89 protein-coding genes and 1 riboswitch (2 of these 90 cut by a window edge) are annotated in these 115,343 nt (G+C 59.7%); of the genes, 39 read left to right on the forward strand and 50 right to left on the reverse strand.

Going from position 1 to position 115,343, the window contains the following annotated elements:
• On the forward strand, window positions 1–256 hold the 3' portion of the coding sequence (locus DRW39_RS12060; RefSeq protein ID WP_232830138.1) for a gluconate 2-dehydrogenase subunit 3 family protein. 335 nt of this gene lie to the left of the window's left edge; only the last 256 of its 591 coding nucleotides appear in the window; the start codon falls outside the window, past its left edge; it ends in the stop codon at window positions 254–256.
• Between the two features lie 171 nt (window positions 257–427).
• Here DRW39_RS12060 and DRW39_RS12065 read toward each other — a convergent pair whose 3' ends face one another.
• The gene (locus tag DRW39_RS12065) at window positions 428–1,567 is read right to left on the reverse strand and encodes a TlpA family protein disulfide reductase (RefSeq protein WP_116107292.1); all 1,140 of its coding nucleotides are present in this window, start codon (window positions 1,565–1,567) and stop codon (window positions 428–430) included.
• A gap of 209 nt (window positions 1,568–1,776) precedes the next feature.
• On the reverse strand, window positions 1,777–2,379 hold the full coding sequence (locus DRW39_RS12070; RefSeq protein ID WP_116107293.1) for a hypothetical protein: 603 nt from the start codon (window positions 2,377–2,379) through the stop codon (window positions 1,777–1,779).
• 995 nt (window positions 2,380–3,374) lie between these two features.
• Between DRW39_RS12070 and DRW39_RS12075 the strand changes: the two genes are divergently transcribed.
• The 5 genes from DRW39_RS12075 to DRW39_RS12095 all read left to right on the forward strand — a co-directional run bounded on the left by DRW39_RS12075 (window position 3,375) and on the right by DRW39_RS12095 (window position 10,824).
• Window positions 3,375–5,900 carry a M14 family metallopeptidase gene (locus DRW39_RS12075; RefSeq protein ID WP_116107294.1) on the forward strand — a complete coding sequence of 842 codons (2,526 nt, stop codon included), beginning with the start codon at window positions 3,375–3,377 and terminating at the stop codon, window positions 5,898–5,900.
• A gap of 261 nt (window positions 5,901–6,161) precedes the next feature.
• Window positions 6,162–8,669: a transglycosylase domain-containing protein gene (locus DRW39_RS12080; protein ID WP_116107295.1), complete on the forward strand. Its 2,508-nt coding sequence runs from the start codon at window positions 6,162–6,164 to the stop codon at window positions 8,667–8,669.
• Window positions 8,670–8,719: 50 nt separating this feature from the next.
• Entirely contained in the window at window positions 8,720–9,475 is a 756-nt protein-coding gene (locus DRW39_RS12085) for a DUF1440 domain-containing protein (protein ID WP_116107296.1), read from the forward strand.
• A 37-nt stretch (window positions 9,476–9,512) separates the two neighbouring features.
• Window positions 9,513–10,178 carry a 16S rRNA (cytidine(1402)-2'-O)-methyltransferase gene (gene rsmI / locus DRW39_RS12090; protein WP_116107297.1) on the forward strand — a complete coding sequence of 222 codons (666 nt, stop codon included), beginning with the start codon at window positions 9,513–9,515 and terminating at the stop codon, window positions 10,176–10,178.
• A gap of 28 nt (window positions 10,179–10,206) precedes the next feature.
• Window positions 10,207–10,824, forward strand: a complete 618-nt coding sequence (locus DRW39_RS12095) for a hypothetical protein (protein ID WP_116107298.1) — start codon at window positions 10,207–10,209, stop codon at window positions 10,822–10,824.
• Window positions 10,825–11,092: 268 nt separating this feature from the next.
• Here the strand turns inward: DRW39_RS12095 and hemB are convergent, their stop codons facing one another.
• Window positions 11,093–12,076, reverse strand: coding sequence for a porphobilinogen synthase (gene hemB / locus DRW39_RS12100; protein ID WP_116107299.1), 984 nt, complete (start codon window positions 12,074–12,076; stop codon window positions 11,093–11,095).
• Between the two features lie 111 nt (window positions 12,077–12,187).
• Window positions 12,188–14,437: a hypothetical protein gene (locus DRW39_RS12105; RefSeq protein ID WP_157976074.1), complete on the reverse strand. Its 2,250-nt coding sequence runs from the start codon at window positions 14,435–14,437 to the stop codon at window positions 12,188–12,190.
• A 119-nt stretch (window positions 14,438–14,556) separates the two neighbouring features.
• Here DRW39_RS12105 and DRW39_RS12110 point away from each other — a divergent pair, with 119 nt between their 5' ends.
• The gene (locus DRW39_RS12110) at window positions 14,557–16,767 is read left to right on the forward strand and encodes a patatin-like phospholipase family protein (protein ID WP_198664865.1); all 2,211 of its coding nucleotides are present in this window, start codon (window positions 14,557–14,559) and stop codon (window positions 16,765–16,767) included.
• 34 nt (window positions 16,768–16,801) lie between these two features.
• Entirely contained in the window at window positions 16,802–17,641 is an 840-nt protein-coding gene (locus tag DRW39_RS12115) for an SDR family NAD(P)-dependent oxidoreductase (RefSeq protein WP_116107302.1), read from the forward strand.
• Here the strand turns inward: DRW39_RS12115 and DRW39_RS12120 are convergent.
• From DRW39_RS12120 to DRW39_RS12210, 19 genes are all read right to left on the reverse strand, one after another.
• Window positions 17,626–18,696 carry a DNA polymerase beta superfamily protein gene (locus DRW39_RS12120; protein ID WP_116107303.1) on the reverse strand — a complete coding sequence of 357 codons (1,071 nt, stop codon included), beginning with the start codon at window positions 18,694–18,696 and terminating at the stop codon, window positions 17,626–17,628. The genes DRW39_RS12115 and DRW39_RS12120 overlap by 16 nt on opposite strands.
• The gene (locus DRW39_RS12125; RefSeq protein ID WP_157976075.1) at window positions 18,693–19,460 is read right to left on the reverse strand and encodes a DNA polymerase beta superfamily protein; all 768 of its coding nucleotides are present in this window, start codon (window positions 19,458–19,460) and stop codon (window positions 18,693–18,695) included. The genes DRW39_RS12120 and DRW39_RS12125 overlap by 4 nt, the downstream gene beginning before the upstream one ends.
• A gap of 61 nt (window positions 19,461–19,521) precedes the next feature.
• Window positions 19,522–20,205 carry an endonuclease III domain-containing protein gene (locus tag DRW39_RS12130; protein WP_116107305.1) on the reverse strand — a complete coding sequence of 228 codons (684 nt, stop codon included), beginning with the start codon at window positions 20,203–20,205 and terminating at the stop codon, window positions 19,522–19,524.
• A 217-nt stretch (window positions 20,206–20,422) separates the two neighbouring features.
• Window positions 20,423–21,397, reverse strand: coding sequence for a S41 family peptidase (locus tag DRW39_RS12135; RefSeq protein ID WP_116107306.1), 975 nt, complete (start codon window positions 21,395–21,397; stop codon window positions 20,423–20,425).
• A gap of 317 nt (window positions 21,398–21,714) precedes the next feature.
• Window positions 21,715–24,537 (reverse strand): M56 family metallopeptidase, encoded by a 2,823-nt coding sequence (locus DRW39_RS12140; RefSeq protein ID WP_116107307.1) that lies wholly within the window; start codon window positions 24,535–24,537, stop codon window positions 21,715–21,717.
• Window positions 24,534–24,902, reverse strand: a complete 369-nt coding sequence (locus DRW39_RS12145; protein WP_116107308.1) for a BlaI/MecI/CopY family transcriptional regulator — start codon at window positions 24,900–24,902, stop codon at window positions 24,534–24,536. The genes DRW39_RS12140 and DRW39_RS12145 overlap by 4 nt, the downstream gene beginning before the upstream one ends.
• A 50-nt stretch (window positions 24,903–24,952) precedes the next feature.
• On the reverse strand, window positions 24,953–26,116 hold the full coding sequence (locus tag DRW39_RS12150; RefSeq protein WP_157976076.1) for a hypothetical protein: 1,164 nt from the start codon (window positions 26,114–26,116) through the stop codon (window positions 24,953–24,955).
• Window positions 26,117–26,411: 295 nt separating this feature from the next.
• Window positions 26,412–27,680 carry a sensor histidine kinase gene (locus DRW39_RS12155; protein WP_116107310.1) on the reverse strand — a complete coding sequence of 423 codons (1,269 nt, stop codon included), beginning with the start codon at window positions 27,678–27,680 and terminating at the stop codon, window positions 26,412–26,414.
• 4 nt (window positions 27,681–27,684) lie between these two features.
• A complete protein-coding gene (locus tag DRW39_RS12160) occupies window positions 27,685–28,041 on the reverse strand; it encodes a DUF5615 family PIN-like protein (RefSeq protein WP_116107311.1) in 357 nt (118 codons plus the stop codon).
• A complete protein-coding gene (locus tag DRW39_RS12165) occupies window positions 28,041–28,289 on the reverse strand; it encodes a DUF433 domain-containing protein (protein ID WP_116107312.1) in 249 nt (82 codons plus the stop codon). The genes DRW39_RS12160 and DRW39_RS12165 overlap by 1 nt, the downstream gene beginning before the upstream one ends.
• Before the next feature lie 44 nt (window positions 28,290–28,333).
• Window positions 28,334–29,641 carry a sigma-54-dependent transcriptional regulator gene (locus tag DRW39_RS12170; RefSeq protein ID WP_232830139.1) on the reverse strand — a complete coding sequence of 436 codons (1,308 nt, stop codon included), beginning with the start codon at window positions 29,639–29,641 and terminating at the stop codon, window positions 28,334–28,336.
• An 81-nt stretch (window positions 29,642–29,722) separates the two neighbouring features.
• Window positions 29,723–30,100, reverse strand: coding sequence for a hypothetical protein (locus DRW39_RS12175; protein ID WP_116107314.1), 378 nt, complete (start codon window positions 30,098–30,100; stop codon window positions 29,723–29,725).
• A 64-nt stretch (window positions 30,101–30,164) separates the two neighbouring features.
• Window positions 30,165–30,536 (reverse strand): hypothetical protein, encoded by a 372-nt coding sequence (locus tag DRW39_RS12180; protein WP_157976077.1) that lies wholly within the window; start codon window positions 30,534–30,536, stop codon window positions 30,165–30,167.
• Window positions 30,537–30,748: 212 nt separating this feature from the next.
• Window positions 30,749–31,930, reverse strand: coding sequence for an ABC transporter permease (locus DRW39_RS12185; protein WP_116107316.1), 1,182 nt, complete (start codon window positions 31,928–31,930; stop codon window positions 30,749–30,751).
• Between the two features lie 12 nt (window positions 31,931–31,942).
• Entirely contained in the window at window positions 31,943–33,274 is a 1,332-nt protein-coding gene (locus tag DRW39_RS12190; RefSeq protein ID WP_116107317.1) for an ABC transporter permease, read from the reverse strand.
• A 160-nt stretch (window positions 33,275–33,434) separates the two neighbouring features.
• Entirely contained in the window at window positions 33,435–34,100 is a 666-nt protein-coding gene (locus tag DRW39_RS12195) for an ABC transporter ATP-binding protein (RefSeq protein WP_116107318.1), read from the reverse strand.
• A gap of 71 nt (window positions 34,101–34,171) precedes the next feature.
• A complete protein-coding gene (locus tag DRW39_RS12200; protein ID WP_116107319.1) occupies window positions 34,172–35,659 on the reverse strand; it encodes a TolC family protein in 1,488 nt (495 codons plus the stop codon).
• Window positions 35,659–36,906, reverse strand: coding sequence for an efflux RND transporter periplasmic adaptor subunit (locus tag DRW39_RS12205; RefSeq protein ID WP_116107320.1), 1,248 nt, complete (start codon window positions 36,904–36,906; stop codon window positions 35,659–35,661). The genes DRW39_RS12200 and DRW39_RS12205 overlap by 1 nt, the downstream gene beginning before the upstream one ends.
• A gap of 261 nt (window positions 36,907–37,167) precedes the next feature.
• A complete protein-coding gene (locus DRW39_RS12210) occupies window positions 37,168–37,521 on the reverse strand; it encodes a DUF2237 family protein (protein WP_116107321.1) in 354 nt (117 codons plus the stop codon).
• A gap of 213 nt (window positions 37,522–37,734) precedes the next feature.
• On the opposite strand from DRW39_RS12210, the gene DRW39_RS12215 reads away from it, so the two are divergent.
• Complete coding sequence (locus DRW39_RS12215; protein ID WP_116107395.1) at window positions 37,735–39,501, forward strand: ABC transporter ATP-binding protein; 1,767 nt, start codon at window positions 37,735–37,737, stop codon at window positions 39,499–39,501.
• 133 nt (window positions 39,502–39,634) lie between these two features.
• Complete coding sequence (locus tag DRW39_RS12220) at window positions 39,635–41,248, forward strand: SulP family inorganic anion transporter (RefSeq protein WP_116107322.1); 1,614 nt, start codon at window positions 39,635–39,637, stop codon at window positions 41,246–41,248.
• Between the two features lie 27 nt (window positions 41,249–41,275).
• On the opposite strand, the gene DRW39_RS12225 is transcribed toward DRW39_RS12220, so the two are convergent.
• The 12 genes from DRW39_RS12225 to DRW39_RS12280 form a co-directional block, all read right to left on the reverse strand.
• Window positions 41,276–42,919: a S41 family peptidase gene (locus DRW39_RS12225; protein ID WP_116107323.1), complete on the reverse strand. Its 1,644-nt coding sequence runs from the start codon at window positions 42,917–42,919 to the stop codon at window positions 41,276–41,278.
• A 426-nt stretch (window positions 42,920–43,345) separates the two neighbouring features.
• Window positions 43,346–43,966, reverse strand: coding sequence for a flavin reductase family protein (locus DRW39_RS12230; RefSeq protein ID WP_116107324.1), 621 nt, complete (start codon window positions 43,964–43,966; stop codon window positions 43,346–43,348).
• A 107-nt stretch (window positions 43,967–44,073) separates the two neighbouring features.
• Window positions 44,074–44,898, reverse strand: coding sequence for an SDR family NAD(P)-dependent oxidoreductase (locus DRW39_RS12235; protein WP_157976078.1), 825 nt, complete (start codon window positions 44,896–44,898; stop codon window positions 44,074–44,076).
• 94 nt (window positions 44,899–44,992) lie between these two features.
• Complete coding sequence (locus tag DRW39_RS12240) at window positions 44,993–45,829, reverse strand: SDR family oxidoreductase (RefSeq protein ID WP_116107326.1); 837 nt, start codon at window positions 45,827–45,829, stop codon at window positions 44,993–44,995.
• A gap of 145 nt (window positions 45,830–45,974) precedes the next feature.
• On the reverse strand, window positions 45,975–47,360 hold the full coding sequence (locus DRW39_RS12245) for a DUF819 domain-containing protein (protein WP_116107327.1): 1,386 nt from the start codon (window positions 47,358–47,360) through the stop codon (window positions 45,975–45,977).
• A gap of 149 nt (window positions 47,361–47,509) precedes the next feature.
• The gene (locus DRW39_RS12250; RefSeq protein ID WP_116107328.1) at window positions 47,510–49,150 is read right to left on the reverse strand and encodes an NAD+ synthase; all 1,641 of its coding nucleotides are present in this window, start codon (window positions 49,148–49,150) and stop codon (window positions 47,510–47,512) included.
• A gap of 531 nt (window positions 49,151–49,681) precedes the next feature.
• Window positions 49,682–51,682 carry an alpha-L-arabinofuranosidase C-terminal domain-containing protein gene (locus DRW39_RS12255; protein WP_116107396.1) on the reverse strand — a complete coding sequence of 667 codons (2,001 nt, stop codon included), beginning with the start codon at window positions 51,680–51,682 and terminating at the stop codon, window positions 49,682–49,684.
• 70 nt (window positions 51,683–51,752) lie between these two features.
• Window positions 51,753–52,757 (reverse strand): arabinan endo-1,5-alpha-L-arabinosidase, encoded by a 1,005-nt coding sequence (locus DRW39_RS12260; protein WP_116107397.1) that lies wholly within the window; start codon window positions 52,755–52,757, stop codon window positions 51,753–51,755.
• A gap of 17 nt (window positions 52,758–52,774) precedes the next feature.
• Window positions 52,775–54,316 carry an alpha-N-arabinofuranosidase gene (locus tag DRW39_RS12265; RefSeq protein WP_116107329.1) on the reverse strand — a complete coding sequence of 514 codons (1,542 nt, stop codon included), beginning with the start codon at window positions 54,314–54,316 and terminating at the stop codon, window positions 52,775–52,777.
• Window positions 54,317–54,464: 148 nt separating this feature from the next.
• Window positions 54,465–55,982, reverse strand: coding sequence for an arabinan endo-1,5-alpha-L-arabinosidase (locus tag DRW39_RS12270; RefSeq protein ID WP_116107398.1), 1,518 nt, complete (start codon window positions 55,980–55,982; stop codon window positions 54,465–54,467).
• 118 nt (window positions 55,983–56,100) lie between these two features.
• Window positions 56,101–57,651 carry a RagB/SusD family nutrient uptake outer membrane protein gene (locus DRW39_RS12275; RefSeq protein WP_116107330.1) on the reverse strand — a complete coding sequence of 517 codons (1,551 nt, stop codon included), beginning with the start codon at window positions 57,649–57,651 and terminating at the stop codon, window positions 56,101–56,103.
• Between the two features lie 5 nt (window positions 57,652–57,656).
• Complete coding sequence (locus DRW39_RS12280; RefSeq protein WP_116107331.1) at window positions 57,657–60,737, reverse strand: SusC/RagA family TonB-linked outer membrane protein; 3,081 nt, start codon at window positions 60,735–60,737, stop codon at window positions 57,657–57,659.
• 481 nt (window positions 60,738–61,218) lie between these two features.
• Here DRW39_RS12280 and DRW39_RS12285 point away from each other — a divergent pair, with 481 nt between their 5' ends.
• A complete protein-coding gene (locus DRW39_RS12285; RefSeq protein ID WP_116107332.1) occupies window positions 61,219–62,073 on the forward strand; it encodes a hypothetical protein in 855 nt (284 codons plus the stop codon).
• On the opposite strand, the gene DRW39_RS12290 is transcribed toward DRW39_RS12285, so the two are convergent.
• Window positions 62,047–62,910: a DUF58 domain-containing protein gene (locus DRW39_RS12290; RefSeq protein ID WP_116107333.1), complete on the reverse strand. Its 864-nt coding sequence runs from the start codon at window positions 62,908–62,910 to the stop codon at window positions 62,047–62,049. The genes DRW39_RS12285 and DRW39_RS12290 overlap by 27 nt on opposite strands.
• A 285-nt stretch (window positions 62,911–63,195) precedes the next feature.
• Between DRW39_RS12290 and DRW39_RS12295 the strand changes: the two genes are divergently transcribed.
• Together DRW39_RS12295 and DRW39_RS12300 are read left to right on the forward strand one after the other, a co-directional pair.
• Window positions 63,196–63,945: a class I SAM-dependent methyltransferase gene (locus tag DRW39_RS12295; RefSeq protein WP_157976079.1), complete on the forward strand. Its 750-nt coding sequence runs from the start codon at window positions 63,196–63,198 to the stop codon at window positions 63,943–63,945.
• A gap of 174 nt (window positions 63,946–64,119) precedes the next feature.
• Window positions 64,120–64,317 carry a cold-shock protein gene (locus tag DRW39_RS12300; RefSeq protein ID WP_116107335.1) on the forward strand — a complete coding sequence of 66 codons (198 nt, stop codon included), beginning with the start codon at window positions 64,120–64,122 and terminating at the stop codon, window positions 64,315–64,317.
• A gap of 76 nt (window positions 64,318–64,393) precedes the next feature.
• Here DRW39_RS12300 and DRW39_RS12305 read toward each other — a convergent pair whose 3' ends face one another.
• Together DRW39_RS12305 and DRW39_RS12310 are read right to left on the reverse strand one after the other, a co-directional pair.
• Window positions 64,394–64,828: a cold-shock protein gene (locus tag DRW39_RS12305; RefSeq protein WP_116107336.1), complete on the reverse strand. Its 435-nt coding sequence runs from the start codon at window positions 64,826–64,828 to the stop codon at window positions 64,394–64,396.
• A gap of 229 nt (window positions 64,829–65,057) precedes the next feature.
• Entirely contained in the window at window positions 65,058–66,188 is a 1,131-nt protein-coding gene (locus DRW39_RS12310) for an amidohydrolase (RefSeq protein ID WP_116107337.1), read from the reverse strand.
• 145 nt (window positions 66,189–66,333) lie between these two features.
• On the opposite strand from DRW39_RS12310, the gene DRW39_RS12315 reads away from it, so the two are divergent.
• Window positions 66,334–66,915 carry a class I SAM-dependent methyltransferase gene (locus DRW39_RS12315; protein ID WP_116107338.1) on the forward strand — a complete coding sequence of 194 codons (582 nt, stop codon included), beginning with the start codon at window positions 66,334–66,336 and terminating at the stop codon, window positions 66,913–66,915.
• Between the two features lie 6 nt (window positions 66,916–66,921).
• Here DRW39_RS12315 and DRW39_RS12320 read toward each other — a convergent pair whose 3' ends face one another.
• Together DRW39_RS12320 and DRW39_RS12325 are read right to left on the reverse strand one after the other, a co-directional pair.
• Window positions 66,922–67,422, reverse strand: coding sequence for a hypothetical protein (locus DRW39_RS12320; protein ID WP_116107339.1), 501 nt, complete (start codon window positions 67,420–67,422; stop codon window positions 66,922–66,924).
• Window positions 67,423–67,552: 130 nt separating this feature from the next.
• Window positions 67,553–68,443, reverse strand: a complete 891-nt coding sequence (locus tag DRW39_RS12325; protein ID WP_116107340.1) for an alpha/beta hydrolase — start codon at window positions 68,441–68,443, stop codon at window positions 67,553–67,555.
• A 264-nt stretch (window positions 68,444–68,707) separates the two neighbouring features.
• On the opposite strand from DRW39_RS12325, the gene DRW39_RS12330 reads away from it, so the two are divergent.
• Both DRW39_RS12330 and DRW39_RS12335 read left to right on the forward strand, forming a co-directional pair.
• Complete coding sequence (locus DRW39_RS12330) at window positions 68,708–69,766, forward strand: hypothetical protein (RefSeq protein WP_116107341.1); 1,059 nt, start codon at window positions 68,708–68,710, stop codon at window positions 69,764–69,766.
• A gap of 93 nt (window positions 69,767–69,859) precedes the next feature.
• A complete protein-coding gene (locus DRW39_RS12335; protein WP_116107342.1) occupies window positions 69,860–70,234 on the forward strand; it encodes an iron chaperone in 375 nt (124 codons plus the stop codon).
• A 7-nt stretch (window positions 70,235–70,241) separates the two neighbouring features.
• Here the strand turns inward: DRW39_RS12335 and DRW39_RS12340 are convergent, their stop codons facing one another.
• The 3 genes from DRW39_RS12340 to DRW39_RS12350 are packed head-to-tail and all read right to left on the reverse strand — an operon-like array spanning window position 70,242 to window position 76,395.
• Window positions 70,242–71,822 (reverse strand): calcineurin-like phosphoesterase C-terminal domain-containing protein, encoded by a 1,581-nt coding sequence (locus DRW39_RS12340; RefSeq protein ID WP_116107343.1) that lies wholly within the window; start codon window positions 71,820–71,822, stop codon window positions 70,242–70,244.
• A 20-nt stretch (window positions 71,823–71,842) separates the two neighbouring features.
• Window positions 71,843–73,270, reverse strand: coding sequence for a SusD/RagB family nutrient-binding outer membrane lipoprotein (locus DRW39_RS12345; RefSeq protein ID WP_116107344.1), 1,428 nt, complete (start codon window positions 73,268–73,270; stop codon window positions 71,843–71,845).
• Between the two features lie 26 nt (window positions 73,271–73,296).
• A complete protein-coding gene (locus tag DRW39_RS12350) occupies window positions 73,297–76,395 on the reverse strand; it encodes a SusC/RagA family TonB-linked outer membrane protein (protein WP_198664866.1) in 3,099 nt (1,032 codons plus the stop codon).
• Between the two features lie 312 nt (window positions 76,396–76,707).
• On the opposite strand from DRW39_RS12350, the gene DRW39_RS12355 reads away from it, so the two are divergent.
• From DRW39_RS12355 to DRW39_RS12410, 12 genes are all read left to right on the forward strand, one after another.
• Window positions 76,708–77,268 (forward strand): helix-turn-helix domain-containing protein, encoded by a 561-nt coding sequence (locus DRW39_RS12355; protein ID WP_116107346.1) that lies wholly within the window; start codon window positions 76,708–76,710, stop codon window positions 77,266–77,268.
• Window positions 77,269–77,351: 83 nt separating this feature from the next.
• The gene (locus DRW39_RS12360) at window positions 77,352–79,862 is read left to right on the forward strand and encodes a heavy metal translocating P-type ATPase (protein ID WP_116107347.1); all 2,511 of its coding nucleotides are present in this window, start codon (window positions 77,352–77,354) and stop codon (window positions 79,860–79,862) included.
• A gap of 537 nt (window positions 79,863–80,399) precedes the next feature.
• A complete protein-coding gene (locus tag DRW39_RS12365) occupies window positions 80,400–80,729 on the forward strand; it encodes an ArsR/SmtB family transcription factor (RefSeq protein WP_116107348.1) in 330 nt (109 codons plus the stop codon).
• Complete coding sequence (locus DRW39_RS12370) at window positions 80,726–81,187, forward strand: SRPBCC domain-containing protein (RefSeq protein ID WP_116107349.1); 462 nt, start codon at window positions 80,726–80,728, stop codon at window positions 81,185–81,187. The genes DRW39_RS12365 and DRW39_RS12370 overlap by 4 nt, the downstream gene beginning before the upstream one ends.
• 6 nt (window positions 81,188–81,193) lie before the next feature.
• Window positions 81,194–81,583 carry a DoxX family protein gene (locus DRW39_RS12375; protein ID WP_116107350.1) on the forward strand — a complete coding sequence of 130 codons (390 nt, stop codon included), beginning with the start codon at window positions 81,194–81,196 and terminating at the stop codon, window positions 81,581–81,583.
• Entirely contained in the window at window positions 81,580–82,167 is a 588-nt protein-coding gene (locus tag DRW39_RS12380; protein WP_116107351.1) for a YdeI/OmpD-associated family protein, read from the forward strand. The genes DRW39_RS12375 and DRW39_RS12380 overlap by 4 nt, the downstream gene beginning before the upstream one ends.
• A gap of 232 nt (window positions 82,168–82,399) precedes the next feature.
• A complete protein-coding gene (gene nhaD / locus DRW39_RS12385) occupies window positions 82,400–83,698 on the forward strand; it encodes a sodium:proton antiporter NhaD (protein ID WP_116107352.1) in 1,299 nt (432 codons plus the stop codon).
• A 377-nt stretch (window positions 83,699–84,075) separates the two neighbouring features.
• Complete coding sequence (locus tag DRW39_RS12390) at window positions 84,076–86,406, forward strand: TonB-dependent receptor (protein ID WP_116107353.1); 2,331 nt, start codon at window positions 84,076–84,078, stop codon at window positions 86,404–86,406.
• Window positions 86,407–86,427: 21 nt separating this feature from the next.
• On the forward strand, window positions 86,428–87,609 hold the full coding sequence (locus tag DRW39_RS12395; protein ID WP_116107354.1) for a PepSY-associated TM helix domain-containing protein: 1,182 nt from the start codon (window positions 86,428–86,430) through the stop codon (window positions 87,607–87,609).
• A 77-nt stretch (window positions 87,610–87,686) separates the two neighbouring features.
• The gene (locus DRW39_RS12400) at window positions 87,687–88,328 is read left to right on the forward strand and encodes a class I SAM-dependent methyltransferase (protein WP_116107355.1); all 642 of its coding nucleotides are present in this window, start codon (window positions 87,687–87,689) and stop codon (window positions 88,326–88,328) included.
• A gap of 106 nt (window positions 88,329–88,434) precedes the next feature.
• Window positions 88,435–88,995, forward strand: coding sequence for a dihydrofolate reductase family protein (locus tag DRW39_RS12405; protein ID WP_116107356.1), 561 nt, complete (start codon window positions 88,435–88,437; stop codon window positions 88,993–88,995).
• 40 nt (window positions 88,996–89,035) lie between these two features.
• Window positions 89,036–89,677 (forward strand): DUF1801 domain-containing protein, encoded by a 642-nt coding sequence (locus DRW39_RS12410; RefSeq protein WP_116107357.1) that lies wholly within the window; start codon window positions 89,036–89,038, stop codon window positions 89,675–89,677.
• A gap of 28 nt (window positions 89,678–89,705) precedes the next feature.
• Here the strand turns inward: DRW39_RS12410 and DRW39_RS12415 are convergent, their stop codons facing one another.
• Window positions 89,706–91,007: a DUF418 domain-containing protein gene (locus tag DRW39_RS12415; protein WP_116107358.1), complete on the reverse strand. Its 1,302-nt coding sequence runs from the start codon at window positions 91,005–91,007 to the stop codon at window positions 89,706–89,708.
• Between the two features lie 257 nt (window positions 91,008–91,264).
• On the opposite strand from DRW39_RS12415, the gene DRW39_RS12420 reads away from it, so the two are divergent.
• From DRW39_RS12420 to DRW39_RS22650, 5 genes are all read left to right on the forward strand, one after another.
• Complete coding sequence (locus tag DRW39_RS12420; protein WP_116107359.1) at window positions 91,265–92,194, forward strand: hypothetical protein; 930 nt, start codon at window positions 91,265–91,267, stop codon at window positions 92,192–92,194.
• 88 nt (window positions 92,195–92,282) lie between these two features.
• Window positions 92,283–92,513 carry a hypothetical protein gene (locus tag DRW39_RS12425; protein WP_116107360.1) on the forward strand — a complete coding sequence of 77 codons (231 nt, stop codon included), beginning with the start codon at window positions 92,283–92,285 and terminating at the stop codon, window positions 92,511–92,513.
• A gap of 68 nt (window positions 92,514–92,581) precedes the next feature.
• Window positions 92,582–93,283: a helix-turn-helix transcriptional regulator gene (locus tag DRW39_RS12430; protein WP_116107361.1), complete on the forward strand. Its 702-nt coding sequence runs from the start codon at window positions 92,582–92,584 to the stop codon at window positions 93,281–93,283.
• Between the two features lie 75 nt (window positions 93,284–93,358).
• Window positions 93,359–93,775 carry a DUF1761 domain-containing protein gene (locus tag DRW39_RS12435; RefSeq protein WP_116107362.1) on the forward strand — a complete coding sequence of 139 codons (417 nt, stop codon included), beginning with the start codon at window positions 93,359–93,361 and terminating at the stop codon, window positions 93,773–93,775.
• A gap of 122 nt (window positions 93,776–93,897) precedes the next feature.
• Window positions 93,898–94,404, forward strand: a complete 507-nt coding sequence (locus DRW39_RS22650; RefSeq protein WP_116107363.1) for a methylated-DNA--[protein]-cysteine S-methyltransferase — start codon at window positions 93,898–93,900, stop codon at window positions 94,402–94,404.
• 265 nt (window positions 94,405–94,669) lie between these two features.
• Here the strand turns inward: DRW39_RS22650 and DRW39_RS12445 are convergent, their stop codons facing one another.
• Complete coding sequence (locus DRW39_RS12445; RefSeq protein ID WP_116107364.1) at window positions 94,670–96,019, reverse strand: RagB/SusD family nutrient uptake outer membrane protein; 1,350 nt, start codon at window positions 96,017–96,019, stop codon at window positions 94,670–94,672.
• Between the two features lie 11 nt (window positions 96,020–96,030).
• Window positions 96,031–99,009 (reverse strand): SusC/RagA family TonB-linked outer membrane protein, encoded by a 2,979-nt coding sequence (locus DRW39_RS12450; RefSeq protein WP_116107365.1) that lies wholly within the window; start codon window positions 99,007–99,009, stop codon window positions 96,031–96,033.
• Between the two features lie 731 nt (window positions 99,010–99,740).
• On the opposite strand from DRW39_RS12450, the gene DRW39_RS12455 reads away from it, so the two are divergent.
• From DRW39_RS12455 to DRW39_RS12475, 5 genes are all read left to right on the forward strand, one after another.
• Window positions 99,741–100,880, forward strand: a complete 1,140-nt coding sequence (locus DRW39_RS12455; protein WP_232830140.1) for a transporter — start codon at window positions 99,741–99,743, stop codon at window positions 100,878–100,880.
• Window positions 100,881–101,317: 437 nt separating this feature from the next.
• Window positions 101,318–101,701 carry a hypothetical protein gene (locus tag DRW39_RS12460; protein ID WP_116107366.1) on the forward strand — a complete coding sequence of 128 codons (384 nt, stop codon included), beginning with the start codon at window positions 101,318–101,320 and terminating at the stop codon, window positions 101,699–101,701.
• A 166-nt stretch (window positions 101,702–101,867) separates the two neighbouring features.
• The gene (locus tag DRW39_RS12465) at window positions 101,868–102,947 is read left to right on the forward strand and encodes an efflux RND transporter periplasmic adaptor subunit (protein ID WP_116107367.1); all 1,080 of its coding nucleotides are present in this window, start codon (window positions 101,868–101,870) and stop codon (window positions 102,945–102,947) included.
• 24 nt (window positions 102,948–102,971) lie between these two features.
• Window positions 102,972–106,145, forward strand: a complete 3,174-nt coding sequence (locus tag DRW39_RS12470; RefSeq protein ID WP_116107368.1) for an efflux RND transporter permease subunit — start codon at window positions 102,972–102,974, stop codon at window positions 106,143–106,145.
• Window positions 106,126–107,562, forward strand: a complete 1,437-nt coding sequence (locus tag DRW39_RS12475; RefSeq protein WP_116107369.1) for a TolC family protein — start codon at window positions 106,126–106,128, stop codon at window positions 107,560–107,562. Before DRW39_RS12470 ends, DRW39_RS12475 begins: the two co-directional genes overlap by 20 nt.
• 62 nt (window positions 107,563–107,624) lie before the next feature.
• Here DRW39_RS12475 and purK read toward each other — a convergent pair whose 3' ends face one another.
• From purK to DRW39_RS12495, 4 genes are all read right to left on the reverse strand, one after another.
• Window positions 107,625–108,773 carry a 5-(carboxyamino)imidazole ribonucleotide synthase gene (gene purK / locus DRW39_RS12480; protein WP_116107370.1) on the reverse strand — a complete coding sequence of 383 codons (1,149 nt, stop codon included), beginning with the start codon at window positions 108,771–108,773 and terminating at the stop codon, window positions 107,625–107,627.
• A gap of 823 nt (window positions 108,774–109,596) precedes the next feature.
• Window positions 109,597–110,160 (reverse strand): energy transducer TonB, encoded by a 564-nt coding sequence (locus DRW39_RS12485; RefSeq protein ID WP_116107371.1) that lies wholly within the window; start codon window positions 110,158–110,160, stop codon window positions 109,597–109,599.
• Between the two features lie 908 nt (window positions 110,161–111,068).
• Window positions 111,069–113,282 (reverse strand): sodium-translocating pyrophosphatase, encoded by a 2,214-nt coding sequence (locus DRW39_RS12490; RefSeq protein ID WP_116107372.1) that lies wholly within the window; start codon window positions 113,280–113,282, stop codon window positions 111,069–111,071.
• Between the two features lie 147 nt (window positions 113,283–113,429).
• Entirely contained in the window at window positions 113,430–114,536 is a 1,107-nt protein-coding gene (locus DRW39_RS12495; RefSeq protein ID WP_157976081.1) for a T9SS type A sorting domain-containing protein, read from the reverse strand.
• Between the two features lie 178 nt (window positions 114,537–114,714).
• Window positions 114,715–114,828: riboswitch (SAM riboswitch) on the forward strand.
• A 9-nt stretch (window positions 114,829–114,837) separates the two neighbouring features.
• On the opposite strand from DRW39_RS12495, the gene DRW39_RS12500 reads away from it, so the two are divergent.
• On the forward strand, window positions 114,838–115,343 hold the 5' portion of the coding sequence (locus DRW39_RS12500; protein WP_116107374.1) for a pyridoxal phosphate-dependent decarboxylase family protein. The gene runs 793 nt beyond the window's last position; the window shows 506 of its 1,299 coding nt (coding positions 1–506); its start codon is at window positions 114,838–114,840; its stop codon lies off the right edge, out of view.

The raw sequence follows: 115,343 nt of genomic DNA on the forward strand, positions 1-115,343 counted from the left end.
ACTGGAAGCCGACCAACGCGGCCAGCTCTTCAGCGACGCCGAAAAATCACCCCGCTACCAGCCCGCCGTGTGGGGTACCGCCGTGGGCGAGCAGCCGCCGATCGGCTTTTACCGCTCGTTCAAGTCGATGGTGCTGTGGGGCTACCTGAGCTCGGAGAAAATCGGTACCGAGGTACTGGTGTACGATCCCGTGCCGGGGGAGTACGATGGGGATATGCCGCTTAGTGAGACGGGGGGGCGGAGCTGGAGTTTGTAGCCCTCGTCCGCCGAACGTAGCGGAGCGGAGTTCGTCTGCCGAGGGCGGGGGTTATTTAACGAAGGTTTTGGCGGATTTGCTGCACTAGTTCGCCGATTCTCGCGGATTGGCTCGGATAGTGAAATTACGCGGATTATCGTGCGACTGGCTAGGGCCCCCATTATCTAAACCCTATTTCAGATACGCCTCAATAGTAGGCGTAATCCGCTCGATGAAGTTCTCCTCGTACCCGTCCGTCACGTGCAGTATGCGCCCTTGATCATCTAATAGATAGACTTTGGGGAAGGCGTTAATGGCGTAAGCCTCACGCGTGTCGCGCCCCGCGAAGCTCGGAAAAGTGATGGCCTTCATCTCCTGGTACTTGGCAATAGTTTCCGGTGAATCGAAGAGATTGAGTCCGAAAACGGCAAGCCCCGGTCGCTCCTGCCGGTGAAGTTGCTCGATGAGCGGCGACAACTTCTGGCAAGGGGCACAACTGAAATACCACATATCCACGAGGTACAGATCGTAGGATGGCAGTGGCAGCTCCAGCGCCTGCACGATCTCAGAAAATCCGGGAAGGCGGTCTCCTACCGCCAGATCCGGACGCGCCTCAGGGGGTTTTGCTTTGGTCCACCGAGTTGTATCCGGTAGCGCATCTATTTGTTTTAGGTCTTGGAAAGCATGATTAATCTGCGGATTGGCATAGTGAATTTCCCGGCTGTACTGGTTAATGCCATCCGTATAGGTAGAATGGGTATTTTGGAACAGTCCGGTATGCAAATCGAAGAGATAAACGGAACGGTTCTTCTGGATATACTCCGTATCCGCGTAAGCAATTTCGACGCGTATGGATTCCCCGGTGGTATCGATCGCGTACTCGGTGATCGTACCGTAAAGGATGGAAGCCTGCAGTGCACCGGGAGCAAATGGTAACCTATTCACCAAGTAAATCAGCAGCGACCCGGAAAGCTCTTCCAACCCCTCTCCGGTCACGGGACGCTGGGAATAGGTGGTGTCGGTGAAATTGTAGAAAGTAAGTTCATTTCCCGCCAGGGAGATACCAGATTGCCAGTGCAGGGCGTAAGCCTTAAATTCCAGGCCCGGTACATTGTCAGCGTTGCGTTGCGCCGCGCAGGCCATACGGACGGTGTCTGCTGCTCCATTCTCGGAGGTTATATTCAGAAAACCGTAGCTAACCCTGTCGATTTGCTGCGACTTGTCACTTAATTGAGCGAAAAGCTGCACCAGTTCGGGCGTGTCAACGGTCTGCGCCGCTAAGTCCTTGAACGGGAATAGGGCAAGCGCTATAATTAGGATACGCAGGTGCATTTTTAGTTAGGTGTTATTGGAAGGGACGGTCGGATACCGAAAGGTAATCATTGGGAATCGGCCTGTACCTATCAGCATCCGGGTTCACAGTGCGACCCGGACACTCAGAGGTGCAAGCACACTCTGAGGTCCTGATGCTTCTTCTCACCACGGCCACAGGACCTTATTGGGTATCTGAGCGGTAGCGATGGGGACCTGCGAGGGTCCGATCACATTCCTTCCCATTCAAAATTCGCAACCAGTCCCTTCTTTCTGCGGATGCTTTCCCAGTCTTTTATAAAAGCTCCTTTCCCACCGAAGTCGGCATAAACCTTTTCAACCTTGACGTAGGGCTCGACGGCTGGATAAAGCAATTCCTGTAGGGAAGTGAAGGGGTAGTCTTCCGGATCATTTACTAATCCATGATGGTAGCCATTACCGTTGATGTAATGAACAAGACTGCGCCGGTAAGCAGCGTCAGTGACTTCGACGCGATTAAATGGGCTTTGAAAAACAGCACCCTCGCCTATTGTCTTGTATTTGTACCGAAAGGTTTTTGCGTAGGCATTGCAGAGATGACCAATGGTGTTACCGATTGCCAGCGGTTTTTCCTTGTAGAATGGTTTTAGGATATCCAGGCTATCTACTTCGATATATAGATGAAAATGGTTTGGTAACACAGCATATGTCAGTGGATGAACTGGACCAGCTAAATGGTCTTTCATCAAATTCAAAAACCGGACACAATCGTCATCATCTCGGAATATATCCTGGCGGAATACCCCTCGGTTATAAATATGATAGCGCTTGCCAGCCTCTATTTTAGTCCGCATAGGTCGATCCGAATCTGAAGGTGAATGACTATAGGATCAGGCTATAATAGTTTTTTAGCCGGACACTCAGAGGTGCAAGCACACTCGAAGGTCCTGATGCTTCCCCCACCACCGACGGCCACAGGGCCTCGGAGGGTCACCGAGCGATAGCGAAAGGGACCTGCGAGGGTCCGGAACCGATACCGACCCCAGACACTCAGAGGTGCAAGCACGCTCTGAGGTCCTGATGCTTCCCCCCACCGACGGCCACAGGACCTCGGAGGGTCACCGAGCGATAGCGAAAGGGACTTCTGAGTGTCCGGAACCGGTAGCGACCCGGACACTCATAGGTGCAAGCACACTTTGAGGTCCTGATACTTCCCCCCACCGACGGCCACAGGACCTCGGAGGGTCTCTGAGCAGTAGCGAAAGGGACCTGCGAGGGTCCGGAACCGGTAGCGATCCGGACACTCAGAGGTGCAAGCACACTCTGAGGTCCTGATGCTTCCCCCCCACCGACGACTACAGGACCTCGGAGGGTCTCTGAGCGGTAGCGAAAGGGACCTGCGAGGGTCCGGAACCGGTAGCGACCCGGACACTCAGAGGTGCAAGCACACTCTGAGGTCCTGATGCTTTCCTTCCACCGACGACCACAGGACCTCGGAGGGTCACCGAGCGGTAGCGAAAGGGACCTGCGAGGGTCCGGAACCGATACCGACCCGGACACTCAGAGGTGCAAGCACACTCTGAGGCCCTGATACTTCCCACCATCGACGGCCACAGGACCTCGGAGGGTCACCGAGCGGTAGCAAAAGGGACCTGCTAGGGTCCGGAACCGATACCGACCCGGACACTCAGAGGTGCAAGCACACTTTGAGGTCCTGATGCTTCCCCCCCACCGAAGGCCACAGGACCTCGGAGGGTCACCGAGCGATAGCGAAAGGGACCTGCGAGGGTCCGGCCCAGAAATCCCACGGACCATTACCGTACCTTAGGCCGCCCAGAAACCAAGTGAAATGCGACTTTACCTCCTCCTAGTAGGCTTAGTACCTGCGCTCGCCGCCCAAAGCCAAATCACCGCCCCCGGCGACTTCCTGCCCCACGAGCTCGGTGAAACCTTCACCCCCCACCATATGCTGGTCGACTACTACCAGCTGGTAGCGGAGGAAAGCGACCGCGTCACCCTGGAGCAGTACGGCACCACCAACGAAGACCGCCCCCTGCTGCTGGCCACGGTGAGCACCCCGGAAAACCTGGCCCGCATCGAGGCCATCCGGGAGAATAATCTGCGCCGCGCCGGGCTGCTGGAGGGCGATACCGACCCCGAGCTGGACGACATCGCCATCGTCTGGCTTTCCTACAGCGTGCACGGTAACGAAGCCACGGGCTCCGAAGCCAGTATGGGCGTGCTCTACGACCTGGCCAACCCCAACAACGCGGAAACCAGCCAGTGGCTGGAGAACGTCGTAGTACTCCTCGACCCCGCCGAAAACCCCGACGGCTACAACCGTTACACCAATTGGTTCCGCCAGGTATCCAACAAGGATCTGGACGTCGACCCCGCTACCCGCGAGCACCAGGAACCCTGGCCCGGCGGACGCGTGAACCATTACCTCTTCGACCTGAACCGCGACTGGGCCTGGCAAACGCAGAAGGAAAGCCGCGCTCGCCTGGTGAAGTACCACGAGTGGATGCCCCACATCCACGCCGACCTGCACGAGCAGGGCTACACCTCCCCTTACTACTTCGCCCCGGCGGCCGCCCCCTTCCACGAGTACATCACCGACTGGCAGGGCAATTTCCAGACGGAGATCGGCCAGAACCACGCCCGCTACTTCGACGAGAACGGCTGGCTCTACTTCACGCGTGAACGCTTCGACCTGCTCTACCCCAGCTACGGCGATACCTATCCCACCTTCAACGGCGCCATCGGCATGACCTACGAGCAGGGCGGCGGCAGCCGTGGCGGCCGGGCCGTAGAATTGCCCACCGGCGATACGCTTACGCTCTACGACCGCGTCGCCCACCACCGCACGACCTCCCTGAGTACCGTAGAGATCGCCGCCCGCGAGGCCGACCGCCTCACCTCCCAATTTGCCGACTACTTTCAATCCGCCACGGAGAACCCGCAGGGCCAATTCAAGACCTACATCGTGAGCGCCGGTAACCAGCCCGGCAAACTGCGCGCCCTCACCGAGCTCCTCGACCGCAACGGCATCGAGTACCGTCGGGCCACCGGCTCCCGCTCCTTCTCGGGGACCGATTACCGGACCGGCGAATCCGTAGACGGGGAGATCGGGTCGGGCGACCTGATCGTATCCGCCTACCAGCCCCGCTCGGTGCTGACGCAGGTGCTGTTCGACCCCGCCGCCACGGTGGAAGACTCGGTGACCTACGACATCACCGCCTGGTCGGTCCCGCTGGCCTACGGACTGGAAACCTACGCCACCAGCGACCGGGTGAACGTCGAAACGGAAGACTACGTAGCCGCCGCCTACCAGAACCCGCTCTCCGGCGTGGATGTAGCATCGGCTTATGCTTTCGCCATCCCGTGGGAGGGAATGAACAGCGCCCGCTTCCTGGCCGCGCTCGTTAAGCAGGGAATTCAGGTACGCACCTCCGAGACCGACTTTACCTTCGGCGACACCAACTATCCCGCCGGCACCCTCGTCATCAACCGGGGCGACAACCGGGTGCACCCTGATTTCGCCGGCACCCTGCAGCGGCTCACCGCCGAACACCAGGCCAACCTGGCCGTACTGGAGACCGGCTTCAGCACCAACGTCGGCGGTGACCTCGGCGGCAGCAATTACGCCCTCATCGGAAAGCCGAAGGTCGCCACGATCTCGGGCGAGGAAGTGTACTCCAACGAATTCGGGCAGGTGTGGTACTACTTCGAGCAGGACCTCGATTATCCACTCAGCATTTTTCACCGCGAGGACGTGGCGGACATTTTTGATGGCGACTACGACATCCTGGTGCTGCCCGAAGGCCGCTACCGCTTCAGCGAATCGGAGATGGAAGCCATGGCCGACTGGGTGCAGGGCGGCGGCAAGTTGATCGCGATCGGCTCGGCCAACTCGGCCCTGGCCGGCAAGGAGGGCTTCGGACTTAAGGAGAAGGAGGCCGCCGCCGATACCCTATCGGACGAGGAGAAGCGGGAGGAGCGGCTACAACCCTACGGCGGGCAGGAGCGCCGCTTCATCGAAGGGTTCATTCCAGGAGCCATCATTCAGGCGGAGATGGACGACACCCACCCGCTGAGCTTCGGCATCGGCGACGATTACTCCACCCTGAAGGTCAGCGACGACGCCTATGAGTACCTGGAAAACGGCTGGAACGTAGGCCGCATCCGGCAGGAGCCGCGGGTATCGGGCTTCGTCGGCAACCAGGCTTACCAGAAGATCCAGGAAACGCTCAACTTCGGCGTCGAGCCCCTGCGGCGCGGGCAGGTGATCTATTTGGTGGACAACCCACTATACCGGGCGTTCTGGGAAAACGGAAAGCTGCTGTTCGCCAATGCCCTGTTTCAGGTGCAGTAGAGATCACCGGGCTGGGCCTTGCCCTCGTCCGCCGAACGTAGCAAAGCGGAGTTCGTCTGCCGAGGGCGAGGACCCCTCCAAGGCACCTCTGTGATAAACCTTCGCGACGGGGCCTGGGTACGACTTTGTCGGCTATCCCAACAAGAAGTCCGCATCCTATTCGTTGCAGGAGCGTTAATCTGTGTTAAATCCACGCCGCCGACATAGCGCCGGCGGGCGTGGCCGTGTTTAGAGCATTCCTACTGCCGTTATAACTACACTATGCCAAAATCACGCGCCGAAAAATTTCGGGCCGCCGTGGCCAAACGGGGCCGCAAGACCCTCCGCTACCTCAAGAAACAACCGCCGCGCAAGCTGGCCCTGATGGCCGTGGGCATTCCCCTCGCGGTCGTACTGGTCCTCTTTGTTTTTCTCTACTTCGGCGTCGTCGGCGGCGCCTACGGACACATGCCGAGCCGCGAGGAACTCTCGCAGGTGGAGAACGATAATGCCTCCAGCATTTTTACCGATGACGGCGCGCTGCTCGGAAAGTACTACGCCATCAACCGCCTCAGCGTACCGGCCGAGAAGATCAGTCCCTACGTGACCAAGGCGCTGATCGCCACGGAAGACGCCCGCTTTTTCGAGCACCAGGGCATCGACGTCAAGGCACTCTTCCGCGTGGCCTACCGCAGCATCCTGATGGGGGACCGCAGCGGCGGAGGGGGCAGCACCATCAGTCAGCAGCTCGCCAAGCAGTTGTATCCCCGCCAGTCCTACGGTAGCCTGGGCATGGTCAAGGTGAAGCTGCGGGAAATGGTCATTGCCAGCCGCCTGGAAGACGTGTTCAGCAAGCAGGACCTCCTGAATCTGTACCTCAACACCGTACCCTTCGGCGAAGACGCCTACGGCATCGAGGTGGCGGCCAACCGCTTTTTCGATAAGCCCGCCGCCGATCTTAACCTGCAGGAGGCGGCGGTACTTGTCGGCTTACTTAAGGCCAACACCACCTACAGTCCCCGCGCCCACCCCGACCGGAGCCTCGGCCGGCGGAACGTCGTCCTGGCCCTGATGGCCCAGAACGGCAGCATCACGCCAACGGTAAAGGACAGCGTCCAGGAACTGCCCCTGGAACTTCACTACAGCCGCGACAATGAGCGCGTCGGCTCCGCCGCCCACTTCCGGCAGCGGCTGCGCGCGGAAGTGGATAGAGCACTCGCCGATCTGCAACATCCTGACGGGCGCCCCTACGACGTGGATCGTGACGGCCTTTCCATACACGTTTCCCTGGATTCCCGGATGCAGCGCATGGCGGAAGAGGCCGTCCGCGAACAGCTGCCCCGCATCCAGCAGAACCTGGCCGAGGACTGGAAATCCAGCAAATCCGCCCCGTGGGAGCCGGCTTTCCTCGCTACGGTCAAGAAATCCGCCCGCTACCGTTCCCTGGCCGCCGAAGGACTCTCCGAAGGTGACATCCTGGAGCGCATGCGACAGCCGCGCGCCATGACCGTTTACGACTGGAGAACGGGTGGCCCCGTAGACACCACCATGCGTCCCATCGACAGCCTGCGTCACTACTTCACCCTGCTCAACGCCGGCCTGCTCGCCACCGAGCCGGCCACCGGCGTGGTCCGGGCGTGGGTGGGCGGCGTCGACTACCAGGCCGTTCAGTACGATCACGTAGTCAGTCGCCGGCAGGTAGGATCCACCATCAAACCGGTGGTGTACGCGACCGCTCTGCAAAGTGGCGTACTGCCCTGCGAGTACACCCCCGCGGAGCAAGTCGTCTACGCCGACTACAACAACTACAGCCCCGGAAACCCCGGCGGCCACTACGAGGGGGCCTACTCCATGCGGGGCGGTCTTTCCAAATCGGTGAATACCGTGGCCGTTAACCTGGCGGTCCGCAGCGGGCTCCCCACCCTTGCGCGCCAGATCAACGCGATGGGCGTAGGTAAGCAGGTACAGGCGATTCCCAGTATCGCCCTCGGTACGGTCGAGGCCAATTTGGAAGAGATGAATACGGTGTACAGCACCTTCGCGAACGGGGGTCGGCGCCCCGCCGGTATCCACTTCCTGGATCGTATCGAAGACGAGCACGGGCGGGTCCTGGTCGAGTTCGATCGGCCCGCCGGCGGCGAACGCGTGATGGACGAACAGACCGCCAAGATCGCTACCTACCTGATGGCCGGCGTGGTCAATAGCGGCACGGGTGCCCGCCTGCGCTCCACCTACGGCATTCAGGGGGCCCTGGCCGGTAAGACGGGAACCACCCAGGATCAGTCCGACGGCTGGTTCCTCGGCTTCACGCCCAAGCTGGTCGTCGGCACCTGGGTGGGCGCGGAATACCCCGCCGTCCACTTCCGTACCCTCAGCCGCGGATCCGCCACCGCCACCGCCCTGCCCATCTGGGGAACCTTCATGCGCAAAGTGCAGGACGGTCGCGGCCTGGATGCTTACCGCGGCGGCGGTTTCGGCGGTATGGATCAGATGACCCTGGACCAGCTCGACTGCCCGGACTTCCTGGAAGAACTGCCCATTTACTACGAATACGAAGGCGACGAGTACGCGGTCGACCGCGATATTACGCGCCGGCTGCGGGAGTTCGACCGCGAAGAGATCGTGGATATGGTCAAACGCAAAGGCCGCCGCCCCAACGAAACGGCCCGCGAATACGCCGCCCGCGTCGCCAAGGAACTGGAACGGGCCGAAGGGAAAGACGAACGCCGCGAGGAGCGGAAGCAATCCTGGATCAAGCGACTCTTTGGCGGGAAGAAGGACAAGGACTAAGCGAACGAACAGACCGCGCCACCTTTCCGTTGGAACAAGAAAGCCCAAATATGTCCTTTATAGATTCCCTCGTCGACAGCGTATCCGATACCCTGTCTGACCTCGACCCACGACCCAAGCGCAGTTACGCCAGTCAGAAATATCACGAAGCCGCTTCCGCTGCCCACCGTGCAGGTGGTAAGATCACGTCCGGCACCCAATCGGCCAAGCAGTATGCCGCCTCCGCCGGTCAGGATGTTTCCGCATATGCTGCCGGTGCCCTCGGTACCGCCACCGCTGCGCTCGCTGGCGCCGGTGATTACTTTACCCGCACCCGTACCTCCGGAGAACCGGATTACGTAAGAGGTTTTCTCGCCGGCATGATCGGTGGCCTGGTAGGCACCGGCATCAAAATGCTCGTCGACCGCAGTTTGCCGACCGGTCAGCCCCAGGAAGAGCACGATGCCCGCCTGCAGGTGGTCGAAGGTGCTGAGGCGATCACCAATACGAATATCAATCGCAATAAGGAAGAGACCGCCCAGCAAGCCATTAACCTGGCCTTCGGTGCGCTCGTAGGTGGTGTATACGGCGTGATCGTCGAGGCAGCCCCCGCCGTTCAGGCTCCCGCCGGTGTCCCCTTCGGTGCCGCTCTCTGGACCGCCGCCCACAAGATCGCCCTGCCCGCCTTCGGTCTGGCCCCCAACCCGATGAAAGAGCCCCTCAGCCTACAGGCCGGACAGCTCGGCAGCCACATGGTATACGGTGCAACCGTAGAAATGATCCGCCGCAGCGTGCGCCACGTCATGGACGAGGAAAACATCCTGTAATTTGGGTTAACCGTCCGGCACCGCGACCTTTGCACCCGTGCTGTACCTTATCCCAACCCCCATCGGTAACCGAGAAGACATCACCCAGCGGGCCCTGCGCCTGTTGGGTGATGTTGATTTAATCCTGGCCGAAGATACCCGTAACTCGGGCTCCCTGCTCAAACACTACGAGATCGAGACGCCCATGCGCGCCTACCACGCGCACAACGAGCACGCGGTCGTCGAGCAACTGGTCACCGAACTCAAGGCCGGCTCCACCTACGCCCTGATCACCGACGCCGGTACCCCCGGCATCAGCGATCCGGGTTTTTTATTGGTACGTGCCTGTCGGGAAGCCGGCGTCGAAGTGAGTTGCCTCCCCGGTCCGGCGGCCTTCGTTCCCGCACTTGCGGCCAGCGGCATCCCCTGTGATCGCTTTCACTTCGAAGGTTTTCTTCCCCACAAGAAGGGCCGGCAGACCCGCCTTCAGTACCTCGCCGAACTACCCAACACCTTCGTTCTCTACGAGTCGCCCCACCGCATTACTAAGCTGCTCGGGCAGCTGGTGGAGCACTGCGGTTCCGAACGGATGGCCAGCGTAGCCCGCGAAATCTCCAAACTCTACGAAGAGATTACCACTGCCCCGCTCTCCGAATTGCACGCCGACTACAAATCCCGCGGCAAGGTGAAGGGCGAGATCGTCGTCGTCGTCGCCGGCAAGTAGGGGCGGCCGCGTTTTTTACCTTTGCGGCATGTTGCAAACCCACCTCCTGGCCTTCGGCATCACCCACCTGACTGACGCCCGCTACTTCGCGGCCTGGGAGGCCGATTACCTCTGCTTCCCCATCGGCCCGGAAGGCCTCAGCCTCGACTACTTCGTCGCCATCCGCGAATGGGTGGAAGGCCCCACCTGCGTAGTAGAATGGCGGCGGAGCGCAGGTGAAATGCTTAGCCCCGAAGCCCTGAAAGGACATAACATCACCCATCTTCTCCTCGACTACGACATCGATCCCACCGACTGGACAGCCGCCGGACTCGAAGTGATCCGTCGCATTCCCGTAGCCGGCTACCACAGCACCGAGGATGTTGCCGAACGGGTTAAATCCACCACCGGCACCGTCCTCCTCGATTTCACCGACGGCGGAATCGTCTACGACGACCTGGCGGAGGGCAGCCCCTTCACCATCGGTGAGCTCCAGCAAGTGCTCGGCGATCGCCCCGCCTACCTTCATATTGATCTTGCGACGGAAGACGCCGAGGCCGCCGCAGCCGTCTTTCACGGGCTAGCGCTGCGCGGCAGCAGCGAGGAAAAGGTCGGCTATAAGAGCTTTGATGACCTGGATGATTTGCTGGAGGCTTTGGAGGGGTGAAGGGTGAATTTTTGAATTAGCTCCCGCACGCTGAATTTTTGTCTCGGGCTGCAAGCCGCTCGACCTTTGCCCTTCACTAGTCGTCTGCCCAGCGTAAGCTGGTCCGCCGACGGGTCCTGATGATAATCCGTGCTTTTAGCACAGCGATCCGTGAAATCGGTGTTTAAAAAGCTGATAACATGCCGAAGGCTTGGCACGGCGCATTCGGAGAATGCGTCTAACAGCGCGGTCGGAGACCGCGTCGTACTTCGCGGTCGAAAACCGCTTTTTACTGGTTCCAGCGAGCAAAGTCCTTAGCGAAGTAGGTGATGATAACATCCGCGCCCGCACGCCGAATACTCAGCAGCGCCTCCGAGGCCGCCTGCTCGTAATCCAGCCAGCCCCGCTCGGCGGCGGCCAGCAGCATCGCGCACTCCCCGGAAACGTGGTAGGCGGCGATGGGCAGGGGGTGCGCCTCGTGCAGGCGGTAGATAATGTCCAGATAGTTGAGAGCGGGCTTGACCATCAGGTAGTCGGCCCCCTCGGCGGCGTCCAGGTCGGCTTCCCGCATAGCCTCACGGACGTTGGCGGGGTCCATCTGGTAGGTCTTCTTGTCGGCGGGTACGTCCTGGAGCTGGCGGGGGGCACTGTCTAGGGCATCGCGGAAGGGGCCGTAGAAGGCGCTGGCGTACTTGGCGGTGTAGGCCATGATGGCCGTGTCCGTCAGGTCCGCCTGATCCAGGGCGCGCCGGATGCTGCCCACCCGGCCGTCCATCATATCACTGGGGCCGATAATGTCGAAACCCGACTGCGCCTGGGCCACCGCCATAGCATCGAGTAGCTTGAGCGTCTCGTCGTTGTGGATGCGGCCGTCGATGACCACCCCGTCGTGGCCGTCGGAACTGTAGGGGTCGAGGGCGGCGTCGGAAATGAGGCACACCTCCGGAAAGCGGTCCTTGATGGCCCGGGCGGCGTGGAGGTAGAAGTTCTGCTCCGCGGTAGCGTAGGTGCCGGTCTTGTCCTTGTGCTCTTCGGGGACGGCGGGAAACATCATGAAGCTGTGGATACCCACTTCGCGGCACTGCTCGATGTCCCGCAGCACCTCGTCAATTCCCATCCGAAAGGTACCTGGCAGGCTCTTTACCGGCAGGCGGGCACCGGCGTCGGGCAGCAAGAAGATGGGTTGAACCAGGTGGCCGGCGTTCAGCTCGGTCTCCCGTACGAGGTTGCGGACGGCGGCGGAAGATCGGTTACGGCGGGGGCGGGAGAGCATACTTAGTGATTTGCGAGTAAACGCCGGTAATCGGCAAAGTTTGTTGGGTGAAAGTAAAACGTACCCTTCCCCGGCGGACGAGCTGCGCTCGGCAGATGGGGAAGCCAACGCTTACCGATCGACGTACCACGCGAAGGTCTTGCACTCCGCGATGAGCTGGTCGTAAAGGTCCGTGTCGCGGTAGTTATCCCGCAGCAAACCGAAGTAGGTGAACGGCCGCTCCCCGCCCGGCCGGCCGAGCGCGTAGTGGCGGTTGCGTTCGGTCTTGGCGGCGAAGTAGGCGGCCAGAGCGGCGGATTCCCGGTCGGGGGCGCGGCGCATGGCCCGCTCGAAGTAGTACCGGGGCTGGCCCATCTCGAAGCTTTCCAGGTTGCCCAGGGGGGCGTAGGGGACCGGGATCACTTCCACGGGCTGCCGGGCGTTAGCGGCGTAGGCGGCGCTGATTCCGGAGCGGTAGGCATCCGCGAAGGACCAGTTGTAACTGAAGTAGCTCATGCTGTAGAGTGCCTGCCCGATATTGAAGTAGTTGCGGGCCGCAATGGTATCGTTGGTCGTGCGGTCGGCCTCCTCTTCCAGTTCGTCGAGCCTTTCGAGTAGCTGCACCTTATTGTAGGTGGTCGCGTCGGGCGGGGGCGTGAAATGGACGCGGTCGTTGATCTGCCGGATGAAGGGCGCGTAGCGGCCGAAGTCGTCGAGGTTGTTCCGGTCGATCCGGCGGTAGATCTCCAGGGCGGCCTTCCACTGTCCCTGCTGCACGTAGTGGTTGCCCAGCAGATTGTAGATGTGATCGATGGGGTTAGGTCCGATCCGGTCGTTGAGCAGGGCGCGGTCGAAGCGATTGCGGTTCAGGCTGTCGGCCATGCGTTCCAGGGAGAGGATGGCCTCGATAGAGGGATTCTTCTGAATGGCATCGAAGCCGTAACGGATCAGGTTGGCCTTCGCTTCCTGGCCCGTAAGGCGGTACACGGCCTGCAGCTTGGAATTGACGAACGGCTGGAAGTCCGGGTAGCGCTGCCGTAAGCCTGGATCGGTGAGCAGGTCGTAGTAGTGCAGCTCCACGGAGTCAGTGACACGCGTGAGTTCCAGCACCTCCTTTACGTCGTTAAGGATGACGAGTTGCTGCCTGATCGTATCGCTATCCGTGGTGGCGGCCAGCTCGGCGAAGGTCTCGGAGGCGAAGAAGTAGTCGCCGGCCAGCATTTCCAGGACGCCCCGGGCCAGCTGCCAGAAGTCGCGGTTGTCGGCCTTATTCTCTTCCAGTACCCGATTCACGAAGACCTGCAGTTCAATGAGGCGGTCGGTAGACGCGTCGTCGGGCCCGGTGTTTTGGACGCGTTCGGAGAGCAGCTCGGCTTCGAGTTCCTGGAGCTCGCGCATGGTGAGCAGCTGCAGGGATCGGTTGTTTGGCTCGTAGTCGTAGATATCGCGCATCTCGTCCACCACGATCGCCCGGCCGTTATGGGCCCGCAGGACGTGGAGCATGGCGCGCTCGTGGTCCGTCTGGGCCAGGAGCAAAGCTTCCCGCCACTCCTCGTTGGTGCGGATCCGGAAGCTGCGGTAGGCGCTCTCCCGCTTGCTGGGCGTGCGCTCGAAGATGCGGCTGTAGAGGTAGGCCGATTCGGCGTAATTACCCAGGGACTGTAACGCCCCGGCCCGGTGCCCCTCGATCCAGTCGTAGATGATGCTCGGGTCGGCATCAATCTTAGGCATCAGGTAATCGTACAGTTCGAGGACGTAGTCGAACTCCTTAAGATAGTGAGCCAGCCGGACGAATTGGTAGGCGTAACGCAACCGGACGTAGTGACTTTCTACCCGGGGGAAGGCGTCCACTCCGCGTTTGAGCAGGTCCTCCATCTGGGTGCGATCCGGGGAAGCCTGTTCGAAAGCATTAGAGGGGGCCGTTACGAAGGGTTCGGCCTGCTTGGCGTAGATCAGGTAGTCGAGTACCTCGTGGCAGTTGGCCTCGAGGAGGTGGCGGGCGAAGGTGTTGCCCTGGAGCGCCGGTGGCAGGTCGGCCGCCCTGGCTTCCGGCTGGCGGAGCAGGCGACTCAGCTGTTCCAGTTGGTTGAGGTTGTTGCCGTACACGAGGGCGTCGATGTCCGCCAGGTCGGCTTGGTCGCAGAAGCGCTCGTGCCACTCCGCTACGTTGTCGTCGCGCTGTACGTCATTGCCCTGGCCCAGGTCCTCGCGGAAGGTCTGACCAAAGTGGAGAAAAAAGGGAGCCAGCTCGGATTCGAAGCCGACCACCCGGGGGTTGAGGAAGTGGTAGCTGTCGCCGACCACCGGCATCGCGCACTGGCCGGAGGCGCCAGAGAGAGACAGGCAGGAGAATGCACAGCAAAGGAGGAGCAGGTACTTCATCGGATGGCTTGGCCAAAGCTACGGTGGCCGTACCATACGGGGCCCGGCCACTGAAAGGCAAAGTCAGGCAGACCGCTTACCTTTCGGGTAATCGCGGCGATAGGTGCCGGTATAAGGGAATGAAGACGACAATTACCTTACTGTTCACGATTCTGTTTTTAACCTGCGCTTCGGCGCAAAAAGACCTGCAAGTCGGGCTGGTACTGAGCGGGGGTGGCGCCAAGGGCTACGCCCACATCGGCGCCCTGCGGGTGATCGAGGAGAGTGGCGTGCGGGTCGATTACATCGGCGGCACGAGCATGGGCGCGGTGGTCGGCGGACTCTACGCGGCCGGCTACAGTGCCGACCAGCTGGAACAACTCCTGCGCAGCATCGACATCATGGCCGAACTGCAAGACGCCGTGGCCCGGGAGGACCGCACCATCTACGAAAAGCTGTATAACGAAAAGTACCTGCTGTCCATCTCCATGGAAGATTTCGGGATCCAGCTGCCCACGGCCCTCTCCGACGGGCAGCGCGTACACGATCTCTTCGCCAACTGGACGGCCCGGGTGGGGCACATCCAGGACTTCAGCGAATTGCCCATCCCCTTTTTGAGCGTAGCGACCGACATCGAGACCGGCGACGCGGTCGTGCTGGAAACCGGTATGCTGGCCGAGGCCATGCGGGCCAGTGCCGCCCTGCCCGGCGTGCTCAGCCCCTACGAACTGGACGGACGGCTGCTCACCGACGGCGGCGTCTCCAACAACTACCCGGCCGAGGAGATCAAGGCCAAGGGCATGGATTACGTGCTCGGGGTGAGCGTGGAATCCGACCCCCTGCGGGCCGAGGAAATTTCCAGCGTAGCCGACCTGATTTTACAGATCGCCTTTTTCCAGGCCAACCGCCGTAACCTGGAACAGTACGAAGTGACCGACCTCGATATCAAGCCGCAGCTGGACCAGTACAACGTCCTTAGCTTTACGGATATCGACAGCCTGATCGATGCCGGCTACGAGGCCGCGCTGCTGGAGAAGCCGACGCTTGACTCCCTGGCCGCCGTCCAGCGCTCCGCCGAATCCCGGCGGGACACGACGGACGCGCCGGTACCGGAGTACCTCAACATCGGGGAGGTGACGATCAACGGCCTCACGGACCTGTCCGACCGCCAGGTGCTCAGCTTCTTCGACGACCAGATCCCGGGCCGCATCAGCTGGGAGGACTTCCGCTCGGGCCTGGCGGACCTCCACGTCACCGGCCGCTTCGCCAACATCAATTACCGCTGGGAATATCTGGACGAAGCGACGGAGGAGGTCAGCCTCTTCATGGTCTTCGAGCCGGTACCCGCCTTCGGCCAGCAACTGCGCCTCGGGCTCCACTACGACCCGCTCTATCGGGCCAACCTGCTGCTGAACCTCACGCTGTACGACCAGCTGGTCGACAACAGCATGCTGAGCCTGGACCTGATTGCCGGCAACCGCCTCCGCTACCGGCAGGATTACCGCATCAACCGGATTAACGGCTCGGCCTTCGGCCTGCGCAGTAGCCTGGACTACGCCGACGTGGGCTTCGACGTGGCCGAACTCCCCTTCGAGGACCTCGGCGTCACCCTGGAACGGGTCGACTTTCGCTTCAACGACTGGAACGCCGAGGCCTACTGGGACTTCCGGCAAACGTCCAACAGCTTCACCGGTATCGCGGCGGGCGTGAAGTACTACCAGACCTCCTCGGACCAGCTGGAATCCGCCGATACGTCCAGCCTCTTCACGCTCAGCGACGATATGTACTTCGTATCCCGGCTGTACTTCATCTACGATAAACTGAACCAACCGCACTTTCCCATGCGCGGCTTCAGCATCAACGGCACGACACGGGCGATCCACCCCTTTACGGACACCGACCACCGCTGGGCCTTCAACGCCGACCTCGACTTCCTGGGCATGCTGCCGCTAGGTGAAAAGCAGTCCGTCGGGCTGGAGATGAGCGCGGGGGGCTTTCTGGACGCTACCGCCCTACCGTACCGCTACTATCTGGGGGGCATCAATTGGAACCTGCTGAACAACTTCAAGCGATTCCCGGGGCTCGATATCGGGGAGGCTTCCGGCAGCCGGCTGCTGTTGGCCGAGCTCTTCTGGCGGCAACGGCTGTTCACCAATCACTACCTACACGTGGGTGGGCGTACGGCCCTCATCGAGAACCCGGAAAACTTCCCCAGCTCCATCGGGACCGGCTGGATAAAGGGGGCCGTGATCGGCTACGGACTGAGTACGCCGCTGGGCCCGATCGAGCTGACCTACGGCCTGACGGACAGCGGCGGGGGCCTCTTTTTCTACCTCGGCCACTGGTTTTAGGGAACCTTCATCTGGTGCATTTCCTTGTATCCCCATGAAAGACTTCAAGGGAAAAGTGGTGGTCGTCACCGGCGCCGGCTCGGGTATCGGTCGGGAATTGGCCTGGCAGTTGGCGGCCCGGGGCGCCGTGCTCGCCATCAACGACGTGAAGGGCGAACCCCTGGCGGAGACCTGGGCGGAATTGCCCGAGCGTACGCGGGGCCTGCAGCGGGTCTTCGACGTCGGTGACCGCCAGGCCATGCAGGACTTCGCTAACGCCGTCAAAGATGGTTTGGGGCGGGTGGATGTCGTCATCAATAACGCCGGCTTCAGCGTCCGCCAACAACCGGTGGCCTATAGCCGGATCGAGGACTTCGAGCGGACGCTACGGGTCAATCTCTGGGGCGTCATTTACGGGAGCCTGGCCTTCCTGCCCTACCTGCGGGAGCAGCCGGAGGCGAGCCTGGTCAACGTCAGCAGCGTGTTCGGCCTGTTTGCCTTCCCCGGTTCCGGGCCGTACAACGTCAGCAAATTCGGCGTGCGCGGCTTCACCGAGACGCTGCGGGTGGAAATGGGCAAGCTGATGCACATCTGCTGCGTCCACCCCGGCGGCATTGCCACCAATATTCACCGCAACGTCGAGATCGAAGATCCGCAGGAGCGGGAACAGTTCCTCCGCAACTTCGAGCGGCAGGCCAAGACGACCGCCTGGGAGGCCGCGCGGCAGATCATCCGCGGCATCGAACGGGAGCAGCCCCGCGTACTGATCGGCCGGGACGCGTACTGGATCGACAAAATCACGCGCCTGCTGCCGGGGCGCTACGAGCGGGTGCTGGCGAGGTGGTTTCAGCCGGAGAAGTTTCTGGCGCGGCGGCCGGATCAGCCTTCCGGCTGATACAGTCGCCTCCGGAGTCCGACCAGTCGTCGGTTCAACCAGTGGGGGTCGATCCGTTCGGGGAGGTCACTGGCCTCCGCCGCACGGCTGAGTTGCTCGACCCGGTCATCGGCCATCCGCAGTACCTCGCTCAGGGGATAGTCACCGGCTTTGACGGCCAGTAAAAACGATCGATTGGGGCGGCGGACGTTCAGGTGGCCGGTGGTAAATATTTCGGTCGCCATTTCGAGCAGCCGGATCGTATGCATCATATTTTTAGCGTCGTAGCCCTGCCCGTGGGCCAGCGTACCGCGGTAGCGTTCGTCGTTACGGTCGCGCTCCCAGGCACGGTACTCCCGGTAGTCGCGGCAGTAGGTCGAATAGGCATCCTGCCCGAAGGACAGATAGGCTACGGGCGCTTCTCCCTTCGGCACGTCGGTGACCGCGACGGCGTTCGCGTTTTCGCTGCGGGTAATGCCGGCGGCCCAGCCCGCTCCCCGGTCGTAGTACAGGGCGTACAGGTCACGGGCGTGGTTCACGCCGGCCAGGGCAAGTTCCGTCAACGGCACGCCCCGCTCCTGGGCCCACTCGCGCAGCGGGCGGCTGCGCCCCCGTTCGATGACGTAGCAGAAGTCTTCCACTCCCTTCCGCCCGGGGGCTACGGGGTTACGCACCTTCTTATTCAATCCCTTAGCTTTCCGGATCTGGGTAATGGCGTAACCGGCGAAGGTGTCCCGACACGCCTTGGTCAGAAACTCCTCCGCCCGCAGGCCTTCCAGCAGCGGATGGCGGTACAGGACATCCTCGCCGGTAGTACCCAGCAGCTCCAGCGCGGTAGGGTTGGCCTTTCCGAGCAGCTCGAAGAAGCGACCGAGCTCGTAGTAGGTCCGGTCGTTTCGTGCGTCGGCCAGCTGCGTGGGGTGATTCAATCCCAGCAAGCTTTCCATCCGCACGCCGAACACCCCGCGGTAGTCTTCGTCGGACCGTTCCGAGGCCAGGCCGTAGGCATGACTGCCGCTCCGGCAGTGGAGCAACAAGTGATGCCCCTCGATGATGTCCCCGGTGGTCGGATTCATGCGATCAGGTTTCGAAAGAAGGCATCCCCCCGCGCGGCATCGCGCATCTCGTCGGCCAGCGATTCTGATCGGGTCGACAGGCTCTCGGAGAGGGATGAAAAATAACTCGCCAGGGAGTCCGGCAGGGGGGCAACTGCCCGTTCCACCAGGCCGGCCTTCCGGTCGACGAAGGCGCGCAGATCGGTAACCACCCGCTCATCGGTGACCTCCGGGATCAGCTTTTCCAGCTCGACGGGTGGCCGACGTAGATGTGCGGCGGTATACGCCGCGGCCAGAATGGATCGCATATAGTAGCAGGCCTTCTTGACGTTCCACCGTCCGTCCTCCTTTTCCCCGGCGGTACGCGCGCCCCGGGCAATTCCGAGGTAGTGGTGTACGGTCCGGCGGGGCCGGAAATAGTGATCGGCCAGCGCCCGGCAGGGGGTTAGGAAATCGCCCGCTTCGTGGTAGACGATCGGGGAGTTCAGCCATTCCAGGCAATTTGGATTACTAGCTGTCGTGTGCTTCAAAAACTTGCGGATGTCCCAACCGGCCAGGTCGAGTTCCCCGTGCCGTTCCATGATGGGCCCGATCTGATCCTTTCCCGGCTGCAGCCGCAGGTACCACGGTGCTGGATGGCGGTAAACGAACCGGACGTCGTAGTCGCTGTCCGGGGACGCCAGCCCCCAGGCCCGGCTACCGCTTTCGCAGGCGTACAGGACCTGTACGCCATGGTGGGCGGCGGCGCGCAGGAGAGAGGCGGTCCGGGTTTCGGGGGTAATCATGCGTACGTAACGAATCAGTGAATGGAGGAAGTTCCCGGGGGCCTCAAACATCCGATGTCGATCACCCTTCCCCTACCCCTTTCTCCGTATAGTACCGGCACCGCTCCCGCACGATACACTTTCCACAGCGCGGGTTCGAGTACACGCAAACCCGTTGCCCGTGCTTAAAGAGAAGTTTATGGAAGTTCAGTAACTCATCCGCGTCGGCGGGAAGGATGTCCAACAGCGCACCGTGCGACTTCGCCTGGCTGATCTTCGCCGGCAAAATGCCGAAGCGGGTACTCACCCGGTGCACGTGGGTATCGACGGGCAGGACCGGCCGCCGCAGGGAGAAAAGCAGCACGAAGGTGGCCGTCTTAAAGCCCACCCCGGGAAGCTCCATCAGCAGTGCCTGCGCCTCCTCCACCGGCATTGCCGATAGTACCCGATCGAGGTCGTTTCCGTAGGTTTCGATGACGTGGGTCAGAATTTCCTTGATTCGCGGTGCCTTGATCTCCGGCCAGCGCGAGGTCTGGATGCACGCTTCGATGCCCTCGACCGGCGCGGCCGCCACGCCCGCCCAGTCGCCGTAGGTCTCCAGGAGCTTATCGTAGGCGGCTTTCTCGTCGGCGTAGTTCGTCCGCTGGCTCAGCGTAGTCGCCACCAGTTGATCGATGGCCGATTTGGTACTGTAGCGGGTTTGCCGGCCGTACTCCGCTTGCAGGGTGTCGACGAGGTAATCAAGCTGGGACGGGGTGTCGGGCATGGTCTGCACAATATGCTTAAAAGCCGGACAATAAGTAGACTCGTTAGTTGTAGAAATGAGCTCTTTGTCGATAGATTTTTCATAGAACAGTCATATGGCTGTTGAAAGTTTGAATGTCCGACTAAGTCATGATTTTGTACGATCTAACGGCTCCGCTAAACGCCGTGCCATTTTTTGCCTGGGATGGACGATTAAGCCTCTATGGTGAGGCGTGTTTTCATTCATTTAATGCCTCTTTAGCTAATTGATATGCCGTGTCTAAAGCATCTACAGATTTCACATTTATGTGAGGCTCAACTCCTTTCCCTTCCCAGTTAGTTTTTGTGATCGGGTTAATAGCTCTTCCCGTTGGTATCCATGCTATAAAATCGCCATAAACAACGAATTCTTCGCCGAAATTTGCTGCTCCTGCGGAGGTTTCTCCGATTATTTTAGCACGCTTCAAATGTTTCAAATCGTATGCAAATTCCTCGCCTGCTGAAATAGTTTTTTCATTAATAAGCACATATACTGGAATATCGGGCATTCTACTTCCCTCTACGTATGGCAAGGTCCATAATTGAGTTGTTTCATCTCCTTCTTTATGATAGAAATTATTTAAACGGACTGGTTTTTCTGAATATAAATAGCTTATCAATAATTGTATCATTGAATCGTCACCCCCCATATTATCTCTCAAATCGACAATCAGAGCATCGGAATTTGACAAAAATTGCATGGCTGAAGATGCCGTTTTTCCTGCGTATTTTGTTGGTGCAAAACCACCTAATTTAAGATACCCTACATTACCTTCCATAATTTTCAACTCCTCAAATCCGTAATTGAATTTTCTTACTCTGTCATTGATTCTGTTGAATTCTTCAGTAGGGTCTTCTTTTGGCTCTCTTAGCCTTGATGCCATTACTTCATTGTAGGAGACTCCTATATGTTTGTCCTTGCTAACCATATACAAATGGTTTTTTAGGGAGTCAGCAAAAATATTCTTATCGACAATATGGTCGTACTCTCCAACTTGCCATCTCTTTAGCAGATCTGCTTCCATGGAAAGGGCAATGTCTGGGAAAACATATTTATCTTTTAAATGGAAGCTAATAGCGTCAATAATGTGTCTTTTTGATTCATTAGTTAGGTTTTGAGCCTCGACTTTCACCGTTGAAGACAGAATTATTAGTAAGACTATTAGTTGTTTCATATTTTTAAAATATCAAAAATTTGACAGGTGCGTTTATCGGCTATTTCAGTGTTTCATGACATACAGCTTTAGTTAATACGTCAACTCTCACGATCACGCAGTGCGTATATTTTCTCAGTTAGGCGCGGTAGGCCCTCTGAATAGGTGGCCGAGCGAGCGGACAATTGGGACATTTCGACCTACTCGGGTGATAAAAATACGTATTAGGTCGACGGATAAGTTTATCCCTGCACATTGGATATGCAGCACATTTGGTAACTCCGCTTCGTCGCACCGCTCAAGGCCATTTGAAACCTTCGTCCAGTAGCGTATCCTACTTACCGACGCGACCGGCGCATGATGCGGTAGTCGATCATGTCCTCCAGCGTATCCCCATCGCGGCGGTGCTTTTCGATGAACGCCGGGCTGACGTCGTGTATCCGCAGCGACTGCAGTACGTCGAAGGGGATTTTATCGTAGCCGATATCGGCGTAGCCCTCCACGAAGGCGGGCGTAATGTTATGGATCCGGGCCGCGACGAAGTCATCCGCACGCAGGTCGGTGTACCCCAAATCACGCAGTCCTTTCACGAAGTCCGGCGTAACGCCGTGGATGCTGTAATTGGTGAGGTCATCAATCCCGTTGAAATCCAGTCCCATGTCCTGCATTTCCTTTGCCTTGCGTGCATTGACGCCGTGTATTTTAGCGGTAATCACTTCGTCGATGGAAAGTTTCCCGAAACCCAGTGCGGCCAGCTCCGCCACGTAATCGGGGTCGACGCCGTGAATGGAAGCGTTCTGGGCCTGTTCGAGGGTGAGGTCGGTGAGCCCGGCTCTGCTCATTGCCCGCACGTACTCCGGCTGCACGTTGTGAATACGGCTGGCGACTACCTCGTCGGCGCTCACATCGGTGTAGCCGGCTTCCGCGAGGTCGGCCACGTACTTGGCGTCAACGTTGTGGATCGCCATATTGATGATCTGCTCGAAGTCAACGTCCTCGTAGCCCAATTCCGCCATCTCGGAGATGTAGTCGGGCGTCAGGCCGTGAATCTTGGCCTGGATGACGTCCTCCAGGTCCAGATCCCGGTAACCGGCATCTTTCAAGGCCTGCACGTAGCCGGCATCGATATTGAAGATGCGTAATTGCAGGATCGTTTGCAGGTCCGGCCGGTCGTACCCTGCGGCGTCCAGGTCAGCCAGTACGGCGGCCAGCGTCCGCTCGTTCAAATCGAATACGGCCATCTGCAGCAGCTCGTCCCGCGAGGGATCGAATTCCCGCTTTGCGTAAGCCAGCGTACTCACTGTGAAGTCGGACAGGAAAAACAAAAAGACTTCCCGGTCGTCGTAGCCGCGGTAGCCGGCTTCGGCCAGCCCGTTCGTGAAAGCAGCGGACGGACTGAAGGTGAACGTTCCCACGCCCATATCGTCCTGGAATGAGCCCCGCAGAGTCAGCGTACCCGCGGACCGGGTAATGGTAAACTCCCCGATGCTTTCACCGGGTAGCGCGCCGACTTTCGATCGGTCGAAACAACGCGTGAGGTTATAGCGGTAGGCGCCCCGGTCACCGCTCTCCATGAAGTTGAAGCAAACTTCGTCTTCCTTCACCTCCGCGGTCCAGGCGCGTTGGTTCACCCGGCCGTCCGTCAGGCCCAAACCGTGGGGAGGCGCGGGCGGGGCCGGCGGGGCTTCCGGAGCCGGGGGCGGTGGAGGAGGCACACCGGGAGCGGCCGGCGCCGGACCTGGCGGGGCGGGGGGTGCCGGAGGACCGGGGGGTGCCGGCGGCGGGGGCGGGCCGTCGAGGGCGCCTTTCTCCCGGAGAAATTCTAACAGCATACGTTTGATGGTCCCCTCCCGGCCGTTGTCGTCAGGGGCGGCCAGATCGAGCCGAACGGTTCCGTTACCCGACGCCGACCGTTTTTCCCGTAGGTACGAAAAGAGGTTTCGCTTGGTGGCTCCCTTGCGGCTGTTCGGATCGGAAAATTCGGGTGCGGCTTGTAGCTGCCCCAGCGTGGCGTCCAGGTCCAGGATGACGGTATGGCTTTCCTGTACGTGCACCACCAGATCGACCGGATTGTTGCCCGTGGCGTCGGGATTCGCGTCGGACGGATTGTTTCCGTCGGTATCCGCAGGTGTCTGGGCGATCCCGTTCAGGGAAGCCAGCGAGAGCAGCAGGAGCAGCGGCAGTGCCAAATACTTCCAGGTAGCCCGGTTAGACGATCGTTTCGATTGCATCATGGTGATTCTTTTTTCTAGAAAGTGTTGGTTGTAATTCGTCACCAGCCCGCGGGCGTGGTGGGGTACGGCTACCCGAAGCAGACTGAGCTGGTAGCCCACCGGGTCGTCGCCGCGGCGTAGCACCTCGGCGTCGGTCAGGTACTCCAGGTTGTTCTCGACCGCGCGGCGATACAGCCAGGCGAAGGGGTTGAACCACTGCACCACGATCAGCAGTTCCGCCAGCACCAGGTCGATGCTGTGCCGTTGCCGGACGTGCACTCGTTCGTGTTCGATGATCCGGTCGTAAGTCTGGGCATCGTAGCCGGCGGGGTTAAGAAACACCCGGTCCCAGAACGAAAATGGCGCGTGGTCTTCGCCGAGCTCTACGATGGTGAGTTCTCCGACCCGTACCGTAGGATTGCTCCACCCCTTTCGCACGATGGTCGCGACTTGCCACACAAACTGCAGCATCAGGATCAGCACCCCGGCCAGGTACAGCCAAAGGCAAGCGGTCTTCCAATCCAGGGCGGCGTACCAGGTTGCCCGCGGCGCATCAAGTAGGGGCGTAGCGGTTTTTTGGGCGGCGGGCGCAGGTAAAATGTCCGTGGGAAAAGCAGCAGTCCTGTCCGATGCTCCGCTACTTTGCCCCGCTAGAGGCGCCTTAATACCGGTAGCCTCCTCCCTGATGAGCGCATGCGAAGGCGTCGACGTCGGGGCAATTTGTACGGATGTCTCCGCAATGGGGAAAGCACCGAGCTCCGCTACTTGCCGGACTTCCCGTAGCGACAGGCTGGCCGGTACGGTGACCAGAGGCAGCAGAAAGCAGGCCGCGATTCCACCCAGCAACAACCAACGGTTCAGTTGGAAGAAGGTCTCGCGCCGTAGCGCCAGGTGGTAATACACGTAACAGCCGGCCAGCAGGGCGGAAGCGTGAATGAGGTAGTTCATGATTGTGGGTCTTGGTCCTTGATGAGTTTTACGAGACGCTCCAGCTCTTCGGCGTCGATCTGCTGCTCCTTGGCGAAGTAGTTCACCAGCTTCATCGGGGAATTATCGAAGTAGCGGCGAACGACGTCATCGACGGCCTTCTTCTGGTACTCCTCCTCTTCCACCACCGGGTAGAACCGGTAGGCATTCCCCAGCTTCTCGTGGGCGACGAAACCCTTCTCCTCCAGGATCTTTACCATCGTGGAAACCGTATTGTAATGCGGCTTCGGATCGGGCAGTTCCTCGATAATCTCTTTTACGAAAGCTTTCTTCAGGCGCCAGAGCACCTCCATTAGCTGTGCCTCGCGTTTCGCTAGTCTTTGCATCTCTACTAATTGATTAGTACAAGTATAGTACTAATTCATTAGTAATGCAACTAATCAGTTAGTTTTATCGCGGTAGCCGACCAGAATCCGTCCTGGTACAGCGACAAGGCAAGCCCATTCTCCCCGTCCGCGAAGGTGACTTCCAAGGCTTCACCGGGTAGGTAAAAGCGGTTGTCCGCGGAGGGAGCCAGCTCGACTCGGTAGCCGTTCGCGAACGTCAGCGCTATGCCCCCGGCGTACGCGTCTACCTCGAAGGTGCCGATGAAGTCGTTTTGGTAGGTACCCGCTAGATCGGCCGCCTCCGTCGTATCCAGTGCAACCACGGTGAAAGATGGAGGCGGGGCGGGGATGACGGCCGGCGAGCCATGGGACAGGCGTTCCAGGTCATTCAAAGGATAGGCTCCAGCGCCCCGTGCCAAAAGTTCGTCCAGCCGCACGCTGAAAAACTTTCTACCACTTTCCCGCGTGGTGAACCATACTTCACCGGTAGTCAGGTTTTGGACGTTGGAATAGAGCGTATGACCGCGACCGTCCACCGAGGTTCTTTGGGCGATGGTCAGCATCTTTTCCCGATCGATCGGGCCATCCGATAGGAGTTTGGTCGCCAGCGGGTAGCGCCAGCAGAAGGCCCCGTCCTCCTTACCACAGATGTCGAAGTTCGTCGACACGAGTGGTTCGCCTTCCTCGGCGACTATGACCCCCGATGCCGAGATGATGGCGAAGGTGCCGCTTCGGTCGGCTACGTGCATCTGCGCGCTGGTAAAGCCGCCGTCGAACCAGTACGTTTCAAAAAATGCTACGACCTCCTCCACCGTACTCAGGTTTCCGAGCAGGTAGGGCATGATGGCTCCGTTACCGCCGGGAAAGGGGACGCGATCGCCCATCGTGAAATCGATGTTGCGGATCGCGTTGAAGTCGAAGGTCAGCCCCGCTTCGTTCATACCTCCCTGGATGCCCCCGCCCGCGGCTTCTTCCGGCGATAGGTAGGCCAGGGTGTAGTATCCATAAAGGCTGCTGTCCGAACGCGGGAACACCCGGAGGAAAGTAGCTACGTCCAACGGCCCGTCTTCATTATTCATGTTCCAAACCTGTCCGTCCGCCCCTACCGCACTGACGATGGTGCAGGCCTTCCCTTCGGACGACCCGAAGAGGAGTCCGAGAATAAACAGTACAGCAAGGGAGCAACGCCTCGTATCGGGTATTGGTAGATTCATTTGACCATAATGGCGATATATCTGCGGCGGCGTTGCATTCATTCTATTGAGCAAGGAGAATTCTCGACGGAAGGGACTATTCTCGCCCGCCTGGAGCTAGATAAACATCGGATGTGGCAGGTCCGCCAATTTTGCGGACATCCGATGTTGGGGGCAACTTCTTGTCCAATACATCGCGATCTCTTCCAAATTTTCAGAAATACCGGATGCAAATGGGCGGAATCGAGTCACGGCCACACCTGACACATCGGATGTCTGACATAAAGTCAGACCTGACACATCCGATGTTTAGCCGCTACGGAAAGCTTACCCGCAGCCGCGTCCAACCGTCCGGGTCCGTGCGCAACCGGTAGGTGGCACCGTGCCCCTCCAGGATCTCGCGGGTGAGGGTCAGCCCTACCCCCTGGCCAGTACTTTTGGTACTGAAGAAAGGGGTGAACAGCTGATCCGCCACCTCTTCGGGGATGCCGGGTCCGTCGTCCGCGATCACGAAGGTACTCGGGTTGGCAGAGGTGCTTAGTCGGATCCTGCCCCCCTCGCCGATGCTCTCCCGCGCGTTAGTCAGGGCATTGATCATCACCTGCTCCAGTTGGGCGCGGTCGGCCCGCAACCACAGCGACTGGGTGGTTAAGTCGTTCGCCAGAGTGATGCGATGCTTCTCGAGCAGGGGTCGCATCACCTCCGCGGCGCCACGGACGACGGCATTCAGGTCGACCCGTTCGCGCTGGGGTTCCGGCAGCCGCACGACCCGGGCGAAGTTGCGCATGAAGGCCGTCATGTTCTCGGCCCGGTTGATCACCGGCGGGAGATGGTCACGAACAACTTCGGCGAGGTCTGGCTCGTCGGCTTCGGCTACCTCGAGGATGGTTTTCAGGAGCGACACGATCGCCGCGTTCGAATTATTCACCTCGTGGGCCATCATACGGATCACCTTGCCGTAGGCCTCCTTTTCCGCCTGTAAGAGGTCGGCGGTCACGTCTTGCAACACCAGGAAGCCCCGCTCAAATCCCCGGTCGATGAAGGTGGCGTACTCCACGTGGAGGCGGCGGTTATCCGGGGTAGTAAAGATGCGCTTTTCGCCAACCCGTAGCGAACGGGCAGGATCGATCACCGCCGATACGAATTCCGGATTATTCCGCCGCTCCGTCACCCAGGGATTTTCGGACGCTACTCCGCCGTCGAAGTCGAGAATGATGATCCCAACGTCCGCGGCATTTACCAGCTGATCGAGAAATTCCTCCCGCTGCCGCCCCGTGACCCGCTCGCTACGCAGCTGATCGATCATGCGGTTATACACGTCCCCCAGTTGGTCGATATCCGGACTGCCGGTCTTGGTCATCTTGACGGAAAAGTCTTGGTCGGCCAGCGCTCCCGCCCCCCGGCTTAGCAACTGAATCGGCGCCACCAACACCTCGTACAGGCGGTAGCCGAGGTAAGCGGATAGCAACAGCACCATCTCTACCAGCAGGAGCACCGGACCGCGGCCCACGACCAGGTAAATAAGGATTCCGATCACCAGGTGAAGGACGGTCAGGTAGAGGATGTAGCGGGTGGCGGCGGACATGTGTCTATCGGGAAAAAGTCAACTTTAGCTCAAAGACATAGCGATCCGGTTCCGCAAGAAATTCGAGAATACGCTTTTTTCGGCTGATAAGTAGCTCGGCCAAACGTCCGGTTGCCAGATTACCGGTACGTAACAGAATTAATTTCGGAGGGGCCCCTAGCCTTTTGATCAAGGTCAGAAAATCCAGATCATTGGTAGCTAAACGGGGTAAACCGATCCGACGAGCGGTTAGAAATATTCGTTCATCCTCTGGGCTGGGTCCTAATCCTAATTCCGTAACGTGCTTGATGCCCGGAAACTCAAACTCATGTTCTACCTTCTTGATTAATCGATAAGACAGGTTTTCGTCGCAAAGGATCATCAAGCCCGTTTTTCACGAATAATTATCGTTCCGCGATTCTCACGTGCCGCCGCATAACCGAGCGCCTCCCGAATATTGTCCACCGATAGTTCCGGAAAGTCCTCAATAATTGCCGCTTCAGACATTCCTCCGGATAACCAACCGAGAATGTCCGAAACGGTAATTCGAGTACCGGCGATGCATGCCTTGCCGAAGCGTACATTCGGATTAATAGAGATTCCAGTAAATTCTTGTGCTTCGTCCGCCATAATCTATTCTTTTCATTAAAACGACCCATAAATTAAGGAAGTTTCTAGAGGTTGTACTTCTCGATCCGCCGGTACAGCGCCGCCCGGGTCAGCCCCAGTTCCCTTGCCGTAGCCGTTATTTCCCCATCGTTGCGGGCCAGCGCCGTACGGATCATCTTGATCTCCATCTGCTCCAGCGTAATGCCGGAGGGGGCGAAGTTGGAGGCGACGCCGGGCCCGCCCGACTGCCGTTGCAGTTGCTCCGCCGATATATTTTCTTCGGGACTGAGGATCGCCGTCCGCTCGATCAGGTTCTGCAACTGGCGAATGTTGCCGGGAAAGGTCTGTCGGCGTAGCCAGGACTGGGCTTCCTTGCTCAACTCAAGTTTAGGTCGATCGTAGCGACGGCGGGCACTATCCAGGAAGTGATTCGCCAGGGGCAGAATATCTCCGGGTCGCTCCCGCAGCGGAGGCAGGTGCAGGTGGATGAGGTTGATGCGGTACAGTAGATCCTCGCGGAAGGTACCGGCCGCGACCATGCTGGGCAGGTTGCGGCTGGTCGCGCTAATGATGCGTACATCCGTGGGGCGGGATTGGCTCTCCCCGAGTCGCTCGTACTGCCGCTCCTGCAGGACCCGCAGCAGTTTAACCTGGGCGGCGGGGGCCAAATCGCCGATCTCGTCCAAAAAGAGCGTGCCCCCGGCGGCCAGTTCGAATCTTCCTTTTCGGTCGGCACGGGCGTCGGTAAAGGCGCCCGCCTTGTGCCCAAAGAGTTCCGATTCGAATAGCCCCTCCGGTACGCCCCCCAGGTTGACGGCCACGAAAGGGCCCTCCGAACGGTGGCTCGCGCCATGAATGGCCTCCGCGATCAGTTCCTTACCCGTCCCGCTCTCGCCCGTAATCAGGACGGATGCCTGGGTGCCCGCTACCCGCCGGGCTTGCTTCACGAGGTCAGCTAATGGAACCGAATCGCCGATAATGCCTGCAAAGGGATCCGCTGCGTCGCCGGGTCCGAGGTCACCGGGCTTCGGGATATTCATTTTACCTGCGCTCCGCCGCCCATCTTTTAATTGCTGTTGAATGGCGTTGAGCAGTTCCCGGTTGTCCCAGGGTTTGGCGATGAAGTCGCGGGCCCCCGCCTTCATGCCCTCCACGGCCAGCTGTACGGTGGCCCAGCCGGTCATCTGGATCACGGGGAGGTCCGGGTGGGCAGCCATGAGCTCACCGAGTAATTTCATACCCGCGCGGCCGGTGGTTTCCACAGTGAAGTTCAGGTCGAGCAAGACCAGGTCGGGACCAAAATCACTTACCGTGGGCAATGCTTCCTGCGGTCGGTGGATGCAGTGCACGGTGTGGCCGGCCCGCTTGAGCAATAATTCCAGGCTTTTACAGACCGTGCGGTCGTCGTCGATGATCAGGAGGCGGGGCAGAATAACAGCGGTTGGGGGTATGGATTAGTTGTCGTCGTCCTCGTCGGAATCGCCCTCGATGCCCAGGCGCTCGCGAAAGTCCGCAACGATGGCCTTCGCGCGTTCCATCACCGCTTCGTCCTTGCCTTTGTAAGCCACGGAGAGGCGATTACGGCGGGTATTGTACGCATAGTCGATACCGTCCGCGTCGGTCATTTCCCAATTGCCGCTAAAATCGGCGTCCAGAGTCACGTCCATTGCCTCCGCGAAGGCGGCCACCAGTTTCTTGGTTTTGATGGTATTCGTGCGGAGGGTGTACTCGTAACGATCGCCCATTTCCACTTCGGTCTGGTAGAGGGATTTGTTCTGGGAAAACGCCACGGCACTCAGCAGTAGTGCGCAGGTTAATAGTAGGCTTCGCATAGGCAGGGGGAATTGATGATAAGGACGACGGGTAAGGGGGTAGGTTGCAAAATCGTTTCCCGAATCACGGGTGCAGCTTCGGGTTCGTGATGCCTACGGCGAGGCACTGTTTCAGTTCCTGACCGACTTCCCGGGCCCGATCGGCGGTGAGTTGATCGTAATCGGTACTCGCCAGGGCCAGGTGATTCCGCTGGGCAAGGTAGGTAAGGTTAATGCCGGCCGTTTCCGCTACCAGGATATCGGTCACGTTGTCGGGCAGCTCCAGACCGGTGACCTCCGCGATGCAAGTCGTGAGCTGTCGCCGCCGCGCGTCCTCCAGCCGGATATCGAGTTGGTACTGATTCGGCTGGCTGACCTCATTGACGAGTACGGTCGTTTTCACGCCGGCGTCGGGGTAAAGGAGAAGCAACGATGTCAATAGGGTCGGGAACAGCATGGTTGATGGTTTATGTGTAGGAGCTTACCCGGGCGGCGGATCGGTCAGCGGGTAAGCGTGGGTAGATTCGTTGTCGGGTCCGTTCACTCAGACCGACGGTTGCGGGCCGGCAAGTGTTACAGCCGGGGAAGAAAGAGAGTCAAGATTAGGTCGTATACAGCGGATCATGGTGGATTAAGGGATGAACGGGACGGGTATCTCGACGAGCGGCCCTACTGTTCGTGCAGGACGAGGGCCGGCTGCAAACCGGCGGCCTGCCGACTGGGAATAAGTGCGCACAGCACGACGATGAGGAGGATCGTGGCTACGGCCGCCCCGATACCGAGGTAAAAGAATTTGGCGGGAATGGGCAGAAGCTCCAGGAGCGGCACCTGGATCGCGAAAAAGGTACCCAGCAAAAGCCCCGCCAGCGTCACCAGAACAACTTCCACGACAAACTGCGTAGTCACCTCCGCCGGGGTGGCTCCCATGGCCTTGCGCAGGCCGATCTCGGCGCGGCGGTGGCTGATCTGGGTGAAGAGCACCCCGAAGAGGCCGAGGGCGATGTTGATGAGGAGGAAGGCCGAAATGGAAATGAGGATGACCAACGGAATGACCACCGGCCGGTTGGCCTTGATGCGGTCCTCGGCCATATTCCAGATGACCACGTCGGGGTTTTTGGTGAGGGAGGACAGCAGGTTATAAATGGGTTCCTCGATGGCGGCGGTTTGCCCGGGTTCCGCCCGCACGATCAGCTGCTCGAACGGGTTCTGCCCGTCCGCTTTCCAGCTGCGGGGGGAAAAGAAGGTCAGCGGCCGGTTCTCGGCGAAATTGCTGTGGTATTTATAGTTATCCACCACCCCGACGATCTTTTTTTCCCCGTTGATCTGGATAATGGAGTCGATCATGGATGCGCGGGTGGGATAGTACTCGTCGATGAACTTTCCGTTCACGACGATGGGCTCGTACTTACCCGCCTGGTCGGCTTCCGTAAACCAGCGACCCTCCCGGAATTCGAGCGCCAGGGTCTCGGCGTAGTTCTCGTCGGCGAAGACCATCATCGTCTGGAGATGAAAGCCGTTATCGTCGCTGCCCGTACTCCAGGTATTTCCCCCGAAAGGGTTGACGGGTCCGAGAAAGGTCGCGGAGGCCACCCCGGGAAGCTCCCGGGTTTCCCGCAGGATGCGCTCCTGTAGCCGTTCGACCGCCACGGAGTCCATATCGTCCGGGAGGTCCATGTGTACCCCGACGCTGTTTTCGTAGCTGAAGCCCAGCGGTGAGCTGTAGCGCTCCAGGTTGTAGAAGCCGAAGGCGTAGACGCCGAAGAGAACGACGAAGGCCAGCAGGATCTCCAGGAAGATCAGGCCATTGGCGCGGCGCTTGTTCCACATCAGTTTGAGCAGGTGATTGAGCATGGCAGGGGGATTTTAGCGAAGGGCGGTTGCGACGGTGGTCCGGCTCATCCGGTAGGCGGGCAGGATGCCGGAAAGCAGTCCGAAGAGCAGAATGACGAGGATGAAGTAGAAGAATATCTTGACGGAGAAGGCCAGCCGCACGATGCCGATGAGGTCGTTCGCGTTGACGTACTGAATGATCAGGTAAGCCAGTACCAGGCCGATGAAGCCCCCGATGAAGGTGAGCACCAGGTTTTCGAAGATGAACTGGTAGAGAATATCCCGGCTGTCGGCCCCGAAGGCTTTGCGCACGGCGATCTCCGATTTCCGCTCGAAAACACGGCTTACGTTCAGGTTGATGAGGTTGATCAGGGGAAGGGCCAGGAACAACGCCAACAGTACGAAGAGGGGAATAAACAACATCAGTTTGGCCCTCTCCGTATCGGTCGTCTGCATGAGGTTGGCGGCAAAGCTTTCGGTCGCGGTACCTGAATACATCCGGATGTGCTCGTAATTCGCATCCGGAGGGACTTCGTAGTTTTCCGCGAGGAAGGTGAGTTGCTGCTTAATGGACTCCCGCTTCCCGGGGCTGCTAGCTTTGAAAACCGCCTGAAAGGGGCCGTAAATTTCCGTGCTGGTATACTGGCGATTGTCGATGGTGGTCACCGGCAGGAAGACGTCGCCCGCAATGGTCTCGTCATCCTTCAGCGGGCGCTCCACGATACCGACTACCCGGTACGGGTCGTTGCCCAGAATCATCTCCCGGCCTACGATGTCGGCCCCTGAGGCTCCGAAGTAGTTTTCGGCGATGCGTTCGGTGATCACGGCCACCTTGTTGGCCGCCGTCACGTCGTCGGGACCGAAGGGTAAGCCGTGGAGGAAGTTGAAGTCAAAGACATCCCAGTAACGGGCGTCCGTATAGTAGGTGCCCATCGTCACTTTACGTCCGTCGAGGTAAGCATCGATGAAGGAGCTGTTCGATAGAAAGGTGTAGCTGTCCACGTCCGCAAGGTCCCGCAGGTTATTGTCCAGGAAGGAGAAGCTCATTTGGCCATTAGAGTTATTCATGCTCCCGTTGGGCTCGAGGGTCTCCGTACTGTCCATGCGCAGGCTTCCGTCGTCCATGACGATGGTATCCACGGTATAGACCGTATCGTAGAACTCCGTATACCGCTCCAGCATGGGCAGGAAGACCATCCGGTCCACGTCACTCATCGGCTGGTTGGCGCCGAACAGGGCATCCCCCATCGACGTAATCAGCATCAGGATCATCAGCGTAAAACTGATCCCGAAGAGGCTGATAAAGGTGTAGAACGGCTTGCGTTTGAGGACCTTTAGGGCTAGCGTTAAGTAGTTTTTTATCACGGCGTTATAGTCTTTAGTACTTCAGTCTTTTAGTCCGTTAGGGCAGCTATGCTTGCTTCGCTCCTATGGTGTCGGGCAAGCTGGCGAAGCCGGCGAGAGTCAGGTGCGGCAGCCAATCGTAAATCGTAGTTCGTAAATCGTAAATCGTAAATCACCCGGCTCAACTCACTCGCTCCCCGTCCGAGAGCCGCACCAGCCGGTGGGTCTTTTTGGCCATCCGCTCGTCGTGAGTGACCATGACGATGGTGGTGCCGAGGTCTGTGTTGAGGCGGGTGAGGATGTCCATGATCTCGTCGCCCATATGGCTGTCGAGGTTGCCGGTGGGCTCATCGGCGAGGATGATATTCGGTCGGCCGACGATGGCGCGGGCGATGGCGACGCGCTGCTTTTGTCCGCCGGACAGTTGGGTGGGAAAGTGGCCGGCCCGGTTGCTCAGGCCTACATGCTCCAACGCTTCCAATGACAGCCGCCGCCGCTCCTTGGTGCCGACGCGCCGGTACAGTAGCGGCAACTCCACGTTATCGACCACGGAAAGGTCGTTGATCAGGTGAAAGCTCTGAAAAATGAAGCCGAGCTGCTCGTTGCGGAAGCGGGCGACCTTGGTGCCATTGTAGCTGGTCACCTCCTTTCCGGCCAGGGACACGCTCCCCTCTGTGGGCTCGTCGATCAGCCCCATGATGTTCAGCAGGGTCGACTTCCCGCAGCCTGACGGCCCCATGATGCTCAGGAACTCCCCCGCCGGTACGCTCAGGTTCATGTGCTGCAGGGCCAGGGTTTCGATGGTGTCCGTGCGGTAGGATTTGGAGACGTTTTGTAATTCGATCATCTTGAAAGGATATAAGGGGTAAGGGGGATAAGGGGTAAAGGGCGCGCGCGGGGCCTTAGCCCCTTTACCCCTTATCTCCATAGCCCCTTGTCATTAATAAAATCCCAAAGCGTAAGCCGTTCCAGCCCGGCGTAGGTGGTCCAGTAGGCGCGGAGCGTTTCGGCGTAGGCGCGGGTATTCAGGTCGCGGTTTTGCTGGGCGAAGGTGAGGTCGGTCAGGGGGATGGCGCCGAGGGTGTAGCTTTCCTGGCTGATCTGGAAGCGCTCTTCGGCCAGGTCGCGGATGCGGGTGGCGAGCACCAGTTCTTCCTGGAGGGTGGCCCACTGGTCGAGCAGCTGGGTGAGCTGGCCTTCCAGTTGGTTTTCGCGGCGTTCACCGAGTTGCCGGGCCAGTTCGATCTCGCTCCGGGCGCGTTTATTCAGGGCGCCGCGCTCGCCCCAGTCGAGGAGGGGAATAGCGAAGGTGAGACTTACGACCCGTTCGTTCTGCGGGTCCTGGTAGATGGGGTCGATCTCGTCGGCGTTGCGGATCAGCCCGATGCTGGCGTCGAGGTCGAGGCGGGGACCGAGCTCGCGCTTGATGCGGTCCGCTTCCCGCTCGGCTTGCAGTACCCGCTGGCGGATGTCGAGGAGTTCGGGTCGCTGTTGCAGCAGGGAGAGGGCACGGGTGGCTACGATCTCCAGGCCGATGAGGTCGGCGGTGGCTTCCGGGGCTTCGGGTTGCAGGAGCTGCCCGCCGTATTCCCGGCCGAGGTACTGCAGGATATCGGCGGAGGCGCGACCGACGAGCCGTTCGGCCCGGAGCAGGTTCTGCTCGGCGCTGGCCTGTTCGAGCTCCAGTTGGACCAGGTCGCCGCGGGTGATCTGGCCGAGTTCGTAGCGCTCGGTGGCAATGTCAAACAGGGTTTCGTTGGCCGCACGGTTGGTTTCGGCGATGCGGCGTTCCTGGTCGGCGCTCACCAGGTTGAAGAAAAGGTCGGTGGCATCGAGGGCGGCGTCGGCGCGGGCGGCCTGCAGGGCGGCGTCGCTCACCTGTAGTTGCAGGGGCAGGAGGCGGCGGTCCCACTTCCAGGGGTTGAAGGCCAGGATGGGCTGGCGGAAGGTCAGGCGTACGGGGCTGCCGTTGTAGCTCTTCGTGTCGAGGGCGAAGTTGTCGGTACGCTGCAGGCGGGTTTCCAGCCCGATCAGGCCGCCGGTCGCGGCGATGCGCTGGTTGGCCAGCAGCGATACCGAGGAGTTATTTAGCTCGATTTCGCGGAAGGCAATGGTGCCGTCGTCCTGCGTCACCTCGGTGGAGGTACGGAAGTAGTTCGGCAGGGTGGCGGCCAGGTCGAGACGGGGTTTGAGACCGGCCTCGAAGGCGTCCAGTTCCAGGCGGGCGGCGCGCTGCTGCTGCTCCGCGATCAGCACCTGTTCGGCGCGTTCCGCGGCGGCGGCCTGTAGTTCGGACAAGCTGATCGTATTGTCGGCAGGCAGGGCGTTTTGCGCCGGAGCGCAGGTAAAACAGCCTATTGCAAACAGCCAGGTAATCGGGTACCGGAAGCTTGGGTTAACTCGCATTACTCTTCCAGTTTAAAGGAGGTGACGTTCTCCAGGGACTTCTGGTCGGAGATGATGATGCGGTCGCCGGCCTGCAGGCCATCGGTAATTTGCACGTAGTCGCCGTTGCGCAGTCCGAGGTCGATGTCGCGACGGGTAGCTTCTTCACCATCCACTACGAAGACCGACTGGCTACGCCCGCCCCGAAAGATGGGTCCGTTCTTTACCCGAAGGACGCCCTCCATCCGGTTGGTGATGACGTAGAGTTCAGTGCGCAGGTTGGGGCGCAGATCCTGGTGGCTGGGATTTTCCAGGTCGACCCGGAAAGTGACCAGGTTCTCGCTTACCTCCGGCAGGATGGCGGCAATCGTACCGGTCAGTCGTCCGGTTGGCACCCGCAGTTCGACGGGCAGCCCCACGGCCAGTTGGTCGGCGTAGCGATCGGAGGCGCTGGCCTCGACACGGTAGCGGCCGAGATCGGCCACCCGGGCCAGGGCGGTGCCTTCCGTGACCTGTTGGCCAATGTTTTCATTGACCCAGGTGACTACGCCGGCCCGGGGAGCACGCACTTCGGTTTCGCGGAGGCGGCGGCTGAGCTGGCTTACTTCCTTTTCTTCCATACCCACTTCGAGCTGAAGGGCGCGTTTGCGGCCGGCGAGGCTGTTGCGGGCGTAGTCAAGCTGGTTGTTGAGTTTTTGCGATTCCAGCTTGCTAATCTTCACGGCCAGTTCGGCGGCCTCCACTTCTTCCTGGGTAGCGCCCCCGACTTCCAGTAGTCGCCGGGCGTCAGCCAGTTCCGCGGTGGCGGCGGCCAGCTCCAGTTCCTTGATCTCGGCGTTGTAGGTGAGGTCCTTCAGGTCGCGCTCGTACTCGAGATTAAGCAGCCCGATGCTGTTTTCCTTCACGGCCAGCTGGTCGCGGCGACCGTCGAGTTGCAATTGCACGTAGTTGCGATCCAGCTTCATGAGCAGTTCGCCCGCTTCCACTTCGGAGCCGGCGGTGAGCATCACCTCGTCGATGGTCGTAGCCACCGGCGAGTTGATCTGCTCCTCGAAGGCGGGTAGTACGATCGCCGTAGCGTTGATGGTATTCACGACTTCCCCGCGCTCGACGGTGGCGAACCGCAGCGTATCCTCATCGGCGGAGGGCCGCAGCAGCTTCATCCCGAACCAGATAGCGGTGAGGACGGCGCCGACAATCAAGGTCCATTTGATGATCTGGTTGCGCCGCTGCCGGTTGATGTCTTTGGAGTTTATGGTACGATCCATGCTAAGGAGGTAGCAGGAAACGTGCCAGGTTTTTCACATACTGACTGTCAGTTAGTTACGAATATTTACAACAGAAATGTGTCCGGTATCGGACACGGTAGTGTTCGGTTTCGTTCGGGAAACGCCAGCCCCCGGTCCGCCGAGCGGTAGCTCGTCTGCCCGGGAGGCTTAAAAGAGGGTTCGGTTGCTTATGGCTCCGACCCGTCGGCGGACCAGCTAGCGCTGGGCAGACGACTGGCGCTTTCCGACGGCGGCGGACGACTACAGCTTCAGCTCCAGTAGGGCCTCGAACTCGATAAAATTCAACACCGCCTCGTCGGTAGCTTCCAGTTTTACCTTCGGCGCCTTGCCGGCTTCGTAGGCCTCCTTCCAGCGGAGGGCGCAAAGGCACCAGGCATCGCCGGGTTGGAGGCCGGGAAAGTCGTACTGCGGGATGGGCGTACTCAGGTCGTTGCCCTTCGATTTGGTGAAGGCCAGAAACTCTTCCGTCATGATCGCGCAGACCACGTGGCGGCCGGCATCGAGCGGGCCGGTGCGGCAGTAGCCGTCGCGGTAGAAGCCCGTCATCGGATCGGTGCAGCAGGCGATGAGGTCGTTGCCTAATACGTTTTTCATGCGCGGGGAATATGATTATTGGGGTAACCGGATGCCCGGAAGGCACGTTCGGTACCCGGTCCGATTTTCAATTGCCAGCGGGTTACAATTACCATGATCGGGAGACGTTATCCGCTTCCCTTCCCTCACCATCTCTTTTACCTGCGCTCCGCCGCCCAAAAAATTGTTGTAGCTACCGCGACCCAAAGCGGGCCCGGCTTGTTACAAGCCTTCATGGCCACCCAAGAAGAAAAGCAAAAGTTCGACCTCTACCTGCTTTGGCGGGTACTGGCGCTGGCCAAGCCGTATAAGTGGATCGCCATCCTGGCCATCTCCCTGGCCGTGCTTTTGGCCCCCCTGTCGATCGCCCGGCCCCGGTTGATCCAGAAGATGGTCGACGACTACATCTTCCAGGGAGACACGGACGGACTGACCTTCTGGGCCCTCGTCATCGGCGGTCTCCTCATCCTGGAGGCGCTGTGCCGGTACTCCTTCGTCTACAGCTCCAACTGGCTGGGGCAATCGGTAATCCGCGACCTGCGCGTGCGGGTCTTCAAGCACATCAACGGCCTACGCCTCAGCTACTTCGACAAAACACCCATCGGGACGTCGACCACGCGCACGATCAACGACATCCAGTCGATCAACAGCATCTTCGCCGAGGGGGTGATCACCATTTTGGCCGACCTCATGTCCATCTTCGCGGTGCTGGCCATCATGCTCACCACGAGCTGGCGACTCACGCTGATCTGCCTGACCACCATGCCCTTCCTGATGCTGGCCAGCTACCTCTTCAAGGAGGCCGTGAAGAAGTCGTACCAGCAGGTCCGCAGCCAGATCCAGAAGATGAACGGCTTTTTGCAGGAGCGCATCACCGGCATGCGCATCGTCCAGATCTTCAACGCCGAGGACTCCGAGGCCCGCAAGTTTGCCGATATCAATGCCGACTACCGCAAGGCCAACATCGACGCCATCCTGTACTACGCGATCTTCTTCCCGACGGTCGATATCATCGCCGCGGCCAGCCTCGCGCTGATGGTCTGGTGGGGCGCGCAGGATGTCGCCCGCGCCGGTGGCGTCACCCTGGGGGCCCTGGTGGCCTTCCCGATCTACATCAACATGCTGTTCCGCCCGATCCGGGTACTGGCCGATAAGTTCAATACCCTGCAGATGGGACTGGTGGCCAGCGAGCGGGTCTTCAAAGTGGTGGACCGCGACGACCAGATCGAGAACACCGGTACCCACCAACCCACCTCCCTGCGCGGAGAGGTGGAGTTCAAGAACGTATGGTTTGCCTATACGGGCGCCGACTGGATACTGAAGGACGTGAGTTTTAAGCTGAAGCAGGGTGATACGCTGGCCATCGTAGGCAGCACCGGTTCCGGTAAGACCACCATCACCAACGTCATCAATCGCTTCTACGAATACCAGCGGGGCGAAATCCTCATCGACGAAACGGACCTCCGCGAGTACGAGCTCACCGCCCTCCGCAGTCGGATGGCCATGGTGCTGCAGGACGTCTTTCTCTTTACGGGATCGGTGATGGAGAATATTACCCTACGCGACCCGTCCATCAGTCGCGAGCGGGTCATCGAATCCGCCAAACTCATCGGAGCCCACGATTTCATCGAGCGGCTGCCCGGCGGCTACGATTACGACGTGATGGAGCGCGGAGCAACGCTGAGCATGGGACAGCGGCAGTTGATTTCCTTCGTGCGCGCACTCGTTTTCGACCCGGACATCCTTATCCTGGACGAGGCCACCAGCAGCGTAGACCCCGAAACGGAGGGCGTCATCCAACACGCCATTGAGAAACTGATCGACCGGCGCACGAGTATCGTGATCGCCCACCGGCTGAGTACCATCCGGAACGCCAACAACATTATGGTCCTGGAAAAAGGGGAGATCCAGGAATTCGGGCCCCACGAGGAATTGCTCCAGATGGAAGACGGTCGCTACCGCGAACTGTACGAGATGCAGTTCCTCGAAACGGCGGAATAGGCCCTCGATTAAGAAAAAGTACGCTTCAAATAAAAGTAGCCGAAGACGCTATTTGACCGGACATTTGTCTGGCAAGCAACTTATAGTTTATCTTTCTGTCTGAATAGCAATACTATTACTGTCTCCCTACCCTATGGATAACAATACTTCCAAGCGTCTTGGTTTATTTGATAACATCACCGGCGACCTGCCCGCCGCGGTTGTGGTCTTCTTCGTCGCTATCCCGCTATGTCTGGGTATTGCATTAGCCAGTGGCGCGCCGCTCTTCGCGGGGCTGATCGCGGGCATCGTCGGAGGTATCGTGGTCGGCGCGGTCAGCGGATCCCACGTAGGCGTGAGCGGACCGGCGGCGGGACTTACGGCCATCGTACTAACGGCTATCACGGACCTAGGCGCCTTCGATCTCTTTCTGACCTGCGTAGTCATCGGTGGGGCGTTACAGGTAGCCTTCGGTCTGCTGCGGGCCGGCGTTATCGGTTACTTTTTCCCCTCCTCGGTGATCAAGGGGATGCTGACCGGTATCGGCCTGATCATTATTCTCAAGCAAATTCCGCACTTCTTCGGTTACGACGCCGACCCGGAGGGGGACGACGCCTTCCTGCAGCCCGACGGGGAGAATACCTTCTCCGAGATCTTCAACCTGATCGACTATACGGACGACGGGGCCACCACCATCGCCTTCATCGCGCTCGGTATCCTGATCCTGTGGGAAGCGGTGCTGAAGAACAAGGGTAAGATATTCACCATCATCCCCGGCCCGTTGGTGGCCGTTGCGGTAGGTATCATCTGGGAGGTGACCATGGGCGACGGCAGCCTCGGCATCGCCTCCGAGCATCTGGTCAGCGTACCGGTGCCGGAGAGTTTCGACGACTTCATCGGACAGTTCACCTTTCCCGACTTCAGCGCGATCACGATGCCGGCGGTCTGGCTGACCGGCTTCACCATCGCGTTGGTCGCCAGCCTGGAGACGCTGCTCTGCGTGGAAGCGACGGATAAACTCGACCCCAGGCGGCGGGTCACGCCGACGAACCGCGAGTTGCTCGCCCAGGGCACGGGTAACATCCTATCCGGCCTGATCGGCGGGCTACCGGTCACCCAGGTGATCGTCCGGAGTTCGGCCAATATCCAGTCGGGCGGCCGGACCAAATTATCGGCCATTCTGCACGGTGTGTTGCTGCTGGTGTCGGTCATCCTGGTGCCGAATATTCTAAACCTGATTCCGCTTTCGGTACTCGCAGCTATCCTTTTACTGGTAGGCTACAAACTGGCCAAGCCGTCCACCTTCATGGGTATGTACCGGGCCGGCTGGCGACAGTTCGTTCCCTTCATCGTCACCGTCGTAGCGATTGTCTTCACCGACCTCCTGATCGGCATCAGTCTCGGACTGGCCGTAGGCGTCATCGTCATTCTGTACTCGAGCTACCAGAATTCCCACTTCCTGCACATGCGCAACGAGGAAGGGGAGCGCGAGCACGTAGAGATCACCCTCGCCGAGGAAGTGACCTTCTTCAACAAGGGAGCGATCCGCAGCCAATTCGACAAAATTCCGGACGATGCCATGCTGACGCTCGACGTACGCAAGACGCAGTTTCTCGACTACGACGTCGTGGAGATCATGAACGACTTCGTGACTACCTTCAAGAACCGGAACATCGACGTGGAAGTCATCACCGAGGAAGGTACGGTCAACAATCCGGAGAACTACTTCGACGTGCTCAAAATGCAGCACGCCGGTAGCGCGCACTGATCTGCCGGGCAGGCAGCAGCACGAAGCCTACTTGCTTTTGCTGAGAATACCGGCGTAACGCGCCCGGTCGTTCAGTACCGCGATCGCCTCCTGTACTTCCTTATCGTTACGCAGGCCCATCTGTACCTGGCCGCGCTGGTAATAGTAGCGGCCGGCGATTTCCTTTTCGATGATGTCGATGATCTCGTCTTTCAGGTCGGCGATGGCGGTCGCCTGCTCGCGGTCCATCTTCTCCTGGATGGCGGCCAGCTCGGCGCTGATGTCGTAACCTTCCGTGGCGGCACGGTCGGCGGCTTGCTCCAGTAGCTGTTCGGCCTTGGAGTCAAAGCTGAAATCGGCTCGGTTCAGGTAGGTTTCGAAGTCGTTCCAGTCCGTGAATTGGAAGTCGGCCACGGAGTCGATCGTCGGGTGATTGCGCACCCACTGGTTCACGTAGTCGAAAATGATGTATTCCTCCAGCAGGCCCTGGGCGACGTTGTTCTTGCCCAGCACGTCCACTTCGAGGTCGGGGGCCACGCCGCCACTCCCCAGCACGACGCGGCCGGCACGGGTTTTGAATTCCGGACGCTGGTCGTCGGGAATGTCATAGGGCTTCCCGTCGCGGTACTCGATGGCCTGGATACAGCGGTTAGAGGGGATGTAGTACTTGGCCGTCGTGATCTTCACGCGGCTGCCGTAGCCCGTTTCCATAATGTTTTGCACCAATCCCTTGCCGTAGCTGCGCTGCCCGATGAGGACGCCCCGGTCCAGGTCCTGTAGGGCTCCGGAAACGATCTCGGAGGCGGAGGCGGAGCGGCCGTTGATCAGCACGGCCACGGGCAGTTCGGTATCCAGCGGATTGCCTTTGGTGGGGTAGCTGCGGTTCCAGTCGCGCACTTTGCCCTTAGTGGTAACGATCAGTTCGTCCTTCGGCACGAAGATGTTGACGATGTCAACGGCTTCGTTGAGCAGACCGCCTCCGTTGCCGCGCAGGTCCAGTACGACGCCGGCCAGGTCTGGATTGTCGGCGCGCAGTTTGGCGACCGCGTCCCGCACGTTCTTGGCCGCGTTCTGGGTGAAAGTGGTCAGGGCCACGTAGCCCACGTTCCGTTCGAGCATGCCGCTGTAGGGTACGTTGGGGATGTCCACGTCGCCGCGTACGAGGTCGAGCTTCTTCATCCCTTCGCCGGGCCGGTCTACGGTCAGGTTCATCACCGTACCGGGGAAGCCGCGCATGATCTCTTCCAGTTGCTCGCGATTGTAGCCGATGGTTTCCCGGTCGTCGATCTCCATGAGCCGGTCGCCCGTTTTCAGGCCGGCGGCGTCGGCTGGCTGGTCCTTGTACAGGGTCATGATGGTGGGTAGGCCGTCAATGTATTCGATCTCGGCCCCGATGCCCTGGTACTGCCCGCTCTGGCGCAGGCGGGCGGTCTCTACGTCGGTTTCGCTGATGTAGTTAGTATAGGGGTCGAGTGATTCGACCATCGCCTCGATACCGGTCCGCATCAGTTTATTCGGCTCGATGTCATCCACGTAGTACGTATTCACCTCTTTATACACGTTCGTGTACACCTCGATCGCCTTCATGATCTCGAAGAACTTGTCGTTTACCGGGTTCACGGTGGCGGCGGTCAGGCCGAGAAAGGCGACCGCACCGAGGCCGGCAATAAGGGTACGTTTACGAAGGGACATAGGCTAAGCTTTTGGGATACCCCAAGATAACGCGGCAGCCGGTGGGTAGATTACCGTTTTTGGTATTGCGGCGGGGCGCAGGTGTAAGGCTTATGACAAAGGGGTGGTGTTTGGTAGTAATCCGTTCCCAGGTGAAGGGAAAGAGGTCGCTGCACGACTCAAGGGGTTCACACGAATTTTACGAGCAAAAGGCGAGCATCTTTTCTGTGCAGCTCTCTGTGAAGCGCGCAGGGCCATCTGTGGTGAGCCCACGAGCAGAAGGCGAATAATACCCTGCGGCAGCCAAATCGTAATTTAAAACCTCAAGCATCGGCCTACCTATTACCTCACCGGGGGAGCACTCATAGCTTCCCCCGGTGGCACGTTGTCGCCACCGCCGCCGGCCAGCAGCAACGGGGGCAATACTGCAAATAGGGTTTGCGTGGACTAGGTATTATGTCCGGGCCGTGCGTACGATAGACGCACGGAATTGGTGCTTTGTTGGTAAATATCCAATCCGGCCACGGTTAAGGTTTTTAACATTTCGTGATCGACGTGCCCGCTCTCTGCGACGGCGTCATCGGGGACAAAGATTTCCTGTACCCGACCGACCAAAAACAAGGTGTCATTGGCTCGGATGTGGTGCTCCTCTTCCAGGGTTAGCCCCAATTTGATTAGGCTCTCCTTCACGTAGGGAGCCTTACAGCGGTCACTGTATTCCGGGGTCAGGCCGGTAGCGGCGAACTCCGATTCTTTTAGTGCGTAGTTCGCGCTGGTCTGGTGGGCAGCTTCGAGGAAGTCCGGGTGAAGAGTATTCAGGGTAAACCACTTGTTGGCCTTGATGTGGTGGTAGGTATGCCGGGGCACCGTCAGGGGCCGCATGATGAAGCCGAGCAAGGGCGGACTAGCTCCGACGTGCACCACCGAGCTGAAGACGCCAAGGTTTTCCGTGCCTTTATACCCTTTGGTGCCGATCAGGTGCACACTCCGGGCCCCGGGCAGGGTATTGAGCAGGTCGCGGCGGTAGGGGGCGGGGCGGTCGAGGAGCTCTTCTAGGGTCAGGTGCATGGTGGGGGTACAACGCGGCTTCCGGCCGCGGGGTTTGTAGCAACCTCTGGTTGCTGCGGCTAACGCGCTTGGAAAGCGCGTCCAACATTGCTGTCGGAGACAGCTTCTTACCGGTACCGCTTCGTCAGGAAGCGATCCTGCCACCTTTTAGGCATTTTACTGACTACTCTGGCCAGCCAACGCTTATTCATAATCAGCGCGTAGGCATCGGGCCTGGCATCCGTCAGGGCGGCGTAGATCGCGTCGGCCACTAGCTGCGGCTCTACCCCACCCCGCTCGGCCGCCTGGGTGTAGGGCTCCAGCTGGGGTACCAAATGTTGGTACCGGTCCTTTTCGAAGGCCTCCGTAAGCTGGCTTCCCTTTCTCCAGATCGGCGTTTTGGTGGGTCCCGGGGCTACGCTCACAACATCGATGCCGAAGGGCAGCAGCTCCCGTCGCAGACCGTCCGTCAGCGCTTCCACCGCAAATTTGGAGGACGAGTAAAAGGTCATGTACGGCGCGGTAAGGGAGCCACTCACGCTACTGATGTTGACGATCCGCGGGTGGTGCCCTTCCTCGCGGGCGGCGTGCAGGAGGGGTAAGGCCAGCTGGCAGACGGCAATCAGTCCGAATACGTTTACCTCGAATTGCCGGCGATATTCTTCCTCGGCAAGGGTTTCTACGGGACCGGGTATGGCTACGCCGGCGTTATTGACCACGCCAATCAGGGGACGGCCTTCCTCCCCTATCCGGCTAATGCCCGCGCTGATGGCCTCGCGGTCGCGGACATCAAAGTTCAGGGGGGTGAAGTTGGGAGCTTCGGCGAGTTCGACGGGAACCTCGGTTCCGCGCAGGGATCCGTATACGTAGTATCCCCGGTCAATCAGGTCTAGGGCGGTAACCAGACCTATACCGCTGGATACACCGGTGATCAGGATGGCTGGGGTTGGCATTGGGGGGTTGATTTTTTGGCGGCGCGCTTGGAAAGCGCGTTTTACATCGCGGTCGGAAACCGCATCGTACATCGCGGTCGGAGACCGCTTTGTACTAGTAGCGGCGGTTTTCGGCGAGGCGCTTGGTAAAGAATTTGTCCTGAAAGCGCTTCGGGGTGAGCTTCAGGAGTTTGGCCATCCAGCCCTTCTTCATGACCAGGACGGCCGGGTCGGGTTGCTCGTCGGTGAGGGCGCGGTAGATGGCCTCCGCGACGACCTGTGGCTCCACACCGTCGGCCTCGGCGGCTTCGGTGTATGGGCCCAGCTTTTCCAGCATGCTGCCGTAACGGTCGTTGTCGAAAGCTTCCGTCTGCTCCCGGCCCTTCTGCCAGATCGGTGTCTTTACCGGCCCCGGCGCCACGCTGATGACGTCGATGCCGAAGGGCAACAGCTCCCGCCGCAGCCCGTCGGTGAGCGCTTCGACGGCAAACTTCGAGGCAGAGTAAATACTGGTGAAGGGAGAAGTCAGGTAGCCGCTCACGCTACCGATGTTTACGATGCGGGAGTCGAAACCCAGTTCCCGGGAGGCGTGCAGTAGCGGTAGGGCTTCCTGACAGACGGCGACCAAGCCGAACACGTTCACTTCAAACTGCCGGCGATACTCCTCCTCACTAACGGTTTCGATCGGCCCGCTGATGGCTACTCCAGCGTTATTTACCAAACCTATGAGCCGGGCGCCGTCGTCGTGTATCTGCTGGATGCCGGCACGAATGCCGTCGCGGTCCCGAACGTCAAAATTGAGGGCCTTAAAAGACGGGGATGCGGTGAGTTGCTCTGGTCCTGCGCCCCGCCGCACGCTTCCATACACGAAAAAGCCTTTCCGGAGCAAATACGCCGCGGTGGTCAGGCCGATACCGGAGGATACGCCGGTGACGAGAATACTGTCTTGCATAGTGTGGCAGTAAGAAGCGGCTTCCGGCCGCGATGTTCGATGCAACCTCCGGTTGCGCCGGGCAAAGCTACAACGGTTGGTTTGGTAACTGAAGCCGCGCTTGGAAAGCGCGTCGAACGGCGCGGTCGGAAACCGCTTCGTACCGTTACCCCACCGATATCTCCATCAGGTAGCTGCAAATCAGCGCGCCGTAAGTCCCCAGTGCATACCCAATCACCGCCATGATAGCGCCCACCGGTGCCAGCACCGGGTTGAAGGCACTCGCTACCACCGGCGCACTGGCCGCCCCACCGACATTAGCCTGGGAACCGACCGCCACGAAGAAGAAGGGGGCCTTGATCAGGTAGGCCGTCACGAGCAGGACCGTGATGTGCACCAGCATCCAGATCAGTCCGATGGCAAACAGCCCGAGGTTGTCCAGTACGTCGCCGATATTCATCTGCATACCGATGGTGGCGACCAGGATGTAGATGAAGATACCCCCCCACTTACTCGCCCCGACCCCCTCCAGCCGCCGGGCCCGGGTAAAGCTGAGCAGGAATCCGAAGGTGGTGGCCAGTACGACCATCCAGAAGAATCCGCTGGTCAGGGTATTTAAACGCAATGCCTCCAGCGTTTCCTTGAATTGTCCGAAAAAGGGGGCTAGTAAGTCCGCCCCGAAGTGCGCCAGGGCTACCCCACCGAAGGCCACCCCGAGCAACTGGTAGAGATCCACGCTGGTCGGGATGCGACGTACCTGGGCGGCATAATCCTCCATCTTCTGCACCAGGTGATCGATGGCGCTGTTGTCCGCCCCGATCGCCCGGTCGATGCGTTTGGCGCGACCTGCCCCGAAGAGCAGAAAGGCCAGCCAGATATTGGCGACGAGGACGTCCACCACGATCATCTGCCCGAAGATGCCGGGCGGCACCTCGTTAATGATCTGCATGGCCGCCTGGTTAGCTCCGCCGCCGATCCAGCTACCGGCGATGGTGCTTAAGCCCCGCCAGAGTAAATCAGGATCCAGGTTGATGAGATTGGGAAAGAAGTTACTTACGATCAGCAGCGCGATCGGCCCGCCCAGCACGATGCCCAGCGTAGCCGCCAGAAACATCACGATCGCCCGGTACCCCAGGTTGATGATGCCCGGAATATCGATATTCAAACAAAGCAGAATGAGACTCGCCGGCAGCAGGTACCGGCTCGCCATAAAGTACAGCGCGCTGTGGCCGGTGTAGCCAGCGAAGTCAGCCGGATCCAGTCCCTGCGCCTCGATATAGCGATTGATCTCCCCGAAGGAAAGCCCCTCCGGCAGCGTCACCCCCTGCGCCGCCAGTGCGTCAATCACCCCATACTCATACCAATCGTAAGCGATGATCCCCAGGGGCCAGTTCAGCAGGGCCGGCAGGAAGTAACACAGCAGCAGCGCCGGCACGTAGGTGTAAAACTTCACCCAGAAGGGCCGCTCGCTATTGGACGTCGTGAACACCCCCGCCAGGATGACCAGGAGGATACCGAAGACTACGGCGTCGTTGATTATTAGTGGTTCCATGGTTGGAAGGGGTAAAGGGGATAGGGGGTTAAGGGGTTAAGGAGCCCGCAGTATAGGCGCTGCTACGCCGAACACAAAGTAACAGTACGACGAGCGAAGCGAGCATCCACTCCCTTTACCCCTTTACCCCTTCCAACCTTAACCCCATATCAATTAAGATACTTAGCCACAATAGGAAACCGCCGCCCCATCCCGAACGCCTTCTTGCTCACCCGCAGCACCGGCGCGGTCTGGTGGCGCTTGAACTCGTTGATGTTGACCAGGCGGAGGGCTTTTTGTACGAGCAGGGGGTCGGCGCCGGCCTCGATGATGTCCTGGGGGCTTTGGTGGAGTTCGATGTACTGGTAGAGGACGGCGTCGAGTTCCGGGTAGGGGGGCAGGCTGTCGCTGTCGAGCTGGCCGGGTTTGAGCTCGGCACTGGGGGGTTTGGTGATGATGTTCTCGGGGATAACCTCGCCGTCTTTATTGATGTACTTAGCGAGTTCGTAGCACTCGGTCTTGTAGACGTCGCCGATGACACTGAGGCCGCCGCACATATCGCCGTAGAGGGTGCCGTAGCCGACGGCCATCTCGCTTTTGTTGCTGGTGTTGAGGAGGATGTCGCCGAACTTATTGCTGAAGGCCATCAGGATCATGCCCCGGATACGGGCCTGCAGATTCTCCTCGGTGAGGCCTTCCTGGGTGCCGAAGAAATGGGGTTTGAGCAGGGACATGTACTCATGGTAGACACTCTCGATCGGCACGATCTCGTACTGGCTGCCCAGATTCTGCGCCAGCTGGCGGGCATCGTTGACGCTGTGGTCGCTACTGTGCTGGCTGGGCATGAGGACGCAGCGGACGTTATCGGCGCCCAGCGCGCGCGCGGCCAGTACGGCAACGAGGGCCGAATCGATTCCACCGCTGAGCCCGAGGATCGCCCGCTTGAAGCCGAGTTTACCGAAGTATTGCTTGATCCCCATAACGAGCCCGTCGTGGATCAGGGTCATCTTATCGCGCTCCCGCTCGCCGCTCATTTCCACCCCTTCCTCTACTTCCTCGGTGTTGTAGACGCGCATACACTCTTCGAAGTACGGCATCTCGTCTACTACTTCCCCTTTCCGGTTGATGACCAGGGAGCCGCCGTCGAAGAGCACTTCCGTTTGGGCGCCTACATGGTTAACGTAGTACATCGGCAGGTCGTAAATATTGACGTTGGCCTGCATGACTTCGACGCGTTCCACCGCGTGGTCGAACGCAAAGGGGGAAGCGGATATGTTGATGATGAAATCCGGTCGGTGCTCCATCATGAAGTCCATCGGATTGATCTTGTACAGCGGGTTTTCGTTGCCGACGTTCCAGCTGTCCTCGCAGACGATCATCGCGATGGTCTTATCCTGGTACCGGACTACGTTCCACTCGGCGGCGGGCTCGAAGTAGCGGTACTCGTCGAAGATGTCGTAGGTGGGCAGCAGCGTTTTATGCTGCACCTGCTGGATGCGTCCGTTGGCCAGAAAGTAGGCACTGTTGTACAGGTCCTTTCCTTCCGGCACGGGGTTCTTGGTGGGGGAACCGACAACGATGGCGATGCCGTCGGCGGCCTTGGCCAGCTGCTCGATCACCAGGTTGGCCTGGTCGATGAAGTCGTCGAATTCCAGGAAGTCACGGGGGGGGTAGCCTACCGTAGCGAGTTCGGGAAAGACGACGATATCCGCCCCCTGCCTTTTCGCCCGTTCGGTGTAGTCGAGCATCTTCTTCAGGTTGGCATCGAAGTTCCCTACGTGGACGTTGATCTGGGCTAGCGCTATGTTCATGGGGGGAAGTTACGGTATGCTTGTGTTCGTGGGTTGATTTGCGCATCCGTTAGCGATAAGGGTTCTCACAGATGGCCTGCGGCCGGACGGAGGCGCTGCGCTTAGGCACAGATTGACACAGATTTCCCGCAGGGCATTCGCGTGGCCATTGGCCGGCAAAGGTCGCTGCACGACAGCGTGCAACCGCGGAGCCACTCGGGAAAGCACTGCGGTACATCATAAATAGCGGCGCAGCCAATCTGTGTGTAATCTTTGCCCTAACCGCCGGAGGTAGCCGCGAAGCGAATCTGCAAAATTAGTACTGGGTAAAACCCGAGCCGAAGGCGAGCTGCAACGTCCAAAAAATCCGTGTCAAATCTGTGCCCAAAATCTGCGAAATCAGTGTTGAGAAAACAACGAGCCGAAGGCGAGCTGCCACCTGCGGAAAATCCGTATTGAGTACCCACGAGCCGCAGGCGAGTCATCCCAAGCGGTAGCCCTCCCTACTCCAAACATCCGAATTCCCTCCAAGCACAAAAATTCCAGGCCCGGCTACTTAGCCACCTGCAGCTTATACACCGCAAAAGCTTTGGCGGGCAGCGTAGCCGTAAGCTTACCCTTCCGAAGCGTCACCTCGCTCTCCACGGGGCTGACCTTCATCGGCTCGTCAAAGGAGTTGACGGCATCCATATCCGTGCCACTCATGGTATAGGCCGTGCCCTCGGCCGCTAGGGATTTACCCTTGATGGTGATGTCGAGCTGCCGGGGGGCATCGCTGGTGTTGGCTACCTTGACGTACACCTCCCCGCGACCGGCGTCACTCACCACCGAGGCGTAGAGACCGTCCTGACCGGTGACGGGCTTGCCGGCTTCGGTGACCCGGTGCAGGTCCGTACCGGCGTGGTTGGCGTAGAGCTTTTGGACGTAGTAGTTGGCTGTCCCGTAAGACTCGAGGTTGTCGAACCAGATCATGTCCGGCGTCCACTGCCAGGCGTCGGCGTGGGCCATTAACGGAGCGTAGGAGGTCATGACCACGATGTCGGCGTTGCGTTCCAGGCCGGTCATGTAGGCGGCTTCGGAGAGCGCGCAGTTCCAGTTGTTCTTATTTTCCGGGCTGGCGATGGCCACGCTCTGGGCGGCGTACTCACCGGCGAAGACCTTCGGGCCTTCCCGGTTGTAGTCGTCGTAGCGGGTAGCATTTTCCCGGAACCATTCGGGGGAGCGGTAGTAGTGCTCGTCCACGATCTCCGCGTTCATCTCCCGGAGCTGTTCCCAGCCATAGTCGAAGTATTCGCCGTCGGGGAAGGGACCGCTGCCGGAGATGATGACGATATCGGGATAGGCAGCCTTTATGGCTTCGTCAAATACCTTGTAGCGTTCGATGTACTCCGGCCCCCACTGCTCGTTGCCGATGCCGATGTACTTCATATTGAAGGGTTCGGGATGGCCCATATCGGCACGCACCTTGCCCCAGGCGGTGGTGGTGTCGGCATTGGCGAATTCGATGAGGTCCAGGGCGTCCTGTACGTAGGGGTCAAGTTCCTCCATCGGTACCAGCTCACCGGTATTGAACTGGCAGGCGATGCCGCAGCTCAGGATGGGCATGGGCTCGGCGCCCAGGTCCTCGGCCAACTGGAAGTACTCGAAGAAGCCGAGGCCGAAACTCTGGTAGTAGTCCGGGGTGAGCCGGTGGTCGAACTCCGTGTTCCAGCGGTTGACCAGCAGTTCGCGCTCCTCGATGGAACCGACCGTCTTTTTCCACTGGTAGCGGCGGGCCAGGGTACGGCCTTCGACGATACAGCCCCCCGGGAAGCGGAGAAAGCCGGGCTCCAGATCGTAGAGCAGTTGAACGAGGTCTTTACGTAGCCCCTTGTTCCGCCCCTTCCAGGTGTCGCGGGGAAAGAGGGATATCATGTCGAGGTTGGCGGTACCGGGAGCATCGAAAGTCAGCCGCAAGCGGGCCGCGGGATCCGTTGCCGTAGCTTCCAGCGTGGCTTCGTAGTCCTGCCATCCATCGCCTGCGAGGGAGACGGTGGTTTCTCCAATCACTTCGTCGTCGGTAGTCAGTAACTGAAAGGTGACGGCGGACAAATCTCCCTTGCCGGTACCGGCCTTGAAGGAAAGGTCGTAGGTATCCCCCTCGCGGACGCCCATACCGCGGAAACCCTCGTTAAGGAGGTGATAGCCTTCCGGGTTCTTGACCGTCACCCGCAGGTAATTCTGGTTGGCGGGATCGTCCTTCACCTTGACGATATCGCTCATCCCGGAGTTCTCGTTCATGGAGTGGCGATCACTGTTCGGTTCCAGCCAGCCTGTCTTCGGGAGGGTAAATTCGAAGCCGCGGTTCTTGATCATTTCGGCGTAGAGCCCGCCGTCGGCGGCAAAGTTGATGTCTTCAAAGAAGATGCCGTACATGGTCGGCTGGATCGGTGCCACCGACTCGGCGGCGTCGACGGTAAGGGAATGACTCGCCGCGACTTGTCCAGATATGGCGGCGGAAGCGCAGGAAAAAAGCAGGCAAAGGAGGGTGATCTGCTTCGTAACGATATGCATAGTCAGTAGTAAATTGTTGATGGTTCGGACCATCGTTCAGCGTGAGTTTGGTCGTGAAATAAGTTTTCCCCTATTCCAGTGGTTGTACCATGGGCCAGCCATCGTCCGTCCAGCGAATCGTGCGGACCTTCAACTTCGACCGCCCCCGGTCGGCGGCGTCGTAAGCGTGAAGGAACATGCGGTCCTCCCCGTCAAAGGTGTAGACGCTACAGTGTCCGGCCCCGTAGTAGTTCTTGTTACCCTGAATGACGAGGGTACCCCCGCCGTGAAACAGGTTCTTTCCGGCTCGGTCGAAGTAGGGACCTTCGACGTCGCGTGACCGTCCCACCACAACTTTATAGGTACTATTCTCGCCGCGGCAGCAAAGGTCCCAGGAGAGGAACTGATAATACCAGCCTTCCTTCCTGAAAATGAAGGGGGCTTCCAGCGCCGCGTTGCCCGGATCGCTGTCGGCCAGTTCGAATTCCCGTTCCCGCCGCGCGATGGTGTGCCACTCCTGCGGTTCGGCAATCTTGATAAGCGAAGGATCCAGTTTGACGAGCTTCAGTCCGTTCCAGAAAGATCCGAACGACATCCAGGGCGTGCCCTCGTCGTTGAAGACGATGTTGGGGTCAATGGCATTCCAGAGATCGCGGTTGGGTTGCGACTGGATAACGATCCCGTGGTCCGTCCAGCCGTAGTTGTCGTCGTCGGGATGGAGGCTCGCCGTCGTCGCTACACCGATGGCCGAGGTATTCTTGCCGAAGGCCGAGACGGAGTAATACAGGTAATACCGTCCGTCGTGAAAGAGGACGTCCGGTGCCCAGATGTGATTCCGGAATTCCGGCACGACGCTATCCGTCCAGCCCGGCTTTTCCGCGAAGACCGGCGGGGCCTCCTCCCAGTTTTCCAGATCCGTCGACGAAAAATGACCGATGCCCCGTCCGGTGCAGTACAGGTGGTAGGTATCCCCCTGTTTGATGACGACCGGGTCGTGCACCGAAATATCGGTGGTCTGGGCCACCAGGTTACCGGCCAGCAGCAGCCATACGACCGCCAGGAGATGAGCCTGGAGAAGGATACGGGCATCGGTCATTTTCGCGCGGGTTGGCATTACTTCGTTCCTTGCAAAACAACCAGGGAAAAGGGCGGAATCGTCAGGCGAAGCTTGCCGTCACTCATTTCGGTACCGTCGAAGTCGGTTGGCGCTACCTGGTCGGGGTTGTCGAAGGTGTTGTGCTCCTGCAGGGTCTCCGCGGTGAGGATTTCCCCCGTTACGCCGGTGATGCCCAGGGCGGCGACGTCCAGTTCGATCTCGTGCGACTGCTTGCTGTCGATGTTGACCAGCGAGAAGTGCATCCGGCCCTCGTCATCGCGGGAGGCGGAGGCGGAAATGGCCGGTAGACTTTCTCCCTCGAAGGTGTACATCGGCGATTCGAAGGACAGCGGGATCAAGGTCGCGTCGTGGTGGGGAACGTACATCCGGAAGACGTGGTACGTCGGCGTGAGCAGCATCTTCTCCTCGTCGGTGAGGATCACGGCCTGGAGTACGTTGATGGCCTGGGCGATGTTGGCCATCTTCACCCGGTCGGCGTGGTTGTTGAAGATATTCAGGGTAGCGCCGGCCAGCATGGCGTCGCGCATCGTATTCTGCTGGTAGAGGAATCCGGGGTTGGTACCCGGCTCGACCTCGTACCATCCGCCCCATTCGTCGACGAGCAGGTCGACGCGCTTCTCGGGGTCGTATTTATCCATGATGGCGACGTGCTCCTCGATGAGTTCGTCCATCTTCAGTGCTTCCTTCATGGTGATGAAGTACTGGTTCTCGGTGAAGTCCACGGCGGGCCCCTTCGCCGCCCAGTCGATGACGGCGTAGTGGTGCAGGGCGATGGCTTCGATGAGGTTCTTCGGGATGTTCTGCATGAGCACTTCCGTCCACTTATAATCGTCGCCGCTGGCACCCGAAGCAATCCGATATAGCTCGTCGTTCTGCCAGCCGGTCATGAAGGTGGCGAAGCGACGGTAAAGGTCGGCGTAGTACTCGGGGCGCATGTTTCCTCCGCAGCCCCAGGCTTCGTTGCCGACGCCCCAGTACTTGACGTCCCACGGTTCCTCGCGACCGTTCTCCGCCCGCAGGTCGGGCATCGGGCTGGAGCCGGCCGGGTGGGTGGTGTACTTGATCCAGTCGGTGAGCTCCTGCGGCGTTCCGCTGCCAACGTTGGCCGATAGGTAGGGCTCGGCGTCCAGCATCTCGCAGAGGTTGAGGAAATTGTGGGTACCGAAGCTGTTATCCTCCTTGACGTTACCCCACCAGACGTTGAGGATGGAGGGACGATCCTCCACGGGGCCGATGCCGTCCTTCCAGTGGTAGGTATCGGCGAAACAGCCGCCCGGCCAGCGGAGGTTGGGGATCTCGATTTCCTTCAGGGCTTCGACCACGTCCAGACGAATGCCTTCCCGGTTGGGGATCTCGCTGGTGTCGCCGACGTAGAACCCACCGTAGATGTTACGTCCGAGGTGTTCGGCGAAGTGGCCATAGATGTGCCGGCTGATCACGGTCGTGTCCGTGGGAGCCTCCACCGTGATGGCTACCGACTGGGCGGTGACCGTAGCCAGCCCGCAGAGTAGGGTCAGGGTGAAAAAGAATGATTTCATGTCTGTTGTGTTTTTTCGTAATGTAGGTTGTCCCGGCGGAATCGATTGTTTCCCTGCGCTCCGTCGCAAAAAATTGTCGCCGGATTTGCCGGCAAAGATGCAATCGGCAGGACAGGGCAGCGAGAAAGTCGGAGGGTGGCAAAGTACACTACGGTTCGGTTTTTTTACCCCACACGGCGTAGCCGTTCTCCTGCAGGCCGGTGAAGAGTACGGTTTCGGCAACCTCGTTTTCCCAGTCGCGCCCCCGTTCGATCCGGGCGGACCAACTACTACCGTCCACGGTAAGGGTCAGCCGGGGAGCACTATACGACCAGCTGCCCGTAAGCGCTCCGGAAACGGTACCGTCGGGTGCCAGCCGGACCTCTTCGGCATTCACGTACCCCGGATCGACCTGCTCCTCCGCGTAGCCCGGTACCACCTCGTAGTCGAAGCGAATGATCTCCCAGTCGCCGGCAATTTCTTCCTCCCCAACGGCGGATTCGGTTTCCGCGGCGTAGCGTTGGGGGCTCACCAGCGGCCAGCCGTCCTCCGTCCAGAATAGTTGCCGGAGGTGCATGACCATATAGTAGGGGTTGACGTCCGGACGGCCCTGGTGACCGATATAGAAGGTATCGTTCTTTTCGAAGACGCCAGGATGCGAGACGCCCTGCCAGCCACCGTGACCGGCGAAGCGGTAGGGGGCGATGAGCATGGGAAGGTCGTCGACATCCTCGTTCATATCGCGGCCTAGGTAATCGTAAAAGGGTCCCGTCGCGTTGTCGGAGCGACCGACCCGGACGTTGTACTTCGTTTCTAGCCAGTCGTAAGCGATGAACAGGTAGTACTGGTCAAATTCGGGGTTATAGATGATATCCGGCCCCTCGATGTTGCCGTTCACCCGGCCACCGGTGAAGCCGCGCTGGGCTACCCGGGTTCCCTTGTCGTTATTCCGTTTGGCAAGCCCGGTATCCGGGTCCAGTTCGAGCCGGTAGATCCCGTCCCAGGCCGATCCGTAGTACATCCAGTGGCTACCGTCTTTGGCCACTACGATCGAAGGGTCGATGGCGTTGGTCTGACGGGTAGCGTCGTCGAGTGAGGTAACCACCAGGTCCTGTTCGATAAAGGGGCCCTCCGGCCGGTCGGAGGTAGCCAGGCCGATGACGCTGAGGCGGGGAGTTGAGGCCGTCGAAGCAAGGGAATAGTATAGGCGGTACTCGTTGTCCACTTTGATGATGTCGGGTGCCCAGAGTCCGGCCACGGGCTCACCGCCGTTGCTACGGATAAAGTTTGCCCCCCGGCTAGGGATGCCGGGAAAAGCCCAACCGACGAATTCCCACTCGACCAGATTAATACTGCGCCGGATCTGGATGCCGGGACGAATGGCGTGCCCGAAGGCAACGTCCGTATTGTAGCACCAGGTAAAGTCATCATCCACCCAGTAGACCGGGTCGTGGACGTTATAGTGCATCCAGTCGTCGGTCCGGTCGGGAGAGGCCAACTCCCCGTAGGTATCCGAAAAGACCGAAAAATCGATCGGTCCGTCGTCCAGCGAAGTGGTATCCACTACCGGCCCCGGCGGGGGGTTGGACGGCGGGGGGGTGGTCGGTGTGGTGACCTCGTTATCCTTCTGACATCCCAGAACGAACAGACACGCAAGCAGCAGTATGGTAAAGGATGATTGGGACATGTCACGGGGCGTTTTGACGGGGGTTCGCTGAACCCACCGCTCGTAAAGAATAGGCAAGGGGGAAAAGGGCACGGGAATGGGGCCGGCCCGCGGCAACGTACCGGTAGGCGCGTTCCGTTTAGTTAGCGGAGTTGCCGACCAGGTTCTGGTTACGGTCCAGCTCTGGCTGGGGGATAGGCAGTACGATCCGGTCGGGGGTATAGGTATCGAATTCGGCGTCGTGGGATTGCAGAACCGAGAGTTCGTTGCTGAGCATTCCCCAGCGGCGGATGTCCTCCCAGCGCTTACCCTCGATGGCCAGTTCCATGACCCGTTCGTGCTTCAGCTGCTCCATGAATGCTTCCAGGGAATAAGCGGCAAATTCGCCCTCCCGATCCGGAAGGTTGGCCCGGTCGCGGACCTGCTGAACATACCCTGCGGCCTCAGACACGTTGCCCGTGTTAGCGAGGCACTCTGCGTACATCAGCAAAACGTCGGCGTACCGGATGACGTGGTAGTCAAAGCCGGAGGTGAAGGCGTCCGATCCATCGGCGGCCGTAGTGTACTTCTTGATAAAGTAGGCGTCTTCGGTAAATCCACGCTCGAACCAGTCCTGCCCGAAGGCCGTCGTGTAGCCTTCGTCGGGTTCATAAGAGAGGATAGTGGCGTGGTAGCGCGGATCGAGGTTTCCGTCTACGGTGCGCTCCTGGCGCATCTCTTCGTAGAGGAAGGCGGTGGGAAAGAAGTCGAAGAAGTCACCCACGGAGTAGGTGGGGCTAAGGGCCAGAAACTGACGCCAATTTACGTTCGGATCTCCGCCCCAATTGAACTCGGCCGCCGCACTCGTGGTAAAGTCGGCCCAGAAGATCTTGCCCGGGTTCGCCGCCTCAATGCCGGGATCCTGGGTGAACAAGTCGGCGTAGTTATCGGCCAGCGAATACTCTCCGGACTCGATCACCGTCCGGAAATACGGAAGGGCCTCGTCGTAGTTGCCTTCGTAGAGGTATACCATACCCAGCAGGGAGTTGGCGGCGCCGAGGGTAACTCGTCCTTCCTGTCCGGCATCCGGACCGGATACGTTGTCGTAATTCAGCGGCAGACGTGAAATGGCGTTCCGCAGGTCGTCCTTTACCTGGGCGTAGACGTCCTCCCGGGTTACGTCTTCGTTGGTCGGGTAGAAATCGTCGCCGCCCTGGGGGGTGGAAAGAACGATCGGCACCTTCTCGTGGGTATTCGTCAACTTGAAGTAGGCGAGGGCCCGCAGGAAGTAAGCCTGCCCCAGGAGGCGGTCGCGCAGGTCGGAATCCAGTTCCTCGACGTTGGGGACGTTCTCGAGCGCCTGATTAGCGCGGCTGATCAGGATGTAGTGTCCGTGCCAGAAAATGTCCAGGTCACCGATGGTGGGGGGAATCGTGAAGGAACTGATACCCGTGTAGAACACCCACGGACTGCGGCTGGCTACCTCATCGCCTCGGCCATCGTTATATACGGGGGACATACGCTGGTACCAGGCGTCGGTGATCAGGGTACTGTAGATGGCATCAACGGCGGCCACGGCCTGGTCGGTGTTGGCGTAAAACTGCGCTGACGAAAGCCGGTTGGGGTCGACAATGTCGAGTTGGTCGTCACAGGCGAAACTGCCGGAGAGGACGCCAACGGCCAAAAGGATATATAGGATACGGTTCTTCATGATCTTTAGAATTGGATTTGTACGCCCACCATCGTGGTACGGGGCCGGGGGAAGGTGCCGAAGTCGAAACCGGGATTCAGGATACCGGCCTGGAAATCGGGATTGTACCCCTTATAAGCGGCGAAAGTGTACACGTTCTGCATGGTCGCGTAGAGGCGGGCGCTCTGCATATTGATCCGGCCCAGCAAGCCTCCCCGGAAAGTATAGCCGAGCGAAAGGGTATTGATGCGGAAGTAGGAACCATCCTGCAGCCAACCCGGACGGTCGGAGTCGCGCTGGTTGTTGTTGGGGTCGTTCCAGACCACCCGGGGCACGTCGGTGCTGGTATTCTGGGGCGTCCAGCGGTCGAGGATGTCGGTATGCCAGTTCGTATAGCCGGAAGTGACCATCAAGCCGCGGTAGAGGTTGCTGTTGATCAGGTTACCGCCGCTGCCCTGCCCGAAGACGGTGAAGTCGAAGTTGGCGTAGTTAGCTACGAAGTTGATACCGTAGAAGTAGGTCGGGTTGCCCTGACCGAGGTACTGGCGGTCGGCCTCGTCGATGATGTTATCACCGTTCAGGTCCGCAAAGCGGATGTCGCCGGGGCCGGTGTTCTCGTTCTGGAAGGGGGCCTCCGCCACTTCGTCCGGCGTTTGGAAGATACCGTCGTACACCCAGCCGTAGTGGCGGCCGATGGAACCGCCGACTTCGGTGCGCGCACCGGCACCGGAGAGGAAGTCCAGCGTTCCGATGTCGAGCACCTCGTTCTTAACGGTGTAGAAGTTCGGGGCGATCTCGAAGCTTACCGGTCCGAGGGTCGGGCGCCAGGTAGCCGAGAATTCGACGCCGGAATTCTGGATGGAACCGGCGTTGGTCGTCAGGCCGGCCAGCGAACCGTTGGACAGGGGGATGGGCAGATCGATGAGGACATCTTCGGACACGTTCGAGTAGTATTCCGCGGTGAATTCCACGCGACCGTCCAGGAGCTCCAGGTCCATCCCGACACTGCGGGTAGTCCGGGTCTCCCAGGCGATGGAGGGGTCGACCAGGATAGTGGTGGCGGCACCCAGTACCCGGCCCGTACCGAATTCGTAAGGAATGGCCCGGTTGATCGTACTCTGGTAGCGGAAGTTGCCGATCTCCTGGTTGCCCAGCCGGCCGTAACCGCCACGCAGCTTCAGCGCGGTAATCGCCTGGGGCAGATCGAAGTCGTTGTGGATCTTCCACGCCAGCCCGATGGAAGGGAAGAAAGCGTAGCGGTCGGAAGCCCGGAAGCGGGAGGACCCGTCGTAGCGACCGTTCAGGGTCAACAGGTAACGGTCGTCGAAGGAGTAGCTGATCCGGCCCAGCAGGGAGGCCAGGGCGGCGGGCTGCTGGTTGTCCGATACGCTGAAGGTCGAAGCGCTGGTCAGGTTCAGGTTGTAGGGCTTCTCCAGCCCGGAACCTACGGCTTCGAACTGGCGGAAGTTGAACTTCTGAAAGGTCTGACCGCCCAGTACCGTCAGGTTGTGCTTGCCGGACTCCAGGGTGTAGGTCAGCGTATTCTCCACCAGGTAGGAGTTCGAGGAGCGGTTGCCGGCCTGGAGTTCCGCGGTAGGCCGGGGGAAGAAGTAGCCCAGGTCGTACTGCGGGGCGAAGAGCTGGTCCTCAATGCTGGTGTTGTCGTACTGGAAGTTGAGCTTGTACTCCAGCCCCTCGGCTAATTCGTAGGTGACGTAGGCGTTGGCCAGGATGCGGTTCACCTTCGACTGGTTGGAGACCAGGGAATTAAAGCCGGGTACGTTCAGCGTGATCGACTGGTTGATTACCGCATCCGCTCCGCCGTAGCCGCCTTCGCGGTTCGGGTCGAGCAGCGGGATGGTCGGGGCGGCCTGCAGCAGGTCGTTCACCAGCGACGGACGTCCGCCCGGAAGGAATAAGGTGGTGGCGCCGGAAAAGAAGAGCGGGTCCTCGTCGGAGCGCATGACGTACACGTTCTCGCCGAAGGTCAGGCGGTCGGACAGCTCGGTCTCCGCGTTCACCCGCAACGAATAGCGCGCGTAGTTGGGTCCGGTACCGACCAGGGTGCCCCGGTTGTCGAGATAATCCAGGGAAGCGTAATAATTACTCTTGTCCGTTCCGCCGGAGACGGCCAGGTTGTAGTTCTGGATGGAGCCGTCGGTGTAGCCCTCGTCCTGCCAGTTCGTGTTGATATCGTCGATGAAGGCGGGGGAACTTGGATCGTTACCCGGTACCAGTCCCTGATTGGCGTTCCGCAGCAGCTCGGAGTTGATCATCTGGTAGCCTTCCCGGTCGAGCAGGGGGATGCGGTCCGGTACGGTCTGCAGGCCGGCGTAGGCGTTCAGGCTGATGCTGAAGCCCGCGTTCTTGCGGCCGCTCTTGGTGGTGATGATGATGACGCCGTTGGCCGCCCGGTTACCGTAGATGGCGCCCGAAGTGGCGTCCTTCAGTACCTGGATGGACTCGATGTCGTTGGGGTTAATGTCCCGGATACCGCCGGGAAGGGGGAAGCCGTCCACTACGTAGAGCGGTTCGGCGCCGGAACCCAGGCCGAAGGTACTCACGCCCCTTATCCGTACCGTGGGCGTCGCCCCGGGCTGCCCGTCGGAGGTAATGGAAACGCCCGCTACCCGGCCCTGCATCATCTGCGTCACGTCATTGGAGGCTTGCTTCTGCATTTCCTCCGTATTCACTACGCTGACAGAGCCGGTGAGGTCTTCTTTCCGTTCGCTACCGTAACCGATAACGACCACTTCGTCAAGCATTTCGGCGTTCTCGGAGAGGGTGACGTCGATAACCGTTTGATCGCCTACGGTAAACTGCTGGGTTTCGTAGCCGGTATAGGAGTAGATGAGCACGTCAGCCGGGCTGGCCGAAATGGAGTAGGTACCGTCTATATCGGTGACCGTACCACTGGATGTATTCTCTTTCACGATGTTGACCCCGATCAGCGGCAGGCCGTCCGAATCGACAACCGTACCGGTCACCGTTCCCTGCGCGCCGAGGCCAAGGGAGAAAAGCAAGAGCGCAAAGCAGAAGCGGATCCTGCCTCGCTTCCCGTCCGGCCGGGCACCGGAGCGTGGGGGGCGTTTGTTGCTGATGATCATATAAGCTTGTTTGATTAAGTTTTTTGGCTTCCGCCACGAATTAGGTCACAGGGAAAATGCGGGTTGCAAGGCACCCCCGGATCAGACCATACTTATCAATACAGAATTATATACTGCCATAATTAAAGGCAGTGTGATTTGTCGAAGTTATTGCATGATCCGGAGACAAATATTCCACTGCCAAAAGTAGATCACCACCCTGCCATTCGGGGTGGACGATGCGGGAATTGAGGTGGACAATGCCGTAGAATCTCCCCCGATAAGCCCACCGCCGCCGGATTTGGTGGACTTTGGGGTACCCAGGTCGCAAAAAATGTCCTACTGTTCCGGAAGACCCGCTAATTCGGAAAATCTCCCCGCCGTTCGTCCCGGCAGAAAAGCGGAACGTATAAGCTTCCCAAGCCGTCGTCCAAAAGGCCGGTCGCCTGGTTGCAGACCTGCGAAGCGAGCCCGTATTTCGGGGGCTAAAACATCTAAAACCATGTCTACACCCGAAAATTTATCCCCCGACGAAGAACGCGCCATCGATAATCAGATCAGAGCGGCGCTGTTTGATGCGGAAAGAGGAAGCCATACCTATGTTTCCCCGGATGTCGAGCCGGAACTGCTGGATCCCTTTTTACGGTCCATCAAGGAAAATGAGGAAAGAGCTGACGAGCCACCCGTGTTGCTGAAAAGCCTGCTTCCCGACCTTGAACTGCCGGATCTAAGCCCGACGGCGGGGCAAGACGCGGCACGGGCGGCCGTAGAAGACCTGCTACATAAGCTGTCCGCGGCCAATATTCACGTCGACGACTACCCATTCCACCTCACCGACCGTGAATACTACGACTGGTTGCGCGGCACCCTCCTTCACAAGGATGTCTACTTCCCCTACGGCGGCGGCTGGAACGTCCACTTTTCCTACGCGGAAATCGAGCCCGGGAGCCCGACGAATATGTTTTCCTGCCTCTCCATGTTTCTGACCGAGCTCTTCCGGTTGGACGGTACGCTCGACTGCTGGCTGCTCCAGGGGGCAACCTACCACAACATGGAAACCGTAGCCCCACCCCGGCAGGGCCATTACTTACAGTGCTGGCGCGCGGGCTTCCGTCAGTTGGAACTGATCGATCTCACGCCGCTACCTGCATTCGGAACGAAAGAAAACGCTGCGTTTCTGGAATTCGAGATTGTCTACCGCGGCAAACTGCAAAACGGCGACCCCGTTGAATACGCCGGCCCCGGCCGGGTGAGCCTGCACTACGTCGATCCGCGCTGGGAGATCGTGGCGCTGCGCTTCCCGGGCTTTGCGCTGGCGGAGGAAAGCACCCTACCGCCCCCGAAAGAAGCGCAGTAACTCTTTGACGTAGTCCTCCGTCGTCTCCACGCTCAGCGTGTCGGCTCCGCTCTTGCGAAAGGAGTCGCTGAAGTAGTCCATATTCTCATTGTACCAGTGGGCGTAGCGGTCGCGAACGCGCTTACTGTCCGTATCGATCCAGTGGACCTCGCCGCTCTCGGCGTCGCGGGCGCGCAGCAGGCCCACCTGCGGCAGCTCGCGCTCGCGGGGATCGTAGAGGTGCAGGCCCACCAGATCGTGCCGGCGCGCGGCCAGGCGCAAGGAGCGCTCGTACCCCGTGGCCAGGTAGTCGGAGACGAGGAAGCAGATGCTCCGCTTCTTAACCATGTTGGTAAAGTAGTCCAGTGCCATGGCGATATCGGTCCCGCTGCCCTGCGGGCGAGTATCCAGCAATTCGCGGATGATGCGCAGGATATGCCCCCTCCCCTTCTTGGGCGGCAGAAACTTCTCGATGCGGTCGCTGAACAGCAGCAGCCCCACCTTATCGTTGTTCTGGGCGGCACTGAAGGCCAGCACGGCGCAGATTTCCGTGATCAGCTCGTTCTTGGGTTGTTTGACGGTACCGAAAAAGCTCGACTTCGAGATGTCCACCAGCAGCATCACGGTCATCTCCCGCTCCTCCTCGAAGACCTTCACGTACGGCTCGCCGGAGCGGGCGGTCACGTTCCAGTCGATGTTCCGCACGTCGTCGCCGTACTGGTAATTGCGCACCTCCGAAAACGACATACCCCGCCCCTTAAAGGCCGTCTGGTACTCCCCGGAGAAGAGCTGCTTGCTCAGTCCCTTCGTCTTAATCTCGATGCGGCGGACGCGCTTTAGGAGTTCGGTGGTTTCCATGGGGGGAAGGTACGGGTTCTCTGTAAGGGGCTAAGGGGCTAAGGGGCTAAGGGGCTAAGGGGCTAAGGGGCTAAGGAAATGTACTTCCTTTACCCCGTATCCCCTTTACCCCCCTAACCCCTTTCAAATAAAGGCGGCGGAGCGCAGGTAAAAACACCCCTCCCAACCGGCGCGCAAACCAATAACTTCAATCTTTCCCAAGAGGCAGCAATGGCCAAGACCCGGATCATTTCCATTATCTCCCCCTCACGGATAGGGTTTCTACCTGCGCCCCGACGCAAAAGATTGAGTTCTGATCGTTCCTATTCCATGCGTGGAAACGGCATCTATAGCCCCGCCTTCGTTTCCGGCCTATTTGACCGGATGAGCAGGACGTACGGGGTAATCAATTATATATCGTCCTTCGGCTTCTCGGAGATCTGGCGACGGCAGTGTGTCCGGCGGATCGACTGGAGCGAATACGCACGTGATCACCTGACGCTGGACCTGATGTCCGGAATGGGGGAATGCTGGCACCTGATCCGGGACCGTTCCGCCACCCGTATCATTGGAGTCGATTTTTCCGGTGAAATGGTGAAGAAATCACTCCGTCAGGCTGAACGGAACAGCCTTGCCGGCGTGACCGTTTTGCAGGAGGACATTCTCGATAATTCCTTGGGAAGCGAGCGCGCTGACGTCATTGTTTCCTCCTTCGGGCTGAAGACCTTTGATGATGTCCAGCTGCAGGCTTTGGCCGCGGAGGTTGCCCGACTGCTTAGACCCGGAGGAACTTTCAGCTTTGTCGAGATCAGTGTTCCGAAAAATTTCCTGTTGCGCCCGCTGTACATGTTCTATCTGCAAAAGGTGATCCCGGTCATCGGAAAGTATTTCGCAAATGACGCCTACAGCTATAAGTACCTGGGTATTTACACGGCCAATTTTGAAAACGCCGAGAGATTCGTTGGCTATCTGTCCGATGCCAGGCTGAACGCGGCGTTTCAGTCCTACTTTTTTGGCTGTGCTACCGGGGTGATCGGGACGAAACCGCTTTCCTAGTGGCTATCTCCCCCCAAGATGGCGGCTGAGGCCACCCAAATGCCTCCCTTTACCCGTCTGGTTCGTGCACAAAGTGAAAATAAAACCCCGCCCCAGCTAAATTGCCCGTACCTTGCGCGCCGGTAGAGCTAGTACGGTATTATCTCGCCGTTAAACGACCCGAAAAACTCTACCATGAGCACAGGAACAGTCAAATTTTTCAACCAGGCCAAAGGCTTCGGATTCATCGCCCCCGACGGAGGCGGAAAGGACGTATTCGTCCACGCTAACGATCTTAATGGCGCGACCATTGACGAAGGCGACAAAGTAACGTTCGACATCGAGGAAGGCCGTAAGGGCCTGAGCGCCGTCAACGTCGCCCACGCGGAGTAATCAACTCGCGTACATTGAAAAGGCCCGTCAACGATACGTTGACGGGCCTTTTCTGTTCTGGGGGGTGAGGTTCAGCTTACGACTGCAACTTGACACCCAGTGCGATGGGTCCTTTGGGTCCCCTACCCGCTTCGAAGACTACTTTATCTCCGTTCTGGATGGGTCCCTGTAGGTTGTCAACGTGGACGAAGTAGCTCTCGTCTCCCTCGTCGCCGATGATGAAACCGTAGCCCTTTTCTTCGTTGAGGAATTTCACGAAGCCCGTCTTTTCGAACTTCGATTCCTCCGATTTTTCGGAGGGGGGGGTGCTGATGTCGATGTCCTCGAGGCTCACCTTTTTCTTCAAACTCGGATCGGGCGCCTGCGTGGTCAGGTTGCCGTCGATGCCGACGTACATGAATTCGGGGGGCTTGTTGCTGCTGAGTTTCTTTTGCTCGCGTTTTTCGCGCTTGTCCCGCTTCTTCTTCTGTTTCTTTTTCTCCCGTTGTTTCTTGTTAAACGTATCAGCCATTTAAATTCGTTACGTGATTACGTGCAAATCGATGGTAATAAAGGATTAATAATTAATTGCACATATTACTAGCCCAGTCTCAAAACAAAATGCTGACCATAATGCTGGCGTGCCCGAAGCTCGCAGGTCCTAAATCTATGTTCCGAAAGGATACAACCGATTAACAGACGGGAAGTTGCGCCACCTGTGCGGGTATGGGGTGCGGTCCGGATATTCATTCGACATCCCCTTACCCAAGTAGGCGGCGGATAATTTCGGAAAATACGCTTACGCCGGTGGCGATCAGCTCATCGGGAAAGTCGTACGTCGGGTAGTGCAGGGCCGGGCAATGTTCCCCCGCCCCGAGCCCGAACATCGCGGAGCGAGCCCGCCCCGCCAACCAGCCAAAATCTTCCCCGAAGGCAAAGGGATAAGGCCGCTGCCGTAGCTCCAGCCCCCGTGCTTCGGCCGCTTCGGTTACGAGAAGGTTCGCCGCCCGGTCGTTTCGGGTACCCGGAAAATGCTCCAGCCAGGTAAGGCGATGCTCGAGCCCGTGTACGGCAGCGGTACGCCGGACGATCTCCGTAACGGATGCCATCAGGCTATCCATTGTTTCCCCCGTCCAGGTGCGGACGGTATAGTGCACCTCGCCGTGGCCCGGAGCGATGCCGTAGGATCGCTGCCCCACCGTCAGGTGCACGGGGGTCAGCAGGGCGTAACCGGGATCGTGGGGATCGGCCCGTTGCAGGGCCGCCAGCGCCGGAATCAGTTCGGCTACCGCGGTCGTAGGATTGCGGCCGTTCTCCGGCTCGGCCGCGTGCGACTCGACGCCGGTGAGCGTCAGCGCGAAGCTCCGTACTTCGGCGGAGAAGCTACCCGCTACCGTAATGATCTGGTGCAGTGGGGCGCCGGGAATATTGTGGAGGGCAAAAACGTAGTCGGGAGCAAGCTGCCGGAAAGCCGGGCTTTCCACCACCTGCCGGGCTCCCCGTCCGGTCTCCTCCGCCGCCTGGAAGAGCAGCACGACCCGCCCCCTGGCGAAGGACCCGGCTCCGAGCGAGTCCGCCAGTCCGCATACGATGGCCATATGTCCGTCGTGGCCGCATTTATGGGATACATCCGCCACCGTCGAGCGGTAGGCAAAGTCGTTGGCCTCCACGATCGGCAGGGCATCCAGTTCACAGCGGATCATGACCGTCGGTCCGGGTCCGGAGAAGTCGTACACCGCCGCGAAGCTTTCCCCTCCCAGATGATCAAGGAAGGTCACTTTACCCCGGTCCCGCAGGAAGCGGCGTATCCGCTCCGCCGTAGCGCCCTCTTTTCCCGACGGTTCGGGGAAGCGGTGAAGTTCTCGGCGGAGTTGTAGCGATGAATCGTTCATAGAGCAAGGCGGGTGATCCGGTTGAAGGTAAGCCGTCGGCCGGGCACGGCTACACCATCTGCTGGGGCTACGCGAAGCGAAACGACGGATAAGCGGTGATCGGGGAAGACCCACCGTAATTTGCCGGAATAATACCCCCCAATCCATGGACTCATCCAACGGCTACGAGCGCATCGCGGCCGACTTCATCGCCTACCGCGGTACGGGCGCGAACGCCGTCGGTGTCGCCGCCGTACACGCCTGGGCCCGTAGCCTGCCCGACGGGGCATCCGTGCTCGACCTCGGTTGCGGACCCGGTATTCCGTTGACCGGAGTACTGGTGGAGGCGGGGCTCGACGTCTACGGCATCGACGCCTCGCCGACGCTGGTGGCGGAATTCACCGAAAATTTTCCGCGCCTACCGGTTGCCTGCGAGGCCGCCGAGGCAAGTGATTTTTTCGGGCGTTCCTTCGATGCCGTCCTGGCCTGGGGCTTGCTGTTTCTGCTTTCCCCGCGGGCCCAGGCTACGGTCATCCGCGGCGTAGCGGAAGCCCTACGCCCCGGAGGCCGTTTACTCTTTACCGCGCCCTACCAGGAAGTGCAGTGGGAAGACGCCATGACGGGACGGCCGTCGGTTTCCCTCGGGTCCGAAGGCTACCGGGCCCTGCTCACCGCCGCCGGTTTGTCCCTAAGCGAGGAATACGAAGACCGGGAAGAGAACCATTATTTCAGCTGCACGAAAGCATAAATCCGCTTACTCGGATCTCGCGGACAGCTTTTCTTCCACCCACTCCGGAATGCTGCCTTCCGGGCAGAGCGTGAGGTGCACGGTTTCACCGGCTTCGGTCAGGACGAGCGAGCCCGGCTCGAGGATCTCGATGGAGATTTCCGCGCCGCTGCCGTTGGCACAAGATTGGGTGCCGGTATAAACGTCACCTTCGAGGCCGGTCATCTCAAAGCGACAGTCTGTGGTACCCTCGCCCTGCAGGCCCGTTCCCGTCCATACCCGCCAGCCGGTATTGGTGGGGTCCTGACAGTCCGAGCCTTCGATGACATAAAGTCCCGGTTCCAGCGCGAGGCTGTTTTGGGCGTCGAGGCTATCGGTGCCGGGGCGCTCGGCGTAGCCCGCTTCCGCCGCGTCCACTTCCACCGTTTGCTCCCCGTCGATGGGGGTGGCCTGACCGGTTTCTTCCGACCCGCAGGCGGCGAGCAGAAGGACAATCAACGGGGTATAGAGAGCAGCGTACTTCAGCATGTGCGGTATTTAAGTACCTAGCGTAACCGGTACTTGGTATCGGGGTTTGAAAATTCTCTGCGCCAGACTGCTAATTCGATCGGCTGTATCTGAATTTGCCATTCCACGGTCCGAGGGGGCGGGTACCGCCTTACTCCAACACCCGGTTCAGAAACGACAGCACCCGCTCCCGCACCTCCGGGACGTCGAACTCGGGCCCGTAGTGCGGCGCGCCGGGCACGATGATCAGTTCGTTTTCCACCCCGCCAAGGCTAAGCCAGGAGCTGAGGAGCCTGGACTGGGCGGGATTCACCGACTCGTCCAATTCTCCCTGTACGATCAGGAAGGGCGGGTCAGCGGCGTCCACGTAGGTGACCGGACTGGCGGCGGCGGCCAGGTCGGGACGGTCGAGGGCTGGGGCGCCAAGCAGCTTGCTTTCGGGTGATTCCGGGTCACCCGCTCCGGGAAACATGACGAGGTTGGCCGGCCCGTAAAAGTCGACCACGCCGCGGATGCGGAAGCCGTGGTCCGTACCGGGCGCGTAGAATTCCTCCCCGGCCTTGTTATGCGCCAGCCCAACCAGGGACGCGAGGTGGCCGCCGGCGGAGAAGCCCATCACCGCGATGCGGGAGGTATCCAACCCGTAGTCCGCCGCGTGGTAGTTGAGAAATTCGATCGCCTGATTACAATCCTGCAGCTGGGCGGGGAAGACCGCCTGGGTGCTGTGGCGGTAATCGATGGAGGCCAGCGCGTAGCCACCGCCGACGATGTCGTGCACCGTCTGCTGCATATAGCTCATGTCGGCGTACTTATCGTTCACCATCCACGCGCCGCCGTGGATCCACACGACCAGCGGCAGGGGACCGTCCGTATCCGGCGGCAGGTAAAGATCGAGCAGGTGCTTGCTGAGCGTATCGCCGGCGTAGTTGAGATCGGGGTGTAGTACCGTTCCCTCCGGGAAGTAGGCGTATACGCGATTCGTCTGCGCGGAAAGCGTGATAGCGAAACACAGCAGGACTAGAAGGGCAAATATTCTGTTCATGGCCGGAAGCGTCGGTTTACTCGTTACGAACAAGATAGGCCAGTCTTTACAACCGTCATTTATTTGCGGCGGAGCGCAGGTAGAAAGCTTTTTGGCGATATCAGAAGCGTTCTACATTCGACCATTTTGAACCCCGAATATTGCCATCTTTAAGATGACTTCCTCCCTCCCCGTTAGGCAAATGCCAGCTTTAAGGTCAGCTGCGGTATATGATCGGTAGATACCCCATCGTTATCTTAGGCACATCCTACTGCCTCTCATTCCTTGCCCTTTACGTTCAACCGGCCGCGCCTAACCGTCTCCACGGGATTCCTGTTGGTGGGTGCGCTGGTGGCGCTGGCGATCCTGTACTGGGAGATTGAAGGGACGGGAGACACCAACCTGCTGTTCCCCATCCTGGCCGCTTGCGCTGGTCTGCTCTACGAAAGCTGGCGAATCACGCGCAACCGGCGTCACGTCGCGTGGACGTTGCTGGCAGCGACCTATCTGAGCTTACCGTTCTCCGTACCGCACGACCGAGGCGACTTTGAAGCCCCACCCTCCCTGGTGGTTTTCGCTTCGCTATTATTCGGCTTCTACTGCGTGGTTTTTGCGGTCATCAACTACAAGCGGATTCTCCCGAAGCGATCCGAGGGGCAGGCCTGGTTACTCTCTTTGTGCTATCTGTACTGGTTACTGGAACTCTGGCAATCCGGTATTTCGTTCCCGGTATGGTTAGCGCTGGCCGGGACGGGAATTATCCCGCTGACAATCTCCGGCTTCCATGCCTTCCTTCCGCTGCCCCTCACTCAATGGGTGAGGACGTGGTTGAGCATATGGTGCGTGTTCGTTATTCTCGCCTTAGGTATTGACAACGGTACGTACGTACTGTCTTCCCTGTGGGACTGGACCACTCCCCACCCCCTGGATTTCACCACCCGGATGCTTGCTTTCTTTCTGCTGGGTATGTCGGCTATTTACGTAGCGCACAACCTGATGCAGATCATGGAAATGTTATCGCTGGACAAGCTGGGAACGCGGAAAGAAAAGCGACAAATTCGGCGACGCCATATCCTCAACTTTTCCGTCCGTCAGATACCGGCCTGGCAGTCCGCCCTCTGTTTGGCTTATGCGGGTATTCTTTTCGGCCTCAACTTTTACTTCGCCGTCCTGCCTCGCATCACGATGATCTGGTTGGTCATCGTCAGCTTTCCCCCCGTGCTCGGCTTGGTAGTCCCGCCGCGTCCGGAAGCACCGTCCCCTACCCCGGATCGCCAACCGAGGCGGCTGGACCGGTCGAATCGGCCGGAACGATCGATTCGCTTCCCCCGGATCAGATCGTAAATCCAGACTAGCCCGCGAAGAGCGAATGCCCACTCTGCTTCGGCCGTAAATCCCATCCCGACGGGGCATATCTTACGAGAATAATGCTTGCCCATGTCCGTCCCGAAGCCGACCACCGTAGACGAGTACCTGGACGCCGCCCCGGAAGCCGGTCGCGCCCACCTGAACGAATTGCGTCTTCTGCTGCGCTCCGTCGCCCCAAAAGCGGACGAAAATATCAAGTGGGGACAGCCCGTCTTCGAGCAGGGCACCATTCTTTTCGCCTACGCGGCGCATAAGGCCCACCTGAACTTCGTGCCGACCGGTCCTGCCCTGGCGCCCTTCGCGGAAGAACTCCGGGGCTTCAAACGGGCCAAGGACTCCTTCCAGATCCCCTACGACCGCCCACTGCCGACGGATTTGATCCGCCGCATCGCCGCCTACCGGCTGGAGGAGGTGACGGAGCGGGGGGCGAAGTGGCGCTACTGAAATTAGTCTACCGTCCCTGCTCGGCTCTAGGCTCCAGCCGGTAGGTACTGGTGCCCATATGCGTCTTGCCGAACTGATCCGTGGCGCGTACCTCGATGGTATGCTCGCCGGGTGCGAGGCCTACGGGCACGCGGCCGCGCCACAGGTGGGTGCTCGGAATGGCGTTGGAACCACGGCGGCCAGGCACCAATTGCTCGTTGGTATCCCATTGGTAGAGGGAGGCTTCGTAGGCGGGGTCCTGCTCCACCGAGTAGGTCATCGGAGTCCATTTGCCGTCGTCGACGCGGTACTCGACCGTATCGCCCTCCCGGCCCATGAAGAAGTTGACGTAGATGCCCGCGCTGGTGCCGCGCTCGTGGATGGTCACGCGGGGGTTGTAGATCTCCATCTGGTACGTCTCCGGCATGCCGGCCACCCGGTACTCGGTGCGGTATTCGTTACCGTCGAAGTGGAGGAAGGCGTAGCCCTTCGGCGTACCGTCACGCATGGTGGAGTAGGGCACGCCGGATTCGTTGAGCTTGCCGGAGTACCAGTCGCCCGAGGTGGTACCGACGTTATACTCGTGGTGGGGCGTGTCGCGGTCCATGCCCTCTTCCCGGCCGAAGTAGTTCTGCCGCTGGATGTGGGTGTGGGCGGAAAGCGATAGGGTATGCGGAAAGCGCGCCAGCAGGTCGAAGAGCCGCTGGCGGTCTTCGTCGCGGTAGCTGTCGCCCTCTTCCTCCAGGGGAATGTGGAAAGCCAGCACGACCAAATGGTCTTCGGGTACGAATTGCAGGTCGTTTTCCACGAAGTCCAGCTGATCCGCGCGGAAGCCGCCCCAGTAGCCGCTGGAATCACGCGGGTCGGGGTAGAGAATATCGTCCAGGACGATGAAGTGGACCCGGCCGTAATTGAAAGCGTAGTTGGCGGGGCCGAAGCGGGCCTCGTAGGTTTCATCGCTGAGCTCGTCGCGGGTGGCGTCGTAGTTCATATCGTGGTTGCCCATCAGGTTGTACCAGGGGATGCCGACGCGCCGGACGACTTCGATGTAGGGGTTGAACAGATCCAGGTTGTCGCCGACCAGGTCGCCCAGACTGAGGCCGAAAGGGACGTTCTCGATGCCCTCGACTTCGGCGACCACGCCACGGGCGAACCAGTCCATATCCTCCAGGGTGTACGGCTGGGGGTCGCCGAAGATGAGGGCGGTGAACTCGTCGTGCTCTTCGGCGGGCAGGAGGCCGAAATCGATGGCTTCCGGCAGTTCTCCCGTAGGGGCCACCCCCGCGTATTTCAGCTCCGGGGAGCCGGCGGGCTTGTGGATGCGGTAGAAGCGGGGCAATTTGTACTCGTCGACGGGCACCGCGTAACCGGCCGGCTTGATAACGGCGATGATATCATCGTCCCCGACTGGGATCTGGTAGCTGCCGTCGGCCTGCGTACGGACCACTTCCACGCCGTTGGTAACGCTTACGTCCGGGATAACGGTTTCTCCGCCGTCGCGGCGGCCGTTCCCGTTGGCGTCAGCGTATACGACACCGGAGGCCTGTTGCTGAGCGTGCAGGCTGCCGGCGAGCAGGATACCGAAGAAAGCGAAATGTAGATTTTTCATGTAAGGTTTGGCTAAAGCGTTTAGTCGACGGTATCCCACCACACCCGGGTGTTGATGTCGTCGGGACCTCCCAGCAGGGGCAGGGCGTCCTGGTAGTTTGCGTTGTTACCGATGCGCACGTCCTGGGGGTAGTAGAACCGGGCGGGCATGCGACCGTCGTTGAGCATGGCGGGGGTAGTGGGCAGCTCCGGCAGACCCGTGCGGCGGTATTCGAACCACTGTTGGTAATCTACGAAGTAGAGCGCATAATACTTTTGCAGCATGATCCGCTCCAGGCTGCCGTCGTAGGCCGCGGTGGGTTGGTCGAAGTAGCCGGCGGGCAGCGAGGTGCCCAGTTGCTCCATGGCCGCGGCGACGCCGGCCTCGTAATAGGCCTGCCCGTCTTCCAGGTACCCGCGCTGGGCGAGCTCGGCCTGAATAAAGGCTACTTCCGCGTACGTCATCAGGTAGATGCGCATGGGGTTTTCCACCTGCTCGATCTCGAGCGTGGAAGCGTTGTAGGTGAACTGCGATTCCGGACCGTCGTAGGCGCTCGGTATTCCCTTATAGCCGATGTTGTTCAGGGCGGAATCCTGGGCCATGGTGGCGATGACCGGGCGGCGCGGATCTTCCCAGCCATTTAGGTTATCGATAAAAAAGGTGGTCATCTTGGTGCCCAGGCGGAAGTCCTGCGGACGCCCCCAGGGGGACACGTTAGGGCTCACGCCGGTAACTTCCAGAATGGCCGATTCTTCAGTAGCGGTGAAGACCGGGTACTGTTCCGGGTTCTCCACCATGGTGGCCAGCCGATCGAAGGAGTCAAAATCGTCCCGGTTGGAAACCCGCAACAGGAGGCGCATCAGCAGCGAGTTGGTGAACCGCCGCCAGCCGGCCACTTCGTTGTCGAAGAGGATGTCCGGGGCGTAGGGCATAGCCCGCTGGGTATCGTAAAGGGTGTTCGCCCGCTCCAGGTCCGCCAGGATGGTGGCGTATACGTCGGCTTGCGCGTCGAAGCGGGGGTAAAGGTTCCCTTCCTCGGCGGCGGAAGCTTCCGTCATCGGCACCGGTCCGAACAGGTCGGTGAGGTTGGCGTAGAGGTAGGCGTTCAGCGTCAGGGCGATCGCCTCGTAGTTGGGGTCCTCGGCCTCCACGGCGGCGGCGCGCATCTCCTTCACGTTGTTGGCCAGCCGGTAATACCAGTACCAGGAGGAGTTCCCAATATTCTGACTGACGTCGTAGCGGTGCAGTCCGCCCGATACGCTGGGGAACGGAACGGTCACCTGCATGAGGTCGAAGGTGATGGCGTGGCTGCGGCCCGCGTTATGCGTCGCCAGTTCGTAGAGGATCGGGTTAATGAGGGTTCCCGGACTGATCTCCGTGATCCGGTTCGGGTCCTCGTTCACCTCGGCGAAGTCGTAGGTACAGGCCGTGAGGAAAAGCAGGAGCAGGGAAAGGAGGGTATATTTCATGGCGCGGATTGCTTGGGGGGGAATGTCTACAGCGTCAGTTTCAACTGGAAGCCGTAAGTGGCCGGAGACGGCATCTGGCCGATCTCCGCCCCGGGTATAAAGGTGTCGCCGTTCAGGGAAGCGGTTTCCGGGTCGTAGATCGGAAAGTCGGAAAGGGTGGCGAGGTTGCGGCCGAACAGGGAGGCCTGCAGCCCCTGCACGTGGATCCGTTCGAGCCAGCCCCCGGCGAAATCGTACTGGAGGCTCACCTCCCGTAACTTCAGGTAGGAGGCGTCGAACGAATTGGACTCCACGTTGGCGCGGCGATAGTAGCGGACGTACCAGTCCGGCGTCACGGCCTTGGTCGTATTGGGGGAATAGGTGCCATCCTCGTTCAGCACCACGCCGTCGCCGATGATGTAGCCTTCTTCCCGCCCCGGGAAGGTGGCCCGCAGTTTGCCCTGCTCCATGGCTTTGTGGTGGGTCTGCGAATAGATGATGCCCCCGTACTGCCCGTCCAGGGTGACGTTGAGGGCGGCCTTACCCAAACGGACGCTGTTCACCAGGCCGGCGCGCCAGTCGGGGCTGGCATCGCCGATGTAGGAGATGTCGTCGGGGTAGGCGGGCAGGCCGGCATTGTCGTAGACGATCTGCCCGTCGGGCGAGCGGACGAAGGCGGCGCCGTAGATCGCCGTGGTGGTGCCCCCTTCCTTCGCGATTATCGTCGCCTGCCCGGCCGAGCCGATCTCCTGCTGCCCCTGGATGCCGTCGGCCAGCGAAAGCACCTTATTCCAGTTGCGGGAGAAGGTCAGGGTACTGGTCCAGTTCAGGTTTTTTCCCTTCAGCGGCTTGCCGGTCAGGGTGAGTTCCACGCCGCGGTTGCGCACCTCGCCGCTATTGAGGACGGCGGAGCTGTAGCCGGTGGTAATGTCGAGCGGGATGGAGATGATCTGGTTGCGCGTGGTCGTCTCATACACCGTTGCGTCCAGGGTCAGGCGGCTGCGCAGGAACCGGGCCTCGAAACCGGTCTCGAAGCTGGTGGTGATCTCCGGTTTGAAGTCGGGGTTGTACAACTCGGTGGAAAGCGCGGCGGAACTCGGGAAGGCGCTCTGGTTGTAGTACTTGGTCGTGCGGTACGGGTCCGTATCGTTGCCCACCTGCGCGAAGGAGAAGCGGTACTTCAGGTAGTTCAGATCGGCGAAGTCCAGGAGCTCGGAAAGGATAAAACTGACGTTCGCCGAGGGGTAAAAGAAGGAGTTGTTCTGCACGGGCAGGGTGCTGGACCAGTCGTTGCGCCCCGTAAGGTCCAGGAAGATCTTATCGTCGTAGGACAGCGAGAGGAGGCCGTACAGGCTGTTTACCTTCCGATTGCTGTCGTACGTCTGTACGATCGGATTATTCACGCCGTTCGCGAGTTTATACACTCCCGGAACGACCAGGGCGTCCACGGAGGCGTCCGTACGGCGGTAGCGGTAGTCCAGCGCGTTGCCGCCCAGCGAGAAAGAATAGGCGAACCGGTCCGAGAATGCGTCCTCGTAGCTCAACAGGAAATCCGCGTTCACTTCCTGCTTGAAGATGTTCTGCTTCTCGTAGTAGCCCCGGGCGTAGCGGTTGATGCTGTAGGGTCGCTTCTGCTCCCGGTCCTGGTGGTAGGTATTCAGCGAGGTGCGCAGCATGAGTTGCAGCCGCGGGGCGAGTTCGAGTTTGGTGAAGATGTTGCCTACGATCTGGTCGCTGGCCAGGGCATTGGTCGCTTCGTACGCGATCAGGAAGGGGTTATCGATGTAGGAACTGTAAGGTTGGATCTGCTCGATCTGCCGCTGCACGTTCCGCCAGATGGGCCGCAGCCAGTCCAGATCGACGTTCGGGTTCTGGAAGATCATGAAGTAGGCGATCGAGCCGTTGTTGTAGCCGGTGCTGGGCAGGTTGTCGCTGCTGCGGTTGTTGTAGTTGATGGTCGACCCGACCTGGATGCGGTCCGAGACCTGGTAATTGGCGTTGATGGAAGCCGTAAGCCGCTCGTAGCCGGTATTCGGCATAATCCATTCGTTCTTCATGTGGCCGGCGGAGAGGCGCATGGAGCCCTTGTCGTTGCCGCCCTGGAGGCTCAGGTTGTTGTCGTAGGTGATGCCGGTGCGCCAGAAATCCTTCCGGTTGTCGGGGTAGGCGCGCCAGGGTTGCCGTTCCAAGGACTGTCCTTCGACGAGGGGGTCGTACTGGTAATACTCCTGTCCGGCGAAGGCCGGCCCCCAGGCACTGCTGGTGCTGCCGGTGTTGCCCCCGTCCTCGGAGCCTCCGTAAGAATAGTAGGGGTTCCCCTCGTCGTCGAAGCTTTTGCCCGTACCCTGTCCGTACGCGTACTGCCAGTCGGGCCACCGCTGGATGTTGTCCAGGCTTACGCTGGAATTGTATACGATGCCGAGGCCGCGTTGCTGCTTCCCGGATTTGGTGGTGATGATCAGCGCCCCGTTGGCGGCCCGACTACCGTAGAGGGCGGTGGCGCCGGGCCCCTTCAGTACGGTTACGCTTTCGATGTCGTCCAGATTGAGGTCGTTGATCGCGTTGCCGTAGTCGATCGGGGAATCGTCACCGGTGTAGGCCGAGGACGAGCCCGAGGTCGTCAGTTCCTGGTTCACGGGTACCCCGTCCACCACGATCAGGGCGTAGTTGCCGTTCGGGTCCAGGGAGTTGTTACCCCGCAGGGTGATTTGCTGGGAGTTCATCGGTCCAGAGCCGGCGGAGGTGATATTGAGGCCGGCTACTTTGCCCTTAAGTCCCGACGACCAGTTGCTCGGCACCGTCTGGGCCAGGTTGTCGGCTTCAACGGTGGACTGCGAAAACCCCAGCTTCTTCTCCTCCCGCTTAATGCCGAGAGCGGTCACGACCACGGCGTCGAGTTCGTTGGTGTTGTCGGCCAGCACGATGTCGACCGGACGGTTCGTAACCGCAGGAATAGTCTGCGTAGCGTAGCCGAGGTAGGAGACGCGGAGCGCGGGTGCTTCGCCGCTTACGGTCAGGGTGAAATTGCCGTCGAAGTCGGTGGTGGTGCCGTTCGTCGTACCGTTTTCCATGACCGTAGCCCCCGGCAACGGCAGGCCATCCGCATCGTGCACGGAACCCTGCACGGAACGGGTTGGAGCTTCCATGACCGGCGCGTCCTGCGCCCGAAGGATCGACGCGCAACACCCGAGAAGTAAACACAGAAAAAGCGAAAGCGGGACTCGGTAGAAATGTTCCATACGCGATATTGCTTGGGGTGGACGCAAAGGATTCCTAAGTCGCCATCAGTTTGGCGATCAGGGTCTTATACCGTCGATTTTAATAGTTGTATCTGTGGGCAAAGGAACCGAGCCAATGCAAACCGTGGATAAAATCGATTTAACTCAGGGTTAAGAAAGCTTTGGCACCTGCGCCCCGTCGCCATCTTTCCCTGCCCCTCGCCGGTTAACTTTCCGCGAATGATCCTCTACCTCAAGAACATGGTCTGCGACCGCTGCAAGCTGGTCACCGTCGCCACGCTGGAACGCGTAGGGCTGCACCCGGTACGGGCGGAACTCGGAGCGGTGGAGATCGCGGAGCCGGCGCTGGAACCCGCGGTCAAGGCCCGCCTACGGGAAGAACTGCAGGCCGTTGGCTTCGAGCTGCTGGACGATAAGCGCAGCCGGACCGTCGCGGGGATCAAGGCGGCCATCACTCGATTGGTCCGCGAGCGGGACAATCGCCTCAGCGGTAACCTCTCCGATTACCTGCAGCGCGAATTGCGGCAGGACTACGGCGCCCTGAGCCACCTCTTCTCCGAAGTGGAAGGTACTACGGTGGAACAGTACTACATCCGCCAGCGCATCGAGATGGTCAAGGAGCTGTTGACGTACGACGAGCTGACGCTCTCCGAGATCGCCTTCCGGCTACACTATTCCTCCGTCGGCTACCTCAGCAAGCAATTCAAGCAGGTCACCGGTATGACGCCTACCGCCTTCAAGCGCCTCCGCCCCACCCGGCGCCCGCTGGACGAACTCTGAATTGTATAAATCGCTTCCGTAAAAGTGTAAGACTTGCCGCGCCCCGAACCGGTTGGATTAGCGTACCGCAAAGCAGGAAGATCATGACCCACACCTACCCCGTCACCGGAATGAGCTGCAACGGCTGCCGCAACCACGTGCGCGAAAGCCTGGAAAGGGTGGACGGCGTCACCGGCGTCGCCGTCGACCTCGACCGCCAGGAAGCCACGGTTGAAATGGACGACCACGTTCCCCTTGCGCGCCTCCGGGAAGCCCTCGCGGCCGGCGGGGGGCAATACGCCATCCACGAACCCGGTCACGCACCCCAACACCACGAACACCCGGCCCCGGAATCGCCCCGTGGCAAGGGCACCGGCGTCTTCTACTGCCCCATGCACTGCGAGGGCGACAAGACCTACGACGAGCCCGGGGACTGCCCCGTCTGCGGGATGGACCTGGTAGAGGAGCAATCCCTCGCGTCGGCTACGACCGCCGAGGAGTGGACCTGCCCCATGCACCCCGAAGTGGTGAAGGACGGCCCCGGATCCTGCCCGATCTGCGGGATGGACCTGGTGCCCAAGGAGCCGGACCTCTCGGCGGAGGAAAAGTCCTACCGCCGGCTGCTGCGCAAGTTCTGGATCGCGGCCGGCTTCACGCTGCCCATCTTCCTCATCGCCATGAGCGAGATGGTGCCCGACAATCCGCTGTACCGAATGATGGACCTGAAGTACTGGAACTGGGTGCAGTTCGCGCTGTCGTTGCCGGTGGTCTTCTACGCCACCTGGATGTTCTTCGAGCGGGCGTGGAACAGTATCCGGACGGGCAACTTCAATATGTTCACCCTCATCGGGATCGGCGCGGGTGTAGCGTGGACCTTCAGCCTGGTCGGGCTCTTGTTTCCCGGCATCTTTCCCGCCCAGTTCAAAACGGAGGCGGGCACGGTGCACGTCTACTTCGAGGCGGCCACGGTGATCCTGACCCTGGTGCTGCTGGGCCAGCTCCTGGAGGCCCGCGCGCACAGCAAGACCAACTCCGCCGTCAAGGAACTGCTCAAACTCGCTCCCAACCGCGCCACGAAGGTGGTCGACGGGGAGGAGATCGAGGTGCGTATTGACGCGATTCGGCCCGGCGACATCCTGAAGGTGAAGCCCGGCGAGAAGATCCCGGTGGACGGCGTGATTACCGAGGGCGATACGAACATCGACGAGTCCATGATCACCGGTGAGCCCGTCCCGGTCGAAAAAACGACCGACGATCGGGTGAGCAGCGGCACCATCAACGGCAACAGGTCCTTCCGGATGCGGGCCGAGAAGGTCGGCAGCGATACCCTGCTGGCCCAGATCATCGGTATGGTCAACGACGCCAGCCGGAGTCGCGCCCCGATTCAGAAACTGGCGGATCGGGTATCGGCCTATTTCGTGCCGGCGGTGGTGGCCATTTCCGTGCTCACCTTCATCGTGTGGGCGGTGTGGGGCCCCGATCCGGCGCTCGCCTACGCCCTGGTGAACGCCATCGCGGTGCTGATCATCGCCTGTCCATGCGCCCTCGGCCTGGCCACGCCGATGTCGGTGATGGTCGGCGTGGGCAAGGGCGCCCAGAACGGCGTACTGGTCAAGAACGCCGAGGCGCTGGAGAAAATGGATAAGATCGATACGCTGATCGTCGACAAGACCGGCACCCTCACCGAGGGTAAGCCGACCGTCGAGCACCTCGGGGCCACCGCCGAGGACTATTCCGAAGCGGACGTGCTGTCCTACATCGTCGCCCTCAACCGCCACAGCGAGCACCCCCTCGCGGAGTCGACCGTACGCTACGGCAGGGAGCAGGGCATTGCTGCCCTCGACTCCTCCGACTTCAGCGCCGTGACCGGCAAGGGCGTTCAGGGCAGCGTCAAGGGTAAGGCCATCGCACTGGGCAATGGCAAAATGATGGAGCAGGCCGGGGCCGAGGTGACCGAGACCGTCCGCGGCGCGGCCCGCGAGCAGCAGCGGCGGGGCAAGACCGTCTCTTACCTCTCGGTCGACGGCCGGGTGGTCGGCTACGTAGCCATCGGTGACCGGATCAAGGACTCCAGCGCCCGCGCTATCCGCGAGCTGCAGGAAAGCGGCATCGACGTGGTCATGCTGACCGGCGACAACGAAGACACCGCCCGCGCCGTGGCCGAGGAGCTGCATTTGGCGGACTTCCGCGCGAGCATGCTGCCCGAGGATAAAATGAAGGAGGTCGAGCGTCGGCAGCAGGCGGGTCAGCTGGTCGCCATGGCCGGCGACGGCATCAACGACGCCCCCGCCCTGGCCAAAAGCGACGTCGGCATCGCCATGGGTACGGGCACGGACGTGGCCATCGAAAGCGCCATGATCACCCTGGTGAAGGGCGACCTGCAGGGCATAGTGAAGGCCCGCCACCTGAGCAACGCCGTCATGCGGAACATCAAGCAGAACCTCTTCTTCGCGCTGATCTACAACACGCTGGGCGTGCCGGTGGCGGCGGGGGTGCTGTATCCGGTCTTCGGGCTGCTGCTCTCTCCCATGATCGCGGCGCTGGCCATGAGCTTCAGCTCGGTATCGGTGATCGGGAATGCGTTGCGGTTGCGGGGGGTGAAACTCAAGGGGTGAAGGAGTAAATTGGTGAGGGACTGAATCGGACGAAGCTCCCGTTCGCGTGACGTTGATCCGTGGTGCCGAGCTACGTGTCAATTTTATCGCGGCGGAGCGCAGGAGGAAGCGATCTTAAAAACATGAATCGCGCAACCCTGACCGAGGCGCCGACCTCGCTTCCCGTTCTGGCCTGGATCGCCGGCATCCTGCTTCTCCTTTTCGGGCTCTTCGCTGCCTTCGACTACGTGATGAGTCTGAGCAGCGGGGAACCCTACTACTGGGCATCCGGCATGAACGACTTCCAGGTGGCATACTATACCTCGGTGCCGCTTTGGGCGATGGTGGGGTGGACGCTGTCGGTATGGGGCGGACTGGTCGGGGCCGCTCTATTGCTACTCCGGCGCGCGCCGGCCCGGGGAGAATTCGTTCTGACCTGCCGATGCTGTAACTGCAATCCATGCCTGCACGAAGCGGGGCGGGGATCACAGATAATTTTGCGGCCGGTATTGCGCAGCTACTCGGCTGCACGTATATTAGCAGTCAAATGGCTGCACGATGGACTTAAGGCGAGACGTATTCCAGGCAATTGCCGACCCCACCCGGCGAACGATCCTGACGCTGGTGGCGCTGCAGGCCATGACGCCCGGCGCGATCGCGGAAAACTTCGATTCTACCCGGCAGACCGTATCGCGGCACATCCAGATCCTCATCGAATGCGAACTGCTGGAGCAGCGGCAGGCGGGTCGGGAGATCTATTACCAACTCAATCCGGAGAAATTCCGGGTCATCGCCGACTTCATCGAGCCCTTCCGGCAACTCTGGGAAGACCGCTTCGCCAAACTCGAATCCATCATGAAGGAACCCCCTCCCACCGAAAAGCCATGAAACCGACAACCCAGGTACACGCCGCCGACGGCCGGCAGGAGCTGACCATTACCCGCGACTTCGACCTTCCCCTCCACCGGCTATTTCGGGCCTTCGAAGATCCGGACATCGTAGCCCGGTGGATGGGGACGAAAGTCGTCAAACTGGAGAATCGCCGCCACGGCGGCTGGGAGTACGAAACCTCCGGCCCAAACGGTCAGGTGGTCTTCCGGGCGCACGGCGTGATCCACGATTTCGTCCCGAACCAGCGCATCACCCGCACCTTCGAAATGGACAACAACTCGTTTCCGCCGCAACTGGAATTTCTCGAATTCTCGGCCCTATCGGAACGTACCAGTCACCTGCGGATGCATATCGTATTTAAATCGGTGGCGGACCGCAATCAGCTCGTTCAGCTTCCCTTCGCGAAGGGATTGGGTATGGCCCACGACCGGCTGCAACGTATCATGGATAAATGATGTCGCATGTCCAAAAGGAATAAGATCATATACTGGATCTCCACCGCCTGGCTGGCCCTGGGGATGGTATCCACCGGTCTCGTGCAAGTCCTGCGACAAGCAGAAAGCGTGGAGATGTTTCTCTCGCTAGGGTATCCCGAATATCTAATGAGCATAGTAGGCGTTGCCAAGCTACTGGGGGTACCGGTCATTCTGCTGCCCGGCCTGCCGCTGCTCAAGGAGTGGGCCTACGCCGGCTACTTCTTCCTGATGGCGGGCGCGATCGTTTCGCATCTGGCGGCGGGCGAACCGCAGGATGGCCTTCCGGCGCTGCTATTACTCCTATTGACCTTAATTTCCTGGTACCTGCGTCCGGCCCACAGGCGCGGGATGGCATTAAATCGTCGGCTGGCATGAAACAATACCCCGACGTCGATGCCTTTCTGGCGGATGCCGGCGACTGGCAAGCGGTCATCCGTGCGCTACGTGAAATCCTACTGGACGGCAAGCTCGACGAAACCATCAAGTGGGGCAAGCCCTGCTACACCTACCGCGAGCAGAACGTGGCCATCATCCAGCCCTTCAAAGACAGCGTAGCCCTGCTGTTTTTTAAAGGCCTTTTACTCGACGACCCCGATAACATACTCGAGCCCCCCGGACCGAATTCCCACGCGGGGCGGCGGATCCGGTTCCAGGATAGCGAGCAGGTTATTTTGCAGTCCGGCCGGCTGCACGACTGGATCGGCCAAGCCATCGACGCGGAGCGATCGGGGCGGGAGGTTCCTGCTGCCCCCCGGCCAGCGGCGGACTACGTAGCGGAGCTGCGGGAGGCATTGGAGAAGGATGCCACATTACGGCAGGCCTTCGAGGCGCTTACCCCGGGGCGAAGGAGGGCCTACGATCTACACTTTTCGGGGGCAAAACAGGCAGCAACCCGCAAATCCCGGATAGCTAAGCATCGGCAACGCATCCTGGATGGTAAGGGTTTGAACGACCGGTAGCCGGCGCTCCCACTTCTTTTGGTCGTCCAGGATCGGCTCCATGATCCTTCCACTCTACCCCCGGGTCGACGAATACCCCACGGAGGCCACCTGCTCCGCCCGGAGAGGGCAAATTTTTTATCGGCGAGGTGAAGGAAAGTGGCCCGGAGGCCGGGTTATGGTCAGAGCAAAGCGACCCTTACCGGCCCCGTGTTGCGGAAAGGTAAGGGGGGCGCCTAAGCTAAAGCGATCGATGTATACCCTCCTCCTGCTTTTCTTCGTCCTCGGCTATGCGTGCATTGCCCTGGAGCACACCATCAAAATCGACAAGGCGGCTACGGCCATCCTGACCGGGGTCGTCTGCTGGACGGTACTCGTGATCGGGCAGCAGAGCTTTTTCCCCGGCGGCCCGGAGGAAGGCTTTATTGAGGAGAGCATCCTGGAACACGTAGGGGAGATCGCCGAGATCCTGTTCTTCCTCCTGGCCGCCATGACGATCGTTGAGCTGATTGATACCCACGGCGGTTTCGAGATCATCACCTCACGAATTAGGACAACCGATCGGGTGAGATTGCTCTGGATCCTGGCTTTTGTCACCTTTTTTCTTTCCTCGGTGCTGGATAACCTCACGACCACCATCGTGATGGCTACCCTGCTGCGGAAATTGATCGGAGACCAGGAGGACCTGTGGTTCTTCGGCGGCATCGTCGTGGTAGCGGCCAATGCCGGTGGAGCGTGGTCGCCCATCGGGGACGTGACCACCATCATGCTGTGGATCGGCGGGCAGGTGACAGCCATGAATATCGTACTGACCCTGCTGGTGCCCAGCCTGGTGTGTCTGCTGGTGCCCCTCGCAATCGTAACCTTCACCAAGCGGGGTACCATTCGCCCGCCCGCCGATACGGTTGATCAGCACCCTCCGGTGGAAGTCCCCCACCGGGAATCGTCGCTGGTCCTGTGGCTGGGCATCGCGGCGCTGCTCTTCGTACCGGTGTTCAAGAACCTCACCCACCTGCCCCCCTTTATGGGCATGCTGCTCAGCCTCGGGGTGCTGTGGGTGGTCACGGAAATTCTGCACCGCCATAAGCCGGAGGACGAGCGGCATACGCTCTCGGTGGCCCACGTGATCCGGCGCATCGATACCCCCAGTATTCTTTTCTTCCTGGGCATCCTGCTGGCGGTGGCCAGCCTGCAGACCACGGGATTACTGAGCCAATTCGCGGCCATTCTCGACGAAACCTTCGGGAGCATTTACCTCATCAACGTCGTGATCGGGCTCGTCTCCGCCATCGTGGATAACGTTCCCCTCGTAGCCGGCGCGATGGGGATGTACACGCTCGACACCTTCCCGCCGGACAGTGACTTTTGGGAGCTCCTGGCGTACTGCGCCGGTACCGGCGGCAGCGCCCTGATTATCGGATCGGCGGCCGGGGTGGCCATGATGGGGATCCTGAAGATCGATTTCGTGTGGTATTTGAAGCGGATCAGCGGACTGGCTTTGCTGGGCTACTTTTCGGGGGTGGCGGTGTATTACCTGATCCACGGGCTGTGAGGTATTCGGGCGTACGAATGACCCATAATAGGTATGCCGCTCCGGTGATTTCGGCCTCCTGAGTTACTGCTTCCATCACCGCGATCGCCAGGGGTGACCTCCATCACGGTTCGACCGGCACCTCCTACACTTTCGGACGAGAATAACGCGAACGCACGACCGTGAAACTTTTTTCCCTGCGCTCCGCCGCCCGCTTACGCCGTACGGCAATTGGCTGGATGTCCCGCAATCGCTCGCATTTTGTCCAGGTCCGCCTACCCGCCGAACGCGGTTGAACGCCCCCATGAATCACTTTTATAGCAACAAGCTTTGAAATTTCTGGCGGGGCCGATACCTTTGTTTTTAAATAGACTTAGTCTAAATAAAAGCAAAAGACCATGAAACCACAGCTACTAGTATTACTGGCCCTCTTATGCACTGTGGGTCTCGCGGCACAGGTGGGAAGTATCGCCGGCACGGTGGAAAACCGGAAGGGTGAGCCCCTACAATTCGTCAACGTGAGTCTGCAGGGGACCACCCGGGGCGCGGAGACCGACGCCTCCGGGGCCTATCGCCTCGAACGGGTACCCGTGGGCGACTACGTCCTCCTCTTTTCCGGTATCGGACTATCGAACGACCGGCTGGAGGTAAGGGTGACGGACGGGCAGACCACCGAGGTGGCCCCCGTTCGGCTGCGCTTCCAGGAGGCCCAACTATCCGAGATCGTCGTTCGCGGGGGCCGGGATAACTACGTCCAATCCAGCCCATCCCCTTCGCTACGCCTCCAGACGCCCATCGCCAAGTTGCCCCAGAACATCCAGGTCATCAGCCAGGAACTGGTGCGGGACCAGCAGATCACCAATATCATGCAGGGGCTGTCGCGTAACGTCAGCGGCGTCACCATGCTTGAGCACTGGGGCAACTTCGCCCGCATCAATATGCGCGGCTTCCGCATTCCGGCCTTTCGCAACGGCTTCAACGTCAGCGATAGCTGGGGGCCGCTTTCGGAGGACATGAGCCTCGTCGACCGCATCGAATTCGTCAAGGGGCCCGCGGGCTTCATGCTTTCGGCCGGGGAGCCCGGGGGACTGTACAACGTCGTCACCAAAAAGCCGACCGAGCAATCCGTCGGTGAAGTTACCCTCATGGCCGGAAGTTTTGACTTTTACCGGGGCGCGCTGGACCTCGGCGGTAAGATCAGCGAAAACGACAAGCTGCTCTACCGCCTTAACGGCATGTACCAGACCTCCGATAGCCACCGGGGTAACGAGGACGCCCAGCGTTGGGCCATCGCTCCCGCCCTGTCGTACCGCTTCTCGGACCGGACGATCCTCACCGCCGAGCTGACCCACCAGCAGGCCGAGAGCTTCCTTGGGTCCGCCTACATCTTCGCCCCCGTAGCCGACGGATACGGGAGCCTGGACCGCGACTTCAACTTCGTCGACCCCGACTACCCCGCTACCGATATCACCGAAACGATGGGGCTCCTGAACCTGAACCACCGCTTCTCCGCCGACTGGCAGGGCACCGTCCAAATCGCCCGCCTGAATTACGAGCAGGAAGGCTATTCCGCCTGGATCAGCACCCTGGAGGATAATGGCGATGCCTACCGCTCGGTCAGTCTGTGGGACGCCCTCTCCCGGGGAAACTACGCACAGGCCTTCGTGAACGGGAAGGCCCGCACCGGTAAGGTGACCCACACCGTCCTGGCGGGTATCGACTACACCGACAAGGAATACTACGCCGATTTCTACAGCAGCCAGGCCGAAACGACCCCCTTCAATATCTACGATCCGGTATACGGCAACTTCGGGGAACTCACCTTCGACCGTTCGCAGGACCTCCGCGATCGCTACCCAGATCCCTACAACGGCTTCCGCTCCACGGCCCTCTACCTGCAGGACGAACTCGGCTTCTTCCGCGACCGCCTGCGCGTCACCCTGGCGGGCCGCTACACGAACCTGGAAACCGTAGGCAAGGAAACAACGGACAACACCTTCACGCCGCGGGTGGGCATCAGCTACGACGTCCTGCCCGACCTGGCCATCTACGGACTCTACGACGAATCCTTCCTACCCAACAACGGGGCCAGCGCCGACGGGCAGCCCTTCGACCCGGTCCGGGCACGCGACGTGGAAGGCGGCATCAAGAAATCCTTCCTTGACGGGCGGTTCCGCGCCGCCCTGGGAGCCTACCGCATCACGAAAAATAATGTCTTGGTGACGGATCCCGAGAATACCATGTTCTCGATCCAGCTGGGGGAGATCCAATCGCAGGGTATTGAATTCGACCTCCAGGGGGAACTGTACCCGGGCTTGAACCTCGTCCTGAACTACGCGAACACCGACGTCACCGTCACCGAGGACACCGATGAGACCCGCATCGGCAGCCGCGTGGCCGGCCACGCCCGCCACGTCACCAACGGCTGGCTCACCTACGGCTTCCCGGCTACCTCCGCGCTCCGGGGCTTCGGCGCCTCGCTGGGCTACCAATACCAGGCAGACCGCTCCACCTGGACGTGGGGAGCGGACAACGAAACCGACCTGCCCAATTACTTCCGTCTCGACGGCGGGCTGTTCTGGAAGAACGACCGCTTCCGCGTCCAGTTCAACGTCAACAACCTGCTCGACGAGTACCTCTACTCCGGCGCCAACTACGGCAGCTACCTCTACTGGCAGTCCGAGCCCGGCATCAACGGCCGCCTGGCCGTGACCTACCGCTTCCTGTAATCCCGTCCAAAAACCCGCTCCATGAAACGCTCCGGTAAACGCTTCCGCCTCTTACTCGCCGTCCATAAATACCTGGGCCTGGCTACCGGGGTGATCGTGCTGCTCGTCAGCCTGACCGGTGCCTGTTGGGTATTCCGGGACGAGATCGAGGCCCTCTCCGAACCCACTTTCGCCTTCGACGTACCGGCGGAAGAGGTGCTGCCGGCTTCGGAGGCGAAGGAACTGGGGCAGGCGGTGCATCCGGATCGGGCCGTCCACGGTACCCTCTACGGCGACCCGGGGCAGCCGGTAGAAGTGATCTTTTACCAGATCGAGCCGAAGTTTTACCGCAGCGTCTACCTGCATCCAACCACCGGCCGGGTCCTGCACGAAAAGGATCACCTGACCGGCTTCTTCCCCTGGGTGTTGCGCGGGCATATGTACCTGTGGTTACCGGAGGAAGTCGGAGGGCCGCTGGTGAAGTACGGCGTGCTCGTCTTCCTGCTCATCCTGATCTCCGGCCTGTTGATCTGGCTGCCGGGGCGAGTGAAGCGGCTACGGCGTAACCTCTCCTTCCGCTGGAAGCCGACCACCGGCTGGCGGCGCAAGAACTTCGACGTCCACGGCATCGGCGGGATGTACATCTGGGTATTCGCCCTACTCTTCGCGGTGACGGGCTCGGCGATCGGGCTGCCGTGGTTCTACTACGGGATGTACCGGGCGGCCGGGGGAAGCGGGGATCCAAGCTTCGTGATTCCGGAGAACGTGACCGAGGGGCCCACCGTCTCCGCGGCGGGGGAAGCTTACGACCGATTGGTGCCCATGCTCCGGGCCGAGGAACCGGAAGCCCAGGATTTTGAGATCCACTACCCCCACTCGGACGACGCCAGCGTTTACGTGGAAGTCGGCCGCGGCGAGGGCATCTACTGGCGCAACGACTACCGCTTCTTCGACCGCTACACCCTCGAGGAGATCCCCTCGCCGAGCGTGTACGCCAAATACGGCGACGCCGATTTCGCCAAGTTGGTGATGCGCATGAACTACGATGTCCACGTGGGCGCCATCGGCGGGTTGCCGGGTAAGATCATCGCTTTCCTGGCCAGCCTGGTGGTTGCCTCCCTGCCGGTGACCGGATTTTTCATTTGGTACGGACGGCGCAGGAAATCCCGCCGGCCTACCCGACCTTCACCGGAGTCCCGGGTACGAGAACACGCCCGTGTATAACCAGGTAACCCGCCACCGGACATCCTCCCCGAATTTGTTTTGGGCGGCGGAGCGCAGGTAAAAAAGTCCGTACAATTATGAGTGAATTTTGGGAATCCGCCTTCCAGGACAAGCAAACCATGTGGGGCCTTGCCCCCGCGGAAGCAGCCGTAGCCGTTGCCGATTTCTTTTGGGAACAGGACCTGGAACATATTCTGATCCCCGGTTTCGGCTACGGCCGCAACGCCCGCCCCTTCGTGGACCGGGGGATGACGGTGACCGGCATCGAAATTTCCGAGACCGCCATTCGCCTGGCCGAAGACCATTTCGGGGGGAATGTGCGGGTACACCACGGTCCGGTCGGTAATTTGCCCTTCGACCGCGAGGTCTACGATGGGGTGTTTTGCTACGCCCTGTTGCACCTACTGGACCAAGAAGAACGGAAAAAACTGATCGCGGATTGCTACCGGCAGCTGCGACCGGGTGGCTACATGGTATTCGTGACGCTTTCAACCGACGACGCAGCTTATGGCAAGGGTGCGTCACTAGGCCAACATTACTTTAGGGCTCCACACGGTGTCAACTTATATTTCCACGACGAGGAGTCGATGGTGGATGCCTTCATCGACTATGGTCTGATCGAGGCCGAAGAGATCAACGATCCGGCGGATCTGCGGGAAGATCAGCCTTCGCGCCGTTTTTGGCGCGTGGTTTGCCAGAAGGTGGATTCCGCTCTGTAGAGTCCGTAAGGGGTGGTGACCTGGTGTGCACTCCAATAGGAAATATGTGGTCTCCGAACAGCAGTAGAGCAGTAGCATTTCGGTCGAATCCCTACTTTCCGGCTTGATGACCACTACCAATAGCGTATTTATCGCCACCAGTCTGGATGGCTACATCGCCGACCGCCACGGCGGCATCGATTGGCTGCACGCCACCCCCAACCCGAATGGATCGGACCTGGGGTATGGAGTCTTCATGTCCGGTAGCGATGCCCTGGTCATGGGTCGGAACACCTTCGAAACCGTCTGCGGCTTCGATGGGCCGTGGCCCTACGAGCAGCCCGTCTTCGTACTGAGTAACCGGCTACTGCAGATCCCTCCCGAATACGCGGACAAAGCGAAGCTGGTACAGGGTCCTCTCCCGGAGGTGCTCGCTCAATTACACCGCCTGGGCCATCGCAGCCTGTATATCGACGGGGGCCGGACGATCCAGGCCTTCCTGCGGGAAGACCTGATCGACGAGCTGATCGTGACCCGCCTCCCCATCCTGCTCGGTGGCGGGATACCTCTATTCGGTGATTTACCGGAGCATCTGGACTGGACGCACGTGAGCACCCGGGTATGGCTGGACGCCCTCGTACAGAGTCACTACCGGCGCGTGCGGAAGGGAGTGCCGCGAGTATGCTGAGTTGCGGCAATATTGTTTGGCCCCGTATTTTCGGAGGGCCATGGAAGAAGTAGACGCGTACATCAGCCGTCAACCCTGGGCGGCTACCCTACAGGCACTGCGGGCCATCGTCACGGACAGTGATCTGACCGAGGCATTCAAGTGGCGCGCACCCTGCTACACATATGGCGGCAAGAACGTAGCCATGCTGGGCAGCTTCAAGGATAACTGCGTGCTGAGCTTCTTTAAGGGGGAGCTGCTCGCCGATCCGGAAAACGTACTGGAAAAGCCGGGGAGGAATTCCCGTTTCGTGCGCCTGCTCCGCTTTACCGATCCCCGGCAGGTGAAAGAGCGGGAAAGAGTCGTTCGCGCGTTCGTCCAGCAAGCCATCGACATCGAGCGTGCCGGTAAGCAAGTGAAGCCGAAAAAGGCCCCCGGCGAGGCGTGGCCGGAAGAGCTGCAACGGAAATTTGCCGAAGTACCCGGCCTGGAAGTCGCCTTCGCCGAACTCACGCCGGGGCGCCAACGGGGCTATCTGCTCTACTTCAACGGCGCTAAGCAGTCCGCCACCCGCACGTCCCGCATCCAAAGTCACCAGCAACGAATTTTGGACGGAAAGGGCTTTCACGACTGCGTGTGCGGCCTTTCGCAGCGCATGCCAAGGTGTGATGGTTCGCATAAAGCCCTGAAGGATTTGAGATAGCTCCTTACCTGCGCTCCGCCGCAATAGCCTATTTCCGTACGGTACCTTCCATGAGGGGTGAAGCCGACCCGATGGGGTGGCTGTACGACTCGTGCAGCAGCGGTCGTGGCCGAATGCGCAGCCGCTGCCACTCCCCGTAGGTGAGCGATCGCCATACCCACTCCAGCGGACCGAAGCGGAAGCGCGATAACCAAAAAGAGCTGAAGGCCATCTGTACCCCGATGACGGCCACCGCCAGGAGGGCCAGTTGGTGGGTACGCAGCACGGCAAAACCACCCAGGCCCCAGTCGAACAGGAAGAAGGTGCCGATCACGGACAGCAGAACGTAATTCGTCAGGGCCATGCGGCCGTAAGGCGAGAAGGCGGACAGCACCCGGCGCCAGCCAACCCGGTGATAGGCCGCCACGAAGCCCACCAGCAGCAGGGCGGCCACCGCTACGTTCGTCCAGTCGTACACGTTCAGGGCAATGACGGGTAGCCAGCCCGACCAGTCAATCGGTTGGGGTACCTGGCTGAACAGCAGCAGCATCAATAAGGTAGCCACGCCAAGGAGACGGAGCGCGTAGATATTCAGTACGGGCCGGTAGCGCAACAGACGACCCGGAGAGCGGAACACGTCGGCCCGCCCGAGTAACAGACCGACCAGGAAGTAGCCGAAGGTATAGTAGTACCGGCCCAGGATGCCGAAGTACAGATCGGCTTTGAGCCCGAGGCCGGCCCCCAGGTGATCCCGGCTCAGGTCGCTGAACGAGCCGTCGCGAATGAGCCCGGTGTAGTAGGCCGCATAGTCGTGTTCCGGATCCAGTACCGGCGCGGGCCCGAAGATTGGTCCTTCCCCGAAGGCGGCGAAGGCCAGCAAGCGGGGTAAACCGAGGAAACAGACTCCGGCCATGCCGATCAGCCAGCGACTGGGCAGCCGGTATACCAGCAGCAACAGGGGCGAGAGGGAGGCATAGACCAGCAGGATATCCCCCCGGTAAATGGCTTGGTGAAGCAATCCAAAACCCGCCAAAATCAAAGTTCGCCGCAGGAAGCGAAGGGTAAACTTGTTCCCACCCCGCCCGCCGGAACGGTACATCAGGGTGAAGCTCAGGCCGAATAGGATAGAGAAAAGCGCGAAGAACTTGCCAAAAGAAGCCCAGAGCAGGCCGCGAAAAACGAGATCAATCAGGCCGCTATCCCGGGCTTCCGCCGCCCCCGGCGCCAGGAGGCCTCCGGCGAAACGTTCCAGGAAGTGTACCGCCCCTACGCCGGCGAGGGCGAAGCCGCGGAGGGCATCGACCGTCTGTATGCGGTGATAACTTAGATCGGGTTGAAGTAGGCGGTTCATAGGGCTGCACCACTGCAATCCTTTATCGGGAGGCTTGGTTCAGCAGATGGGAGCTGATGGATATCCTAACAAGTGCATTCCGCGAATTGCCCGCGCCAGGATATGGGCACGCCGCCCATCGGCCAGGGAAGGTTTCTCGGAGACAGATGAGCTGGGGCCACAGACAGCATCCAAAGGGAGGGAAGCACCCGTATCTATCTACAAGTAACGGACCGCCATCGAAGGAATCGAGTTAGGGAGTAGCTCTATCTTCGAATATGGTACGCTTCCTACTCTCCCTTTGCCTTTTGCTCTTTTCCAAACTTACCGCGCAGGATTTCCCCGCGTCGGCCAGTCCGGACCACGTGGCAATAGAAGGGACGAACCTCTACCTAGTGCCCCCAACCGGTTTCCGGCCCTCGGAAAATTTCAAGGGCTTCCAACATCCGGATATTGCGACGAGCATGATCATGGTGATGGAGATTCCGGGTCCCTTTACGGAAGTCACGGGTGGCTTTACCGAGGAAGCGCTGACCCGACAGGGCATGACCCTGAACGGAAAGGAATCGACAAAGCTAGGCCCGTACGATGCATTGCTGTTAGCAGTGGACCAAACCGCACAGGGTATGGACTTTGCCAAGCACATCCTGGTCTATGGTGATTCTACGGCTACCACCCTGGTGAACGCGACCTTTCTCAAGGACTCCGTGGCGCTGGGCCGGCGGATGCGACGGAGTATTCTCTCCACTTACGTGGATGCCGACGAAATGTCCGACCCGCGCGCCGCCCTGGACTTTACCCTCGACGAAGAGAGGGGGGACCTACTGTTCGTCTCCGTCATGGGTAATGGCATGCTGTTTAACCGCGACGGCCGCATACCTACCCGGGATGCCTCCCAAATTGGTCTGATCGCGGATCGGTCGTACGCGGAAGTCGACATCGCGAATCGGAGGAACTTCCCGGCTCTTCGCATACACGAGCTACCGGGAGATTACACCTTCTCGGAAGATGCGGCCCCCGTACCCGTCAAGATCGATGGACTTGAGGGTTACGCCCTGGAAGCGCACAATGACGAGGAAAATCTATACCAGGTTATCCTGTATCGGGAAGGGGGAGGCTACTACATTTTCGTTGGCACGTACCATCCCGAAACCCCAGGCGCCCTGGACGATATCCGGGCGGTGATCAATAGCTTCCAACGCAAATAGGTTCCTTTACGGCAGCTATAAGTTCCCACACGATCGGGGTACGCATCGATTCGGATGCGCAGATCGAGCGGGATTCGGCGGACCATAAATGGCGCCCATCCCCATCGACGGCCGGAAGGACTATATGCAAGCCTCTTGCGTGATGGTCTTCGAGAGCCTGAACCGGGCCCCAATGATCGAGGAAGACCGGGAACGGAGTATTTCGGTTTCCGCCCGGGGAATTAGTCCGCGCATAAGGAAGATGTCGCGGGAGCAGCTCGATGCACTTATTGAAAATGGACGGGGGAGTACGTCCCGCTTCCCAGGTGCCGCGCGCTGACTACCTGCGCGCCGCCGCAAAACGGATGTGCGCGAAAAAAGCCCCACCCGCGGTACCTTGGGTAACCCATGGAAGTACCCGAGATCAACCGACTTTCCCGGCTCACCGCCATCCTCACCCAGCTGCAGACGCGGCGCCTGGTGACGGCTCCGGAACTGGCCGCGAAGTACGGGGTGAGCGTGCGTACGATCTACCGGGATATCCGTTCGCTGGAGCGCTCCGGCGTACCCATTTCGACCGAAGAGGGGAAGGGCTACGCCCTGATGGAGCACTATCGCCTGCCCCCGATCGCCTTCACCGAAGAAGAGGCTAACGCCCTGGTCCTGGCCGAGCAGCTGGTGCTGAAGACGTCGGACGCATCCTTCATCGCTGCCTACGCCGAGGCGGTTGGCAAGATAAAGGCGGTCCTGCGGCACGATACTAAGGACAAGGCCAATTTGCTTCACCAGCGCACCACCTTCGACCGCAACTTGCAAAAACCCCGGAGCAGCAATAACCTTTCTGCCTTGCAGGATGCACTCACTAATTATCGCCCCGTCCGGATCAGCTACACCAACGAGTCCGGAACGCCGAGCGAAAGGGTGATCGAGCCCTTCGCCCTGTTGAGTACGGAGAACTGGCTGCTGATAGCCTGGTGCCGGCTGCGGCAGGGATTCCGCTACTTCCGGCTGGACCGCATCGGTGAACTGACGGTACTCTCGGACACCTTCACTCCCCACGGGATGACCCTTCAGCAGTTCTTCGACCGCTACCATCCGGGAGAAGATTAGGACGCTATCCCAACCCCTGACATAGGGCTGTCACTCCCTGGCTGGACCTTTGGACCAATCAATCCAATCAGCTATATGCTTACCTCTTTTTCTTCCCTTTCCTGGCTCGGTATAGCCGCTGCCTTTGCCGTCTATTTCGTGCTTGGCGGCCTGTGGTTTACGGTGTTTTTCAAGCGGCCATACGCCTATTCGCTGGGTAAGGATGCGGCGACGCTTCAAAACTCGGCGCCCATCTTCATTATCGGCCCGGCCGCCTGCTCCCTCGTCATCACGGTGACTACCGCCCTCCTCATTCAGTCACTTGATATCACGACGATCGGAGCGGCCATCGTATTCGCGCTGGTGATCGGGACGGGTTACCTGGTCGCCAATACGGTCAATATTGCCATTAATCCCAACATTCCCCGGCCGATGCTGTACGGTGCCATCAGCGGGGCGTTTCACCTGACGGGAATAACGCTCGCCAGCATCATTTTGGTTGCTATGGGCTAAGCCATTCGGGTACCGCTTACCCGGAGAGTTTGACGGGTAGGCGGTATTCCCGCGGGCCGGAGAATTCCGCCGTGATATACGGTGTATATTGAAGCAACAATTGTTACCTCTCACCTTCGGCTATGACGACCACCCTGGAGCGAATTATGGATACGCCCTTGGGCCCACTACGCCTGGTCGCCACCGGGAGGGGACTGTGCAAGGTGGCCTTCGTCCAGGAGGATTTTCAGCTATCCGTCTGCGAGAAAGCCGACGATGCAGATTTTCCGGGCGCGGGGGGGCAGGATATCCTTGATATGGCTACTGCCCAACTACATGAATACTTCGCCGGTGAGCGGACGGTCTTCACCGTGCCGTTGGATATGTCGGGAACGGGATTCCAACGGGCCGTCTGGCAAGAACTGAGTAAAATACCCTACGGGCGGACCGTAGCCTACGGGGACCTAGCCCAGGCTCTCGGCAATCCCGCCGCCTACCAGGCGGTCGGCTCCGCCAATGGCCGCAATCCGGTGGCCATCATCGTTCCCTGTCACCGGGCAGTTAGCCGGGATGGAAAGCTGACCGGATACGCGGGAGGCATCGAGCGGAAAAAATGGCTGCTACGGCATGAGTCGGCTACCCTGTTCTAACGTAGCTGATACGTCGGATGCTTTGGCAATTAAGCACCCTATGGTTTAAACGTATGCGTACCCCGGTGCAATTCCGAGCTTCGTGATTCCAATGTTCATCAACGTAGCGCCCGGCGTGTCAGGTCAATTCCTGTAGCTGGAGATGACGGGTGCGGGAATTTGTGTAGGAGTACGGGTGGAAGGTCGGCTTGCTGGACTATAAAACACAAAACCCCGGAGCTGATCAGCTCCGGGGTTTTGTATTAAGTGGTGGATACAGCTCAGCTTAGTTGTATCCGGGGTTCTGCAAGATTCCCATATTGGTGTCTGTTTCAGACTGTGGAATTGGGAAAACCAGCGCATCGTCGTCGGGATCGAAACCATCGATCTCAACACCGAAACGGCGGTAATCGTGGAGAAAAAAGCCTTCGAAGGCCAGTTCCCGGAGTCGCTCATTCAGAATGAAGGTGAGATCGATATCGTCGTCCTCCTCTAGCAATTCGGCCCCGGCACGGCCGCGAATGGTATTCAGATCCTCGCGGGGGCTGGCCCCTACTTCACTGTCCAGGCGCAAATTGGCCTCGGCGCGGATGAGGTACATTTCAGCCAGGCGAATCAGGGAGATGTTGCCAAACTGGTTGGTGTACTTACCGGTAAGGCGGCGGCCCGCCACTTCTCCTTCAACGAAGAAATTTGCGCGGGCGTCATCAGTAGTATCGCTTCCAAAAACGTCTAGGTAGGCGTCGTTGATCCGTACATCGCCCCGCCGGCCACCGTTGGCTTCGGAAGCATAGTGGACGATCAGATCGTTCTCCCCGTCCTGGGAAGTTACCTGAATGGCAAAAAGGTCTTCGGTACTGTTGGCGTCGTTGTTAAAGGCGTCCGCATAGGTCGGCGTGAGGGTGCGGCCCGAGTTTTCGATAACGTTGTCCGCGGCGGCCAGCGCCGCCTCATTATTACCCAGGTGCAGTTGCACGCGGGCCAGCAGTGCCTGGGCCGAGTACCGATCAGCGAAAACACCGTTGGTCTCGGGTAGTAATTCGATGGCTTGCTCCAGGTCGGAAACGACCAGGGAGTAAACCGCGCTCGTGGAAGCCCGGTCGATGGTCAGGTCGGCCGAGTAATCGACCAGGCCTTCCGTACGCAGGGGGACGCCGAGGTCGCCGGAGGAAAACATCCGGTTCAGGTCGAAGTAGGCCAGCGCTCGCAGGAACCGGGCCTCCCCCTCCACGCGATCGCGCTCCCCCGGGCTGCTGTCCACCACGTCCAGATTATCCAGGATCAGGTTTGCCTGGTTGACGACGGCGTATTCGGTGTTCCAAAAGCCGGCTACGAATCCGTTGGTGACCAGGATTGCCTTATTGAAGATATCGCCCGGGTCGAAAAAGGTACCGCCCCAGGTAACGTTGCCGTTGGCGCCGAGGAGGTCGACCATCATCTGATAAAGACCACCGTAAGCGTCGTTTCTGCCGGCTTCCGCGTAGGTACCGACCAGGACCGTATTGATATTGGCTTCCGTACCGAGCGCCGTATCGGCATCCAGCGACTGGGCGGGGTCGATCTCCAGCCTGTCTTCACAGTTGGTGAGGGCCAGGGAGAATAAGCCCAGGAAAAGTAGTTTGCTAAGTTGATTCATCTGGAACTTATTTAGAAGGTTAGGTTAAGTCCGAAGGAGACGGTGCGTGCGGCGGGAGCGGAGTAAAACACCTGACCGCGGCCGAGATCTACGGCATCGTAGCGGGACTCGGGATCGTAGCCGGAATAATCCGTGAACGTCAGCAGATTCAGTCCGCTGAGGTACAACTGTGTATTGGTCAAGCCGATACGTTCCATCCAGTCGCGGGGCAAGTCGTAACTGAGGGTGATATTGCGGAGACGAATAAAGTCCGCCTTTTCCAGGTAGCGAGTAGAGGCCGCGGTACCGTTGCTGGTGAACAAGCGGGCCTGGGGGACGTCGGTGATGTCGCCCGGATTCTGCCAGCGATCGAGCTGATCCACCGTCTGGTTATCGAAGAAGCGCGCGTTGGCGGATTGGAAGCGCCCACCCGCGTTGTACAGGCTGGTGCCCCACTCCCCCTGGAAGGTGAAGGTTAGCGTAATGCCTCCGTAAGCCACCGTGTTCGTCAGGCCGGCGGTGACGTCCGGGAAGGGCTGTCCGGCGACTATCCGGTTGGCCGCGTTGGGGTCATTGGTGGTCTCGCGGGCGTCTTCCCCGTCTCCGTTGATGTAGTACAGCGCATCCCCGTTGGCGGGGTCGACACCGGCATACTCCGGTAGGTAATGTGCCAGGACCGGCTCACCTGCCCGGTTGATGTTGTTACCCGCGACCACTATGTCCATATTGTCGTTGGGTAGCGAAATGATCTCGACGTTGTTTCTGGCAATGTTGAAACTGGCATTCCACCGAACGCCGCCAGAATTAACTATGTCTCCGTTGAGAATCAACTCGACCCCGGTATTTTCCAGTTCGCCAACGTTTTGGTTGATAGACGTGGCGCCGGAACTACCGGGCAGTGGCGTGCTGAAGAGCAAGCCATCCGTCAACTTCCGGTAGTAATCGATCTCCCCGCTGAGGCGGCTGTCGAACAGACTGAACTCCAAACCGAGGTCCAACTGCTTGGTGGTCTCCCAGGTCAGGGTGCTGTTTCCCGGCTGTATCGGCTCAATGCCCGGCCGCTGGTTGTACGAAGTGGTCCCGAAAAGGTTACGGGAGGGGAAGTTGCCGATCTCGGAGTTACCCAGCAGGCCGTAGCTCACGCGGGCCTTCAGGAAGGACAGGGTGCGATTCCCCTTCAGGAAGCTCTCCTCGGAAACGATCCAGCCTACGGATCCGGCGGGGAACGTTCCGAAGCGACGGTCGGCGCCGAAGCGTGAGGAACCATCGCTCCGAATACTACCCTTAATGAAGTAGCGGCTATTGAGTACGTACTGCGCACGGGCGAAGTAGGACATGAAGTTGTACGCCGTAAACGAGCCCGAACCGGCGGTTATCTCCGCGGCACTGCTGATCGTCTGAAGGTCGTCCGAAGGGAATTGGATCCCGGAGACGCTGTTGAAATTACGTTGCGCCTCGGTGAATTCCGTACCTACGACTACGTTCAGGTCGTGGCCAGGAGACAGCTCACGGTCAAAGGTCGCGTAGTTGGCCCAAACGTAACTTTCCTGCAGGGCATTGGAACTGTAGGCATCTCCGTTGGTGGACTGAAAGGGCGTCCGGCTGCCATTGAACTGGTCCTCCGTCGTATTGCTCATGTCGTAGCCGAAGTCCGAGTTAAAACTCAGCCAGCTGGTAAACCGGTACTCTCCGTACGCTTTACCCGTCAACCGGCGGATGCGGGTCTCGTAACTGCCGTAATCCAGCGCCAGCAGGAAGTTGGCGTATTCCGTGCCAGCGAAGGGTTCTCCGTTCTCCAGGCGGGGCGGGGAGAGTGGAGACTGCGCAATCGCCTGCAGCGGGGTAGTGAAGGAATTGTCATTCGCCACGCGATTAATGGTCGTCTTGCTGTAGCCCAGATTCAGTCCACCGGTAAATTTGTCGCTGAAGTTGTGGCGGAGGTTGGTCCGGGCGGAGGCGCGGTTCAGGTCATTACCGATGATGATTCCTTCCGTATCGTTGTAGGCACCACCCAGGTAGTAGACGGTCTTCTCATCCCCACCGGAGATGTTGAAATCGGCGTTATTCTGCTGGCCGGTACGAAACACTACGTCGTTCCAGTCTGTGTCAACCTCGCTGTTCCGCCAGTCCGTTCCGTTAGACAAGCGATCGAAATCTGCGGTGACGTCAATGCCACTGTTATTGCCCGCTTCGGTGAATAGTTCCACGTATTCCTCGGTGTTGAGCCACTCTACGGTGTTCGTGGGCTCGCTGACGCCGCCGGAGAGATTAAGGCGCATTACGGCTTTACCGACCTTTCCTCGCTTGGTAGTGATCAGGACGACCCCGTTAGCACCGCGGGCACCGTAGATAGCCGCCGAGCTGGCGTCCTTTAGTATATCGATGGATTCAATTTCCGTAGGGCTTAACGAAAGCAGCGGGTTAAGGGGCGCTCCGTTCTGGCTTTCGTTCTGGTTGATCAGGGGCACGCCGTCCAGCACGTACAGCGGGTCGCTGCCGGCACTGATGCTCGCTGCGCCGCGGACGCGGATGTTAATTCCGGCATCCACCTTTCCGTTTGTCTGCGATACCCGAACGCCGGCGGCCTTACCGGCAAACGTACTTTGGAAGTTGGGGACCGGCACCTTATCGATGTCGTCACTCGACAACTTGGCGACGTTGTCCGTCAGAAATCGCTTGCTCGTGGAGCCGTAACCGATCACGACGACCTCGTCGAGCACCTCGGAGGCTGAGCTTAATACTATATCGTAGCTGGTAGCATTCGTAAGGGGAACCTCCTGCGTTTGAAAGCCGGTGTAGGAGACTGTAATGGCCTCGGTCCCCTCCCGAAGGCTGAGTGAAAACGTACCGTCAAGGTCAGTAACGGTGCCACTTGTAGTTCCGACGCCCAGAACCGTCGCCCCGATTAGGGGTATACCCTCATCGTCCGTTACGGTACCGTTTATCACCTGTTGTGCGTAAATGCTTAGCCCAACAAACAGCAGCAGCACTGTTGTTAAAATGCGTTTCATACTAGGAGTTATTTGATATTTAAGGCAATAGGACCGGGCGCGCAAACGGACGTTCCATCCCGTAAAAGTACATAAAGGAATGCGCAAAAATTTAACTCCCCCCCACCACGGGACTTTCCCGCAAGCTGGTAAACTCGCAGAATAAAGAAGATACGTTCCTTCACCGGGCCTACTCGCCAATCTGCCCTTGCTAGTGGATACGGATGATTATTTTATTGATCTGGCCACCCGAATCTCAAATATTCCGTAGCTGCCTAAACTGTCTATTTATGATTCTATACGGATGATCTACTACTGTACTTCACCCCACGCACGAAGGATGGAAGATATTCCCACACTTAGCCATTAAAAAATTGTCAGGACAAGATAAATTAGCTACCGAAAGGAACAACCGATACCCAGGCCATCGGGGGCGTGGACCATTTACAGCTACTTACCTCCCGGCTCGATTCCCGGTTTATAACGTACCTGACAACCTGGGAGCGTCAAACGAAACGAACCGAGCTATGGGCTACCGGTCGGGGATCGAGCCACTTGTCATTTCCGGACGATGCAGAGCCCTTCGGAATTCCGCACGGCCTTCAGCTCAAACCGCTGAGCGGAGATCCGGCTCCCGATGGGAGCCGCAACGCATAGCATTTTTTATCTGGTAGATTGTTGGAACACGTTCCCCTTCGTATTTTCGCTTGGGGCGCACCGCTTGCGCTTCTCACCTTCATTGCCATACGATCATGCTACTGCGTTCCTTACTTAGCCTTGCCCTCGCGGCGGGTATCGCCTTCTTCCCACACCATTTGCTTTCCCAGGGCTGCGTAGCCATTCGCGGCGGCTCGGCCTGTTCGGGTGCTTTGGGGGCTTCCCTGAATCTCACCCGCGGCGAATTCAACGTGCAGGCGGGCTACCGCCACTTCAAATCCTTCCGTCACTTCCGGGGCTCCGAGGAGGAAGCCAACCGGCTGCTGGAAGGCACCGAAGTGATCAACAAAAGTTCTTTCCTCGATTTCGGCCTCACCTACGGCATTTCCGATCGCTGGTATGCTACGGCCATCCTGCCGGTTGTCTTCCACCATCGCTCCTCGATGTACGAGCACGGGGGCAACCCGCCGAATGGCCTGGGCCATCGCCACGAAACCATGTCATCCGGACTGGCAGACACGCGCCTCGGAATCGGTTACTGGCTGTTCGATCCGGCGAAACACGACTTCAACTACGCGCTCGGTATCGGCGTCAAATTGCCTACGGGCAAGTACGACTATTCGGATACCTTTTACAATCAGGGGCCAGGACGGTCGGAGACTGTGGAAGGAGTAGTTGATCAGTCCATCCAGCCCGGCGACGGGGGCACCGGCATCACCGTAGACTTGCAAGGCTATCACCCGCTTACGCATTCGTTCGGCATCGCGACCAACCTCTACTACCTGGTAAATGCCCGGGAAACTAACGGTGTACTTACCCGCAACGGCCGCAGCGAGTTCTCCTGTCCCGACCAGTTCGCCGCCCGCCTGGGGGCGTACTATGCGACTATGCACGGCTTCAATTTCTATCTCGGCGGCCGACTGGAAGGGGTACCCGCAAACGACCTGATCGGCGGCAGCGCGGGCTACCGGCGTCCGGGATACGCCATTTCCGCCGAGCCGGGGATCGGCTACAACCTGAGCGGTCTCTCAATTTTTGCGAGCGTACCCGTTGCCATGTACCGTAACCGCATCCAGAGCTTCGAGGATAAGGTCCGCACCCAGGACACCGGCGTCTACACCCAGGGTGACGCTGCCTTCGCCGACTACGTATTCAACGTAGGTCTCTCCTACCGCTTTGGCGGCCGGCAACAACCAACTAACGATCTCCTTCCGGTACAGCACGACGTTTTTTAGGCGGCGGAGCGCAGGTAAAGAGCTGATTGGGAAACGGGGGGTGCTTCGGGTACGAGGTGCGGGGTGCGGCTAAGCTCCAGGGTCGAAACCCGGTGGGTCGAGAGGGGGGAAACGATTAGGTGAGGTACCTTTTGTGAGAAAGCAATTCAGACACTCACCAAAAATTAGGCATTAGCGTCACGGAATTGTCAAATTGCAAATATTTTCTCCTGAACCCTGTTTGGAATCAATTGATCTCTTCCGGGTATTTCAGAATTTTATTTGCCTGGCCAGTTAAAGCGATCCATCATTTTTCAGGACGTGTCACGCTCCAAAACTTTGTATCATTTTGGATACCACCGACATTTACACCGATAGCATTACTAACCGCCAATCGAAGCATTTCACCACCCATCCCCACACGATACCTTTGGTACTCAAATCCTAGGGATCCGTCCATGTTGATACTCCTGTTGCTCGCCCTTTTATCGGGCCTCGCCCCGCGGGGAGGGGAACAAGTTGACGGTCCTTACAATGGGGCCGGCATGGCCCAGGCGGTGTACTCCCTGTCCCTATCGGAAGCGCACCTTCCTGTAATCTGTCCGTCCCCAGCCGGGGAGACGCCCCGTCCCGTTCTTCCCTTAGAGGCCGAAGAGGAAGAGACGGAAACCGAAGCAGGCTACCGGGCTCACCTCCTCGTCCGCAGCTGCCTATCCTTCTTTGCCAACTTCCTGGCACCCAGCGAGTGCCTGGCCAGCCCGCCGAGTATTATCCGCAAACCGGGTGTTTTGCTTGCCACCGGTCCTTCGCGACGCATCCTGCATCAGATCTTCCGAATCTGACCCCTTCCCGTTTTCGTCTGATCGTTCGGTAACCGCGCCCCGGTAGCCCCTCGATCCGCTGTCCGTTCCGTATCGCTTCATGCGTCGGTGAACGGCAATACATGCTGGCGCCCCCAACCGCCCAGCTCCCACTCCTTCTACTTTTTTATATCCAACTAAGCTAAACATGAAGTCTTTAGCCTTCCTACTTTCCTTATCGGTACTTCTCGCCGGCTGCGGTCACGAAGAAGCCGAACACCACGAGGTAACCCCCAAACTCGAGGTGACCACTCCCCTGGTTCAGGACGTAACCGTCGACCGCGAATACGTCGGTCAGGTTCACGCGAGCCGCCACATCGAACTCCGCGCCCTCGAGCGGGGCTATCTGCAGGAGATTTACGTGGACGAGGGGCAGACGGTCTCCAAAGGCCAGCGGATGTTCAAAATCCTGCCCAACATCTACGAGGCCGAACTCCAGATCACCAAGGCCGAGGCCAATATCGCCGACATCGAGCTGCAGAACACCAAACTGCTGGCCGACGAAAAGATCGTCGCACCCAACGAGCTCGCCATGGCCCAGGCCAAGCTCGATAAAGCCAAGGCCGAAGTATCGCTCGCCGAGGCCCACCTAGATTTCACCAACATCCGCGCGCCCTACAATGGCATCATGGACCACCTGGAAGCACGCGAAGGCAGCCTCCTGGAAGAAGGCGAACTGCTCACTACGCTCTCGGACAACAGCAAAATGTGGGTCTACTACAGCGTCCCGGAAGCGGAGTACCTCGACTACGTGCGCAACGCCGACAAGCCCGAAAAGCAGCACGTCCGCCTGCGCATCGCCAACGGTGAGGTATTCGACCAGGACGGTATCGTCGAAGCCATCGAAGGGGAGTTCGACCACGAAACGGGTAACATCGAGTTCCGCGCCACCTTCCCCAACCCCGATCGCATCCTCCGCCACGGTGAAACCGGCAGCGTGCTTATGCCCATCCCCTACGATCAGGCCCTCGTGATTCCCCAGAAGGCCACCTTCGAGATCCTGGATAAGAAGTACGTCTACGTCGTGGATAAGGAAAATCGCCTCGAGCAACGCGCCATCGTGATCGCCGAGGAGATGCCGCACGTCTACGTCATCCGCGAGGGACTCACCCCGGACGACCGCATCCTGATCGAAGGACTGCGCAAGGTGCGCAACGGCGACGTGATCGACGTCGAATACCAGGAGCCCGAAGAGGCCATGTCGCAGCTCGCCCTGCGCGTGAATTAGGCCCTAACCCCCAAAAGAAAAACCATGTTTCAAAGCTTCATCAAGCGGCCGGTCCTCGCGATCGTGATCTCGCTCTTTATGGTCCTGATCGGCGTTCTGGCGATCAAGGCCCTGCCGATCTCCCAGTTTCCGGAGATCGCCCCGCCCCGGGTCATCGTCACCATCGCCTATCCGGGCGCCAGTGCCGACGTACTCGTACAATCCACCCTTATTCCGCTCGAGCGCGCCATCAACGGCGTGCAGGGCATGAAATACATCGTTTCCGACGCTACCAGTGCCGGCGAAGCCACCATCCAGGTCATCTTCGAGCTCGGCACCGACCCGAACCAGGCGGTCGTGAACGTGAAGAACCGGGTCGACCAGGCCATTAACCGCCTGCCCCCGCTGGTGCAGCTGGAGGGTGTTGTGGTCTCCCGGGTCCAGCCCAGTATGCTGATGTACGTCAACCTCTACAGTCGCGATACGGCGGCCGACGAGAAGTTCCTGTACAACTACGCCAGCATCAACGTCATCCCCGAAATTCAGCGGATTGACGGTATTGCCAGCGCACAGATCCTCGGTAGCCAGACCTATGCCATGCGCATCTGGCTCAAGCCCGACCGCATGCGCGCCTACGAAGTGTCCAGCGAGGAAGTCATGGAGGCCATCGACGAGCAAAGCGTAATTGGCCGCCCCGGCCGCCTGGGACGTAGTTCGGGCATCGAGGCGCAGAGCCTGGAGTACGTGCTTGTCTACTCCGGCCGGTACAATCAGGTCGAGGAGTACGGCGACATTATCATCCGGGCGAACGCCGACGGCCAGGTCCTTCGCCTCAAAGACGTTGCCGACGTCGAGCTGGGCAGTGAATTCCAGGACATCTATTCCAACAAGGACGGCTTCCCCTCGGCCGCTATCGTCCTGAAGCAGAACTACGGCACTAACGCCTCCGACGTAATCGACCAGGTAAAGGAGAAACTGGGCGATCTGGAAGTGGCCTTCCCCAGCGGTATGGCCTACGAGATCAACTACGACGTATCGACCTTCCTGGACGCCAGTATCGAAAAGGTAGTTCATACGCTCGGCGAGGCCTTCGTGCTGGTTGCCCTCGTGGTCTTCCTATTCCTGGGCGACTGGCGCTCTACCCTGATCCCTACCCTGGCGGTCCCGATCTCGTTGGTCGGTACTTTCTTCGTGATGCAGATCTTCGGACTCAGCATCAACCTGATCACCCTCTTCGCGCTAGTGCTCGCCATCGGTATCGTAGTCGACAACGCCATCGTCGTGGTGGAAGCCGTCCACGTGAAGATGATCGAGAAAAATATGGCCCCCTACCCCGCCTCGCGCGAGGTACTGGGAGAGATCGGCGGCGCTATCGTTGCCATCACCCTGATGATGACCTCGGTGTTTATCCCGGTCGCCTTCATGAGCGGACCGGTGGGTGTATTCTACCGGCAGTTCTCCATTACCATGGCCTCGGCCATCGTGATTTCGGGCGTGGTCGCCCTTACGCTGACGCCGGTACTCTGCGCGATGATCCTGCGCAACCACCACGGGCACGAACGCCGGAAAACACCCATGACGCACTTCCTTGACGGCTTCAATCGCCTTTTCGAGCGGCTGACCGGTCGCTACGTCCGCGTACTCGACAGCATCGTGGCGCGGCGCATCCTGACGCTCCTCCTCCTGATCGGCTTCGCGGCCGGCACGGGGCTGGTCGGCAGCGTGCTTCCCGGGGGCTTCATTCCCGGTGAGGACCAGGGTATGATTTACGCCATCATTCAAACCCCTCCGGGTTCTACGCTCGAAGCAACCAATAAGGTATCCCGCGAACTGCAGGAAATTGCCGAGGAAATCGACGGAGTACAGTCCGTGTCCTCGCTGGCCGGTTATGAGATCCTGACCGAGGGACGCGGTTCCAACGCCGGTACCTGTTTGATCAACCTCAAATCCTGGAACGACCGCGAGCACTCCGTACGGGAGATCATCGAGGAACTGGAAGAAGAGACGCGCGATTTCGGTGCCGTCATCGAGTTCTTCGAACCACCGGCGGTACCGGGCTACGGTGCGGCCGACGGCCTGGCGCTCCGGCTGCTCGATAAAACGAACGGAACCGACTACAATGAATTCGACCGCATCAACCAGGAGTTCATGGACGCCCTGGCCGAACGCGAGGAACTGACCGGTCTGTTCACCTTTTACGCGGCCAACTACCCGCAGTACGAGCTAAAGATCGACAACAAGCTGGCGATGCAGAAGGGTGTATCCATCGGTAAGGCCATGGAAAACCTGAATATCCTGATCGGCAGTACCTACGAGCAGGGCTTTATCCGCTTCAACAACTTCTTCAAGGTCTATACCCAGGCCGGACCGCAGTACCGCCGCTACCCCAGCGACATCCTGAACTACTACGTGAAGAACGAGGAAGGCCAGATGGTCCCCTACTCCGCCTTCATGAAACTGGAGAAGAAGCAGGGCCCGAACGAGATCACCCGCTATAACCTCTACAACTCGGCCACGATCCGCGGCGAACCCGCCCGGGGCTATACCTCCAACGAGGCCATCGCCGCGGTACAGGAGGTCGCCCGTGAGAAGCTGCCGCAGGGCTACGAGATCGCCTGGGAAGGCCTTTCCTTCGACGAGGCGCGGCGCGGGAATGAGTCGCTCGTCATCTTCGGCATCGTCGTGATCTTCGTCTACATGGTGCTCGCCGCCCAGTACGAGAGCTTCCTGCTGCCCTTCGTCGTACTGCTTTCACTGCCCGTCGGCATTTTCGGCTCCTTCCTTTTGCTGAAGGCGATGGGACTGGCCAACGACATCTACGCACAAGTCGGATTGGTCATGCTGGTCGGTCTGCTCGGTAAGAACGCGGTGCTGATCGTGGAATTCGCGGTGCAGCAGACCCAGAAGGGCATGTCGATCCGCGACGCGGCCATCGAAGGTGCCCGGGCGCGCTTCCGGCCCATCCTGATGACCTCCTTTGCCTTCATCGCGGGCCTGATTCCGCTCGTATTCGCTACCGGAGCGGGCGCCATCGGCAACCGGACCATCGGTACCTCCGCCCTTGGGGGGATGCTGTTCGGTACGCTATTCGGGGTGATTGTCATTCCCGGACTCTTTTACCTCTTCGCCAAGCTCGGAGAGGGTCGTCAACTAATTCAGGGAGAAGATTTCGATCCCTTAACCGAAGAATACCCTTATAATGATACCGACATACTGTAAATACCTGGTCGGAGCGCTCCTGCTCCTGACCCTGGGCTGCTCGGTACCGCAGGTCGTCACCCGCACGCCGGAAGTGGCCGTACCGCAAACCTTTACCGCCGGCACCAACGCCGATACTACCCTGGCCGCCGCCGGCCGCCGGTGGGACGACTTCTTTACCGACCCCTATCTCCTGCACCTCATCGATACGGCGCTGGTCAATAATAAGGAGGTCAATATCCTGCTGCAGCGCATCGCCGTTGCCCGCAATGAGATTCAGGCCCGGAAGGGAGAATACCTGCCCACCGTCAACGCCGGCCTCGGTACCGACGTCGAAAAGGTTGGTCGTTATACCCGCAACGGTGCGCTGGAGGAAAGCCTGGAAATCAATGAGGACCGGGCATTCCCGGAGTTCCTGACCAATATCCAGTTCGGCCTCTACGCCAGCTGGGAACTGGACGTCTGGAAACAACTCCGCAACGCCCGGCAGGTAGCCGTGCTGGAATACCTGGCTACCGTCGAAGGCCGCAATTTTCTGGTCACTAACCTGGTGGCGGAGATCGCGGAAAGCTACTTCGAGTTACTTGCCCTCGACGGCGAGTTGGCCAACCTGGAACGCAACATCGCCATTCAGGAAGACGCCCTGCGCGTGGTCAACCTGATGCAACAGGCAGGCCGGTCCAATACCCTGGCCGTGCGTCGCTTCGAGGCGGAGGTGCAGAAGAACCGGAGTGAGACGTACCTCGTCCGACAAGACATCGCCGCGGTCGAGAACCGACTGAACTTCCTCACCGGTAGGACGCCCGGCGAAATCCCCCGCACCCGGGGTGACTTCCTGGAGGTACAACCGGTATCGGTTGCGACGGGTATCCCCTCCCAGCTGCTCCGCAACCGACCGGATATCCGCCAGGCCGAGCTGGAAATGGCGGCGGCGAACCTCGACGTGAGCGTAGCCCGTGCCAATTTCCTCCCTAGTTTTGGCATCCGGGCAGGATTAGGCTACCAGGCCTTTAACCTGCGCTACTTGCTGAAAACCCCGGAATCCCTGCTGCTTTCCCTGGCCGGTGACGCGATGGCCCCGCTGGTCAACCGCAACGCCATCGAGGCGGAATACCAAAATGCCGGTGCCCGCCAGGTGCAGGCGGCTTACGAATACGAGCAGACGATCCTGAAAGCCTACCAGGAAGTAGCGACGGAGGTTTCCAATATTGATAAGCTCGCCCATGCGTACCGCCTGAAAGAAGAACAGGTGGCCATGCTCGACGAGGCAATCGAGGTATCGAATAAGCTTTTTCAGTCGACCCGGGCCGAGTACCTGGAGGTCCTGCTCACGCAGCGGGATGCCCTCGAGGCCCGTACCGACCTGATCGAAACCCGCAAAGAACAGTTGGCCGCCACGGTGAACCTGTACCAGGCACTGGGCGGAGGTTGGAAGTAAGTAGTTTAGTTGGAGTTTCCCTTCCCTGTATACACCATTCGGTGGATGCGGGGAGGGGTTTTTTATTTGGTTACAATCTGTAGCAATTCCTTGGCGCGCTTTGCGCGGTCCCGCGCCATTTTTACCGTATCGCCCAGGGCCGTCAGGTGCCCCATTTTGCGGAAGGGCCGGGTTTCGGCTTTGCCGTAGAGATGCGGATGCACCTCGGGAATCGCCAGCACTTCCTGCCATCCGTCGTAATGGGTGGGTCCGGTGTGGCCTTCGGCCCCCAGCAAATTGATCATGGCGGCGGGGCGCAGGAGAGAAGGATCTCCCAGTGGCAGGCCCAGTATGGCCCGGATATGCTGCTCGTACTGGCTGGTAGCGCAGGCTTCGATGGTGTGATGTCCGCTGTTGTGGGGTCGTGGAGCAACCTCATTCACCAACAGCTCACCGTCCCTGGTGAGGAAAAGCTCGACGGCGAGTAAGCCGACGATCTCCATTTTCTGTACCACGTCTACGGCCAGTTTGCTGGCTCTGCCGTCGGTATCGCCGTCCAGCGCGGCGGGGCAGATGAGAAATTCCACGAGGTTTGCGGTGGGATGAAACTCCATTTCAACCGTTGGAAATACCTTGACTTCCCCGGTGGTCGAGCGGGCCACCACGACGGCCAGTTCCTTCTCGATATCGGCCATGTCCTCCACGAGGCACGGACCGTCGAGCAGTTTTTCGGGCACGTCTTCCCGGTACCGAATGACGGCTACCCCTTGCCCGTCGTAGCCGCCGGTGCGGGTCTTTTGTACGAAGGGAGGACGGAGTTCCCCCTTTTCCACCGCGCGGATCACTTCATCCTTGCCCCCGTATAGTTTGAAGTCGGTGGTGGCGATACCGTGCTCGGCATAGAACTGCTTTTGCAGTCCCTTGTCCTTGATCAGGTCCACCTTGTCCGCCTGGGGGTAGACCCTCACGCCCTGCTTTTCGAGTTCGTGAAGGGCACGGGTGTCGATGTGCTCAATTTCGATGGTGACCACGTCGAGGTTATGCGCGAAGGTCATCACGTCGTCGTAGTCGCGGAAGTTGCCCCGCTCGAAGACGGTGGCGTAGGGGGCCGCGGGAAAGTTTTCGTCTTTGTCGAGTACGTACACCGGCAGGTGCCATTCGCTGGCCGCCTGGCAAAGCATCTTGCCGAGCTGCCCGCCGCCGAGTATGCCTAGTTTAGGAAAGTTGGACATGGGTCGAAAGGTACTACGCTTGGTAAATATCGCCCCATGGGTGTCTTCCTGATCCGCCCAGCTAGCACTGGGCGGACCAGGAGGCAGCATGGGAACCTCTACATCCACTATATTTTCGCTGCGACCCGTGAACCACTAGTCAAACGGCCCTGAAAGGGACGTCTACCCCCAAGCGATGCCTGCCCAAGCGCCAGCGCAGGGAGGGCATCGCGACCAAAGTGCCGCCCGTGCGCTGGCGAACTACGCTATCACTACGTTCACCAAATCACCAACAAAACGCCCCCACCAACCAAAGTCAGCGGGGGCGTAGAATTTTCAAAGGGACCCGTGGGCGGACGAACTCCGCTAACGCTCCGTTCGGCGGACCACTAGTCAAACGGCCCTGGCAGGGACGTCTACCCCCAAGCGATGCCTGCCCAAGCGCCAGCGCAGGGAGGGCATCGCGACCATAGTGCCACCCGTGGGCTGACAAACTGCGAATCACTACGTTCACCAAATCACCAACAAAACGCCCCCACCAACCGGAGTCAGTAGGGGCGTAGAATTTTCAAAGGGACCCGTGGGCGGACTAACGCTCCGTTCGGCAGACCACTAGTCAAACGGCCCTGGAAGGGACGTCTACCACCAAGCGATGCCTGTCCAAGCGCCAGCGCAGGGAGGGCATCGCGACCAAAATGCCTCCCGTGGGCTGACAAACTGCGAATCACTACGTTCGCCAAACCACCAACAAAACGCCCCCACCAACCGGAGTCAGCAGGGGCGTAGAATTTTCAAAGGGACCCGTGGGCGGACGAACTGCGCTAGCGCTCCGTTCGGCGGACCACTAGTGAGGCCCGTTAAATCCGGAACATCCCCACACCATATTGTATTTCACCCGGTGCGTCAGCCGGACGCTTTGCGCACGGGAGATATTAGATTCGGAGTTCTTCCTGATGCTGGGTTTCCAGCGCACCTTCCTGCGCTCCATATCCTGAAAGGCCCGGAGCAAATCCAATCCCCGTTCGTGCCCAGGATCCCGTAGCAGCTTGGGATCTCGAATAAAGCCATCGTGCCCGACTACAAAACTCACTTCGGCGATACCTGCGGTCTTGTGGGTTTTACTGCCCAACGGATACTTAAGACGCGCCGCAAGCCATTCCTCAAGCGCAACCGGGTCACACGACGCCGATCCGGCAGCATCTGTAATACAGCCCAGGAAATAGGGAGGCGAATAAGAAATATGGCAGTTGGATGGTGGGGTAATATCCTCCGTAGGCACCGCCGCAGCCTCGACGGTGGCCATTTCCGCTGCCTGAGTCGTGTCGTCCTGAAACATCACCATTACCTGAACCAGTAACCCGACGGCCCAGGGGATATACCAATATGTCCAGGTAGGATTAAGATGCATATTTAGGAAATGCAATGTCCATTGTTTTTGGTGGTTGATCGCTACGACCCGTAAACTGCTAGTGAGGCGCCTCCTGGTCCGCCTAGCGCCAGCTGGTCTGCTCAGGAAGCGGGTAAAGAACATCTATACTCGTTGCATCACTCCCGCGACCAGCGACCCGTGGGCGGACGAACTTCGCTAACGCTCCGCTCGGTAGACCACTAGTCAAACGGCCCTGGAAGGGACGTCTACCCACAAGCGATGCCTGCCCAAGCGCCAGCGCAGGGAGGGCATCGCGACCAAAATGCCGCCCGTGGGCTGACAAACTGCGAATCACTACGTTCACCAAACCACCAACAGAATGCCCCCACCAACCAAAGTCAGCGGGGGCGTAGGATTTTCAAAGCGACCCGTGGGCGGACGAACTTCGCTAACGCTCCGCTCGGTAGACCACTAGTCAAACGGCCCTGGAAGGGACGTTTACCTCCAAGCGATGCCTGCCCAAGCGCCAGCGCAGGGAGGGCATCGCGACCAAAATGCGTCCCGTGGGCTGACAAATTGCGAATCACTACGTTCACCAAACCAGCAACAAAACGCCCCCACCAACCGAAGTCAGCGGGGGCGTAGAATTTTCAAAGGGACCCGTGGGCGGACGAACTGCGCTAGCGCTCCGTTCGGCAGACCACTAGTCAAACGGCCCTGGAAGGGACGTCTACCCCCAAGCGATGCCTGCCCAAGCGCCAGCGCAGGGAGGGCATCGCGACCAAAATACCTCCCGTGGGCTGACAAACTGCGAATCACTACGTTCGCCGAATCACCAACAAAACGCCCCCACCAACCAAAGTCAGCGGGGGCGTGGCGTAGGATTTTCAAAGCGATCCGTGGGCGGACGAACTCCGCTAACGCTCCGTTCGGCAGACCACTAGTGACTACAGCAGGGGGGCGATGACGAGGGCCACCACGCTCATCAGCTTGAGCAGGATGTTGAGCGAGGGGCCGGATGTATCCTTGAAGGGGTCACCGACGGTATCGCCAACAACCGCCGCCTTGTGCGGATCGGAGCCTTTGTGGTAGATTGTACCCTGAACGCTGGCGCCTTCCTCGAACATCTTCTTGGCGTTATCCCAGGCGCCACCGGCGTTACTCTGGAAGATCGCCATCATGACGCCGGAGGAAGTCACCCCGGCCAGCAGACCACCGAGCATCTCGGCACCACCGGCAAATCCGATGACCACGGGGGTAACGACGGCGATCAGGCCCGGCATTACCATCTCCCGGATGGAAGCCTGGGTGGAAATCTCCACGCAGCGCTGGTAGTCAGCCTTGCCGTCAGCGGCAAAGAATACTTCCTTATCCACGTCGGTCCATACGGCCTGGTCGGCCGTATCGTTGCGGCGCATCACCTCGAGGGCGGCCTTCAGCTCGGGGATTTCCCGGAACTGGCGGCGTACCTCCTGGATCATATCGTTGGCGGCCCGGCCTACGGCTTCCATGGAGAAAGCGCTGAAGAGGAAGGGCAGCATGGCCCCCAGGAAGAGGCCGGCCATGACGTACGGATTGGCAATATCGATGCTCGTAATGCCCGCCGTCTGCATGAAGGCGGCAAACAGGGCCAGGGCGGTCAGCGCCGCGGATCCAATAGCGAACCCTTTCCCGATAGCCGCGGTGGTGTTACCCACGGCATCCAGTTTGTCGGTGCGCTCGCGAACGGCAGGTTCCAGACCCGCCATTTCGGCGATACCGCCGGCGTTGTCGGAGATCGGACCGTAAGCGTCAACGGCCAGCTGGATGCCCGTATTCGAGAGCATGCCTACCGCCGCGATGGCGATGCCGTAGAGTCCGGCGAAGTAGTAGGCACCGATGATGGCCGTAGACAGTACGATGATCGGGTAAGCGGTGGAGCGCATACCGACTGCCAGACCGGCGATGATATTGGTTGCGGAACCGGTCAGCGACTGGTCTACGATACCCTGCACGGGCTTCGTACCGGTACCGGTGTAGTATTCGGTGATGTAACCGATACCCAGGCCGGCCACGAGTCCGAGGATAATGGCGATAAAGACCCCTAGCGAAGTGAAGGTCGTGGGTGCCTCAGCGGTCAGGGTGGTTACCGTCCACTCGGCCGGCAGGAGGAGGGTCACGGCAAAGTAGGTAAGCACCAGCATGATGGCCGCAGCGATGAGTTCGCCCGTGTTGAGGGCCTTCTGAGGATCTCCGCCCTCGCCTACCCGCACGAAGAAGGTTCCGATGATGGAGGCTACAATTCCGATACCAGCCACGACGAGTGGCAGTAATACCGCGTTGAGTCCGCCGATCTCGCTCTGGGCGAATTCCGGCAGCACGATGAAGGCAGCACCGATAACCATGGTACCGATAATGGAACCTACGTAGGATTCAAACAGGTCGGCCCCCATACCGGCTACGTCGCCCACGTTATCACCGACGTTATCGGCGATGGTAGCGGGGTTCAGCGGGTGATCTTCCGGGATGCCGGCTTCTACTTTACCGACCAGGTCGGCACCAACATCCGCAGCCTTCGTATAGATACCCCCGCCCACACGTGCGAAAAGGGCGATCGAGGAAGCCCCGAAGCTGAAGCCGGTGAGTACGGTAATGACCCGAACGATGGCAAACTGCGCCTCAGCGGATCCGGCGACCGTCCCATCCGGTACGAACATCCCCTGAAAGAGGAGAAAGAGTGAACCCAGACCAAGAAGTCCCAGGCCGACCACCCCCAGGCCCATAACGGAGCCCCCGGCGAAGGCGACACCCAGCGCCTTACCCAGGCTTTCGCGGGCGGCGTTGGTGGTGCGTACGTTTGCTTTGGTGGCGACGCGCATTCCAATGAATCCGGCCAGCGCCGAGCAAACCGCGCCCAGAATAAAGCTGATGCCGATCATGTAGCTACTCGTAGCCGCATCGGCGGTAAACATGAGCAGTGCGGCTACGACGACCACGAAAATGGCCAGTACCCGGTACTCGGCCCGCAGGAAGGCCATGGCACCGTCGGCAATGTTCTGCCCGATACGGACCATGCGCGGGTTACCGGGGTCTTGCTTTCCGACCCAATTATAGCGGATCGCCATGAAAATAAGGGCCAGAATACCCAGTGCGGGTACGGCCGTGAGTATAGTTGAAACCATAAAAAAGAGAAGATTTACTTGTAGTTGAAGAGAGGAGGTTTCCGTCTTCGATGACAAGCGATCTAGATGGCCGCAGGGGCAGAATAAAAAGGGTGCGCCCTACGCTTCAAAAGTTCGATGATCGAAATTACCTGTCAAAAATAGCAATTATTGCTTTATTAACTTTCGCACCGTGCGGCCCGAGCGTGATTTTAGCTCGAAAAAGTAGACCCCGGCGGTCAAATCGCCAAGTTCGCCTTCGAACCGCTGTCGACCCGGTACACCCCTTTGCGGGGCCCACTGCCGAACCTGCCGTCCGCGGGAATCATACAGGGCCGGTTGTATTTCTCCCGCATCCATCAAATCGTAGCGGACCGTGAACTTCTCACTGACCGGATTGGGCTGAAGACTTACGTTCTGAAGGGCTTCATCCGCCTGGACAGAGGTGGGCGTGCGCTCCCCGCGGATATACAGGAAAGTAGTGGGCCGCTCATTCTCGTCGAACTCGATTTCGACGATGGGTTCCTTCACGCCCTGCGCCCAAAAGTAATAGGTGCCTTCTTCCGGTTGCAGTCCCAGGTACTGGCCGGAGGAGGCATCGAACGTCTTGATCAGGTCCGTAAAGTCTGCATATTCCGTGTCTCCTGCCTTCAGGTAAACGCGGGTTTCTAGTTGTTCCACCCGTTTTTCCCGGAGCACCTCGTACGCTTTTCCATTCAACAGCAGGGTACCGTAGGCATCAAAATCGTCGTTGCGCACGCTGGTGTTGACCACGCGCAGGGAATCGTACAATCCGAGTACCGAGCCGGCCGTCCCCTGCCGGATCTCCGCCGGGAGGCTATCCACGTGTATGCGGAGTTCCCGCACGGAGGTGGAGGCAAAGCGATCGCCGTACGTCACGTTGTTTCGCTTCACGGGGCGGGGCGGATTCAGCCGGGTAGCGAGCACCGTATCCCGCAAGAAAGGCAGCGTACCCACCAGGCCGACCATATTGTAGGAGCTATCCGTACGCTGGTAATACTCGTAAGCAAAGGCGGCCGAGGAAAGGCGCGCTTCGGCATCCAGGAAAAAGGTATCGTTGGTAACGGCTTCCAGCACTTCGGTGAATGCATACCGCACGTCCGGCGTGCCGAAGTCCCAGGTCAGGTTCTCGCCGGGTGGTTGAAAGCTGATACCGGCCTGGTAGGTATCCGTCGCTTGATTGGTCAGGAGGCTGTCACCAACTTCCGGAAAGTAAGCCGAGGAGAGGGTGATCTGGGCGGAGCCGGGAGTCAAGCTACCGATTAACAGTAGCAGGGGGATCCACCGATAGCGTAACGGTCGCTGCATTTCGTGTGGGGAGTCAGTAGGGTGAGCAAAATCCGATGGGCATCGGAAGTGGACCAAGGTACTTCATAAAAAGCAGTATATTTGTGCCCGGCAAATCACTGCCCCCACCGCAAGCGTGCGATGGGATTTATACCGAAGGGTGGAGAGATCAGGCTCTGTGAAACCCTGGCAACCACTTTCCCGATGGCTCGGGAAAAAAGGTGCCAATGCCTGTCCCGCTTGCGGGAAACTATAAAATCATACCGCCATGTCCACCATTCTTCCCGGCCCCGCAGCGGGCACCCCCCTCCAACAAGATCGCGATAGCCTGCCCGAGTTGCTCTCCGAAGTGCTTGATGAGGCTACGCAATTTATCGCCACGCTACCCCGACGCCGCCCCGGGGCCCGCCAACCCTTTGCGGAGCAATTATCTCCTGCCCATCATCCGGGGGGTAGTACCCACGGCGCCACCTTTCCTGACGATCGCGACTTCGGCGACGGAAAAGGCGCCCGGGCCACCCTCCGCCACTGGCTGCGCCGCTTTGATGATCACATAGTGGCCTCTTCCGGACCGCGTTACCTCGGTTACGTCCCCGGCGGCGTAACGCCCGCCGCGCTGGCCGGCGACAGGCTGGCCAGCGCCTATGACCAGAATCCGCCAGGACTGCGGTGGTTTGGTGATGCTTCCGAAGGCACCCGAGGCCTGCAGGTGCGCGTATTTACGGCCACGCCCCCCTCCTCCGCCGTAAAGGCCCTGCGGATGGTCGGACTGGG

It is taken from the genome of Lewinella sp. IMCC34191 (genome assembly GCF_003390935.1).
Lineage (GTDB): Bacteria > Bacteroidota > Bacteroidia > Chitinophagales > Saprospiraceae > Neolewinella.

Coding starts and splice junctions, on each gene's coding strand:
- DRW39_RS12450 (WP_116107365.1), bottom strand. CDS start 99,009: ATGAAACGCATTTTAACAACAGTGCTGCTGCTGTTTGTTGGGCTAAGC.
- DRW39_RS12185 (WP_116107316.1), bottom strand. CDS start 31,930: ATGCTCAATCACCTGCTCAAACTGATGTGGAACAAGCGCCGCGCCAAT.
- DRW39_RS12220 (WP_116107322.1), top strand. CDS start 39,635: ATGGATAACAATACTTCCAAGCGTCTTGGTTTATTTGATAACATCACC.
- DRW39_RS12115 (WP_116107302.1), top strand. CDS start 16,802: ATGAAAGACTTCAAGGGAAAAGTGGTGGTCGTCACCGGCGCCGGCTCG.
- DRW39_RS12305 (WP_116107336.1), bottom strand. CDS start 64,828: ATGGCTGATACGTTTAACAAGAAACAACGGGAGAAAAAGAAACAGAAG.
- DRW39_RS12380 (WP_116107351.1), top strand. CDS start 81,580: ATGAAACAATACCCCGACGTCGATGCCTTTCTGGCGGATGCCGGCGAC.
- DRW39_RS12275 (WP_116107330.1), bottom strand. CDS start 57,651: ATGAAGAACCGTATCCTATATATCCTTTTGGCCGTTGGCGTCCTCTCC.
- DRW39_RS12240 (WP_116107326.1), bottom strand. CDS start 45,829: ATGCAAGACAGTATTCTCGTCACCGGCGTATCCTCCGGTATCGGCCTG.
- DRW39_RS12225 (WP_116107323.1), bottom strand. CDS start 42,919: ATGTCCCTTCGTAAACGTACCCTTATTGCCGGCCTCGGTGCGGTCGCC.
- DRW39_RS12065 (WP_116107292.1), bottom strand. CDS start 1,567: ATGCACCTGCGTATCCTAATTATAGCGCTTGCCCTATTCCCGTTCAAG.
- DRW39_RS12370 (WP_116107349.1), top strand. CDS start 80,726: ATGAAACCGACAACCCAGGTACACGCCGCCGACGGCCGGCAGGAGCTG.
- DRW39_RS12235 (WP_157976078.1), bottom strand. CDS start 44,898: ATGCCAACCCCAGCCATCCTGATCACCGGTGTATCCAGCGGTATAGGT.
- DRW39_RS12355 (WP_116107346.1), top strand. CDS start 76,708: ATGATCCTCTACCTCAAGAACATGGTCTGCGACCGCTGCAAGCTGGTC.
- DRW39_RS12475 (WP_116107369.1), top strand. CDS start 106,126: ATGATACCGACATACTGTAAATACCTGGTCGGAGCGCTCCTGCTCCTG.
- DRW39_RS12320 (WP_116107339.1), bottom strand. CDS start 67,422: ATGCTGAAGTACGCTGCTCTCTATACCCCGTTGATTGTCCTTCTGCTC.
- DRW39_RS12375 (WP_116107350.1), top strand. CDS start 81,194: ATGTCCAAAAGGAATAAGATCATATACTGGATCTCCACCGCCTGGCTG.
- DRW39_RS12180 (WP_157976077.1), bottom strand. CDS start 30,536: ATGCTGTTCCCGACCCTATTGACATCGTTGCTTCTCCTTTACCCCGAC.
- DRW39_RS12245 (WP_116107327.1), bottom strand. CDS start 47,360: ATGGAACCACTAATAATCAACGACGCCGTAGTCTTCGGTATCCTCCTG.
- DRW39_RS12340 (WP_116107343.1), bottom strand. CDS start 71,822: ATGAAAAATCTACATTTCGCTTTCTTCGGTATCCTGCTCGCCGGCAGC.
- DRW39_RS12445 (WP_116107364.1), bottom strand. CDS start 96,019: ATGAATCAACTTAGCAAACTACTTTTCCTGGGCTTATTCTCCCTGGCC.
- DRW39_RS12160 (WP_116107311.1), bottom strand. CDS start 28,041: ATGATCCTTTGCGACGAAAACCTGTCTTATCGATTAATCAAGAAGGTA.
- DRW39_RS12465 (WP_116107367.1), top strand. CDS start 101,868: ATGAAGTCTTTAGCCTTCCTACTTTCCTTATCGGTACTTCTCGCCGGC.
- DRW39_RS12335 (WP_116107342.1), top strand. CDS start 69,860: ATGTCCGTCCCGAAGCCGACCACCGTAGACGAGTACCTGGACGCCGCC.
- hemB (WP_116107299.1), bottom strand. CDS start 12,076: ATGCTCTCCCGCCCCCGCCGTAACCGATCTTCCGCCGCCGTCCGCAAC.
- DRW39_RS12205 (WP_116107320.1), bottom strand. CDS start 36,906: ATGGATCGTACCATAAACTCCAAAGACATCAACCGGCAGCGGCGCAAC.
- DRW39_RS12290 (WP_116107333.1), bottom strand. CDS start 62,910: ATGGAAACCACCGAACTCCTAAAGCGCGTCCGCCGCATCGAGATTAAG.
- DRW39_RS12425 (WP_116107360.1), top strand. CDS start 92,283: ATGGCGCCCATCCCCATCGACGGCCGGAAGGACTATATGCAAGCCTCT.
- DRW39_RS12410 (WP_116107357.1), top strand. CDS start 89,036: ATGGAAGAAGTAGACGCGTACATCAGCCGTCAACCCTGGGCGGCTACC.
- DRW39_RS12430 (WP_116107361.1), top strand. CDS start 92,582: ATGGAAGTACCCGAGATCAACCGACTTTCCCGGCTCACCGCCATCCTC.
- DRW39_RS12260 (WP_116107397.1), bottom strand. CDS start 52,757: ATGACCGATGCCCGTATCCTTCTCCAGGCTCATCTCCTGGCGGTCGTA.
- DRW39_RS12350 (WP_198664866.1), bottom strand. CDS start 76,395: ATGGAAGCTCCAACCCGTTCCGTGCAGGGTTCCGTGCACGATGCGGAT.
- DRW39_RS12265 (WP_116107329.1), bottom strand. CDS start 54,316: ATGAAATCATTCTTTTTCACCCTGACCCTACTCTGCGGGCTGGCTACG.
- DRW39_RS12145 (WP_116107308.1), bottom strand. CDS start 24,902: ATGCAAAGACTAGCGAAACGCGAGGCACAGCTAATGGAGGTGCTCTGG.
- DRW39_RS12400 (WP_116107355.1), top strand. CDS start 87,687: ATGAGTGAATTTTGGGAATCCGCCTTCCAGGACAAGCAAACCATGTGG.
- DRW39_RS12315 (WP_116107338.1), top strand. CDS start 66,334: ATGGACTCATCCAACGGCTACGAGCGCATCGCGGCCGACTTCATCGCC.
- DRW39_RS12420 (WP_116107359.1), top strand. CDS start 91,265: ATGGTACGCTTCCTACTCTCCCTTTGCCTTTTGCTCTTTTCCAAACTT.
- DRW39_RS12155 (WP_116107310.1), bottom strand. CDS start 27,680: ATGTCCGCCGCCACCCGCTACATCCTCTACCTGACCGTCCTTCACCTG.
- DRW39_RS12175 (WP_116107314.1), bottom strand. CDS start 30,100: ATGCGAAGCCTACTATTAACCTGCGCACTACTGCTGAGTGCCGTGGCG.
- DRW39_RS12195 (WP_116107318.1), bottom strand. CDS start 34,100: ATGATCGAATTACAAAACGTCTCCAAATCCTACCGCACGGACACCATC.
- DRW39_RS12415 (WP_116107358.1), bottom strand. CDS start 91,007: ATGAACCGCCTACTTCAACCCGATCTAAGTTATCACCGCATACAGACG.
- DRW39_RS12470 (WP_116107368.1), top strand. CDS start 102,972: ATGTTTCAAAGCTTCATCAAGCGGCCGGTCCTCGCGATCGTGATCTCG.
- DRW39_RS12280 (WP_116107331.1), bottom strand. CDS start 60,737: ATGATCATCAGCAACAAACGCCCCCCACGCTCCGGTGCCCGGCCGGAC.
- DRW39_RS12150 (WP_157976076.1), bottom strand. CDS start 26,116: ATGAATCTACCAATACCCGATACGAGGCGTTGCTCCCTTGCTGTACTG.
- DRW39_RS12460 (WP_116107366.1), top strand. CDS start 101,318: ATGTTGATACTCCTGTTGCTCGCCCTTTTATCGGGCCTCGCCCCGCGG.
- DRW39_RS12135 (WP_116107306.1), bottom strand. CDS start 21,397: ATGAAACAACTAATAGTCTTACTAATAATTCTGTCTTCAACGGTGAAA.
- DRW39_RS12070 (WP_116107293.1), bottom strand. CDS start 2,379: ATGCGGACTAAAATAGAGGCTGGCAAGCGCTATCATATTTATAACCGA.
- DRW39_RS12085 (WP_116107296.1), top strand. CDS start 8,720: ATGTCCTTTATAGATTCCCTCGTCGACAGCGTATCCGATACCCTGTCT.
- DRW39_RS12360 (WP_116107347.1), top strand. CDS start 77,352: ATGACCCACACCTACCCCGTCACCGGAATGAGCTGCAACGGCTGCCGC.
- DRW39_RS12230 (WP_116107324.1), bottom strand. CDS start 43,966: ATGCACCTGACCCTAGAAGAGCTCCTCGACCGCCCCGCCCCCTACCGC.
- DRW39_RS12270 (WP_116107398.1), bottom strand. CDS start 55,982: ATGTCCCAATCATCCTTTACCATACTGCTGCTTGCGTGTCTGTTCGTT.
- DRW39_RS12455 (WP_232830140.1), top strand. CDS start 99,741: ATGCTACTGCGTTCCTTACTTAGCCTTGCCCTCGCGGCGGGTATCGCC.
- DRW39_RS12255 (WP_116107396.1), bottom strand. CDS start 51,682: ATGCATATCGTTACGAAGCAGATCACCCTCCTTTGCCTGCTTTTTTCC.
- nhaD (WP_116107352.1), top strand. CDS start 82,400: ATGTATACCCTCCTCCTGCTTTTCTTCGTCCTCGGCTATGCGTGCATT.
- DRW39_RS12490 (WP_116107372.1), bottom strand. CDS start 113,282: ATGGTTTCAACTATACTCACGGCCGTACCCGCACTGGGTATTCTGGCC.
- DRW39_RS12435 (WP_116107362.1), top strand. CDS start 93,359: ATGCTTACCTCTTTTTCTTCCCTTTCCTGGCTCGGTATAGCCGCTGCC.
- DRW39_RS12365 (WP_116107348.1), top strand. CDS start 80,400: ATGGACTTAAGGCGAGACGTATTCCAGGCAATTGCCGACCCCACCCGG.
- DRW39_RS12325 (WP_116107340.1), bottom strand. CDS start 68,443: ATGAACAGAATATTTGCCCTTCTAGTCCTGCTGTGTTTCGCTATCACG.
- DRW39_RS12285 (WP_116107332.1), top strand. CDS start 61,219: ATGTCTACACCCGAAAATTTATCCCCCGACGAAGAACGCGCCATCGAT.
- DRW39_RS12110 (WP_198664865.1), top strand. CDS start 14,557: ATGAAGACGACAATTACCTTACTGTTCACGATTCTGTTTTTAACCTGC.
- DRW39_RS12345 (WP_116107344.1), bottom strand. CDS start 73,270: ATGAAATATACCCTCCTTTCCCTGCTCCTGCTTTTCCTCACGGCCTGT.
- DRW39_RS12125 (WP_157976075.1), bottom strand. CDS start 19,460: ATGATTACCCCCGAAACCCGGACCGCCTCTCTCCTGCGCGCCGCCGCC.
- purK (WP_116107370.1), bottom strand. CDS start 108,773: ATGTCCAACTTTCCTAAACTAGGCATACTCGGCGGCGGGCAGCTCGGC.
- DRW39_RS12300 (WP_116107335.1), top strand. CDS start 64,120: ATGAGCACAGGAACAGTCAAATTTTTCAACCAGGCCAAAGGCTTCGGA.
- DRW39_RS22650 (WP_116107363.1), top strand. CDS start 93,898: ATGACGACCACCCTGGAGCGAATTATGGATACGCCCTTGGGCCCACTA.
- DRW39_RS12095 (WP_116107298.1), top strand. CDS start 10,207: ATGTTGCAAACCCACCTCCTGGCCTTCGGCATCACCCACCTGACTGAC.
- DRW39_RS12130 (WP_116107305.1), bottom strand. CDS start 20,205: ATGCCCGACACCCCGTCCCAGCTTGATTACCTCGTCGACACCCTGCAA.
- DRW39_RS12405 (WP_116107356.1), top strand. CDS start 88,435: ATGACCACTACCAATAGCGTATTTATCGCCACCAGTCTGGATGGCTAC.
- DRW39_RS12485 (WP_116107371.1), bottom strand. CDS start 110,160: ATGCATCTTAATCCTACCTGGACATATTGGTATATCCCCTGGGCCGTC.
- DRW39_RS12210 (WP_116107321.1), bottom strand. CDS start 37,521: ATGAAAAACGTATTAGGCAACGACCTCATCGCCTGCTGCACCGATCCG.
- DRW39_RS12395 (WP_116107354.1), top strand. CDS start 86,428: ATGAAACGCTCCGGTAAACGCTTCCGCCTCTTACTCGCCGTCCATAAA.
- DRW39_RS12165 (WP_116107312.1), bottom strand. CDS start 28,289: ATGGCGGACGAAGCACAAGAATTTACTGGAATCTCTATTAATCCGAAT.
- DRW39_RS12390 (WP_116107353.1), top strand. CDS start 84,076: ATGAAACCACAGCTACTAGTATTACTGGCCCTCTTATGCACTGTGGGT.
- DRW39_RS12140 (WP_116107307.1), bottom strand. CDS start 24,537: ATGAACTACCTCATTCACGCTTCCGCCCTGCTGGCCGGCTGTTACGTG.
- DRW39_RS12075 (WP_116107294.1), top strand. CDS start 3,375: ATGCGACTTTACCTCCTCCTAGTAGGCTTAGTACCTGCGCTCGCCGCC.
- DRW39_RS12215 (WP_116107395.1), top strand. CDS start 37,735: ATGGCCACCCAAGAAGAAAAGCAAAAGTTCGACCTCTACCTGCTTTGG.
- DRW39_RS12200 (WP_116107319.1), bottom strand. CDS start 35,659: ATGCGAGTTAACCCAAGCTTCCGGTACCCGATTACCTGGCTGTTTGCA.
- DRW39_RS12105 (WP_157976074.1), bottom strand. CDS start 14,437: ATGAAGTACCTGCTCCTCCTTTGCTGTGCATTCTCCTGCCTGTCTCTC.
- DRW39_RS12310 (WP_116107337.1), bottom strand. CDS start 66,188: ATGAACGATTCATCGCTACAACTCCGCCGAGAACTTCACCGCTTCCCC.
- DRW39_RS12120 (WP_116107303.1), bottom strand. CDS start 18,696: ATGAATCCGACCACCGGGGACATCATCGAGGGGCATCACTTGTTGCTC.
- DRW39_RS12250 (WP_116107328.1), bottom strand. CDS start 49,150: ATGAACATAGCGCTAGCCCAGATCAACGTCCACGTAGGGAACTTCGAT.
- DRW39_RS12080 (WP_116107295.1), top strand. CDS start 6,162: ATGCCAAAATCACGCGCCGAAAAATTTCGGGCCGCCGTGGCCAAACGG.